The 115,343-nt window shown below is 46.1% G+C and carries 97 protein-coding genes and 2 tRNA genes (1 of these 99 only partly in view); 56 read left to right on the forward strand and 43 right to left on the reverse strand.

The window, feature by feature from the left end; genetic code table 11:
* The 10 genes from H6F73_RS16000 to H6F73_RS16045 all read left to right on the forward strand — a co-directional run.
* On the forward strand, positions 1–357 hold the 3' end of the coding sequence (locus H6F73_RS16000; RefSeq protein WP_190759750.1) for an HlyD family efflux transporter periplasmic adaptor subunit. The gene continues 1,296 nt to the left of window position 1, outside the view; 357 of the gene's 1,653 nt are visible here — the last part of the coding sequence; the start codon falls outside the window, past its left edge; its stop codon occupies positions 355–357.
* 96 nt (positions 358–453) lie between these two features.
* Positions 454–1,005, forward strand: coding sequence for a dTDP-4-dehydrorhamnose 3,5-epimerase (rfbC, locus tag H6F73_RS16005; RefSeq protein ID WP_190759751.1), 552 nt, complete (start codon positions 454–456; stop codon positions 1,003–1,005).
* A gap of 80 nt (positions 1,006–1,085) precedes the next feature.
* Entirely contained in the window at positions 1,086–1,961 is an 876-nt protein-coding gene (gene rfbD / locus H6F73_RS16010; protein ID WP_190759752.1) for a dTDP-4-dehydrorhamnose reductase, read from the forward strand.
* Between the two features lie 118 nt (positions 1,962–2,079).
* On the forward strand, positions 2,080–3,153 hold the full coding sequence (locus H6F73_RS16015; protein ID WP_190759753.1) for a glucose-1-phosphate thymidylyltransferase: 1,074 nt from the start codon (positions 2,080–2,082) through the stop codon (positions 3,151–3,153).
* Entirely contained in the window at positions 3,150–4,019 is an 870-nt protein-coding gene (locus tag H6F73_RS16020) for a glycosyltransferase (RefSeq protein WP_190759754.1), read from the forward strand. The genes H6F73_RS16015 and H6F73_RS16020 overlap by 4 nt, the downstream gene beginning before the upstream one ends.
* Positions 4,001–5,074 carry a glycosyltransferase gene (locus H6F73_RS16025; protein ID WP_190759755.1) on the forward strand — a complete coding sequence of 358 codons (1,074 nt, stop codon included), beginning with the start codon at positions 4,001–4,003 and terminating at the stop codon, positions 5,072–5,074. Before H6F73_RS16020 ends, H6F73_RS16025 begins: the two co-directional genes overlap by 19 nt.
* A 133-nt stretch (positions 5,075–5,207) precedes the next feature.
* Positions 5,208–6,701 (forward strand): phosphoglucosamine mutase, encoded by a 1,494-nt coding sequence (glmM, locus tag H6F73_RS16030; protein WP_190759756.1) that lies wholly within the window; start codon positions 5,208–5,210, stop codon positions 6,699–6,701.
* A gap of 155 nt (positions 6,702–6,856) precedes the next feature.
* Entirely contained in the window at positions 6,857–8,527 is a 1,671-nt protein-coding gene (gene hpsL, locus H6F73_RS16035) for a hormogonium polysaccharide biosynthesis protein HpsL (protein ID WP_190759757.1), read from the forward strand.
* A gap of 38 nt (positions 8,528–8,565) precedes the next feature.
* A complete protein-coding gene (gene hpsN, locus H6F73_RS16040) occupies positions 8,566–9,579 on the forward strand; it encodes a hormogonium polysaccharide biosynthesis glycosyltransferase HpsN (RefSeq protein ID WP_190759758.1) in 1,014 nt (337 codons plus the stop codon).
* 131 nt (positions 9,580–9,710) lie between these two features.
* On the forward strand, positions 9,711–10,268 hold the full coding sequence (locus tag H6F73_RS16045) for a GNAT family protein (protein ID WP_190759759.1): 558 nt from the start codon (positions 9,711–9,713) through the stop codon (positions 10,266–10,268).
* Here H6F73_RS16045 and hpsP read toward each other — a convergent pair.
* From hpsP to H6F73_RS16060, 3 genes are all read right to left on the reverse strand, one after another.
* Positions 10,265–11,437 (reverse strand): hormogonium polysaccharide biosynthesis glycosyltransferase HpsP, encoded by a 1,173-nt coding sequence (gene hpsP, locus H6F73_RS16050; RefSeq protein ID WP_190759760.1) that lies wholly within the window; start codon positions 11,435–11,437, stop codon positions 10,265–10,267. The genes H6F73_RS16045 and hpsP overlap by 4 nt on opposite strands.
* Positions 11,438–11,637: 200 nt before the next feature.
* Entirely contained in the window at positions 11,638–12,804 is a 1,167-nt protein-coding gene (gene hpsO / locus H6F73_RS16055) for a hormogonium polysaccharide biosynthesis glycosyltransferase HpsO (protein ID WP_190759761.1), read from the reverse strand.
* Positions 12,805–12,940: 136 nt separating this feature from the next.
* Positions 12,941–14,224 carry a retropepsin-like aspartic protease gene (locus tag H6F73_RS16060; protein ID WP_190759762.1) on the reverse strand — a complete coding sequence of 428 codons (1,284 nt, stop codon included), beginning with the start codon at positions 14,222–14,224 and terminating at the stop codon, positions 12,941–12,943.
* A 249-nt stretch (positions 14,225–14,473) separates the two neighbouring features.
* On the opposite strand from H6F73_RS16060, the gene H6F73_RS16065 reads away from it, so the two are divergent.
* The 4 genes from H6F73_RS16065 (at position 14,474) to H6F73_RS16080 (ending at position 20,711) form a co-directional block, all read left to right on the forward strand.
* Complete coding sequence (locus tag H6F73_RS16065) at positions 14,474–14,854, forward strand: response regulator (protein ID WP_190759763.1); 381 nt, start codon at positions 14,474–14,476, stop codon at positions 14,852–14,854.
* Complete coding sequence (locus H6F73_RS16070) at positions 14,851–15,453, forward strand: chemotaxis protein CheC (protein WP_190759764.1); 603 nt, start codon at positions 14,851–14,853, stop codon at positions 15,451–15,453. Before H6F73_RS16065 ends, H6F73_RS16070 begins: the two co-directional genes overlap by 4 nt.
* A 2-nt stretch (positions 15,454–15,455) precedes the next feature.
* Positions 15,456–17,492 (forward strand): diguanylate cyclase, encoded by a 2,037-nt coding sequence (locus tag H6F73_RS16075; protein ID WP_190759765.1) that lies wholly within the window; start codon positions 15,456–15,458, stop codon positions 17,490–17,492.
* Between the two features lie 441 nt (positions 17,493–17,933).
* The gene (locus H6F73_RS16080; protein ID WP_190759766.1) at positions 17,934–20,711 is read left to right on the forward strand and encodes a PAS domain S-box protein; all 2,778 of its coding nucleotides are present in this window, start codon (positions 17,934–17,936) and stop codon (positions 20,709–20,711) included.
* 1 nt (position 20,712) lies between these two features.
* Here H6F73_RS16080 and H6F73_RS16085 read toward each other — a convergent pair whose 3' ends face one another.
* The 3 genes from H6F73_RS16085 to H6F73_RS26245 form a co-directional block, all read right to left on the reverse strand.
* Positions 20,713–21,411 (reverse strand): hypothetical protein, encoded by a 699-nt coding sequence (locus H6F73_RS16085; RefSeq protein WP_190759767.1) that lies wholly within the window; start codon positions 21,409–21,411, stop codon positions 20,713–20,715.
* A gap of 139 nt (positions 21,412–21,550) precedes the next feature.
* Positions 21,551–21,622: transfer RNA gene (locus H6F73_RS16090), tRNA-Gly, on the reverse strand.
* Between the two features lie 61 nt (positions 21,623–21,683).
* Positions 21,684–21,890 (reverse strand): hypothetical protein, encoded by a 207-nt coding sequence (locus H6F73_RS26245; RefSeq protein ID WP_206754747.1) that lies wholly within the window; start codon positions 21,888–21,890, stop codon positions 21,684–21,686.
* Between the two features lie 251 nt (positions 21,891–22,141).
* Between H6F73_RS26245 and H6F73_RS16095 the strand changes: the two genes are divergently transcribed.
* From H6F73_RS16095 to H6F73_RS16110, 4 genes are all read left to right on the forward strand, one after another.
* Positions 22,142–22,981 (forward strand): Npun_R2479 family HD domain-containing metalloprotein, encoded by an 840-nt coding sequence (locus tag H6F73_RS16095; protein ID WP_190759768.1) that lies wholly within the window; start codon positions 22,142–22,144, stop codon positions 22,979–22,981.
* A 125-nt stretch (positions 22,982–23,106) separates the two neighbouring features.
* A complete protein-coding gene (locus H6F73_RS16100; protein WP_190759769.1) occupies positions 23,107–24,234 on the forward strand; it encodes an AI-2E family transporter in 1,128 nt (375 codons plus the stop codon).
* A gap of 14 nt (positions 24,235–24,248) precedes the next feature.
* Positions 24,249–25,316, forward strand: coding sequence for an ABC transporter permease (locus H6F73_RS16105; RefSeq protein WP_190759770.1), 1,068 nt, complete (start codon positions 24,249–24,251; stop codon positions 25,314–25,316).
* A gap of 182 nt (positions 25,317–25,498) precedes the next feature.
* Complete coding sequence (locus H6F73_RS16110; protein ID WP_190759771.1) at positions 25,499–26,254, forward strand: nucleoside phosphorylase; 756 nt, start codon at positions 25,499–25,501, stop codon at positions 26,252–26,254.
* Between the two features lie 408 nt (positions 26,255–26,662).
* Here the strand turns inward: H6F73_RS16110 and tsaB are convergent, their stop codons facing one another.
* The 5 genes from tsaB to H6F73_RS16135 all read right to left on the reverse strand — a co-directional run bounded on the left by tsaB (position 26,663) and on the right by H6F73_RS16135 (position 32,926).
* Positions 26,663–27,322: a tRNA (adenosine(37)-N6)-threonylcarbamoyltransferase complex dimerization subunit type 1 TsaB gene (gene tsaB, locus H6F73_RS16115; RefSeq protein WP_190759772.1), complete on the reverse strand. Its 660-nt coding sequence runs from the start codon at positions 27,320–27,322 to the stop codon at positions 26,663–26,665.
* A 426-nt stretch (positions 27,323–27,748) separates the two neighbouring features.
* A complete protein-coding gene (locus tag H6F73_RS16120; protein ID WP_190759773.1) occupies positions 27,749–28,105 on the reverse strand; it encodes a hypothetical protein in 357 nt (118 codons plus the stop codon).
* 500 nt (positions 28,106–28,605) lie between these two features.
* Positions 28,606–31,050 carry a glycoside hydrolase family 31 protein gene (locus tag H6F73_RS16125; protein WP_190759774.1) on the reverse strand — a complete coding sequence of 815 codons (2,445 nt, stop codon included), beginning with the start codon at positions 31,048–31,050 and terminating at the stop codon, positions 28,606–28,608.
* A gap of 667 nt (positions 31,051–31,717) precedes the next feature.
* Positions 31,718–32,191, reverse strand: coding sequence for a tryptophan-rich sensory protein (locus H6F73_RS16130; RefSeq protein ID WP_190759775.1), 474 nt, complete (start codon positions 32,189–32,191; stop codon positions 31,718–31,720).
* A 141-nt stretch (positions 32,192–32,332) separates the two neighbouring features.
* A complete protein-coding gene (locus tag H6F73_RS16135; RefSeq protein WP_347239554.1) occupies positions 32,333–32,926 on the reverse strand; it encodes a hypothetical protein in 594 nt (197 codons plus the stop codon).
* 475 nt (positions 32,927–33,401) lie between these two features.
* Between H6F73_RS16135 and H6F73_RS16140 the strand changes: the two genes are divergently transcribed.
* From H6F73_RS16140 to H6F73_RS16150, 3 genes are all read left to right on the forward strand, one after another.
* Complete coding sequence (locus tag H6F73_RS16140) at positions 33,402–34,301, forward strand: class I SAM-dependent methyltransferase (protein ID WP_190760048.1); 900 nt, start codon at positions 33,402–33,404, stop codon at positions 34,299–34,301.
* A gap of 83 nt (positions 34,302–34,384) precedes the next feature.
* On the forward strand, positions 34,385–35,107 hold the full coding sequence (locus H6F73_RS16145) for an HAD family phosphatase (protein ID WP_190759777.1): 723 nt from the start codon (positions 34,385–34,387) through the stop codon (positions 35,105–35,107).
* Positions 35,108–35,224: 117 nt separating this feature from the next.
* A tRNA-Ala gene (locus H6F73_RS16150) sits at positions 35,225–35,297 on the forward strand.
* A gap of 398 nt (positions 35,298–35,695) precedes the next feature.
* On the opposite strand, the gene H6F73_RS16155 is transcribed toward H6F73_RS16150, so the two are convergent.
* From H6F73_RS16155 to H6F73_RS16165, 3 genes are all read right to left on the reverse strand, one after another.
* Entirely contained in the window at positions 35,696–36,520 is an 825-nt protein-coding gene (locus H6F73_RS16155) for an HNH endonuclease (RefSeq protein ID WP_190759778.1), read from the reverse strand.
* A 258-nt stretch (positions 36,521–36,778) separates the two neighbouring features.
* Positions 36,779–37,558 carry a DNA cytosine methyltransferase gene (locus H6F73_RS16160; protein ID WP_199330623.1) on the reverse strand — a complete coding sequence of 260 codons (780 nt, stop codon included), beginning with the start codon at positions 37,556–37,558 and terminating at the stop codon, positions 36,779–36,781.
* A 151-nt stretch (positions 37,559–37,709) separates the two neighbouring features.
* Positions 37,710–38,120 carry a hypothetical protein gene (locus tag H6F73_RS16165; protein ID WP_199330624.1) on the reverse strand — a complete coding sequence of 137 codons (411 nt, stop codon included), beginning with the start codon at positions 38,118–38,120 and terminating at the stop codon, positions 37,710–37,712.
* 341 nt (positions 38,121–38,461) lie between these two features.
* On the opposite strand from H6F73_RS16165, the gene H6F73_RS16170 reads away from it, so the two are divergent.
* Positions 38,462–39,022 (forward strand): Uma2 family endonuclease, encoded by a 561-nt coding sequence (locus tag H6F73_RS16170; RefSeq protein ID WP_190759779.1) that lies wholly within the window; start codon positions 38,462–38,464, stop codon positions 39,020–39,022.
* A 512-nt stretch (positions 39,023–39,534) separates the two neighbouring features.
* On the opposite strand, the gene H6F73_RS16175 is transcribed toward H6F73_RS16170, so the two are convergent.
* Both H6F73_RS16175 and psbN read right to left on the reverse strand, forming a co-directional pair.
* Positions 39,535–40,275 carry a glutathione peroxidase gene (locus H6F73_RS16175; protein WP_190759780.1) on the reverse strand — a complete coding sequence of 247 codons (741 nt, stop codon included), beginning with the start codon at positions 40,273–40,275 and terminating at the stop codon, positions 39,535–39,537.
* Positions 40,276–41,073: 798 nt separating this feature from the next.
* Positions 41,074–41,205: a photosystem II reaction center protein PsbN gene (gene psbN, locus H6F73_RS16180; protein WP_190759781.1), complete on the reverse strand. Its 132-nt coding sequence runs from the start codon at positions 41,203–41,205 to the stop codon at positions 41,074–41,076.
* A gap of 83 nt (positions 41,206–41,288) precedes the next feature.
* On the opposite strand from psbN, the gene psbH reads away from it, so the two are divergent.
* The 4 genes from psbH (at position 41,289) to H6F73_RS16200 (ending at position 43,005) form a co-directional block, all read left to right on the forward strand.
* Entirely contained in the window at positions 41,289–41,492 is a 204-nt protein-coding gene (psbH, locus tag H6F73_RS16185) for a photosystem II reaction center protein PsbH (protein ID WP_190665460.1), read from the forward strand.
* Between the two features lie 185 nt (positions 41,493–41,677).
* Positions 41,678–41,917, forward strand: coding sequence for a TatA/E family twin arginine-targeting protein translocase (locus tag H6F73_RS16190; protein ID WP_190759782.1), 240 nt, complete (start codon positions 41,678–41,680; stop codon positions 41,915–41,917).
* Positions 41,918–42,002: 85 nt separating this feature from the next.
* A complete protein-coding gene (pth, locus tag H6F73_RS16195) occupies positions 42,003–42,635 on the forward strand; it encodes an aminoacyl-tRNA hydrolase (protein ID WP_190759783.1) in 633 nt (210 codons plus the stop codon).
* 106 nt (positions 42,636–42,741) lie between these two features.
* Positions 42,742–43,005: a DUF3146 family protein gene (locus tag H6F73_RS16200; RefSeq protein ID WP_190759784.1), complete on the forward strand. Its 264-nt coding sequence runs from the start codon at positions 42,742–42,744 to the stop codon at positions 43,003–43,005.
* Positions 43,006–43,118: 113 nt separating this feature from the next.
* Here the strand turns inward: H6F73_RS16200 and H6F73_RS16205 are convergent, their stop codons facing one another.
* The 3 genes from H6F73_RS16205 to ntcA all read right to left on the reverse strand — a co-directional run bounded on the left by H6F73_RS16205 (position 43,119) and on the right by ntcA (position 46,404).
* On the reverse strand, positions 43,119–43,538 hold the full coding sequence (locus H6F73_RS16205) for a pre-16S rRNA-processing nuclease YqgF (protein WP_190760050.1): 420 nt from the start codon (positions 43,536–43,538) through the stop codon (positions 43,119–43,121).
* 173 nt (positions 43,539–43,711) lie between these two features.
* Positions 43,712–45,397, reverse strand: coding sequence for a DUF3084 domain-containing protein (locus H6F73_RS16210; protein WP_190759785.1), 1,686 nt, complete (start codon positions 45,395–45,397; stop codon positions 43,712–43,714).
* A gap of 335 nt (positions 45,398–45,732) precedes the next feature.
* Positions 45,733–46,404 (reverse strand): global nitrogen regulator NtcA, encoded by a 672-nt coding sequence (gene ntcA / locus H6F73_RS16215; RefSeq protein WP_190759786.1) that lies wholly within the window; start codon positions 46,402–46,404, stop codon positions 45,733–45,735.
* A gap of 355 nt (positions 46,405–46,759) precedes the next feature.
* Between ntcA and fabI the strand changes: the two genes are divergently transcribed.
* On the forward strand, positions 46,760–47,536 hold the full coding sequence (gene fabI / locus H6F73_RS16220) for an enoyl-ACP reductase FabI (RefSeq protein ID WP_190759787.1): 777 nt from the start codon (positions 46,760–46,762) through the stop codon (positions 47,534–47,536).
* A 121-nt stretch (positions 47,537–47,657) separates the two neighbouring features.
* Here fabI and H6F73_RS16225 read toward each other — a convergent pair whose 3' ends face one another.
* Entirely contained in the window at positions 47,658–48,038 is a 381-nt protein-coding gene (locus tag H6F73_RS16225) for a hypothetical protein (protein WP_190759788.1), read from the reverse strand.
* Positions 48,039–48,183: 145 nt separating this feature from the next.
* On the opposite strand from H6F73_RS16225, the gene H6F73_RS16230 reads away from it, so the two are divergent.
* The gene (locus tag H6F73_RS16230) at positions 48,184–48,888 is read left to right on the forward strand and encodes a DUF547 domain-containing protein (protein WP_190759789.1); all 705 of its coding nucleotides are present in this window, start codon (positions 48,184–48,186) and stop codon (positions 48,886–48,888) included.
* On the opposite strand, the gene H6F73_RS16235 is transcribed toward H6F73_RS16230, so the two are convergent.
* The 3 genes from H6F73_RS16235 to H6F73_RS16245 all read right to left on the reverse strand — a co-directional run bounded on the left by H6F73_RS16235 (position 48,870) and on the right by H6F73_RS16245 (position 51,489).
* Positions 48,870–49,601 (reverse strand): TIGR04283 family arsenosugar biosynthesis glycosyltransferase, encoded by a 732-nt coding sequence (locus tag H6F73_RS16235; RefSeq protein ID WP_190759790.1) that lies wholly within the window; start codon positions 49,599–49,601, stop codon positions 48,870–48,872. The two genes, H6F73_RS16230 and H6F73_RS16235, sit on opposite strands and share 19 nt — an antisense overlap.
* Before the next feature lie 48 nt (positions 49,602–49,649).
* A complete protein-coding gene (locus tag H6F73_RS16240) occupies positions 49,650–50,864 on the reverse strand; it encodes an acyltransferase family protein (protein ID WP_190759791.1) in 1,215 nt (404 codons plus the stop codon).
* 148 nt (positions 50,865–51,012) lie between these two features.
* Entirely contained in the window at positions 51,013–51,489 is a 477-nt protein-coding gene (locus tag H6F73_RS16245; protein ID WP_199330625.1) for a rhodanese-like domain-containing protein, read from the reverse strand.
* A 170-nt stretch (positions 51,490–51,659) separates the two neighbouring features.
* On the opposite strand from H6F73_RS16245, the gene H6F73_RS16250 reads away from it, so the two are divergent.
* The 5 genes from H6F73_RS16250 to H6F73_RS16270 all read left to right on the forward strand — a co-directional run bounded on the left by H6F73_RS16250 (position 51,660) and on the right by H6F73_RS16270 (position 62,303).
* Positions 51,660–53,177 carry a thioredoxin-like domain-containing protein gene (locus tag H6F73_RS16250; protein WP_190759793.1) on the forward strand — a complete coding sequence of 506 codons (1,518 nt, stop codon included), beginning with the start codon at positions 51,660–51,662 and terminating at the stop codon, positions 53,175–53,177.
* 680 nt (positions 53,178–53,857) lie between these two features.
* Positions 53,858–54,325 (forward strand): DUF4347 domain-containing protein, encoded by a 468-nt coding sequence (locus H6F73_RS16255; RefSeq protein WP_190759794.1) that lies wholly within the window; start codon positions 53,858–53,860, stop codon positions 54,323–54,325.
* A gap of 331 nt (positions 54,326–54,656) precedes the next feature.
* Positions 54,657–57,245, forward strand: a complete 2,589-nt coding sequence (locus H6F73_RS26050) for a choice-of-anchor Q domain-containing protein (protein WP_199330626.1) — start codon at positions 54,657–54,659, stop codon at positions 57,243–57,245.
* A 287-nt stretch (positions 57,246–57,532) separates the two neighbouring features.
* Positions 57,533–59,908: a calcium-binding protein gene (locus tag H6F73_RS16265; RefSeq protein WP_190759795.1), complete on the forward strand. Its 2,376-nt coding sequence runs from the start codon at positions 57,533–57,535 to the stop codon at positions 59,906–59,908.
* Between the two features lie 280 nt (positions 59,909–60,188).
* Positions 60,189–62,303 (forward strand): choice-of-anchor Q domain-containing protein, encoded by a 2,115-nt coding sequence (locus tag H6F73_RS16270; RefSeq protein WP_190759796.1) that lies wholly within the window; start codon positions 60,189–60,191, stop codon positions 62,301–62,303.
* 360 nt (positions 62,304–62,663) lie between these two features.
* Here the strand turns inward: H6F73_RS16270 and H6F73_RS16275 are convergent, their stop codons facing one another.
* The gene (locus H6F73_RS16275; protein ID WP_190759797.1) at positions 62,664–64,439 is read right to left on the reverse strand and encodes an NAD-binding protein; all 1,776 of its coding nucleotides are present in this window, start codon (positions 64,437–64,439) and stop codon (positions 62,664–62,666) included.
* A gap of 211 nt (positions 64,440–64,650) precedes the next feature.
* Between H6F73_RS16275 and H6F73_RS16280 the strand changes: the two genes are divergently transcribed.
* Positions 64,651–64,866 carry a hypothetical protein gene (locus H6F73_RS16280; RefSeq protein ID WP_242072511.1) on the forward strand — a complete coding sequence of 72 codons (216 nt, stop codon included), beginning with the start codon at positions 64,651–64,653 and terminating at the stop codon, positions 64,864–64,866.
* Positions 64,867–65,158: 292 nt separating this feature from the next.
* Here H6F73_RS16280 and H6F73_RS26055 read toward each other — a convergent pair whose 3' ends face one another.
* Together H6F73_RS26055 and H6F73_RS16300 are read right to left on the reverse strand one after the other, a co-directional pair.
* Complete coding sequence (locus tag H6F73_RS26055) at positions 65,159–69,088, reverse strand: PAS domain S-box protein (RefSeq protein ID WP_199330627.1); 3,930 nt, start codon at positions 69,086–69,088, stop codon at positions 65,159–65,161.
* A 36-nt stretch (positions 69,089–69,124) separates the two neighbouring features.
* The gene (locus H6F73_RS16300; RefSeq protein WP_190759799.1) at positions 69,125–69,397 is read right to left on the reverse strand and encodes a helix-turn-helix transcriptional regulator; all 273 of its coding nucleotides are present in this window, start codon (positions 69,395–69,397) and stop codon (positions 69,125–69,127) included.
* A gap of 182 nt (positions 69,398–69,579) precedes the next feature.
* Here H6F73_RS16300 and H6F73_RS26060 point away from each other — a divergent pair, with 182 nt between their 5' ends.
* Genes H6F73_RS26060 through H6F73_RS16310 form a run of 3 tightly spaced genes read left to right on the forward strand, consistent with a single transcriptional unit; the run spans position 69,580 to position 71,408 of the window.
* On the forward strand, positions 69,580–69,822 hold the full coding sequence (locus H6F73_RS26060; RefSeq protein ID WP_199330651.1) for a hypothetical protein: 243 nt from the start codon (positions 69,580–69,582) through the stop codon (positions 69,820–69,822).
* Positions 69,804–70,049, forward strand: coding sequence for a GNAT family N-acetyltransferase (locus H6F73_RS16305; RefSeq protein WP_347239560.1), 246 nt, complete (start codon positions 69,804–69,806; stop codon positions 70,047–70,049). Before H6F73_RS26060 ends, H6F73_RS16305 begins: the two co-directional genes overlap by 19 nt.
* A gap of 24 nt (positions 70,050–70,073) precedes the next feature.
* Positions 70,074–71,408 (forward strand): serine/threonine-protein kinase, encoded by a 1,335-nt coding sequence (locus H6F73_RS16310; RefSeq protein ID WP_190759800.1) that lies wholly within the window; start codon positions 70,074–70,076, stop codon positions 71,406–71,408.
* Positions 71,409–71,459: 51 nt separating this feature from the next.
* Here the strand turns inward: H6F73_RS16310 and H6F73_RS16315 are convergent, their stop codons facing one another.
* Together H6F73_RS16315 and H6F73_RS16320 are read right to left on the reverse strand one after the other, a co-directional pair.
* The gene (locus H6F73_RS16315; RefSeq protein WP_190759801.1) at positions 71,460–71,801 is read right to left on the reverse strand and encodes a HepT-like ribonuclease domain-containing protein; all 342 of its coding nucleotides are present in this window, start codon (positions 71,799–71,801) and stop codon (positions 71,460–71,462) included.
* Positions 71,798–72,106: a nucleotidyltransferase domain-containing protein gene (locus H6F73_RS16320; protein WP_172189046.1), complete on the reverse strand. Its 309-nt coding sequence runs from the start codon at positions 72,104–72,106 to the stop codon at positions 71,798–71,800. The genes H6F73_RS16315 and H6F73_RS16320 overlap by 4 nt, the downstream gene beginning before the upstream one ends.
* Positions 72,107–72,237: 131 nt before the next feature.
* Between H6F73_RS16320 and H6F73_RS16325 the strand changes: the two genes are divergently transcribed.
* The 4 genes from H6F73_RS16325 (at position 72,238) to H6F73_RS16340 (ending at position 76,502) form a co-directional block, all read left to right on the forward strand.
* Positions 72,238–72,450 carry a GNAT family N-acetyltransferase gene (locus tag H6F73_RS16325; RefSeq protein ID WP_242072512.1) on the forward strand — a complete coding sequence of 71 codons (213 nt, stop codon included), beginning with the start codon at positions 72,238–72,240 and terminating at the stop codon, positions 72,448–72,450.
* A gap of 612 nt (positions 72,451–73,062) precedes the next feature.
* Positions 73,063–74,463, forward strand: coding sequence for an AAA family ATPase (locus H6F73_RS16330; RefSeq protein ID WP_190759802.1), 1,401 nt, complete (start codon positions 73,063–73,065; stop codon positions 74,461–74,463).
* Positions 74,463–75,464: a DUF4435 domain-containing protein gene (locus tag H6F73_RS16335; RefSeq protein ID WP_190759803.1), complete on the forward strand. Its 1,002-nt coding sequence runs from the start codon at positions 74,463–74,465 to the stop codon at positions 75,462–75,464. Before H6F73_RS16330 ends, H6F73_RS16335 begins: the two co-directional genes overlap by 1 nt.
* A gap of 627 nt (positions 75,465–76,091) precedes the next feature.
* Entirely contained in the window at positions 76,092–76,502 is a 411-nt protein-coding gene (locus H6F73_RS16340) for a DCC1-like thiol-disulfide oxidoreductase family protein (RefSeq protein ID WP_190759804.1), read from the forward strand.
* A 20-nt stretch (positions 76,503–76,522) separates the two neighbouring features.
* Here H6F73_RS16340 and H6F73_RS16345 read toward each other — a convergent pair whose 3' ends face one another.
* Entirely contained in the window at positions 76,523–76,951 is a 429-nt protein-coding gene (locus H6F73_RS16345; protein ID WP_190671457.1) for a hypothetical protein, read from the reverse strand.
* A 135-nt stretch (positions 76,952–77,086) separates the two neighbouring features.
* On the opposite strand from H6F73_RS16345, the gene H6F73_RS16350 reads away from it, so the two are divergent.
* Positions 77,087–77,473: a histidine kinase gene (locus tag H6F73_RS16350; RefSeq protein WP_190759805.1), complete on the forward strand. Its 387-nt coding sequence runs from the start codon at positions 77,087–77,089 to the stop codon at positions 77,471–77,473.
* A 90-nt stretch (positions 77,474–77,563) separates the two neighbouring features.
* Here the strand turns inward: H6F73_RS16350 and H6F73_RS16355 are convergent, their stop codons facing one another.
* Positions 77,564–78,238, reverse strand: a complete 675-nt coding sequence (locus H6F73_RS16355) for a hypothetical protein (protein WP_190759806.1) — start codon at positions 78,236–78,238, stop codon at positions 77,564–77,566.
* Positions 78,239–78,750: 512 nt separating this feature from the next.
* On the opposite strand from H6F73_RS16355, the gene ffh reads away from it, so the two are divergent.
* The 6 genes from ffh to H6F73_RS16385 all read left to right on the forward strand — a co-directional run bounded on the left by ffh (position 78,751) and on the right by H6F73_RS16385 (position 83,071).
* A complete protein-coding gene (ffh, locus tag H6F73_RS16360; RefSeq protein ID WP_190759807.1) occupies positions 78,751–80,229 on the forward strand; it encodes a signal recognition particle protein in 1,479 nt (492 codons plus the stop codon).
* A 242-nt stretch (positions 80,230–80,471) separates the two neighbouring features.
* Positions 80,472–80,720, forward strand: a complete 249-nt coding sequence (rpsP, locus tag H6F73_RS16365; protein WP_190671467.1) for a 30S ribosomal protein S16 — start codon at positions 80,472–80,474, stop codon at positions 80,718–80,720.
* A complete protein-coding gene (locus H6F73_RS16370; RefSeq protein ID WP_190759808.1) occupies positions 80,695–81,147 on the forward strand; it encodes a KH domain-containing protein in 453 nt (150 codons plus the stop codon). Before rpsP ends, H6F73_RS16370 begins: the two co-directional genes overlap by 26 nt.
* Positions 81,148–81,256: 109 nt before the next feature.
* Complete coding sequence (gene rpsU, locus H6F73_RS16375; protein ID WP_190671472.1) at positions 81,257–81,430, forward strand: 30S ribosomal protein S21; 174 nt, start codon at positions 81,257–81,259, stop codon at positions 81,428–81,430.
* A gap of 270 nt (positions 81,431–81,700) precedes the next feature.
* Positions 81,701–82,654, forward strand: coding sequence for a PhoH family protein (locus H6F73_RS16380; RefSeq protein WP_190759809.1), 954 nt, complete (start codon positions 81,701–81,703; stop codon positions 82,652–82,654).
* A gap of 12 nt (positions 82,655–82,666) precedes the next feature.
* Positions 82,667–83,071, forward strand: coding sequence for a ChuX/HutX family heme-like substrate-binding protein (locus H6F73_RS16385; protein WP_190759811.1), 405 nt, complete (start codon positions 82,667–82,669; stop codon positions 83,069–83,071).
* A gap of 45 nt (positions 83,072–83,116) precedes the next feature.
* Here H6F73_RS16385 and H6F73_RS27045 read toward each other — a convergent pair whose 3' ends face one another.
* Positions 83,117–83,245, reverse strand: a complete 129-nt coding sequence (locus tag H6F73_RS27045) for a hypothetical protein (protein WP_277882618.1) — start codon at positions 83,243–83,245, stop codon at positions 83,117–83,119.
* Positions 83,246–83,297: 52 nt separating this feature from the next.
* On the opposite strand from H6F73_RS27045, the gene H6F73_RS16390 reads away from it, so the two are divergent.
* Complete coding sequence (locus tag H6F73_RS16390; RefSeq protein ID WP_190759813.1) at positions 83,298–84,140, forward strand: DUF6816 family protein; 843 nt, start codon at positions 83,298–83,300, stop codon at positions 84,138–84,140.
* Positions 84,141–84,365: 225 nt separating this feature from the next.
* Here H6F73_RS16390 and H6F73_RS16395 read toward each other — a convergent pair whose 3' ends face one another.
* From H6F73_RS16395 to H6F73_RS16405, 3 genes are all read right to left on the reverse strand, one after another.
* Positions 84,366–86,525, reverse strand: a complete 2,160-nt coding sequence (locus H6F73_RS16395) for an MASE1 domain-containing protein (protein ID WP_190759819.1) — start codon at positions 86,523–86,525, stop codon at positions 84,366–84,368.
* Positions 86,526–86,970: 445 nt separating this feature from the next.
* Positions 86,971–87,678 carry a pentapeptide repeat-containing protein gene (locus tag H6F73_RS16400; RefSeq protein WP_190759820.1) on the reverse strand — a complete coding sequence of 236 codons (708 nt, stop codon included), beginning with the start codon at positions 87,676–87,678 and terminating at the stop codon, positions 86,971–86,973.
* A gap of 62 nt (positions 87,679–87,740) precedes the next feature.
* Entirely contained in the window at positions 87,741–89,432 is a 1,692-nt protein-coding gene (locus tag H6F73_RS16405) for a GspE/PulE family protein (RefSeq protein WP_190759822.1), read from the reverse strand.
* Positions 89,433–89,982: 550 nt separating this feature from the next.
* Here H6F73_RS16405 and cysH point away from each other — a divergent pair.
* Positions 89,983–90,714 (forward strand): phosphoadenosine phosphosulfate reductase, encoded by a 732-nt coding sequence (gene cysH, locus H6F73_RS16410; RefSeq protein WP_190759823.1) that lies wholly within the window; start codon positions 89,983–89,985, stop codon positions 90,712–90,714.
* A 206-nt stretch (positions 90,715–90,920) separates the two neighbouring features.
* Positions 90,921–92,246, forward strand: coding sequence for an exonuclease subunit SbcD (sbcD, locus tag H6F73_RS16415; RefSeq protein WP_190759825.1), 1,326 nt, complete (start codon positions 90,921–90,923; stop codon positions 92,244–92,246).
* 144 nt (positions 92,247–92,390) lie between these two features.
* Here sbcD and H6F73_RS16420 read toward each other — a convergent pair whose 3' ends face one another.
* Complete coding sequence (locus H6F73_RS16420; RefSeq protein ID WP_190759826.1) at positions 92,391–94,034, reverse strand: Ppx/GppA phosphatase family protein; 1,644 nt, start codon at positions 94,032–94,034, stop codon at positions 92,391–92,393.
* A gap of 210 nt (positions 94,035–94,244) precedes the next feature.
* Here H6F73_RS16420 and H6F73_RS16425 point away from each other — a divergent pair, with 210 nt between their 5' ends.
* The 3 genes from H6F73_RS16425 to H6F73_RS16435 all read left to right on the forward strand — a co-directional run bounded on the left by H6F73_RS16425 (position 94,245) and on the right by H6F73_RS16435 (position 96,241).
* Complete coding sequence (locus H6F73_RS16425) at positions 94,245–95,129, forward strand: 4-hydroxybenzoate solanesyltransferase (protein WP_190759828.1); 885 nt, start codon at positions 94,245–94,247, stop codon at positions 95,127–95,129.
* A gap of 81 nt (positions 95,130–95,210) precedes the next feature.
* Positions 95,211–95,708 carry a cytochrome gene (locus H6F73_RS16430; RefSeq protein WP_190759829.1) on the forward strand — a complete coding sequence of 166 codons (498 nt, stop codon included), beginning with the start codon at positions 95,211–95,213 and terminating at the stop codon, positions 95,706–95,708.
* Entirely contained in the window at positions 95,705–96,241 is a 537-nt protein-coding gene (locus H6F73_RS16435; protein WP_190759830.1) for a hypothetical protein, read from the forward strand. Before H6F73_RS16430 ends, H6F73_RS16435 begins: the two co-directional genes overlap by 4 nt.
* A gap of 105 nt (positions 96,242–96,346) precedes the next feature.
* On the opposite strand, the gene wecB is transcribed toward H6F73_RS16435, so the two are convergent.
* The 6 genes from wecB to H6F73_RS16465 form a co-directional block, all read right to left on the reverse strand.
* The gene (wecB, locus tag H6F73_RS16440) at positions 96,347–97,474 is read right to left on the reverse strand and encodes a UDP-N-acetylglucosamine 2-epimerase (non-hydrolyzing) (RefSeq protein ID WP_190759832.1); all 1,128 of its coding nucleotides are present in this window, start codon (positions 97,472–97,474) and stop codon (positions 96,347–96,349) included.
* 432 nt (positions 97,475–97,906) lie between these two features.
* Positions 97,907–103,210: an FG-GAP-like repeat-containing protein gene (locus tag H6F73_RS16445; RefSeq protein WP_190759834.1), complete on the reverse strand. Its 5,304-nt coding sequence runs from the start codon at positions 103,208–103,210 to the stop codon at positions 97,907–97,909.
* A gap of 654 nt (positions 103,211–103,864) precedes the next feature.
* Positions 103,865–104,779, reverse strand: coding sequence for a class I SAM-dependent methyltransferase (locus H6F73_RS16450; protein ID WP_190759836.1), 915 nt, complete (start codon positions 104,777–104,779; stop codon positions 103,865–103,867).
* Between the two features lie 307 nt (positions 104,780–105,086).
* Positions 105,087–105,533: a tellurite resistance TerB family protein gene (locus H6F73_RS16455; RefSeq protein WP_190759838.1), complete on the reverse strand. Its 447-nt coding sequence runs from the start codon at positions 105,531–105,533 to the stop codon at positions 105,087–105,089.
* 204 nt (positions 105,534–105,737) lie between these two features.
* Entirely contained in the window at positions 105,738–107,405 is a 1,668-nt protein-coding gene (locus H6F73_RS16460) for a DUF3352 domain-containing protein (RefSeq protein ID WP_199330629.1), read from the reverse strand.
* On the reverse strand, positions 107,406–107,573 hold the full coding sequence (locus tag H6F73_RS16465; protein ID WP_190759839.1) for a hypothetical protein: 168 nt from the start codon (positions 107,571–107,573) through the stop codon (positions 107,406–107,408).
* Between H6F73_RS16465 and H6F73_RS16470 the strand changes: the two genes are divergently transcribed.
* On the forward strand, positions 107,572–110,220 hold the full coding sequence (locus H6F73_RS16470; RefSeq protein WP_190759841.1) for a M1 family metallopeptidase: 2,649 nt from the start codon (positions 107,572–107,574) through the stop codon (positions 110,218–110,220). The genes H6F73_RS16465 and H6F73_RS16470 overlap by 2 nt on opposite strands.
* Positions 110,221–110,466: 246 nt before the next feature.
* Positions 110,467–111,267, forward strand: coding sequence for an alpha/beta hydrolase (locus tag H6F73_RS16475; RefSeq protein ID WP_190759843.1), 801 nt, complete (start codon positions 110,467–110,469; stop codon positions 111,265–111,267).
* A 5-nt stretch (positions 111,268–111,272) separates the two neighbouring features.
* Here H6F73_RS16475 and H6F73_RS16480 read toward each other — a convergent pair whose 3' ends face one another.
* Together H6F73_RS16480 and polA are read right to left on the reverse strand one after the other, a co-directional pair.
* On the reverse strand, positions 111,273–112,217 hold the full coding sequence (locus H6F73_RS16480) for a DUF4351 domain-containing protein (protein WP_190759844.1): 945 nt from the start codon (positions 112,215–112,217) through the stop codon (positions 111,273–111,275).
* Between the two features lie 64 nt (positions 112,218–112,281).
* On the reverse strand, positions 112,282–115,215 hold the full coding sequence (polA, locus tag H6F73_RS16485; RefSeq protein ID WP_190759846.1) for a DNA polymerase I: 2,934 nt from the start codon (positions 115,213–115,215) through the stop codon (positions 112,282–112,284).
* Between the last annotated feature and the right edge of the window lie 128 nt (positions 115,216–115,343).

A 115,343-nucleotide genomic window follows, 5' to 3' on the forward strand; every position in this document is an offset into this window, starting at 1 on the left:
AATGATAAGCTGATCGCCAACGTCTTTATTCAAAACAAGGATATTGCGCTGGTGAAAGAAGGAATGCCGGTCGATATTAACATTGAAGCGTTCCCGGCAATGGAATTTGGCACGATTGAAGGCAAATTGCTCTCGATTGGGAAAGATGCTTTGCCCCCCACTCAAGAACGCCCCTTCTATTCTTTCCCAGCAAAAATTGAACTGGATCGTCAGTATTTTGAGGTGAGTGATAAACAGATTCCCATCCAGTCAGGGATGGCAGTCCAAGCTACGGTTAAGATTGGTAAGCGGACTGTGCTGGAAATGTTCTTGGATCGGATGAGCCGAAAAGTGAAGACTTTAGAGACGGTGAAGTAAAAAAAGTAAGGGAGTGATGAATAATGGGTAATTGGGGATTTTTACGCTCTCCCATTCACCTTCTCCACTACTTCCTTCTTGAGGGCTTGTGCGTCAATGAATATTTTGCCCACTGAAATTCCAGATGTTTTGATTGTTGAGCCTAAGGTGTTTTCAGACGCCAGAGGCTTTTTTTTTGAAAGTTTCAACCGGCAGGTGTTTGCCGAAAAAACCGGCGTGACGGCTGAGTTCGTCCAAGATAACCACTCTCGTTCCGCCCAAAATATCCTGCGGGGTTTGCACTATCAAATTCAACAACCGCAAGGGAAATTGGTGCGGGTGGTTGTCGGTGAAATATTTGACGTTGCCGTTGATATCAGAAAAAATTCCGCTACTTTTGGCAAATGGGTGGGATGCCGGCTGAGTGCCGAAAATTGCCGGCAACTGTGGATACCGCCTGGGTTCGCTCATGGCTTTTTAGCGGTTTCCGAAGTCGCTGAGGTGCTGTATAAAACAACTGAATACTACGCCCCCCAACATGATCGGTGTATCCTATGGAATGATCCGGATATTGGCATTGACTGGCCGCTCAACGGCGCTTCGCCGATTTTATCGGCTAAAGATCAAGCCGGCAAGCCTTTCAAAGCCGCAGAAGTGTTTGAGAGTTGACAATTATCAGTGGAATTAGGCCGGGATTAGGCGATTAAAGACGGTTACGGAAAAATTTACCCTTTACTGTTGACTTTTTTATGCGGCGAATTTTAATCACCGGCATTAATGGGCAGCTGGGTCAAGAATTGCAGCGCACGCTCGCCCCAGTAGCGGACGTTACGGGTGCCGGTCGCGATACCCTCGATTTAGCCGATCCAGACCTTGTTCGTCGGTTTGTGGGCGATCTGAAGCCAGATGTGATTGTGAATGCCGGCGCTTATACGGCTGTTGATAAAGCGGAAAGCGAACCGGAACAAGCTACGGCGATTAATGCGACAGGTCCCGGTATTTTGGCCAAAGAAGCCCAACGGCTGGGGGTGAGGCTAATTCACATTTCCACAGATTACGTGTTTGATGGCGAAAATAGCCGGCCTTACCTGGAAACTGACCCGACGAACCCGCTAGGGGCTTACGGTCAGTCTAAACTGGCAGGAGAAGAGGCGATTGGGGCAGCCGGTGGACACCCAATTATTCTGAGAACGGCTTGGGTTTATGGGGTGGGTGGCAAAAGTAATTTTGTCAAAACCATGCTGCGGTTGGGTGCTGAACGTGAGGAATTGCGGGTGGTGGCCGATCAAGTGGGCAGTCCAACTTGGACGGGGGATCTGGCAAATGCGATCGCTCAGCTCATTTCCCAAATGAGTCCAGAAATTGCCGGCATTTATCACTACACGAACAGCGGCGTCGCCAGCTGGTATGACTTTGCTGTGGCCATTTTTGAAGAAGCAAAAGCGCTGGGTTTTCCCTTAAAAGTTCAACGCGTGATTCCAATTACCACTGCCCAATATCCCACACCGGCACGGCGTCCCGCTTATTCTGTCCTGTCCTGTGCGAAAATAACGGCAGTTCTGGGAACCTATCCCCCTCATTGGCGGGAAGGACTCAGGAAAATGCTTGCAGAACTCTCCGTTTAGTGCTTAGTTCTCAGTCCTGAGTTCTCAGTCCTGAGTCCTGTGTGAGGGTTTTTCTCCCCCTCACCCCTTCTATGCCCTAGCCCCTAGCTCCTAGTCCCTAGCCCCTAGCCCCTAAAATATGAAAGCTCTGATTCTCTCTGGTGGTAAAGGAACCCGTTTGCGCCCCCTCACTTACACCGGCGCAAAACAGTTAGTGCCAGTTGCCAATAAGCCTATTTTATGGTACGGAATTGAAGATATTGTTGCCGCCGGCATTACAGATATTGGCATCATCATCAGTCCAGAAACCGGCAAGGAAGTCCAAACGAAAACTGGCAACGGCGAACAATTTGGGGCGAATATCACTTATATTCTGCAAGAGCAGCCGGCTGGTTTGGCCCACGCTGTCAAAGTTGCCCAGCCTTTTTTAGGCGATTCTCCCTTCATTATGTATTTGGGAGATAACATTATCCAAAGTGAGCTGGCAACCTTTTTAAATACTTTTAAAAAGCAACAGTTGGATGCCCTAATTATGCTGCGGCGGGTTGCCAATCCCAGTGCATTTGGGGTAGCAAAAATTGATGAAAATGGACGAGTTTTGCAACTGATAGAAAAACCCAAAGATCCTCCCTCTAATTTAGCGCTAGTTGGGATTTATTTCTTTGCAAACACAATTCACGACGCAATTGCTAATATCCAACCCTCAGCTCGTGGGGAATTGGAAATCACAGATGCAATTCAAAAACTGATTGATCGGGAGCAAAAAGTAGAAGCTTGCACCCTAGAAGGTTGGTGGCTGGATACCGGGAAAAAAGATGATTTACTGGAAGCCAATCGGATTATTTTGGATACCCAAATCACCCCTTCTATTCAGGGAGAAGTTGACGATAAAAGCCAAATTATTGGGCGAGTACAAATTGGCCCTGGAACTAAAGTGGTTAATTCCTCAATTCGAGGGCCGGTGATTATTGGCAACGACTGTTATTTAGAAAATTGCTTTATTGGCCCATACAGCAGTATTGCTGATGGTGTGACTCTGATAGAGGCAGACTTGGAACACAGTGTGATCTTGCAGAAGGCGACAATTGCCGGCATTCACCAGCGAATTGTAGATAGCGTAATCGGTCAGAGAGCGCAGTTGGGTGTCGCCCCTCGCCGCCCGAAAGCGATCCGGTTTATGATCGGGGATGACTGTCAAATTGAATTGGCGTGATCTACCTGGTTACTGTTAACTATTACTCGACAGAACTGCTGGAAAAACTCATCACGTCAATTCAAGAAGATAGGAATATTTTCTATCAACTCGTAATTGTCAATAATTCGCCGGCTGATTTATCTATTAATTCTTTAAAGAATAGTAGAGAAATCTTAATTTTGGATGCCGGCGAAAATATCGGATTTGGGAGAGCTTGCAATTTAGGGCTGAATTGGGTTTACGATCAAGATCCTCAAGCGATTGTTTGGATTGTAAATCCTGATGCTTTATTAGTAGAAAAATCACTGAAAGAAGCCTACCAGTTTGTAGCAGCTAACCCCGAAGTTTCTATCACCGGCACCAGTGTTTATGAACCGAATGGAAACGTTTGGTTTGCTGGGGGGCAATTTGCACCCCAAAATGGGAAAATTATCGCTAGTGAAGGGGTTTTGCCCCCTGAGTGTTCGGCCTACGTGCCGGTAGATTGGGTAACGGGATGCAGTATGCTGATTAACCTCAAGCATTTTCCTGAGTGCCCTCAATTCGATTCAGACTACTTTCTTTACTATGAAGACTTTGATTTCTGCCGGCGCTATGCAAAGCAGGGACATCTCATCGTTTTTACCTGTGAGATTAAAATCATTCACCACCCATCCTCAATTACCAGCCGCCACCCGGATTTAAAGCAGCAACACAGTATTTACAGTTATCTCTTAGCTCTAGAAAAACATACGAGTCCCAGTGTATTATTTTCTAGACTAGCGAAGATTTTTGTATCGGCGCTGATTTCCCTGCCGGTGAAACCCAAACTGGCAAGGAACAAACTCAAAGGTGTGGTGAAATATTGCAAGCGAGTGCTGCCGCTGTGGCCAATCCACTTCTAATTAATTTATCATTTCTGATTGCTGAGCCGACCGGAATAGCAACCTATGCAAATAATATTATTCCGCAACTTCAGCCGCTAAATCCCACGTTACTGGTGTCTCAAGAGGTAGATCCTTATCGCTGCTATCAAGTGCCGGCAGATATGACGCCGGATCAAGGCACAAAAGGACATTTGCGTAGAATTCTTTGGACACAGTTTCAACTGCCGGCAATTTATAAAAAGCTCAAAGCGAATTTGCTATTTTCCCCGCTTCCAGAAGCGCCTATCTTTTCTAATTGCCGTTATGTTGTTACCGTCCACGATTTAATACCCTTGCGGTTCCCGAAACGATTTTCTAGGCTAACAGCCTATTTTCGCCATTACATTCCCCAGGTTTTAACGCAAGCCGAGCATATCATTTGTGACTCCACCGCAACAGCAAATGATGTCACGAATTTTTTCAACATTAAGCCTGAAAAAATGACAGCAGTGCCCTTAGCGTATGATGCGGAGAACTTTCGATTTCTTGATTTGCCGGCCAGCAATTATTTTCTTTATATAGGCCGGCACGATCCCTATAAAAATCTGCATAGGTTAGTCGAGGCATTTGCGGCTTTGCCAAATTTCACTGATTTTGAATTGTGGTTAGCCGGCCCTGCAGATCGTAATTACACGCCTGAACTCGCCACGCATATTGAAGAGTTGGGTTTAAGTGAGCAAGTAAAATTCATCGGCTATGTGCCCTATGAAAAACTGCCGGTGTTGATGAATCAAGCAATTGCGCTGGTTTTTCCCAGCCTTTGGGAGGGATTTGGCTTACCGGCACTTGAAGCAATGGCGTGTGGAACGCCGGTGATTACATCCGGGCGCTCATCTTTACCGGAAGTTGTTGGGGATGCAGCGTTGTTAATCGAACCCTACAACGTTAGAGAAATTACTGAGGCAATGGTAACAGTGGCAACCCGTTCAGGATGGCGAACGCGCCTGCGGGAACTCGGTCTGGCGAGAGCCAGTCAATTTAGCTGGGCAAAAACAGGCAAAAATACAGCAGAAATCTTAAAAAGATATATTTAACGCTTTTTTTCGCCTCAATACATTGCCGGCCTCAAGTATATCCGGATTCTCGTTTTTCTTAGGGTTAAGTGGGATAGCTCATGGAAATGTTATTCTCCACTGTGAGTGTGTTTGTGTGGAGTGGATTAAAAATATGGTAGCAACACCAGCTCGGACTCAGTATGGCTTAATCAACCCGACCGTGTCCTTATCACAAGCGCCGGCAGTCAAGCCGGTACAACCAGCCAGCCGGCCAGAAATCGATCCGGTTTGGCTAGGCCGCCAATTGCCAACAACCGCCTTATTTGGCACAGATGGCATTCGCGGACGAGTCGGAGATATTTTAACTGCACCCTTGGCGATGCAAGTCGGTTTCTGGGCCGGCCAAGTTCTGAAATCGCACGCCACTATGCCAGGGCCAATTATTCTGGGACAAGACTCCAGAACTTCCAGCGATATGTTAGCGATGGCTTTGTCTGCCGGTTTAACTTCTGCCGGCTTAGAAGTCTGGAACCTAGGATTGTGCCCAACCCCCTGCGTTGCCTATCTCACCAGCATTTCTGGGGCTGTGGGTGGAGTGATGATTTCTGCCAGCCACAACCCGCCAGAGGATAACGGAATTAAATTTTTCCGCGCCGATGGTTCAAAATTATCTTCAACCTTGCAACAGCAAATAGAAGCTGGATTGCGAGGAAAAACAGAAACGATTCCCACCTACAGTTGGGGGCAATATTACCACCGGCCTGAATTGGTGAGCGAATATGCCGAGTCTCTACAGCGCCCCTTGCTGCCGGCGGGAAGCCTTCAGGGAATGCGAATCGTTTTAGATTTAGCTTGGGGCGCTGCCGCAAACCTCGCGCCGGCAGTGTTCAGAGAAATGGGCGCAGAGGTAATCTGTTTGCATGATCGGCCCGACGGCAATCAAATTAATGTCCATTGTGGTTCCACCCATCTAGAACCGCTACAGAAAGCCGTGTGGCAACACGCCGCTGATATGGGGTTTGCTTTTGATGGGGATGCCGATCGGGTTTTAGCCGTAGATAACCAAGGCCGGCCTATTGATGGCGATTACATTCTCTACCTGTGGGGCCAAACCCTTCGTAAAGCCCAACAATTGCCGGGAGATTTGATTATTGCCACCGTGATGGCTAATTTAGGCTTTGAACGTGCTTGGAAAGAGCAGGGTGGCCAACTGATGCGGACATCAGTCGGCGATCAGTACGTTCAAGCTGAAATGATCCGGACTGGTTCAATGTTAGGTGGTGAGCAATCAGGCCACATTTTATGCCGGCACTATGGCATCACCGGCGACGGTTTGCTAACCGCTTTGCACATTGCCGCCTTGGTTAAACAAGCCGGTGAAACACTGGCATCACTCATCGATCAAAGCTTCCAAACCTATCCCCAACTGCTGCGGAATGTGCGCGTGGAAGATCGCGAACGCCGGCTCAACTGGCAAAATTGCGACGCCGTGCAAACCGCCATTGCCAAAGCTCAAGAGGCGATGGGAGATCAGGGACGTATCCTTGTCCGCGCCTCTGGTACTGAACCGCTGATCCGCGTCATGGTAGAAGCTGCCTGCCCTGAACTCACCCGTTACTGGACAGAAAACTTAGTTCTAGCCGTTCAGCAGCATTTAGCCGCCTAGGGACTAGGACAGAGGGGGAAAGCGGGCAGTAAGCGGACAAGAGCGTGTGCCCCACGCCCCATCCCCCATGCCCAAAAATCCGGCTCGCCATTAGCCCTCAGATGCCACTAAGCTGGTAGCTGAGGGCTGATTGCTGAAAGCTTAAAAATTCTTCAATGCTGAAATCTAAGGCCAAATCAAAGCGGAAATCCAAGAAATCCAAACAGCAACCCACGGCTGAAAATCCGCCCCTGAGTAAAAAAGAGCAAAAAGCACAAAAGCGACAGGCAGCACGTGAGCGCAAAGAAGCGTTTAAAACAATCACCCCCGCTGTGTTTGCCTCAGTTGCGATTGGGATCTTGCTATTTCTCCTTAAAGGCCCAAAACTCGCGATTGCCGGCTGCGGTGGATTTCTTGCTCTAACGCTTGCTTTTAAATACCCTCGACAAGCGCTCTGGGCGTTTCTAATTTACCTGCCGATTAATGGCACCGTAACTTATTGGGTAGGCGGTGGGAATGCAGCATTTCAACTCGCTAAAGATGCGCTTTACTTTCCAGCCCTTGTGGCATTAGTTCAGCACTTGAAACACAGCCGGCTGCCTTTGATCATTTCTAAAGGTCTGGTGCAGCCGCTGCTCATTCTGCTGACAGTTTGTATCCTGACATTAATATTAGTTAATGGCTCCCAGCAATTCTCCCCAAATCCGGGTGGAAAACCAATCCTATTAGGAATTTTAGGTCTAAAAGTTTTTCTTGGCTATGTCCCCTTGATCACGTGCGGTTACTACCTAATTCGCAACAAGCAGCAATTTCTATTTTTAACGAGAATGCATATTGTTCTTGCTTTGATTTGTTGTAGCCTGGGTATTTTGCAGTATATGCTGCTGCAAACCGGCAAGTGTGTGGGCACTCGGAATTTGACAGGCAATGATTTATATAAAGCGACGACAGATGCCAAGTGTTTAGTGGGGGGTTCTCTCGTCTTTAGCCCCCAAGTGGATGCGATCCGCTTACCGGGAACGTTTGTCTCGCCTTGGCATTGGGCTTGGTTCTTGATGTCTAACACCTTTTTGACCTTTGGATCTGCCTTTAGCGACCCTTCTTTACTCTGGCAAATTGCAAGTTTTGCTTCTCTGGCAGCCGTTATGATTAACGCTGTTATTTGTGGTCAAAGAATTGCTCTAGTTGCCGTGCCGACAATTATTATAATTCTACTGATTCTTACTGGCCAAGTGGCGAACTTAAAGCGCTTTCTTCCCATTGCTGGGGGAATTAGCCTTTTGGCAGGTGCCGGCGTGGCAATGTTCCCGCAATTTGTTCAAGAGCGGATCAAGAGTTTTGTTGATCGTTGGGAGGCTTCACCTCCTACAGAGTTTTTTGCTAGTCAAGTGCAGTTTACTGTTGAGGGACAGGCGGGATTATTGGGCAAAGGTTTGGGACGTGCAACAAACTCGGCTCGTGCCTTGGGTGACACACAGCTAATAGAAACTTGGTTTCCTAAATTACTCTATGAAATCGGGCCGATTGGGTTGATCGCGTTTCTAATTTTTGTGACAGCTTTGAGTGTGCTTACGTTTAAGGCTTACCGCTCTCTCCAAGACAAGAACTTACGAAGTTTTGGGGCTTGTTTATGGGTGTTTGTTTTGTTTGTTAGTTATAACCCTTATTGGTATCCACTAGATACTGATCCAATTGCGGTTTATTACTGGTTTTTTGCCGGCGTGATTCTTAAATTGCCGGCACTGGATCGCCAAGAGCAAGAAAAGCTTCAAGGTGCAGATCCCAATTTACTTGTTGACGCTAAGAAAGAACGTCTGAAAAAAAATCGGCGTTCGGCATTCGCATAAAAACCTTATTTTGAGTTTCCAATCTTTCGGGACAGAAGATGCAAGCTGTAAATGAGCCTTTAATTTCTGTAATTGTTCCCACTTATGGACGGGAGGAACCTCTGCGACAAACTCTGGCAGATGTATTGCAGCAAGATTACTCTAATTTTGAAGTGCTTGTTGTCGATCAAACGACTAATCATGAATTAGAAACGCAACTTTTTTTAGAGCAACTGACATCTGCCGGCCAGATTCAATGGTTCCGGGTAAATTGGGCAAGTTTGCCGGCTGCGCGTAACTATGGCGTGCGTCGGGCATCTGGGGAAATTATTGTGTTTATTGATGATGATGTGCGGCTGCCGGCTGGTTTTTTAGCAGCGCATGGACGAACCTATCAAAAAGCATCGATAGGGGCGGTTGCAGGACGGGTATTCGACCGGATGAAACTGACTGATTCGGGCGGTGATTTAACGATTGAATATCTTCCTCCAGAGGCGAAAGATCCGGGAATTGCTTGGTATTATCTTGACTTGGTGCATACGGTAAAACCTCAGCCGGTAATCTCAGCGAGAGGCTGCAATATGTCGTTTCGCCGGCAAGTTTTTACTGAGTTTGACTTGAGTTTTGATGAGCGATTTAAGGGCAGCGCGGTGCGAGAAGAATCTGATTTTTGCTTGCAATTCCGCAAAACCGGCTACGAAATTTGGTATGAACCAGAAGCGCATTTAATTCACCTAGGTGAGGAAACCGGCGGTTGCCACGATATCAGCACTCGCTCTCCTCAATATCAGATTAATCTTTATCATAATCATTTTTTAATGGGGTTTAAAAATCTCACAACTTTTCAGTGCTTGAAATTCTTTGCTCGTTTATTTGATTGTCAAGTTTTAGGTCATCCTCCTTGCAACAAAAGTGGTTCTTTGATTAAGACTGTGGGGCGAGCCGGTTTCTATACACTTGGTTTTTTAAAAGCGCTCGCTACAGTGGTTCAATCGGCTTGGGATGATGGGCAAATCTACAGCCGGCAAGATTCTCTATTAGTAAGTCCGTTATCAAGCAAAAAGGACAATTGATTGGGTTTTTCTAACCGCAAGAAATAGCAAGGATGAAAATATTTATTTCATCGTCAATGTTATTGAACTAGAAAGTGTTAAATTGTAAATTTATTACATAATTTTTGCCGGCATTTATATTCAGTTGCATTATGATATTTTCAAATTTATTGCGGGGTGATCGAATTCGACTCACTGCTTTAACGTCAAAGGATCTCACTACCGTTGCCGGCTGGCATGAAGATGCTGACTTCTTACGCATGGTAGATGCACGCCCAGCTTCTCCTCAAACTGAGGAATTGCTAACGCAATGGTTAGAAGAACGTTACAAAGCAACAGATGCTTTTGTTTTGGCAGTGCGAGGTAAAAGTAGCGAAGATTTAATTGGGGTTATTGAATTTGAAGGAATTCTCTGGACGCATCAAGTAAGTTGGATGAGCATTGCAATTGGCAATCGCAGTAATTGGGGAAAAGGTTATGGATATGACGCAATGCAACTTGCCCTTGCTTTCGCTTTTGATGAACTAAATTTATTTCGTTTACAACTAACCGTTTTTAGCTACAACGAACGTGCAATTGCCTTGTATGAAAAGTTAGGGTTTCAACGTGAAGGTGTCTACCGGCAATTTTTACAGCGCGACGGCAAGCGCTATGATATGTATTTGTATGGACTCTTGCGCTCAGAATGGGAAAACGTCAAGAGTTACTAATTTTTATTCGCTAAAATTTGCTTGTAAGCTTGAATCGTTTGTTGGGCAATTGTCTCCCAATTATAATATTTTAAAGCATAATTCTGAGCGTTTAATCCTCGCCGTTTGCGCTCACTTGCATCCTTTAAGGCTAATCTCAGCGTATCAGTAAGCGCCGCCACCTCACAAGAACACACCCAGCCGGCTTCTGCTTGCTGCACCTCCTCCCAAATATGCACTTGATTTGAAATAACCACCGGCGTTCCCGCAGCCATCGCTTCTGCTACTGCAATTCCAAAGTTTTCGTAATAAGAAGGTAAAACAAAAATATCAGCTTTTTCTAACATAGTCGCTTTAAAATTTCCAGAAACAAAGCCGGTGACTGTCGTGTGTTTGGCAAGGGAGGAGTTTGCTATTTGTTTCTGAATTTTAGCCTCATATTCAGGATCTTGGGGGTTATTTCCAGCTAAAATAAAGTGAAAGTTCAATTTTTCAGCGAGGAGTTTTTCTAGAGCCGGCAAGAGTAAATCTAACCCTTTTTTTGGATCAATTCTGGACATGAAAAGCAGTAAAGGGCTGGGTAATTTTAAATTATCAAGTTGTTGACTATTAACTGTGTTTTTGTTAAAATCAACTCCTAAAGGAATGACTAAATCCTGTGTAATTAAACCAAATCGTTCTGAAATCTTAGCTTCCTGTTGACTGGTGAAATGAATAGCAGCAGCACCGGCTAAGTTAGGCCGCTCAAACAAAGCTGCATAAATCCGCTTTAGCTGCTTTTTCTTCTGTAGATCGGCAGGATCAAGAGTGCCTAAAGGACGAAGAATATAAGGCAAATTGTTGCTTCTGGCAACTGTTGCGGCTGCGGTACTCACCGGCGAAAATAGAGCATGAATATGTGCGAGATCGAAGGCTTTTGCGTGCCGGTTTAGCCAGCGCAGTAAGTCGAGAGAAAATTTGTAGCGCCGAAACGGAGCACAGGAAAAATAATACACCTGATAACCATTTTGTTCTACTGGCCGATTTAATGGTACATCCAGCGGTGGCTGTCCTACATCTCCGTTAGAATTAGTGGTAAGAATGGTTACTTCAATTCCTTTGTCGGCAAGTGCTGCGGAAAGTCCTAGCACCATTTGACTGGGACCACCGTAAACTAGAGAAATTGAAGGGATGATTTGCAGAATTCGCATATTTAAAGATTGTTTTTAACCGCAGATAAACGCAGATAAACGCAGATGGGTTAAGGGTTGGTGTCAGAGATCAGTTGATAATGAGATGTTTTTGCAGTTGAGTGAGTTAAGTGGCTATTTTGCAGGGTTTAATTAGAGGGTAGGGAAATTATCTGTTTTAGGCTTAAATGTTGGAAGGGATGGGCTAATCTTTAATTTTGTTAAAGAAGATTTTTATAAAATTTAAGTAATTGCTGAGCGAGAGCTTTATTAGTATAATTTTTTATAACTCGTTCATAACCCTGTTTGGCTAAGTTTCTGGCGTATTCTGGGTGTTCTATGAGCTGTACTAGGCAATTTTTTAGCGCCTCGGCATTTCCTTCTGGAAAGACTAAACCGGCTTCTCCAATAACATGAGGGATTTCACCAGAATTGGAACCGATAACCGGCACTTGACAAGCCATTGCCTCGATCAGCACATGACCAAATTGCTCTTTCCAACCGGCAGCCGTTAAAGTTTTAAATTTGTCAGTGGTTTCCGACGGCAAAACTAAGACATTCATTAAATTTATATATTGGTAAACTTGGTCATGGGGAATGCTTTCCACCCAAATTAGTCGATTTTGTAGATTATTTTCTGTTGCCCATTCTATTAAATATTTCTGTAATTTTCCCCGTCCTACTAATAACCATTTCCAGGGAAGCTTTTGCAAATCCGTTAATGCTTTAGCCAGAGTCAGTAAACCTTTCTCTTCTACAAATCTGCCCACAAATCCCACCACAAAATCATTCGGCTGAATATTTAAGTTATGACGTAGTTCTGGCTGAGGTTGGCGCTGAAACAAACTATCATCAACACCCAATTGCGGCATTACTTGCACCGCACCTTGATAGCCGCGTCCACGCAAAATTTCTGCGCCATCCTGATTGCCGGCAATTAAACCGTGCGTGTGGCGCAAATTATAAGCCTCTAATAAAGAAATCGGCCATTTCAAGTGATAGGGCAAATTCCACCAAGTAAAAAACAAATTTTTCGCATTTAATCCCAGCAGCCGGTTGAGCGTAATTAACTGAGCATAAGCCAGCGAACGAGAACCCTGTTCCACTTGAATAATATCAGGTCGAAACCGGCGCAATAGCTGAACTAAATCAGCCCCAAAAGTCAGAAGTCCTTGGTGATTCTCACTAAAATTAGAAGCCGGCACCACTTTAAAAGACCCTTCATCAACAAATTGGGTCTCAACAGTCTGGTTTTGCACACCCCCTGGCTTCCACCGGCGCGGCACCACAACTGTTACCTCAATCCCCGGTTCCAAATTAGCTAAAACTCGCAATTTCTCGCGATTGAGGTCAACAATATAAGTATGACTAGCAACTAAAATTCTCATAGAATGGGATAACAATTAAACAAGGGATCTCTTGCAAAAGTCGAAAATACTTCTAAACTATCTGTGATCAAAATCAAAAATTCCAATTTTTGCAAGAGATATCAAAAAATCAACAATCACGTTAAATTTCCTCATCTTATAAAGGCGTTAAAACCAAACTTCCCTCATTCGGGAAGCCTAATTCATTACGCTCACCAAACCGCCAGTGTTGCTGATACCGGCTTAAAAAGTTCTGACCAATAATCCCCTCAACACCCAGCAAATCCAAAACCTCACTCTTAAGAATCACAGCATCAAGATTTGAAGCTTTGTGTTCTCGTAAACTGAATTGAGGCAAGGTTGTTTGTTTACCGGCTTCTGTGCCACAAAAGCCCTGTACCTCAATGTCTTTAGCATTAGCCAAATCCAAAGAAAGCTTACCCGCCAAACGATCAGAAATTACGCTTACATCAGCGCCGGTATCTAGCAGAAAAGTAAATGGCCCTTGACCGTTAATTTCAACTTCAGCCGTCATCACCCCCATTTTTCCTTTCAGGGGAACCACACCGGCAGTCGGACTAGAAGGCGGCAAAAGTTGCAGTTGAAAGCTTTTAGGATTCACCACCATATCAAAGCCACTAAGAAAATCAAGACCCAAAACCCCAGAAACATCCCCAGGAATTGCTGTTTTAGGCAGTCCCATGCCGGTGATCCCCTGAACACTCGCCTTGTCAACCGCCATCACCGGCATCTCATGTAAAGACGCATTAATATCAGAGCAATTGTCGCCCACAACCATATAAGCCAGCATTTCCTTGGGAATGGGGGTTCCTGCCAGATTGAGTTGCTGGGCAATTTCACTATCCACAATTGAATTCGATGCGCCGGTATCCAGCAAAAAAGTTTTCGGCTGCCCCCCGACACTCACCGAGAGGCTAAACAACTGTTGTTCAGCAACCGGCTTCAGCGCCACAGAAGCTTGTCCCTGACTCGACGGTTTCGGCAGTGTGATGCCGGTGATTTTGACCAAAGCAATCATGCGTTCGTTGGCATCAGGGCGAATGCTGCCGTCTGGCGCTAACATCACTACCTTAAACACACATTGCGAAGAAACCGCTTGCATTTGTTCAAGGGAAGGTATCTGTCCGCTAGGGACCGAAGTTTTAACACACTCAACCACTTGTTGCAAAATTTCCTCGCCGGCAGCGTTGGGGGTTGTGCTAGGGGTTGGGTTTGGTTGCTGTGCCAGCTTAGCGGGAGCGGATTTTTCACCTTTGAGCCGCTGAATTCTCAATCGTGAACTTTCGCTTGATAATCCTGAAGCGGCTGGAGGCGGCTGGCTGATGAGCGAGTTCTGCGCTAGGTTTGGCAGGGGAGTTAAGGCAATTCCCCCGCACATTGGCAGGGCGATCGCTAAGGCGGCAGTCCAAGATAGTTTCATAATCACGGTTAAAGTGTTAGCGGTTAGTTTACTCAGAAGTCGCAGCGCTGCGCCTCAGAACCCCCCAAAAGGGGGAATTTTGTTTATCCTTCCTCCCTTTCCACCGAAAGGATTATTTGCTTGGCATCGAAAAACGATTAGTAATATCAATAGTAATGATTGATTAACCTAGCAGGTTTAACACTTCACCGCTATCAGTGGAGAGGGAGGCAATCGAGCGCAGGTACACAATAAGGAGGCAATGGAAAAATGACGTTAATTCTCATTATCGAAGATGCTTGGTTTACTCGCAGGGCGATTTGCAAAATTTTGCAAGGGTCAGGTTACGAGACGCTGGAGGCTGCGAATGGACGCGAAGGGCTGGAGATAGTGGCGAGCCGGCCAGACATCGACTGTATGCTGCTAGACCTATTAATGCCAGAAGTGGACGGTTGGGGTGTTCTCAAAGCGCTACGCGAACAGCAGTCGCAGTTGCCGGTCATTGTGCTTACGGCAGACATCCAAGAAAGCACTCGCCTGCAATGCCTAGAACTCGGTGCCTTCACAGTGATTAACAAACCTCCCAAACCGGAGGAACTGCGCCACGTTCTTCAAGCCGCTTTAAGCGCCAGCGAGGAAAGCCAGCCATGAATTTGACAGCTAACCAAATTGATGCATTGCAGGAACTCGTTAACATTGGAGTTGGCCAAGCCGCAGGCGTTTTAAATGAGATGATCGACTCTCACATTCGCTTGCAAATTCCTTTTGTGAAAATTCTGTCGCCTATTGAGTTACAGCAGCAACTCGAAAGCCAGGTTAATGGAGAACAAATCTCTTCAGTTGGGCTTGGCTTCACCGGCTCGTTTAGCGGCTTAGCTCAGTTAGTTTTTCCGGCAGACAGTGCCGATATGCTGGTTGCTATGCTCACTGGCGAGGAATTGGGAACCCCTGACCTTGATTCAGTGAAAATTGGTACGCTAAGTGAAGTGGGAAATATTGTGATCAATGGCGTCATGGGTTCAATTAGCAATGTGCTTGAGCAACGCCTTGACTACTCACTTCCCAGCTACACAGAAGGAACCGTTGAACTGCTTGTGACATCTGGGAATTTGGCTCCTAAAGCGGTTGTTTTATTGGCTCAGACCCGTTTTAGCATCGAACGACTTCATATTGAGGGAGATGTTATTCTCATTTTTAATGTGGGTTCCTTTGACGCTTTACTGGCTGCTATTGATCAGGTTGCTGGATAGCAATGACACACGAAATCCAACAAGTTGAAGAAAAGTTTGGCGTTCTCGATCGCGTGCCGGTGGGGGTGTGCGTGCTGCGAGAGGATTTTGTCGTTTTGTTTTGGAACAGTTGCTTGGAAGATTGGACGCAAATCCCTAAAAATCTAATTTTAGGAACAAACATTCAAGCCCATTTTCCTCGCTTGCATCACCCCAAATATGCCACTCGTCTCAAATTAATATTTGCCGGCAGTCCTCCAGCTATCTTTTCGGCTCACATCCACAAGTATTTGATTCCTGCTTCTCTGCTAGATGGTCAGTGCCGCATTCAAGAATCAACAGTTACTGCTGTGCCGGCCCTTTCCGGAAAAGGATTTTACGCACTGCTTGTCATTCAGGATGTCACGGATCTGACTCACCGAATTCAAGATTACAGAGCCATGCGTGATCAGGCTTTAGATGAAATCAAGGAACGGCAACGAGTAGAAGAGGAATTGCGCTCAAGCCAGCATTTCGTCCAAAAAATGGCTGATGCAATTCCTTATTTAATGTACATTTACGACCTTATTGAACAGCAGAATATGTATGCAAATCATCAAATTACTGAAATACTAGGTTACACACCTGAAGAAGTCAAAGAAATGGGACAGGCGTTATTTTTAAACTTATTGCATCCTGAGGATTTAGCTTTACTGCCGGCACACCAGCAAAAAATAATCGCAATGCAGGATGGTGAGAGCATAGAGTTAGAGTATCGGATGAAGCATCGCTCTGGGGAATGGCGCTGGCTTCGCGGTCGGGAGCTAGTCTTTAGTAGAACAGAGGAGGGGGTGCCTAAACAGGTTCTTGGAACTGCTCAAGACATTACTGAATACAAGTGGGCGGAAGAGGTCGTACGACAACAAAATGAACGAGAACGTCTGATAAGAGTGATCGCTCAGCACATTCGCCAGTCGCTTAATCTTCAGGAAATTCTGAATACAACTGTCAGAGAAGTGAGGCAGTTTCTTCAGACTGATCGGGTAATATTTTTACGCTTGCAACCAAATGGTAAAGGCGTAGTAATGGTGGAGTCTGTTGGGCCTAATTGGACGAGACTGCTCGGCAAAGAAATCTTCGATCCTTGTTTTGCCAAAACTTATCTTGAACTTTATAAAAATGGTCGTACCCGCTCAATCGAAAATATTTATAGTGCCGATTTATCTCAATGTTATATTGATTTTTTGAAGCCGTTTGAGGTTATTGCTGATTTAACAGTTCCGATTTTGCAAGGAGTTAAAACCCAAGAAGGAGGCGAAATGGGTTTTAGCAAAGACTTGACTCACGAAAGCGTTCAAGATCGGGAGAAAGTTAATTTATCCCCCCCTTACCGCATCACTTCATCGCCTGAATTATGGGGTTTATTAATCGCTCATCATTGTAGCAGCTCTCGACAATGGCAGCCTTTGGAAATTGATTTACTTAAACAGTTAGCCACTCAAGTTGCGATTGCTATTCAACAAGCGGAACTTTATGAACAATTGCAGGCTGCAAATGAAGAGTTACAACGCTTAGCAACTTCAGATGGGTTGACTCAGCTTGCTAACCGCCGCCGGTTTGATGAATACTTAGATTTTGAGTGGCGGCAACTGGCACGCCAGCAAGAGCCACTGTCTTTAATTTTGTGTGATGTCGATTTTTTCAAAAGCTATAATGACACTTACGGTCATCAAGCCGGTGATGATTGTTTGCGGTTGGTAGCGGCAGCTATTCGTGATGCCGGCCAGCGGAGTGCTGATTTAGTTGCTCGCTATGGAGGAGAAGAATTTGCTTTAGTTTTACCGCACACAGATGTTAAAGGTGCCGCTTGTGTGGCAAAGGAAGTTCGCTCGAAAGTGAATAATTTGCAAATCCCTCATAGTGGTTCTCAAGTGAGTCAGTATGTCACCGTGAGTCTGGGTGTATCTAGCACGATTCCCCGACATGATTGCACGCCGGCAATGCTGATCGCCACGGCTGACAAAGCGCTGTATCAAGCGAAAGCGGAAGGACGTGACCGGATGTGGGTTTATCAAGCTTAACTGAAGATTTTAAGAAGATTGCCGGTAATAGAAAGCAGTTTTAGACTTCTTTAAAAAGGTTGTTTTACCTTGATCAAAAATTAGTAGATACTTTTGCCGGTAAAAAAGTAGTAGAACTCCTAACACTTTTAATAAAAATATAAATTTTTATAAACTTTTAATAATTCTAAATTAAGTTTTGATTTTTTAAGATAGAATATTCAAACGGATACTTTAATTACTTTGTCTATTCAATAATTGTCGTAATTATCCGTCTACTAATTTTTTTTCATTGCACTTAATTTGTACTAAATAGTTCTCAAAACCTAAACCTTCAATAGCCGAAGGCCCTTCAAATATTCTCATCAATAAAATGAGCTATAAAATTTTCCTGACTTTTCAGAGTCATTAGCTTTTATAAATAGGATTAATCCCACCTACTTCAGTAAAAACAAGCACAGAATGATGAGAACAATATTACCGGACTACATAAACAATCTAGGAAAAACACCCCTTGAGAAACAGCAGATTCAAAAAGTTCGCAAACAATTCTTGCAGAAGATTGTCGGAGGCTTAGGATTGGCAACCTGTACTTTAATAGTCATTGGAGGAGTCTGTTATCAGAGCATTACCCAACTTGTTAAAACAAATGAGTCAGTGGACAAAACGTTTTTAATTATTAAGCAACTCGATAACGTCCTCTCTCAAATGAAAGACGCAGAAACGGGGCAACGTGGCTACATAATAACAGGAAATGAGTCATATTTAGAACCCTATATTTCTGCTATTTCCATTGCTTCTAAAGAAGTTAAGAATCTCCGCTCCTTTAGAAGCAATCCTCTTAATCAAGAGCAAAAACTAACGCTTTTAGAGTCTTTAGTTGACAGTAAATTAGCAGAATTAAAGCAGACAATTGAGTTACGAAGAGAGCAGGGATTTGAACCGGCAAGGCGGGTTGTCGCCATGAATGAGGGAAAAAGAATAATGGATCAAATCCGGGTAATAGTTAATGACTTAGGAAATGAACATAGACAATTATTAAATCAGCAACAACAGCAAGCAAAAACTGCGGCAAACAAAGCTATTGTTACATTTTCTGGCGGAATATTATTGAATATTGGAATACTTTTTTGGATTTACAATATTATCTATTCGCAAATTAAAGAGCGTAACCAGACAGAAGAAACTCTCCAAAAAGAACGGGATTATACAGCCTTCATTATTCAAAAAACTCCAGCGATGATTCTGGGAATAACCCCCGATGGAGTAACAAAATTTATTAATCCTGCTGTTGAACAGATTACTGAGTATCCAGCGGAAGAATTGGTTGGGCAAAACTGGGCACAAAAATTCGCTCTAGGTAATGGTTCTCAACAAATTGAGGATTTATTTGGGAGTTATGAGCGAGAAAACTTGCGCGACGGCGAGATGGTTTTAACAACTCGAAACGGGGATAAACGAACAATTACTTGGAAATCTTTATATCGTTTTGATGAAAATAATAACTTAATCGAAATCGTTGGGTTTGGTAACGATATTAGCTACCGAGTCCGGGCGGAAGAAATTCGTAAAGGCGCTGAACTGCTGCAACTGGTACTAGATAATATTCCCCAATCCATTCTTTGGAAAGACCGAAATTCGGTTTACTTAGGTTGCAATCAAAATTGGTGTGAAATTGTTGGAATTAGTAGCCCAGAGAAGATTGTCGGAAAGACAGACTATGATTTATGGTCTCAGGAAGTAGCAGACGAATTCACAGCGCAAGATCGCCGGGTAATGGAGCTGAATCAACCGGAGTTGCACGATATTCAACGCAGAATACAAACCGATGGTGATGAAATATGGCTAGACATTAATCGATTGCCGATTCATGATATTGAAGGGAAAGTAATTGGCATTTTAACAACGATTGAAGACATCACCGAACGCAAACAAGCTGAAAAAACTTTGCGACAGAATATGCAAATGCTTGATTTAGCGAGTGATGCCATCATTATTCGGAGTTTAGATGACAAGATTACTTATTGGAATCAGGGTGCTAAGCAGTTGTACGGTTGGACAAAACAAGAGGTATTGGGGCAATATATTCACACTTTCTTGCAAACAGTTTTTCCCCAACCCCTCGAGGAAGTGTTAGCAAAATTTCTGCGTGAAGGGCAATGGGAAGGTGAATTGATTCACACCAAGCTTGACGGTACGAAAATCATCGTGGGAAGCCGCTGGACTTTGCAACGGGATGAATTGGGGCAACCTATAGCAATGCTGGAAATTAACAGTGATATTACTGAACGCAAGCAGGCACTTAATGCTTTGCGAGAATCGGAAGTGCGCGAACGAGAAAAAGCCCAACAGTTGGAGCAAACTTTACATCAATTACAAAAGACCCAATCCCAATTAATACAGACTGAAAAAATGTCTAGTTTAGGTCAATTAGTAGCTGGGGTTGCTCATGAGATTAATAATCCCGTTAATTTCATTTACGGGAATCTTATACACGCTGATGAATATACTCAAAACTTGCTCAACTTGCTGCATCTTTACCAGCAGCACTATCCTAAACCGCCGGCTGACATCGAAGCAGAAACTGAAGCAATTGACCTTGATTTCCTCATAGAAGATTTACCTAAAATGCTGTCTTCTATGAAAGTGGGGGCTGATCGGATTCGTCAGATTGTTCTTTCCCTGCGGAATTTTTCGCGGCTGGATGAAGCCGACATGAAAGAAGTTGATATTCACGAAGGAATTGACAGCACCCTGTTAATTTTACAAAACCGGCTTAAGGCGAAATCAGATAGTGCCGGCATTCAAGTGATTAAAAATTATGGCAATTTGCCCTTGGTAGAGTGTTATGTCGGGCAATTAAACCAGGTATTTATGAACATTCTCACCAATGCCATTGACGCACTCGACCAAAACAGCAAGCAGGGTTCTGATAGAGGAAATCAGAACAATTGTGACACAATTACGATTCGTACTGAAAGACCAAGCCCCGATACGGTTACTGTCAGTATTTCAGATAATGGCCCTGGCATGACAGAAGACGTTAAGGCGCGTCTATTCGATCCATTCTTCACGACCAAGCCGATTGGTCAGGGAACCGGCTTGGGGTTAGCAATTAGTTATGAAATTATAACGGAAAAACATAGAGGAATGCTGAAGTGTGAGTCAAAACCTGGCAGGGGAACAGAGTTCTTAATTGAAATTCCAGTACGGCAAGCTCAATCACTATCAGGTTCTTAAGTTAATCTACACATAGCCCATCTTGCTTGGGATCTTCATAGATTTTTTCTCGTGATATTTCTGTCACTTCCCCTGTTTTAGTCACCGTATAATCCACTGCATAATGTGGGTGTGGGCCGCAACCACACACTTGATAGTCAAAGAGATTTACTTGATACCCACTCGCTATCTTTTTGACAGAAGTATCTTTAATTTTAGGGACAAAAACTCGAAACTCTTTCGGCACAGTGATCTTGGATCTGGGATAAGATTTGGTTAAAGCAACTGCAAAACTTAAAGCCTCTTCCGGTTTTTCCACCGGCGCGAAAAACTTTTGAAACGCTTCTTTCGTTGCAATCTCTTTAAACTCATTGTCAGCCGTTAAGACAATATACTTGTTATACAAGGGCAGTCGGCAACCTTTCCGCGATATTCCTTCGCTTGTTGTCGAAGTATTTCTATTGATAAATGTGCATTCAGCAATTGGCAATGCGGGAGACAAACCAATCAAAGCGCCTGATGGAGGAATTATCCTTTCGCAGGAAAACTTTTCTTCTAACTTAATTTTGGAACAATTTAAATTCTCTCCTTCTTGCACACAGCCGGCTTGAATAAACCCAGAAATATCTACGGTTGCACTGCGGTCGTTTTTCGCCGTACTCTCAAGTTGAGGGATCAGCAATGAAAGGCTAACGAGAATGACTCCTAAAATAAGCCCCATCAAAAAACGAGCTTTCTTAGATTGCATAATTTTGGTTAAAATTTGAAAGACAGAAGACTAAATTTTTAAGAAAGTTCTGCAACAGGTATTAACTCACCTGCAAATCTGCTGCCAAAACCGCTATAAATGTAGGGATGAAAGCGGGCGATGGGACTCGAACCCACGACGTTCAGCTTGGGAAGCTGACATTCTACCACTGAATTACGCCCGCGTCAAGTCATTTGTTACCATTTTCACCGGCTCGACCGGGGTAACTTCAAACTAGAAAAAGATTATATCATGATTTGCTCACCGGCATTGCTCCATTCTTGACTGGAGAGCCGGCAGAAGTTGACAGCACAAAAATATTGCCAAATGCGAAGCACAGAAGCAGAAGCGCAGATCATCCCACTCCCGCTAGAAAATACCCCCCTAAAACTTGAGGCTTCTCGCTTTTTATACGCCTTGAGGGGGATGAAGGAGTGGTGATTTACTAGCATTGAACCTTAAAATACGTTCATGAGAACAACAAATTGATGTTGTTGAGCCAAATGTTCTATCTGAACATTTTCCCCCACCCAAATACTTATGGTTCAGATACGCGATTCCCAATGCACTCGAATCATCAGCCAGAACACTTGGTATCCATTTTTAACCGTGTTTCTCACTGCTGATGCTTGACATTCAAACAAATTTCTGATTATCTTTCCCCTCTCAAACGCATTGCATTCAGCATAAGCGAGCACCCAGTATGTTCAACGCCACTGAACTTTTGATTGACACCTTTGTAGACAAGCTTCGGGACGGCTACCGCCGCACCTACGGAGGCTACCGGCCAGATTACGAAGACATTATTGCTTGGGCTGGGGGCATGGCTTTGGAAAACATTGCCAACAGCGATGCCCTGTATCACAATGTAGAACACACAATAATGGTCGCTCTCGTCGGGCAAGAACTTTTGCGCGGCAAACACATCCGTGAGGGTGGAGTTTCTTGCGAAGACTGGCTGCACTTCATTATTTCTTTGGTTTGCCATGACATCGGTTATGTGAAAGGTGTCTGCCGGCAAGACAAGGATGGAATGTACGCCACAGGGCAAGATGGGACAATGGTTTGTCTGCCCCCCGGATCTTCAGATGCCGGCCTGACTCCTTATCATGTAGACCGGGCAAAACTGTTTATTGATGAACGATTTGGCGGTCATAAATTGATTGATTCTGAAGTGATCAAACGCAACATAGAATTGACGCGTTTCCCGGTGCCCAAAAAAGAAGATCATCAAGATACCATCAATTATCCCGGCTTAGTTCGCGCTGCCGACCTCATCGGTCAACTCAGTGATCCGCGATACCTGAAAAAAATTAGTGCCTTATTCTATGAATTTGAAGAAACCGGCACCAATAAATATTTGGGATACAATCATCCCGGACATCTGCGGCAAAACTATCCCAAATTTTACTGGAATGGCGTTCATCCTTATGTCAAAGATGCGCTGCATTATTTATCGCTGACGCAACAAGGTAAACAAGTGATTGCAAACCTCTACTCAAATGTATTTGTCGTTGAGCACGAAAAGCTCGATGATGAATAAATAGCTAGTGGCAAAACGAGAAGGGAGAAGCGACAAGCAACTAACAAGTTTTTCCCTTCTCCCAATCCCCATGCTGCTAGCCAATCGTCAAACCTCTGCCCTGAACTCACCCTCACCCCAGATTGATGAATCCAGTCTTTTCTCCCATTCAAAGGTTTTTGCTCACTTGGTTACTGATCTTCTTTTCGGGTTGGGCGATGCTGAGTGCCCTTAGCTACGTGGGTGAGTTGCTCAGTATTCTCATTACCGCCGGCCTGATTGCATTTTTGCTGAACTACGCAGTCGCGAGATTGCAGCACATTTTGCCCCGTGGAGTAGCCGCCGGCCTGGTGTATTTAGCAGCCGGTCTGGCAGTTGTGCTGATTGGATTGACCATTGTGCCGCCGGTGTTCGCTCAAGGCCGGCAACTAGCAACCAATTTCCCTTCACTGCTAGAATCTGCCCAGCAACAGATCGACTCCTTCCAAACCTGGAGTGTTGAACACAATTTGCCCTTTGATGTGCGGATTTTGGCCCAACAGTTGCTAACACGACTGCAAGCCCAAGCCGAGGAAATCGCAGCAAGAGGTTTCGGCTTGGTTCTCGGTACAGTCAACTGGTTTTTAGACTTCATCTTGATCCTGGTGATCTCCTTTTATATGCTCGTTGATGGAGATCGGGTTTGGAACGCTTTAACCAGTTTTTTCTCGCCCACAATTCGCCACGGATTAACTGAATCTTTACAGCGTAATCTCCAGCGGTTTGTCTCAGGGCAACTGCTACTAGGTTTGTTTATGGCAGTTACGCTGGCGGTAGCTTTCTGGCTGTTGCGAGTGCCCTTTTTCCTGCTATTTGCAGTCTTTATCGGCATCATGGAAGCCATTCCGTTTGTGGGAGCAACTTTAGGCATTGGCACCGTTAGCATTATTGTGGCCTTTATTGACTGGTGGCAAGCGCTGCAAGTCTTGGCTGTTGCAGTCGCACTCCAGCAAGTAAAGGACAATTTGATCGGCCCTCGAATTATGGGAAATCTCACCGGCTTGTCGCCGGTATTTATCTTTGCATCCCTGCTGTTAGGCGCTAGAGTGGGGGGACTCTTAGGTGTGATCTTGGCAATTCCCATGACCGGCGTGGTTAAAAGTATTGCGGAAATTGTTCTCGACCCAACCCTACCTCCTCAAACCGGCTCATTTTTCCACAATCCCATTGATGACGACGCTCCCACAGCGCTGCTGCCAGAGGAAAAATTAGCACAACCAAACTCTAAACTCTAACTTCTAAAATTGATATGAATTGGTGGCAAAAGCTTAAAAAAAATCCGTTAGCTCGCTTTGGGGCGCTGTTACTATTAACGTTCTACCTAGCAGCGATCGCCGCTGACTTTGTTGCGCCTTACGACCCTTACGAATCGCAACCCGATGGCGCATTACTGCCGCCCACCCAGATTGCTTGGAATAACCCAGCGGGGCAGTTTACAGGGCCGCACGTTTATGTCACCACCCAAGGGCCGGTGGATCTGAACACCGGCGATCGCAAACTGATCAAAAATAAGCAACAATCTTCGCCCATTCATCTGTTTGCCAAAGGCTACCCATACCGGCTGCTTGGGGTGATCCCCTCAGACCGGCACTTGTTCGGCACCACAGGGCCGGCTAAATTTAACCTGCTAGGCACCGATGAGCAAGCCCGTGATCAATTCAGCCGGCTGGTGCATGGCAGCCGCATTAGTCTGTTCATCGGTTTAGTTGGCATTGCCATTTCCTTTCCCCTCGGTTTATTAGTCGGGGGAATTTCTGGCTATTTCGGCGGCTGGCTTGACACCACTTTTATGCGCTTAGTGGAAGTCTTGATGACGATCCCCGGAATTTATCTATTGGTTGCCCTCGCGGCTGTGCTGCCTGCCGGTCTCACCAGCGCCCAGCGGTTTCTGTTAATTGTTGTCATCACCTCTTTCATCAGCTGGGCTGGATTGGCGCGGGTGATTCGGGGACAGGTACTCTCGATTAAACAGCGGGAATTTGTGCAATCAGCGCGAGCAATGGGCGCGAATCCCCTCTACATCATTGTCCGTCACGTTTTGCCCCAAACAGCAACTTATGTGATTATCTCCGCAACCCTGGCGGTTCCAGGCTTTATCGTAGCGGAAGCTGTGCTGAGTCTGATTGGCTTGGGCATTCAGCAGCCTGATCCGTCCTGGGGAAATATGCTGTCTTTGGCAACAAATGCTTCGATTTTGGTGCTACAACCCTGGCTAGTTTTGTCGCCGGCTTTATTGATTATCCTGACGATGCTGGCATTTAATTTGCTAGGAGATGCCTTGCGCGATGCCCTCGATCCACGCAGTTTGCAACGCTAGTAGGAATAAGCCGGCATTAGGGGATTGAAAATTATTGGTTACTAGCCGCCAATTCCCACCCCCGCATTTAAATTGAAAACTAACTCTCTAAGTCTCTAACTCAGGACTTTATGTTGTTGGGTTGACGAAGGAAACCCAACCTACAACTACTCTCTAACTCACCCACTCAGGACTCAGCACTTATGTATCACATTGGGTTTGGGCGCGAGGATTTGGGTTCTCAGATGCCGGTGATGGCGCTGCTATCTGGCGATCCGGATCGCGCCCGTTTAATCGCCCAGACTTATTTGCAGGATGTGGTGGGGTTGTCTGAGAATCGGGGATTGAATAGTTATTTGGGTAAGTTGCCCAATGGGCGAGTGGTTTTGTCTGCAACCACCGGCATGGGGGCACCCAGTTTAAGTATTGTGGTGAATGAGTTGGTGCAGGTGGGCATCCGGCAAATGATTCGGGTGGGCACTTGTGGCTCAATTCAAGCTGAGGTGCCTGCCGGATCGATTGTGATTTCTCGTGCGGCGCTGTGCCGGCAGGGGGCGGCAAATGACATCGCGCCGGTGGAGTATCCGGCAGCCGCCGATCCGTTTCTCACGGTGGCGCTGATTCAGGCGGCGCGGGAATTAAATATTGAACACTATGCCGGCATTACCGCTTCGGTGGATACGTTTTATGAGGGGCAAGAACGCACCGACTCGGCAAATCCCCATTTATTACGCCGGCTGCAAGGCATTACGGAAGAATATCGCCGGCTGAATATACTCAATTACGAAATGGAGTGCGGGACGCTGTTTAAAATGGCGGGAGTTTATAACTTTGCGGCTGGGTGTGTCTGTGGGGTAGTGGCGCAGCGTGCCGGTGGTGAACAGATTGTTTTAGAGTTGAAAGATAACGCAGTGGAGAATGCCATAAAGGTAGCGGTACGCGCTGCTGAGTGCTTTTAATGATCTGCGATGATACATTCTTCTAGCCCGTGGCCAAATATAAAGCCCGAAAACAAAAATCCCATGCCTGTGAGCACGGGAGGTAAATGGGTTTTGGGTTTTTCATTGTTTAAAGTATCCCAACATAAACGTTTCGAGTTGAGGTAGCCTGTGCCGGATTTTTAAATGTCACAATATCAGTACAATCACTGAAGGGGCGGCTGCAATTGCATGAATAAACTTTAAAATATGTCTATCAGTTTTCATCAGATTGCCAAGGCTATACAGTATTTACCCTATTGTGGATATTGCAATGATTTGATAATAAATTCGTGGCTTAGGGCTGCCCACATGGCAAAGCAATCGTGTAGAAATCTCTGGTTTAATCGATTTACACGCGAATGCTTTACCCTTAAATACACAGTGCGGCTACTGAGCGGTAAAATTCTTATCCTCAACCGGATGCTGGCCATAGAAAGGAAGGGCTTCTGACCAGTTGGGGGAAAGTCCCTGTTGCCAATCAAAATAAGCGAGTGTTAGGAGGCTGCCAACGGATGCCCCTAAGCCGGCTTCGGCGTGAATTTGGTAATAGGAATTGGGCCAACCGGCTAGGGTTTGCTGCCATTGTTCTAATGTCATTGCGCTGTCTGGCAACAACGTTGTTAATCCTGCATTTGGGGAGGGTTTATAGATGCCGGCAAATATTTGTCCCCGTTGCGCCGGCATTTGAACGGCGAGATCCGTGTTATCGGGAATAGAAGTATTTGTAAGTTTTTGAAAGTACGCGGCTGCTGCTAAGGTGGAGATGGCAAACAGAGGAATGTCTAACTGTTGGGCGAGGGTACGGGCGGTGACAACGCCGATGCGAGTGCCGGTGAAGCTTCCGGGACCTTTGGCAACGGCAATAAAGGCTAAATCTGACCAAGTTTGAGGCTGGATAAATTCAGCGAGATACTGATGGAATTGGGTGGAGAGTTCCCGTCCTAAATCCCAAGTTTGGCTGCGAACTTCATCCGCAAAGTTGCTGATGGCTAGACCCAATTCTGGGCTAGAGGTGTGGATGGCGAGGGCGTATTTACTGGGAAACATTTACCTATTGATAATCGAAAGCCCACATCCTTGAGGGGTTGCGTGCCGGCTTTTACAAGTTTAAATTTTTTAGCTTTATTCAGAATAAAACGAATTGGCAGGTATAAGTTAGAAATTTTGATTTTCTACAATTATTCGGAATTTATTTTACAAATTGGTTGAGATTGCTAATGAGCCAACAAAATCGATTGTTTAATGGTTGGTTGCTCATTTCAGAAAATTATCTTTCTAGCTTTCTTTTCCATAAAAATAGAAGAGTGAATTGTGAAGCCGAAAGAGACTATTTTCTCTTTTTTGTTCACAGTTCACTCTTTACATTGCTATCGATAAGTTTTTACAGAGGATTTTGACGTCTGTTCGGTGAATTATATTGCTTAGAAGCTTTTCTTTAAATGATTTCGCCGCTCAGCAACGCCTCTGAAACTCTTACCTGGCCGGTTGGAATTGAATGGGAAGCGCCACAGTCATTTTTTTGCGGCTTTGCTTATCATAAACGTCTGCCAGTCTGTACAGTTGTCTTGCGGCTGGTGGGTTGGAGACTTGCACTTCTTGAGTCAAAGTCGGCAGAATTTCAACAACGCGATATCTTCTATCTTCGCTTTTCCAGGTGTAGTTAATGATTGGGTTCCCCAATTCATTGCGATTGATAATAATTGGCAGTTCGCTAATGACTGGGTAATCTTCGCCGCCGACTTTAACGACTGTTTGGGAAAAAGCGGGAAACGGTAGTCCGGCAAATAGTAATGTAATCCCCGCGCCTACAAACCAACTTTTTACCTTCATGCTTTACCTTTTTTTGTCTCTAAGTTTGCACCTGCCAAACCTATCAAACTTTTTAAAATATGTCAAGCTATCTAAAAGATTACTTAAACTTTTTTTTAGAAACTTTTTTGATAAAACTTCGTCTCTTAAAAGATTTAGGCTTAACTGTAAATTGCCTTAAGTTGCTCGCTAGAAAAAGGCCGACTTTTAACTAAAGACAAAGATTAACCCAGAGAATTTAAGGATAAATACTGATCAACCATTATATGAAGGAAGGAAGAGATTACACCTTTCTAATTTGGCGCTCACACGCTTTCAATAAAACAGCGTATGCGTTATTGATAGTAGTTTACCCCTATTGGCAACATTACCGATAGAAATACCCAAGCAATCAGCGCGATTCGCGCAACTCCTGCTGAGCGAAGAATAGTGAGGAGCCGGCAACCACACCCACTCCTCAATATAAATTGTTTGCAACACCGGCACTCAAGCGCCACGCTTTTTTCGTGCCAGATATTCCATCAAAGCGTAGTGCCAGCAAACTCTCCCTGAAACCGAACTTTCTCAAAGTGTTGGCATTCGAGTTGTTGCCCCTGATACGAAACCTCGATATCATCCACCCAAGCTTGCTGTAGCGTAACGCCATGCAGATGCAGCCGTACAGTTGTATAGGGGAACGGGTAATCTCCGGAAGATTCCCAAGTGAGTTCTAAACTGTTTGAGGATAACACCATTTGGAAACGATCCACCCGGTATCCTCCATAGCCATCACCGGCATCGCTGTAGAGGTAATCCACAGATGTTTCTGTCTCAGGCGGGTAAAGGTGCAGAGTTAATTGCCCCTCCGCTTCCATTGGCAAAATCGTGCCGGCTTTCACCAAAACCGGAATCTGCTCTAATGGTGCTTCAAGCTCAACCATCTGCCCACCTTGAAGTTGGGCGTCATCCCAGAAATGATACCACCGCCCCTGCGGCAATCTCACCGCTCGCGAGCGTGCGCCATCGAATACAATCGGACAAATTAAGAGCGCTTCACCCAACAAGAATGCATCATCGATCCCCCAGAGTGCTTCGTCATGACTATCAGACCAGAAAAGCGGACGAACCGGCGGATAACCCTTTTTACTGGCTTCCCAAGCCAACGTGTAGAAGTAGGGAAGCAGCCGGTAGCGCAGTTCCAAGAATTGCCGAATGATACTCAGGTAAGGTTCGCCATACGTCCAAGGTGTGCGCTGTTCAACGTTATTAGAAGAGTGGGTGCGGCAAAACGTTAAAAAGCTAGACATTTGGAACCAGCGCAGGTAAAGCTCAGCGGGAGGATTTCCTTGGAAACCGCCAATATCTGGGCCACTGTAAGGAATTCCTGACAATCCTAAACCCACGACTGTTGATACAGTCAGTCGCAGCGCAGCCCAGGTACACTCAATGTCACCCGTCCAAGTCCAGGCATAGCGCTGGAGTCCCGCCCAACCGGCACGAGAAACAATAAAAGGACGCCGATCCTGGTAGCCGCGCAGGGCTTCGTAGCCGGCTTCCGCTTGCAGCAACCCATAAATATTATGAGCCTCGCGGTGATCCCCGCCTCTGCCTTCCATTAAATGCTGGGTTGGTTTGGGCAGTGAGCGATCGCCCCAAAGGATAAAGGCTGCCGGCTCGTTCATATCATGCCAAAATCCCGCCACGCCGACATCAAGAAGGTATAAATACTGCCGGCTCCACCACTTGCGAACCACCGGATTTGTAAAGTCTGGGAAAACACACCAACCGGGCCAAACCGGGGCCACCACAAGCTTGCCATCAGGGAGCCGGCAAAACGCTTCCAGCAATTGACCTTCTAGGAATAAGTTACTTTGCCGGCTATATTTAATCCCCGGATTCATAATCGTAATAAACCGCACCCCTTGCTCTGCGAGTTCTTGCGTAAAACCCTTGAGATTGGGAAATCGATCTGGGTCGATTGTAAAGGCACGAAACCCAACCTGAATATCGATATCTAGGTGAATGGCACTCAGCGGCAAATTGTGACGTTTAAACGCCTCTGCTTCTTCTCTAACGACCTCTTCGGTACGGTAGCCCCAGTGAGATTGGTGATAGCCCAAAGCCCAGCGGGGAGGCAGGGGGGCGCGTCCGGTTAACTCTGTATAGCGCTCTAGCAGATGAGGAGGAGAGCCAGAACTTAGATAATAACGCAGCGATCCCCCTTCAAAATCGGCGGTGGCATTATCATCAAAGGTAAATTTTGCCTCAAAAGAATTTTCATAGAAAATGAGGTAACTCCCTGAAGCGTGAAGTCCGATATAAACGGGAATGCAGATATACATCGGGTCTGAACCCGGCCCATACATCCCCGCCGCGTCGTAGTTCCACATCCGGTAAGAAGTTTGCACTCTGCCGTCTTTGGGATCGCGCAGATTGATCGGAAATGCGCGTTCTCCAAGTCCGTAGATGTGTTCTTCTTTTCGCAGTTGCGCTTGATGAACCCATCCGTCACCCTTCCGCTGGGGAGGCATTTCTTCCCGCAATAGTTGCCCATCGGCGTCGTAAAATTTCAGACTGCCATCAATGCTAACCGTCACTTTCAGGCCGGCTGGCTCTTGGCTTGATACACTCCAGCTATCACCGGCTTCTTCCAGTACGGTTTCTACATCTGGCCAATCTTGACGGGCGATGGCGTAGGGAACCGGCGCGATGCCGCCTAACCAGTTTACTCGGACAAAATCAGGCTTGAGAAAGCTGATTTCTAGTTCTGTTTGCTCGAAGTAAAAATGAGCGCCTCTGGCAGTTGGCTCAGCCTTGAGGAGTTTTCCGGGTTTGTCAAACGCTTCCTGTGCCGGTGGGATGGCAAACTCGCGTTCTAGCCGGTCTCGTCTGCGCGAATACAGATACGCCTTTGGGGTGTAGCTCACGTAGAAGAGCGACCCTAAAAAAAACTTGACTTTCAGTGATAGCTGCTTGAAGAGGCTCATAAGGCTTTTGTCAGTTTGCGATCAGATGTTGTCAGCCGCCTAACAATTTCTTTAATAGTTAAACTCTTCAATTATTTGCAAGTTTCACTGCCGGCGTTATCAATCCTGGGACGGATTTACTCCAATGAATAGAAGTTTCTGATGTTCGTGACTTTTTTCCAAGTACGAATTTTATACTTCAAATGTAATTGTTACTTTTGCTACAGTTGAATTCGCTTAAGTATTGCCGGCTACAACTGATATTCACACAGAATTATTCCTTAAGTAAAAAACAAATCAACTGTAAGGATGAAGTTGTTATTTTTAAGCTGCTGTTGAATGTAGAGGATATCTAAGAATTCTTTTACTCAAAACACTACAGCCATGTTTGACCTCGGAGATTGCGTCGTCAATCTAAAAACCGACAACTTCGGCAAAGTTATTGGATACGGCCACAAAATGAGTGACAATGTTTATACGACAACGCTTAAAGTTTTAGTGGCGCAATCTGAAACTTCTGGAAAAAGAAGATTTATATTCAGCCTGGGTGACGGGGTCGGAAATAAATTCTTCCACTGCTTCAAAATTAACCAGTTTCCAGGCAAAAAAAATATAACCGAACCAGGAGAGTGCGGGAGAGAATTTAAGGGCAGACATCTTGCCTGCCCTCGCCCGCGTATTTTTCCCACTATGCTGCCTCAGGATTCAGTTGAATCATCTCCCAAGTTGTATAGGTTCCAACTGGACTCCACAGCAAATAAGGTAAAAGTAAAGCCGCTGCCCATCCTGAAATAGGCCAAGCAAGCAGTGCCAGTACAACGCCTAAAATAACTCCAGATCCTCCTAGAATTGTGCCAATTTTCAGGCTACGAAGTCTGAGGGTCATCGGAATATAAGCGACTGTTACAATCTCCAGTAGCAGGTATAATCCCATCAGCAGCCAAGTTTTGAGGCTGCCTGGATCTTTATCCCAAACAATCGTAGCAGAGGCGGCTCCTGCCACAAAAACTATAGTCCAAATAAATGGAATAGCCGGCTCAAAAACTAGCCAATCAGGCCGGCGCAGGTGTACACCCCATATAGTATCTCGTGGCTTCATCAACGCAGTGCCCAAGGCAACTATGAAGGTAACACCTCCAATCACCATCCAAGGTTTTATCATCTTTTGACCCTTCAGTAAACGGCAAAGTTCTGCTGCTTTGAATTTGAAAAACAGCCCGATAAAATGATCGTGTCAGGTTCAATCAAGACTTTAATCAGCCTTTGGGATGAAAGTGCTTTACAACCTAAGTTGAGTTCAGGCTTATTTGCCCAAAGATATCGAAAAAGGCCCAAATCCTACTGAAGCCGAACGAGCTGCCTCTTCTGCGATCTCTACAAGAGTTGGCAAAGCTACAAAGCGAACGCTTTCAGGTGAGCTAAATTTGATTTCTCCGGGATCTTTGTGAATTTCAGAAGTGACAACTAACAGACGGAATGAATAAGTCTCTGTCTTCTGGAAAGGACGCAAAACAAAGTCAATTTCAGACTTTGGTTCACCAAAGGTGAGCGGCGTAAGTTGCTCGACTTGATGATGTCTATCAGGTGATTGTGACTCTATATAGATTGCTACATCGCCTTGAGTTAAGGTAATACCAAATTTAAAGTCCTCAAAATCTTCGTCTCCTTGATTGCTGACATGGAGCTGAACGAGCTGTACTTCTTCATATTTATAATCTTTTTCACCGTCAGACAAGGTAATTTGGTTGCGGTGACTGGAAGGCCCAAGGGGGTCTTTAAAAGTAGGAAATGTATCAACTCGGCGACCGATGGGTTGTTTTTGCTTCCGAAAATTAGAAATAGCAGTTTGAATTAATACTCCAACTACAACACCGGCAAGAGCGATGCCGGCAAGCACAAGGATTACAATTGTGTCCCACCTGATATCAGAAAATTGTTCTAACAAAGTTACTCCTTTGATTAAAGTGAATTATGACTTTAGATGTATTCGCTAACACACCATATTTTTACAAAAGAACTCACCTATTTTTTTAAATGCTGAGGTTGCTTTGTAAATCAGGGTATCTGCTTCTAATTCTAATAATTTTAATTGACTTGCCACGCTCAAATTATTCGCTAAGGCATAAATCTGGAGGCAATACAGCTCGGTTAAGGATATTGGTAAGCCCAAAAACGTTGAATCAAGTGGGCGAGAAAGTGGGAAAGCACAGGAACAGGGCAATGAGGAAACGACATGAAGGAAGTGTATCGGCAAAAAAAGCTACTGTGGCCTTCACTTGGAAGCCGGCATTTTAAAAATTCATTAAACTTTATCAAAGACAGGGATGCTTATTGAGCAGCTCGCCGGCAGTTCCTACAAAAACAAGAAGTTTATGACGGTTCGCAAGGACACAATTTTTGAGCGCTTCTTAGCGCCGGTGTTTCAACTCCTGATTGATCGCGACGAACTTGATCGGTTTTATAAAAGTATCGATTGGGAAGCTGAAGCCGCTCGCTTTGTCGCCCCAGATTTCGCTTATCCCGACTATTACAGCACCCAAAATTTCCACGGTATCCAAAACGGATATCTGAATGCCGGCGCGGCAGTTTCCTACGATCCCATCACCCAGTATGTGATGCCGCCTCATGAAACTTGGGTGCGCCAAGGTTTAATTGATGCAATTCGATGCCGGCCTCGACGGATTTTAGATTTGGGCTGCGGCACCGGCTCAACGACGCTGATGTTAAAACAAGCGTTTCCCGAAGCCGAAGTCATTGGTCTGGATCTGTCACCCTATATGCTGGTAAGGGCTGAGTATAAAGCCAGAGAAGCTGGATTGAACATTCAGTGGCGTCATGGCAAAGCTGAAACCACCGGCTTCCCTGACGCCTCCTTTGATTTAGTTACCGCATCGTTGCTGTTCCACGAAACACCGCCGGCAGTCTCCCAAGCGATCCTCCGCGAAAGCTTTCGGCTGCTTACTCCAGGCGGCGAGATGATGGTATTAGATGGCCGTCAAAAAACTTTGCGTCAAAGCGAGTGGTTAACTGATATTTTTGAAGAGCCTTACATCAAAGACTATGCTGCCGGTAGCCTGGATGCTTGGATCGGAGCCGCTGGATTTGAGGCTACCCGCACCGAGGATCTGTGGTGGGTGCATCAAGTGAGTGGGGGTGTTAAACCGCTTTCAGCTCAAGATGCAGCAGCCGTGAGAGCGCGAGTACGCCCGGATACAACCGGCATCTCGGACAGTCCCGATTCAGATGGTTTGCCGGCTCCAGCCTTCAGTTAAGTGGGATGTATTAAGGCTTCTTGACTGTTTGTTTCTTTTATGCTTAACCTATTTACTTTTGCCTTCCCAAGCCCCCAGTCCAGATGACTCTCAAAGCAGTTTTATTTGATTTCAACGGTGTCATTATCAACGATGAGCCAATCCACAAGCAGCTGATTGAGCAGCTATTTATTGAGGAAAACCTGCGGCCTAAGCGAGGGGAGTTCCGGCAGTTTTGTTTGGGGCGCAGTGATCGCGCTTGTATTAACGAGTTATTCGCCTCACGCGGGCGAGTTCTGAGTGAGGGCTACTTAAATCAACTGATTGTCCGTAAGGCGCAAGCTTATCAGCAACACTTGGAAACACTGGAAACTTTGCCTATCTATCCGGGGTTGGAAGACTTTATCTTCAAATTACAAGCTGCCGGCTTGAAACTGGGGGTGGTGAGCGGGGCGCTGCGGGTAGAGATTGAAACGGTATTAAACCGCGCTCAACTCGCACAGCACTTTCCTGTAATTGTGGCGGGAGACGATATCACCACCAGCAAACCCGAACCCGATGGATATTTGCTGGCAGTGGAACGCTTGAAGCAGCAGTATCCAGAACTCGACCTGAAACCTTGGGAATGTTTGGCTATTGAAGATACGCCGGCAGGAATTCAGGCGGCTTACCATGCCACTATGCAAGTAGTGGGAGTCGCAAATACTTATCCGTTTCATATGCTACAGCGTCAAGCAAGCTGGACGGTAGATTATCTGGCAGACTTGGAACTTGATCGGGTGCAGCATGACTATGAGCAAGCGATGATTGAACAAAAAGCGGGATAAGCCGGCTCGTGATTTTCAAGTTGAGATCTGAGATTTGCAATAAATTCACACACAGTCCTCTTGGTTAGTGCTAAGATGGTTTAGGCACGAAATCAGGCGTGCCGGTTTCGCTTGTAAGGGGAATTAGCTCAGCTGGTAGAGCGCTGCGATCGCACCGCAGAGGTCAGGGATTCGAGTTCCCTATTCTCCATTAGTTTTTGTCGAATGTCACATTATTTATCCGTGTTGACACATTGTTGTCCGCGATGCTAAATTACCTAAAATTTTTCCTTCAACCCGCCCCTATTCGGGAGGTTTGTTGAAACGCTAGAGAATCCAACTACTTTTTTTCTTTTAGGATTTTTCACCCTGTCCCTATTCAGGAGGTTTGTTGGTAATATTGCCATGTGGTCAGATATCACCATGCCTTATAAATGCGGTATACAAGAACGATAGCAGACATATAAAATCGACTGGGTTTACCGAGAACTAGGGGTGCTGTTTTGATATTTGCTAAACAGTTGTTTGACTAGACCCGCAAGCTACCTACCCTGCTGTCGCCAAGTTTCAAAGTCTGGATATGTGTCAACTTGTTTCAGTAGTTCGTTGCTAGTTAGTAATTTCCTTACCTATAAAAATTTCTTCTCTATGACGACGAATAAAATCAGGGTGCGGGTGAAATTTGTTAGGAAAATGTATTTGTTGCCCGCAATAACCGATAAAGTTGCGATATAAGGTTTCATCCGGTAAGAAACTTTCCAGATATGCACTAATAATAAGTCTATAATCCTCATCAAATGTAATCAGCCCCTTGTCAAACGCTGTATCTTGAGTACGAGCAAGACACAAACCATTATGAGGATTAAGCCGATGCTCTATGTAACTACCCCAGGGTAGTATATGGCTTGCAACCAAAAGTTCGGGAATTGGATTACCAGTAATGCAGCAACGGCTGTTGTAGTTAGCTAAAACAGTTTTACGGAAAAAATCCTGTCCTATTCGAGCTTTTACGCTCACTGTTGCTTCTGTTGAACCAGTGGGCTGACTTCTAGGTGTTGTAATCGGTATAGGGTTATTAAATTTTCGTTTGTTAGGTAGTTCATACTCTTCAGGTATTAAATTTTTAAATAGTTCTTGAAACCGTTCTTCACTTTCAACTCCAAGTTCTTCCCAATTGTTATAAAACTCTTGCCAAATTTCTCTGTCTGCTTTACTCGCATTGCGAAGACCTTGAACACCTCTGGCTTTTAATAGAGGATCAAGTGAAGCCAAATTACATAGCTTCATACTTAGGCTGCTTGGTGTTCTTCCTAACTTGTTAGCAACTTCAATAATAATTGGTGTTTTTTCATCTAGCTTTCCAAACGGAAGCTTGCAGTATAAATTCATTGCGATAATTAGTTCATCTCGTAACCAACGCTTACCTACAGCCATTTTTTAGTACCTTAACTATTTAAAACTATTATCTCCGCTAAAAGAGGCAGGACAGAATTCCCAAGTAGCTCAAACATTCTCGTTATAGGTGCATCAAGTACAAAATGATCTGGGTAACTTTGCAGTCCAAGCGTTTTAATTTATCAGGTATATTTTTATATTTACCCTCTTGATACATGATGCTGAATATATACAAATTCTTATTTTTATGCGAACGACAAATATGATTCCTTACCGTATTGTTAGCTTGAATTCTCATTAGCTTTTGAGACTCGGATTGAGGAAAAAATTATAAGCTTTAGGAGATTCAATTTGGTTGGGGGCAGTGTTTTTACTCTTCAAAGGTAAACATCTAGGTTCTAATTCTGGTAAATCTCCAATTGCTTCCCCTACAGAGACGGGAAAACCTATATTCGCATCTGGAAACTCGAAAGCTAGATTCGCATCTTTACGTCTACCAACAATGAATAAGCGTTTACGAATTTGAGGAACCCTGTAATCAGAAACAGTGAGAATTTGATAGCTAAGATTATAGCCTGGATAATCACGGTTTTTTCTACTTGAGCCATTCTCTAGATCTCTTGTCAAATTAGAAAATATCCAGTGATTGAGGAGATAATTCACATTTTCAATTACAAAAAACAAAGGTTTGTAGTATTTAACAAATCTAACAAACTCTTCATATAAAAAATTGCGGGCATCACTTTCAATATGTTTGCCTAATGATTTCATTTTACCAATGCCTACTACTGAAAATACTTGGCAGGGTGGCCCCCCTATTAAAATATCAATTTCTCCCGGCTTGAACCCCAGCTTACTAAAATCAGTAATAGATTCGATAGACTGAGCATCACACATTAGTTTACAGCTAGGGAAATTTTTATAATGAGTTCTTATTGCATGAGGATTTTTATCAATTCCCCCTAATATTTTACAGCCAGCATTCTGAAAGCCTAAGCTCATCCCACCTGCACCGCAAAAGATATCGAGTACCGTAGGTGATTTTTTATTTTTACTTTTCGACTTAAATTCAAGCATTATCAAAAAAACTGTACTACTTTTAATAATTTTACATTAACCTGTAGTTAGTCAATTATAAATATGAAAATATATTTCAAATTCAAGATTAATCTATTTTTAAAAAATCCATTTTTAATAAATCAAAACCTTGATAAAGAACTGCTTAAAACTATACAATTATATGCCAATTCGCTATTTCTCCAAACCCCATAAAACACCGCAGACACCACCCATCAACCCACAATCCCGGAATCTTAAACCTTGCCTTACACTTCGGACACTCTGGCAGTAAAGTCAATTCGTGCTTCTCACGGCTCTGCGTCTTCTTCAACTGAATTTTGCGACAAGGCACTTCAGCATAACACGCCCCACACAGCCGAATCGGCTCATGTTTCATCCGCACCCCTTCAGCAACACCGAGAAGTTGACTATCTACCAATAGCACATCTGCACGGGTATGATCGCATTGCCAAACGCGATTGCTATACTCCAGCGATAAATGTTTGCCATCACGAGTCTTAACCGATAGCCGCGCTCCACTCCATCCCCTACTGCTGACACTTTGGGTTTGCTTTTGCATCTCAATAATTGGCTGTAAAACTCGGTAAACCGTACGTTAACTAGGATAATCCTCCTCCCCTAATTCAGTCCCCTTGCTTGTACCGGCAGCGCCACCTACTTAGGCGTAATTCGCTTACTGCCCTTATTGCCCTATAGGTACTGCCTTTTGTTCTAAAGCAGTGATTTTGTGTCCCAGGTACGCATGACATTAGTAATATCTAGAGGTTCAGGCGGTGAGGGTGAAGTGCGTGAGATAGTTTGCACAATGATTTCTCAGTGCTATCGTCAATAATGAGGGAGGGTAAATCAAATCGGGTTGCGCTATCACCGAATTGTTTGAATTGAGGAGAATGAGGCGAGATGATCACCACTACTCAGGAAATTGCACATTTTTCAATAGAAGATTACCATCAGATGATTGCGGCAGGAATTTTGAGCGAGCGCCGCGTGGAACTACTCGATGGGTTGATTTGGGAACTGCCGGCAGAAGGAACGGAACACACCTATTTTGAGGAAAATTTAGCCAAAAGTCTGGAACGCTTAACAGAGGGGCGGGCGTATGTCAGAGAAAACAAGCCAATCACTTTGTCAAATTCCGAACCGGAACCGGATATCGTCATCCCTAAATTACCGCGTTCACAGTATCTAGAGCATCACCCATTTCCCACCGATATTTTATTGTTGATTGAAGTTTCCAAGTCCACGCTAGAACGCGATACTTCAGTTAAGAAAAGAATTTATGCGCGAGAGAATATACCAGAATATTGGGTCGTTGATGTTGCCGGCAGGAAGCTGATTGTTTATCGTTCGCCAGCGTTAGAAGATTATCAGCAAAAGATAGAGTTTTCGTCGATTGAAACAATCTCCCCGTTAGCTTTTGCCGATGTTGAGATTGCGATCACGCAGATTTTTTCCATCTGATGGGCGATCTTTTTGGCTACTAGGAGCAATCTTGACAGCTTGCCGGTCATCAATTGCTTTAACATGAGTGAACAATCGTTCATCTCACAGCAGCTTTTTAGGAATTCTTAGAATTGAAAGCCAAATTCTAACTCAACAAATGGGATCGCTATCCCGTGTTAACCGGGTCATTGAGCCGCTTAATTGCCCGATTCCCAAAGCAGACTTCTTTACAAACGGTTTGAATTGTTTCCTTCACGGTGTGGCCGGTTTATATTTCAAGGAAGGATCATTAAACAGAACTCTAGTAATACTAAATCCGGTTAGGGTTGGCGACTAAAAAAATCGGTTGCGACAGAGACACCCGCCCGAATTGCCAACTGCGTTTCGCTCCGCAAAAAAAGAGTCTGACTTAACCGGATTTGATATAAGTTCTCCCCCAACAGGGTTAAAAAAAACTCCCCAGCATGGTTGTGGGGAGATGTTCGGGGCTTCTAAAAATTGCAATTGATGGTTAAAAAGCCCTCATTCAATCACCCAGCAAGACTGCGAAAATACGCGTCAAGAGCGTCAGATCCGCCGATTAGCTTACCATCAACAAAGACTTGCGGAACTGTAGTCGCACCGGCAACTGCCCGCAGGGAGCGATTGGTGATTTCTGGACCCAAAACAATTTCCTCAAAATCGATGTTGTGTTCCTTCAGCGCCGCTTTCGCGCGAGCACAGAAAGGACAACCGACTTTGGTGAATAAAGAAACCATTTGAGGTTTTGCTGCATTGGGATTAATGTAGCGCAGCATTGTCTCTGCATCAGACACTTCAAACGGATCTCCCGCGACTTCCGGTTCAATAAACATCTTTTCGATGACACCATCCTTGACTAACATGGAATAGCGCCAAGAACGTTTACCGAAACCTAGGTCATCTTTATCAACTAGCATCCCCATTTGGGCGCTAAATTCGCCATTGCCATCGGGAAGAAACGTGATGTTTTCTGCTGCTTGAGTTTTCTTCCACTCATTCATCACAAAAGTGTCATTGACTGAGACGCAGACGATTTCATCTACGCCATTTTCCCTAAAAACTTTTGCGAGTTCGTTATAACCCGGAACGTGCGTAGAAGAGCAAGTCGGCGTAAAAGCGCCGGGAAGGGCAAAAACAATTACGGTTTTACCCGCAAACAGCTCGTCAGTCGTGATATCAACCCATTTATCATTCTGGCGGGTCTTGAAAGTGATGCTGGGAACTCTTTCCCCTTCACGATTTTTCAGCATTCCCTATCTCCTGTTGTGCGCGGTTTCGCCGGCAGCATTTCATTGAGCAGATTGCTTTGCTGCTGCCGGTGAGTCCAATAGAAAACTTAACACACGATCCCTACCAACGTTTGTCTTCTGCCTCTCAACGACAGACTTGACAGAGGAGTGGGTGTGATTAGCCAGTGAGTGGTTAGACGCTTGAAGGGTCAGACTGCGGTCACATCATTAGTTGACACAAATCACATTTTGCGATAGCAGCGGTCACTTTACAATATCTTTAAAAAACCTAGGATGATTATTAAGAGATAGAGGAGCGCTTTAACATGGCCAACAGCGAGAAGAAACTGCGTCAAAATCCCTATACCACTTATCGTGACCCCCAAACTGGCCTATGGATTGTTGTGAAACCGGATGAGGGAGCAGAGCGAAAAGTGGCTTAGGTGCCGGCTCAGCCGGATTTATCGCTTGAAGATATTAGTGCGCTCGAAGTGGGTTTCCCGCTCGCCCATGCCTGCCGGCTTCACGAGAGGGTGAAAAAGTCAAATGCCGGTTTCTATATAAAATTCCTTAAATCAATTGTTTATTTTAATCAGTTTCGTCCATTGGAAGAACCTGACAAACTCACCACTGACAAGCGATACCAGCTTATTAGACTGATAAAAAAATTTTTCATAAAAAATAAGTCCAGCCGATGTCCTCGTAATCGGCTAGGCTTGTTGGGTGATTTTAGACGCTCTCAAAAACGTTTTGTTTTGAGCAGCAAGTCAGGGAACACATTTGCTGAAACCTAGGCACAGCGGGTGCCAGGGCGGTATTTTAGTCTTCGTGATCCTCAAATGGATCGGCTAAGTCCTTAGAAGGTGGGCCAAAAGCCGTGTAGATTGAAAAGCCGGTCATGGCGACCAAGATGGCGCAAATCGAAATGCTAAGAACTGTTGCGGGTTCCATCTGATAAATAAATTATGAGTGTTAATCTTATACAATTTTACAAAACGTTAAAAACTTCTGTCGAGACTCTTCATAGGTGACTTATGGCACAACGGACTAGGTTGGGAGAAATCCTCAGACCCCTTAACTCCGAGTATGGTAAAGTAGCACCCGGTTGGGGCACAACGCCATTGATGGCTGTGTTTATGGGTCTATTTTTCGTATTCTTGCTGATCATTCTGCAACTCTACAACTCCTCACTGCTGATTCAGAACGTCGATGTGGATTGGAGAAGTCTAGGCGGCTAGTTGATGCTGTGGCAGTGTAGCGAGAGAGCAAGTGCGCCTCCCCAGCCACTCGCCACGAAACATTATTAACTCCACGTTTGGAAAGCCAGGAATTTATTCGTTAGGCTTGTGATATTGTTTCCCGGCTAGACCGGGATTTTTTTGTCGGTTTTATACTAGAGCGAGAAGTCGCAGGAGGAAGGCGCGTGAATATTTTTGGGATTGGCTTGCCGGAGATGGCGGTGATTATGGTACTCGCCTTGTTGGTATTTGGCCCCAAAAAATTGCCAGAAATCGGTCGCAGTATGGGTAAGGCGATTCGAGGCTTTCAGCAAGCTTCTAGTGAGTTTGAGTCAGAGTTTAAGCGGGAAGTTGAGGAAATCGAGCAAGCAACGACTGCGCCGGCTAAATCTGAGAAAATAACCGGCACATCTGAGCAAGGCTAGGGATATTGGGAAAAAATGAAGGATGAAGGATGAATTCGGCCTTTGGCCCTTTGCCTTCTTCTCAAGATTTAAAGACTGAAGTGTAATGACAGAAGCAACGGCATCACCGGCTTTGGTAATTCCCCAACTGATCGTGGGTTTGGGGAATCCAGAGCCAAAATATGATCGAACGCGGCACAATATCGGCTTTGCCGCTGTTGACGCCTTAGCCAGTTCTTGGCAGATTCCCTTGGCTGAAAATCGCAAGTTTCAGGCAGCTTTTGGGGAAGGACAAAGTTTAAAAGGCAATAAAATTCGCCTGCTCAAGCCGCTTACCTACATGAATCGCTCTGGCCAAGCGATTCGAGCGGTGACGGATTGGTATAAGCTGCCGGCAGAGTCGGTGCTGGTGATTTATGACGATATGGATTTGCCGGTGGGCCGGCTGCGGTTGCGGCTGTCTGGGTCTGCCGGCGGTCATAATGGGATGAAGTCTACGATCTCTCATCTGGGCACCCAAAATTTCCCCCGTCTGCGAATTGGAATTGGCAAGCCGGCTGAAAATGAGGGTGATCCTGCTATTTCTCACGTTCTTGGCAAATTTTCGCCGGCTGAAACGAAGTTAATGTCAGAAGTTCTGCAACTCGTTGTGGACGCCGTGGAACTCAGTCTCAAGCAGGGTGTGGAAAAAGCAATGAATTTTTACAATAATCGTACGGTCACCAGTGATGGTGCATAAATATCCGGGTAATTGCTAATCAATAAAAGTCTGTAGATGCGGGCTTTTTTTTTCTTCACCTAAATTTCGGCTGCTTGTAAATAGCATCTATACAGACGGATTTTGTATGAGTTATAACCGTCTCCCAAAAACAACGGCCCATGTTCGGGTCACTCAACAGTCTTGGCAACAAGGCACGATCGAAGGAGAAGTGATTGCCGGCTCCTATGCGTGGCAATTTCAATGGTGTTTCAAACGTGGCCAACTTGCCATTGAGCCTTCCAGCGGACGAGCTTTAATTCAGGAACCGCTAGGACGCTTCTTGGAAAAATGGGACTACCAGTTAGAACCTGGGGGTGATTACTCGTTTACGATTCGGGCGGAGCTTTAAGAGGGGGCATGGGGCATGGGGCATGGGGCATGGGGCATGGGGCATAGGGCATGGGGCATGGGGCATGGGGCATAGGGCATGGGGCATAGGCTTAGGGGCTGCGGCGGCTGGTTTTACCGGCTCTGGAGTTTTAAATATCGTTCGATTAAAACGATGGCGACAATGTCATCCACCGGACGGGGAGGCTCTCGCATTCCTTTGGGGATCAGGCGTGACAAGCCGGCAGGGGGATACATTTCCCAGTAACGATCCCGCGCCTCTAAGCTGCTGTAGCGCTCATCTACCATCACAATTTCCACTGAGGCCGGTAGTGCCTCAATGAGTTGTTTTTTCCAAGATTTCGCGGTGGTTTGATCTCCCATGACCAATAAGCCGGTGGGATATTCTTGACACAGAGATTGGATTGTTGAGATCGCCTTCTCTGACGGCACAACTTGATGTAGAAATACCTTGCCATTTACCCCCATTACAGCAACGCCACACTTGAGGCGTCCGGGATCAAAACCTAATATTCTTTCAGGAGGATTAATCATAACTTTCCAGGGAGAGAGCCGGCGAGAACAGAAAAAAGAAGACATGAATCTTCTCTTTTACCTTCTTACTTTTACCTTAATTTTCTTCATAATTGTGAGGATATTTTTTGCTGTGCCAAGATCAACGATACGCGAAGCGCTTGGACTTCGGTCGTGTTTCAAAAAAATAGTGATTAAGTACAATCTTGCCTACTTGCAGAACCAGGCCGGCACGTCTGAAACAGCACCTTTCCATCCTTAATCGCCACCAATTCCACCTTCAGAGGGCCGGCTGTGTATGTCATCTGTGACGCGATCGCTTTCACATCCACGGGTTGATTTTGCTGCTGAAGTTCCTCAAAAAAGCGAATTAGAGTTTGAATGCTACCGTCTCCAATTTGAACCGTATCAGCCAGAATACCCACCCGACGCGCTCGAAAACTAGAAGCAGCTAGCAGCAGCTCAATCCGCTCCCGCATCTGTTCCAATCTCATTGTTTTGGGATCAACAGAAGTTGCCGCCACCACATCTCCTGGCATAAACACAACTCGATTGCGGGCTGCATCCACAAAGACTTGCACCCGCGTTTCTCCCAATAAGTAATTAGCTGCTGAGAGAATTCTGATGACATACTCCTCACCATCACTAATTTGAGCGATTAATTCCTCAATTTGAGCCGGCGCAATTTGAACCACCTGTTCATTAACATCATCTGTCCCAGGTTGAGCAATCTTGATAGCAGATGCGTTCGCTTGCTGCAAAAGTTTCTCCACCGCTTGAGGGCCGGCTGAGGGATCGACGATTTGGACAACAGCAGAAGTTAGCACTTGCCCGCGTCGCAGAACAATTGTCCCGACTTGCAACTGTTGAAACTCTCGTTCCAAAAGTTGCACTTCTTGTTGTAAGAAAGCCTGTTGACTTTCCAATTGCTTAAGCTGATTTTCTTGCTGAGCTAGCAATTGATTTTTTTGCTCAATTTCTTTATTTTTTCGAGCAAGCTCTAGGTTGGTTTGCTCAATCTCTTGGTTTCTTCTGGCAAGTTCTAGGTTGGTTTGCTCAATCTCTTGGTTTCTTCTGGCAAGTTCTAGGTTGGTTTGCTCAATCTCCTGGTTTTTTCGAGCGAGTTCTTGGGTCGTTTGCTCAATTTGCTGATTCTGCTGAGCAAGCAATTGGTTCGTCTGTTCTATTTCTTGATTTTGTCGCGCAATATCTAGATTTTGCTGATCGATTACTTGGTTTTTCCGCTCAATATTTTGATTTTGTTGCTGAATCTCTTGATTTTTTTCATTAATCCTTTGATTCTGTTGAGCAATTTGAACTTTTCCTTGCTCCAACTGATCGAGCAGCGCTTGGCGTTCAGCTTGACGTTGTTTAATTTCTTCTTTCAGCGCTTCCTTCTGAGCGATTGTTTGACTCAGTTGGTTTTGAGAGTTTTTCAATTGCTGCTCTTTCGCGGCTAGTTCGTCAGCCGCGTCATCCAGTTTTCCGAGGGCAGCTTGCAATGACCAATTTGTTGCATTTAAGCGTTGCTGAGCCGCTGATTGCTCGGCTTGGGATTTGCTTAACTCAGCCTCTACTTTCGTTTTTTCAATATTGGCTTTTTCTAGGTCTTTACGGGTTTTTCTAATGTTTTCTTGAATCTGATCGTATTCAAAAATACCTTTGCGTAATGGCTTGCTTGTGGCAAATAAAATTCCCAGAGTTGAGGCGGAAATGGTAACGCCGGTAACAATCGTAACTAAAGTCGCTGTTTTCTTGGGACGGAGATTGAATAGGCTCAATCGCGCCTTTCCAACTTTCGTGCCAATGCGATCACCGGCTGTTGCGAGTACCCCCCCCAACAATAAAATTGCCACAATCAGGATGTATCCAATGGTCATCTACCTGTCGGGAAGCCCTTCAGTACAAAGCTACAGCAAACCAAGATACAGCCTAACGTTTCCGCGACACACTAGATCAGTAATTCCCGAAGGAGTTGCCAAAGGATGTTTGCTAGCAATTTTTTCCCAACCACTGAGATAGAGGCTAAGGACGAAAGTAGAGTAGCGCTATAGGGTGAAAAGTCCGAAGCAAAGGGTGAAACCAAACACCCTTTTATAGTAGCGAGGAGCGAATTGTGCCAACTGAAAATTCACTTTGTATAGGCTACACTTGCCAGCTAACGGCTTACCCTCACGCCCCTCATTTAGTGGAACGCGAATGCCGAAGTCATGAATTAGGTAAACTGCTGGCTTAAAGCGACTGGGTTGTGGACTGTAATCTTTTTCTTGTGGATGGAGATCATTTTTTCCTGCCGCAAATCTCCCAGTAACCGGGTGACGGTGACTCGTGTTGAGCCAATGGCTTCTGCGATGGCTTGATGAGAAAGCTTCAGGTCAATCGTAATCCCCTCGGTGCTGGGAACACCAAAATCCCGGCACAAAATCAGCAGAAAGCTGACAAGGCGCGAACCCATATCTCGGTGCGCTAGGGTTTCAATCATCATCTCGGTTTGCAAGATCCGAGAGGAAAGTCCTCGCAACATCACCATTGACAACTCGGGATCGTCTTTGAGTGCCTTCTCGACTTGTTCAATGGGTACTGAGAGCAGTTCCACCGGCGTAAAGGCGACTGCATGGTAAAACCTATCTGAACGATGTCCCGTAATCAGGGACAGCACCCCAAACACGCTATTTTCTCGCAACAAGGCAACGGTAATTTCCTCTCCAGCCTCATAAACTCTGGAAAGCTTCACCGCGCCTTTGAGGAGAAAATAAACCCGTTCTGCGGGATCTCCGGGAAAAAAGATTGTTTTACCCCGTTCGTAGGTTTCCACCACCGGCGGAAACGCCCCACCTCCTATTTGACGGAATACAGCGGCTAGCGGTCTATCTTGCGTCATGACCATATCCATTACCTTTCACCCGTGCCCTAGAGACTTTGCCCGATAACTACTCGACGAAGTAACTTATTGCGATCGTTGTCTGACTTTAGAACACATAATCCTACTCTCCGGTGTTTTTTTGTACAAAGCGATACATAATTTTGAAGGAGCCACGAATGAATAGGCAATTGGGGGCAAACTGAACTAAGTAAAAATGCTCTGCTGCCGGGGTCGCTGGTTTGTGTTTAAAGCTTGACCATTATCTTAGCGAGAACCTGGGACATCTGGGGGTCTTTTCTGGTGCTAGGTAACACTAACTCAGTTATTATTGGCTCTTTGGGCTTTATGTGGCCTGCAAATTGCTCTCAGATTGATAACTATGCTAGATTTAACCGGAAAAAATGCCCTTGTCACCGGCATTGCCAACAACCGTTCAATTGCTTGGGGGATTGCTCAACAGCTACACAAAGCGGGTGCGAATCTCGGCATCACCTATTTGCCCGATGAAAAGGGGCGTATGGAGAAAAAGGTGGCCGAACTGGTGGAACCGCTCAACCCTAACCTGTTTGTCCCCTGTAATGTCCAAGATGATGCCCAAATCCAGTCTACTTTTGAGACTGTGCGCGAGAAGTGGGGCAAGTTAGATATTTTGATTCATTGTCTGGCGTTTGCCGGCAAGGATGAACTCACTGGCGACTTTAGCAAGACTTCGCGGGCCGGTTTTACCCAAGCTTTGGAAATCAGTGCCTATTCGCTGGTTCAGCTAGCTGCGGCGGCTAAACCATTAATGACAGAAGGCGGCAGTATTGTCACGCTGACTTATTTGGGCGGTGTGCGGGTGATTCCTAACTACAATGTGATGGGAATTGCGAAGGCGGCGCTGGAAATGAATGTGCGTTATCTGGCGGCTGAACTTGGCCCGCAACAGGTTCGGGTGAATGCGATTTCTGCCGGCCCGATTCGTACGCTGGCTTCTTCGGCGGTTGGCGGCATTTTGGATATGATTCACCATGTTGAAGAAATTGCGCCCCTACGTCGCACTGTGACGCAATTAGAAGTGGGAAATACGGCGGCTTTCCTATGCAGTGATTTGGCGAGTGGCATCACCGGCCAAGTTCTGTATGTGGATGCCGGTTACGCAATTATGGGGATGTAATTCCCGATTGCTTGCCGGTTGAAGTCTGAAGTTATCCGAAAAAAGCCCGCACAGGCGGGCTTTATCAAAAGATTATTTTGTTGCTTAGATTAAGATAATTTTTTTACACCTTCCTCTCACGTCACTCGTCAAGAGGCATTTCGCAAATATAGTTAACCAGGTTTCCCAAGTCGCTTTCTGTATCATTTTCTCCTACCAAAGTCCACCGGGGATCTGAGGTTCGCCAGCGCCGGCCATTTTTGACTCTGACGGTTCTAAATTGTCTTTCTTCGCAGTCTACTTCCATCTCTGATACAACAGGGCCGTTGTTATATTCTGTGGTTCCATAAAATTCCCTAACTTCATAGGAAGGGGCACCTGGAAAGCGGGACTGGTTGAAACTAACGCTTTCTGGATTAACACAAATTCTCCCAAAACATTCGAGTTGTTGCGCGGTAGCATTGGAGCCGGCAATGCTGACAAAACTCAGCGTCACTCCCAAAAAAATATATTTTTTCTTCATGTTGTTTATTTTGCCATAAGTTTTAAATTACATTATAAGGGAATTATCTATTAGTTGAGTACGCTTTTCTATGAATTTTAAACAGTTTAAACAGACTGTAAAAAGCAGGTAAAGTAAATAAAGGAATCTTATCAGCCTAACTTCTATGATTGACTTTTCCCCTTGGGATGCACTTCTGCGCCGGTATGTTGATGATCAGGGACGGGTAGACTATCTAGCTTGGAAAAATGAGCAACCTCAAACGCTTGCCGGCTGGCTGTCGAATTTAGCGCAGCCGGCTACTCAACTCGATCTTAACTTTAATGAGCAATTAGCCTTATGGATTAATCTTTACAATGCTTTTACAATTTCCACGATTCTAGAACGATACCCGATTGATTCGATTCGGCCTAAAATTCTAGGAATGCCTAACTGGATTGCCTTTTTGTGGTTCTTTTCTCGTCCGGCTTATTCGTTTGCCGGCAATCGTTATAGCCTTGCTCAAATTGAAAATAAAATTTTACGGGATCAATTAAATGAACCCCGAATTCATTTTAGTATTGTCTGCGCTTCTATTGGATGTCCCTTATTAAGAAATGAAGCATATTGGCCAGAACGCGTGCAAGAGCAGTTAGAAGATGACGTGCGCCGATTTATTAATAATCCAGAAAAAGTTCGTTATGATTCTCAGGATAAGACGCTTTACTGTAGCCAAATTTTAAAGTGGTATCGCAAGGATTTTCTGAAACTTGCTCCTTCTGTTCAAGAATATATTCGCTCTTACTTGATAGAAGATTTACCGATAACTTCTGAAACGCCAATCTCTTATTTATATTATGACTGGAATCTCAATCAACGGATGTCTTCATAGAATTGTTTTAAATAAGTTGCAGAAGCACCAAATCCCCAGAGAAAGCCAATGTAAAGGTAGATTCTTGTTGCTTTGAGAGAACCCCATTTCGCCACGCGCCGGTCTGAAGTTTGAACGATGCGGTTTACTAAGCGAATTTTTCCTTTCTGAACAAGTTTGAGGCATAGATCCCCATCCTCCATAATCGGAAGATTTTCATCAAAACCGGCACACTCCCAAAACTCATGTCGGCGGCAAAAGATTACTTGATCACCGAATAAGAGACGCAATCCTTTAACAAATAGATGCGGTTTAAAAAGTAGCGGCGCGTAGTAAGTTTTGATATAATTATGTAAAGAAATTCCCCATCTCGTTGTTTGAGTGCCGGCCATCAGCGCAATAAATCCCCCAGCAACAACTTTTTCATCCGCTAAAGTTTGCTGGATCACTGCGATTAAATCATCTGGAATCCAAGTATCTGCGTGTAAGAAACAAAGGATATCGCCGGTGGCAACTTTTGCGCCTTGATTCATTTGAATGGATCGTCCCCGCCGATCACATATTTCAACCGGCACTCCAGCAGCTTTAGCAATTTCGACTGTTTTATCTTCACTGCCACCATCCACCACAATCACTTCCCAAGCGGCAGGATCGAGTGCCTGAAGGCAACGCAAGGTGCGTCCCAGGCTGGTTGCTTCATTTAGGGTAGGAATGATGATAGAAACGCGAGACATTATAAAATGTTTTATTAATTATATTGTTTGCACAGTTATGCAAGATTTCTACTGGGTGGAGGATGCCTTTTCTTGAGATATCGCCGGCTCAGAATTAATTGGCTTTAACCCAAACATAAATCGCGCGAGATTAATTCGCTTGACGAATAGATCGTACAGGATAATGGTTCCTAAAAGCGACGCTGTGCTGATTATCCAAAATTTCTCCATTATGCCGGTATTCCATTGCACGACATAAAAGCCAATTGCCACAACAACCGTTTGATGAAGAATATAAAACGGGTAACAAGCAGCACTTGCATATTGCAGCAAACGATTGTTGAAATTTAAATAGCGTTGAGCTAAACCGAGCAGAGCAATTACCCAACACCAAGAATTAAATCCGCGAAATAGTTGATAACCGACATATTCCCATGAGTAACCCTGTTCGGGAACGGTATCAGTTCCCCATAAAAACAAAAGCACTGTCATGCCGGCAACTGCAAGAATGACAGACACGTTTAAGTTTTTATCAATCGCTTGCTTGAATCTCGAATCGGAACAGAGGAGATAGCCATAAATAAAATAAAGAAGATATAAACAAAAATTTGCCCAATCATCATAGAGATTTTGTAAACCGGGCCATCTGGGACGTAAAGCGCCTTCAATAATGGCCAGGGGAATTGCTAATAAAAAGATTGCTCCTGGCTTTTCTAAAAAATTGGCAATCTTTGGAATTACAGCCTGAGTTTCTTTCTTTTTCAAATGAAGGAATAGGGGCAGTGCAATTAAAGAAAAAACTAATAGATAAATTAAAAACCAAAGATGCGCCCATTCAAAATTTCCTTGGGGACGAATGCCATTAAAAAATTGAGGATAAAACTGCAAGTAAGAGGCTTGATAGTCAGGGTTGCTTAAAAGCCGGTAATAGACTTGAGGGGGAACAATGACTAAAGTTCCAAATAAGAATGGGATGAAAAGTCGTTTCAAGCGTTCTTTAATATATTCGCTGCCGGTGCGAAACGAAAGTGCGAACCAAGTGGATGATCCCGACACTAAGAAAAAAAGCGGCATATGCCATTGGTGAACAAATGTGATAAATAACTGCATTGCCGGACTTGCTACGTCATTTTTTACATAAAATTCCCCAAGATTGCCACGATAAAAAATTGCAGCGGTATGAAAATAAATTAGAAGTAAAACTGCTAGTACCCTAAGCCAATCAAGCTCATAACGTCTTTCAGGCTTACTCGTAACTTCTGTAGTGCGATCCGCTGAGTTCATGGATAGTAGTTCTCCTGATTGGCGGAAATAACAAGTCTTAATAAAGATTAGATGGGCGAAGTGAAACGGAGGGTTCGCTATCGCTTTATTCATCGTACAAATAACGACTATCGAAGTCCCCCTTCTCAAGGGGGATTTAGGGAGATATTCAGTAATCAATAGCAGCGCGACACCGGCATTCAACTAATTTCCCCCAAAAGGCATCGTAGGGATGTACTAATTGTGCCGGCAACCCTTCTTTAAAAATTGGCCGGTTTTCATTTGCCCATTTAAAGATGCTCCCTTCCAAATTATAAACGTGATGAAATCCAGCTTCTTGAAGCTTTTGAACAACACCGGCACTGCGATACCCAACTGAACAATAAACAACAACCGGCTGATCAAAAGCAATTTCTTCAAATGCCGCACAATCAGGAACCTTTGGATCAATCCGCTGCGCTGCTTTTAGATGACTCACCGTATACTCCGCCTCAGTTCGAGCATCGAGTAAAATCGGCTTTAACTGTGCAGGATCTTCTAGCCACTGCGCCAATTCTTTTGTGGAAATCCACTGGATATCGGGAAATTTCATTGTGATCAGGCGCTTGAGGAGTTGAAAGACAAGCGCACGTCCAACAAAAAACATTTTATAGATTATTTTGATAATTATCAGCTTAATTGTAACCATTTTCTAATGTAAATCAGATATGAGATTTTTTTATTTCAGGAGACAGTAACCGCTAGTAAGCGTGTTTTTTGGGCAAAATTGAAAATTCGTTAAAGTAAAGAAATGTAAAGTTTCTGCATGAATGGATCATGACCACCACACCCCGCGTCAGAGCACCTGAACTTCCCCAGAATTACCCCTGGCTGAACACAGATCGCCCTCTATCCCTGCAACAGCTAAAAGGGCGAGTTGTGATTCTTGACTTTTGGACGTATTGCTGCATTAACTGCGTGCACGTGCTGCCAACGTTGAAATATTTGGAGCAAAAATACAAAGATTCCCTGACAGTCATCGGTGTTCACTCTGCCAAATTTGAAAACGAGAAGGAAGTCGAGAACATTCGTCAAGCGATTCTGCGTTATGACATCGAGCATCCGGTACTCGTTGATAGCGGATTTAGAGTTTGGCAAAGCTATGCTGTCCGCGCTTGGCCCACTTTGATGGTGATTGATCCACAAGGTTACGTCATCGGTTACGTTGCCGGCGAAGGCAACCGAGATGCGTTAGATGAACTGATTGGCAAATTAATCCAGCAACACAAGGATGCCGGCACGATCAATTTTCAGGAACTCAGCCTCAGTTTGGAGAAGCAGCGCAAACCGTTGGTGACGCCTTTGGCTTTCCCCGGAAAGGTTCTGGCGAGTCAGGATTGCCTATTTATTGCAGATTCTGGTCATCACCGGCTCGTTATTAGCACCTTGGATGGCAAAGTTTTGCACATCATCGGCACCGGCACTCCCGGATTAACCGATGGTTCCTTCACCGAAGCACAGTTTTTTGCACCGCAAGGCATGGCGCTGGATGCGGAAAATCAAATTCTCTATGTTGCGGATACGGAAAATCATGCGCTGCGGCAAATTGACTTGCAGAATCAAACTGTTGCAACGATTGCCGGCACTGGCGAACAAAGCCACAACATTCATCCGCACAGTGGTGCCGGTTTGCAAACTGCTTTAAATTCTCCGTGGGATTTGCAACGGGTGGAAAATCACCTATTTATTGCAATGGCCGGCCCTCATCAAATTTGGGAAATGCAACTAGACACCGGCATGATCGGCACCTATGCCGGCACCGGCAGAGAATTTTGCATTGATGGTGATTTAACAGAATCTGCCTTTGCACAACCCAGCGGCATTACCACCGACGGGGAAGAACTTTTCGTTGCAGACAGCGAAATCAGTTCAATTCGCGCCGTTGGCTTGGGAGAAAATGCCAAAGTGCGAACCGTTTGCGGCAGCGGCGAACTCTTCGGTTTCGGCGACAAAGATGCTCAAGGCTTGGATGTGCGGTTGCAGCATTGCTTGGGGGTGGAATATGCCGGCGGTTTCCTTTGGGTGGCAGATAGTTACAACCACAAAATCAAGCGGGTTGATGCAAAGACTGGAATTTGCCTCTCTGTTTTAGGGGATGGAGTGGCCGGCTTGCAAGATGGTGTAGGCGAGGAAACTCGCTTCAGTGAGCCTGCCGGTTTGAGTGTTCTCGGTTCCTATTTATACATTGCCGATACAAACAATCATGCGATTCGGCGCGTAGAACTGGACACACTGAGGGTGAAAACCCTTGAGTTTCCGGGGGTGTGTGCGCCAGATGTTTGCGTGCCGGTGTAGAGTCTTAATCGCCCTTTTTTTGTTAAGTCTGCGCCGGTTTTTCTGTTAACACGCTTGCGGGAAGCCGGCTGACTGACAAATCTAGGGCAAAAAAACGTTTAGAGCATTCAAATAGCGTCTACCTTGAGGAGGATATTGTTAATTTTTAGCCTCTATAACCCTCTAATCTCAGTTTGAAACCTCGTCAGGTTGAGCATCTCGGCTGCTTAAAAAATTGGAATTTTTAGAATTCACTCACCTTTCAAATTGCGCGACTTTACAAAATCTTTAAATAACCTCTACCTTGGGGTGGATATTGTTAACCCTACCCCTTTAACTAAGCTATTTTTAACCTTGATATAACGTGAATACAGCCGCTCTAACGCCCACTACTTACTTATACGGACACACAGAATTTTTGCAAAAAAGACGAATCTTTAAAATTTCAGTATGATTACGGATGATGATTTGGAGAAAACATAAAATAATTGTGTACATAGCTTGAGCAGTCAATCAGGTGTGTAGATAAAAAACTCGACATTATAGAGTTTTGTTGATTTCTTAAAGGGCGTAGCCCCCAAGAGTTGACCTAGATACCGGGTTACTCGTCTCCAGAGGTGCTTCTACAAACATTACAAGCAAAACGTTCAACTGCCTTTGCGCTCGTTGAATTGAGCTAAGCAACTGATGGAGAAAATGAGATGGCTGCAAATGAACAAAGCGTCGTTTTTATCGATTCAGCGATTAAATACTTCCTAAGTCTTACCGCTGGATTATCACTCAAATCAAAATCTCCGATAGCAGACGCCAAAAAAGATGGGTTTGGGCGAATCAGTGAAGCATTGGAGAATTACATTCCGATTTCTATCTTGCAAAATGTTTTTCGCGGTAATCCCAAGCGTGGGCGGATAGGTGCATTTCAGCTAAATTTAGCTAATCCAGCCCACTATGCAAATCAGTTGCAGCATTGGATATCAGTCTTTTCTTGTGACTTAACCGGCACTGCTTTTGCTGCCGGTGAGAGAAATTTAGACTACGCAATCGACGAAACTAAAGCGCCTTCGCTTTTTGCCGCAGCGCTCGCTAACGCCTGCCGTCGTGTTCTTGGGAGTGCAATCCCAGCATTATCATTGCAACCGGCTATAACCAAAAAACCGGATTTTGCATAAGGCAGAGAAATCAAACGCATGGTTTATGACTTTAAAACCTTTGATGCAAACGCAACCAAATTACGAGTTGCAATCAATCGAAACCGTCAACTGGATCATGTTAACGCTCAGCAACCGCTCTTTTACTGTCTTTTAAGACCCTAGCGATACGGGATAACACTCCATTTTACTCGTTGAATGTTTCAACAGTGGCATCTAGAGCCGCACTCAGAGAAAATGCCACTTTGCAAGATTTATCACCCTCAGTTAATCGCTCAGGAATTGCCTAAATCGGGCATCCTGTAAACATTTCGCTTGAGCAAATTCAGCAAATTAATTGACTCAAAAAAGTATGAGCATTCTAACTGTAACCACCAATGCAGACAGTGGAGTCGGTTCACTGCGCGAAGCAATTGCCTCCGCACAAGCCGGCGATACGATTCAATTTTCATCCAGCTTAGCCAATCAAACGATTAGCCTCACAAGTCAGATAGAAATCGACAAACATTTGACAATAGATGGGGCGGGCGCAACGAATTTAACCATCAGTGGAAATAATGCCACCCGCGTTTTTTATAGCGATTGGCGTTACCTCGTTCCGGAAGGCTTCAACATCAGCCTCAAAAATCTCACCATCGCCAACGGGAAAACCACGGATGCAGATGGCGGTGCCGGCATTCGTATGGGATATCTGGGAGACTTAACGGTAGAGAACACCACATTTAAAAACAATAGTGCAGGGAAAGGTGCCGCAATTATGGCCGGCACCAGTGGGACAACAACCGTCCTCAATAGTACATTCGATGGCAATGATGGCACATCTGGCACCACAGATGTCATGCGAGAACGCGGTGCCGGTGGCATTGCCACAGTCGGCGGTGAACTTACCGTTCAAGGCAGTCAATTTACCAATAACAAGGGAATTGTCGGGGGAGCAATTAACGTTCTCAATACAGAATTACTGGTAGAAAACTCGACGTTTGTTAATAACGACACCACAGCCGGCGCTGCCTACCCAGCCGGACGTTATCAAAGTGGCAACGGTGGTGCAATCTACACCGATGGAGCCAACGGTTTAAATGAACCGGGTAACATTATTATTCGCAAAAGCCGGTTTGAAGGTAACAAAGCAGCCGGTTTTGGTGGCGCATTGAATCTCAGCGCTTATCAACCGCAAAAAGTATCGGTTGAAGATTCCATCGTGCTGGGAAATGAAGTCATCAAAAACGCCAACGGTAGTTCCCTAGGCGGTGGCATCTACCATCAAGACGTAGAGCTAACGATTAACAACACAACTGTTGCCAACAACAAAGCCGTGTTTCAAGGTGGCGGATTATGGGCAAATAACGCAGGAGTTACGGTTAGCAACAGCACCTTCTCCGGCAACATCGCAGAAGATGCAGCCAAAGGTTATGGCGGTGCAATTCGGATTGGAGGCACCGACCAAGCAGCGAACATTACCAATACAACCATTGCTAATAACTCAGCCGGCTGGGTAGGAGGTGGCATATTAGCCGGCTCTACCCCAATTACGGTGAAAAACACGATTTTTAGCAATAACACGGCAACGAATCCCTGGAATATTCAATACAATACTACTCGCCAGTTAACTGATGGCGGGGGTAATATTCAATGGCCGCCTAAAGCAACGAATCTTTCTAACGACTACAATGCAACGGCAACAATTACCCTTGCAGATCCTAAACTCGGCCCTTTGCAGGACAACGGCAATGGTCTTTTAACCCATGCCTTGCTTGAAGGCAGTGCGGCAATTGGTATAGCTGGGGGACTGAATGCCGGCGCACCCATAACACCGGCACCGACTGACACACTTGTTGGTGGTGGTGGCAGCGATACCATAACCCCCACACCGAGTGACACACTTGTTGGTGGTGGTGGCAGCGATACCATAACCCCCACACCGAGTGACACACTTGTTGGTGGAGGTGGCAGCGATACCATAACCCCCACACCGAGTGACACACTTGTTGGTGGAGGTGGCAGCGATACCATAACACCCACACCGACTGACACACTTGTTGGTGGTGGTGGCAGCGATACCATAACCCCCACACCGACTGACACACTTGTTGGTGGTGGTGGCAGCGATACCATAACCCCCACACCGACTGACACACTTGTTGGTGGTGGTGGCAGCGATACCATTACCCCCACACCAACTGACACGCTTGTTGGTGGTGGTGGCAGCGATACCATTACCCCCACACCGACTGACACGCTTGTTGGTGGTGGTGGCAGCGATACCATTACCCCCACACCGGCAGATACCGTAGTTGGTGGTGGTGGCAGCGATACCATTACCCCCACACCGGCACCTAGCGGCAATGATGTCATCTATGGTGAAGCCGGCAATGACACGATTGATGGAGGCGACGGCGACGATACCATCTATGGCGGTAGCGGCAATGATGTCATCTATGGAGGTGCAGGTAACGATGTTATTTATGCCGAAGCCGGTGATGACACGATTGATGGAGGCGGCGGCAACGATACCATCTATGGCGGTGCCGGTATAAACTTTCTCAACGGTGGAGACGGCAATGATGTCATCTATGCCACTGATGATATCCTCTTACCCGGCCCTGCACCCCTGCCACCGGCTCAACAGGGCGCGAATAGTGTCACCGGCACTCCTGACAATGACATTCTGACAGGCGGTAACGCTACTGCCGCGACTGCAAGTGATAGCGTTGCAGATACTTTCCTGCTAGCGAATGCCGGCATCACATCTCAGAGATTGAGTGATTATGCGATCATGACTAACTTCAACGGCAGCCAGGATTTGATGCAGATCCAACAGTCGGGAAGTAACGCTCAAATCTTGTACGGCAACGATTCTGCCAAAGATGAACTGATAGGAACTGTCCCAGGAGATACATCTGGGCTAACACTCACCAGTAACAACTTGGCTTCCGTTTAGATTGTTATTTTTGCGGGGCGACACTTCATTTGCCCCGCCGCACCTTTCCACAGTGGCCGGCACTCAACATTTAAAAGGTCACTTTGCAAGTTTTTGACAATTGGGTTTTGGTTTTTCTTCCAATAGGTTTGTGATAGCAAGTGCAGACATCCCATGAGAGGGAACGGGAGTTTTGCTCAAGGCTATCGCCCCTATCTGGTCAATATCGCAGGGATTCTCTGAATCGGGAATTCCCTACATTTACCGAGCAAACATTCGCAACGTAACTGAATTAAAAGGATTAAATCATGAGTATCATCACTGTAACCACGAATGCAAACAGTGGAGTCGGTTCACTGCGGGCAGCAATCACTTCCGCACAAGCCGGCGACACCATTCAGTTTTCATCCAGCCTTGCCAATCAAACGATTAGCCTCACAAGTCAGATAGAAATCGACAAACATTTGACAATAGATGGAGCTGGAGCAACGAATTTAACCATTAGTGGAAATAATGCCACCCGCGTTTTTTATAGCGATTGGCGCTATCTCGTTCCTGAAGGCTTCAATATCACCCTCAAAAATCTCACCATTGCTAACGGCAAAACCACGGATGCAGATGGCGGCGCAGGCATCCGCATGGGATATCTGGGAACCTTAACCGTAGAAAACACCGAATTTAAAAACAATAGTGCCACCAAAGGTGCCGCAATCATGGCCGGCACCAGTGGCAAAACCACCGTCATCAACAGTAAATTTGATGCCAATAATGGCACATTCGGCACCACAGATGTCATGCGAGAACGCGGATCTGGCGGCATTGCCACAGTTGGCGGTGATCTCGTCGTCAAAGGTAGTCAATTTACCAACAACAAAGGCATTGTCGGCGGTGCAATTAACGTCCTCAATACGGGTTTGCTCGTCGAAAACTCCAGCTTTGTTAATAACGACACCACAGCCGGCGCTGCCTACCCAGCCGGACGTTATCAAAGTGGCAACGGTGGTGCAATCTATACCGATGGTGCGAATGGTTTAAATGAACCGGGCAGCATTATTATTCGCAAAAGCCGGTTTGAAGGTAACAAAGCAGCCGGTTTTGGTGGCGCATTGAATCTCAGCGCTTATCAACCGCAAACGGTATCGGTTGAAGATTCTACAATCCTTGGCAACCAAGTCATCAAAAACTCCAACGGTAGTTCATTAGGCGGTGGCATCTACCATCAAGACGTAGATTTAACCGTTAAGAATACGACCGTTGCCAATAACAAAGCCGTGTTTCAAGGTGGCGGATTGTGGGCAAATAACGCAGGAGTTACGGTTAGTAACAGTACCTTCTCCGGCAACATTGCAGAAGATGCAGCCAAAGGTTATGGCGGTGCAATTCGCATCGGAGGCACCGACAAAGCAGCGAACATTACCAATACCACCATTGCTAATAACTCAGCCGGCTGGGTTGGAGGTGGCATATTAGCCGGCTCTAACCCGATTACGGTGAAAAACACGATTTTTAGCAATAACACGGCAACGAATCCTTGGAAGATTCAATACAACACTACTCGCCAGTTAACTGATGGTGGGGGTAATATTCAATGGCCGCCTAAAGCAACGAATCTTTCTAATGATTACAATGCAACGGCATCTGTGACGCTGGCAGATCCCAAACTTGGGGCTTTGCAAGATAACGGCGGCGGCGTTTTAACTCATGCTTTGCTATCAGGAAGTGCGGCAATTGATAAAGGGATAAATACCGGCGCACCTACGACCGATCAGCGCGGTGAGCTGCGTCCCAAAGATGGGGATAATAATGGCAGCGCAATCGTTGATAGTGGCGCGTTTGAGCTAGGCAGCACCACGACTGTAACGCAGAACGATACCCTCGTGGGGACTGCCGGCAACGATGTTCTCAATGGCAACGATGGCGATGACAGTTTAGACGGTGCCGGTGGCAACGATACTCTTTACGGTGGTATCGGCGCAGATAAGCTATTCGGACAAGCCGGCACTGATGTTCTTGATGGTGGAGACGGTAACGATCTTCTCAATGGCGGCGCTGACAGCGATACCCTTAGCGGCGGTTTGGGCGCTGACTCTCTGGTTGGTGGTGCCGGCAACGATAGCCTGCTAGGTGGCGACGGCAACGATACGCTGGATGGCGGCACCGAAAACGATAAGCTCAATGGCGGCACCGGCAACGATCTGCTTTATGGCGGAATCGGCATAGACTCGCTTGATGGGGGTTCCGGAAGCGATAAGTTATACGGTCAAGATGCCAATGATACCCTCACCGGCAGCAGTGGTAATGACAGCCTTTACGGCGGTGCCGGTAATGACATTCTCACCGGGGTTAGCGCCAGTGCGACGGTTCCTGGAAGCGGGGAAATTGATCGGCTTTGGGGTGAAGCCGGTGGAGATACATTCGTGCTAGGGAATGCCACAAAGGTTTTTTACGATAACATCGGCACCGCTACTCAAGGCTTGAGTGATTATGCCATTCTTGCTGATTTCAACCGCACTGAAGATTTTATCCAGCTCAAAGGTAGTTCAGCAAACTATCAATTGGTTCAGTCAAGCAGTGGCACCCAAATCTTTTACGGCAGTGCTGCTACTAAGGATGAACTGATTGGAGTTATTCAAGGAGATACGACCGGATTAACAGTCAGCAGTAGCAACTTTAAGTACGTTTAAATTGTTGTTGATGTAGGGTAACACTTCATTTACCCTGTAGCAAGTGTCGTGACCTCCCTTGACATTTAAAAAGTCACTGTGTAAGTTTTGTAGAGCTAGGTTTTGGTTTTTCTTTAAATTGGTTCGGGATAGCTATTGCAGACATCTCCTAAGAGGAAACGGGAGTTTTGTCTAATGCTATCGCTCCGATTAGGTCAATATTTCAGGGATTCTCGATTCAGAGAATCCCTGAATTTAACGAGCAAACATTCGTACCTTAACTGAATCAAAAAGATTAACCATGAGTATCATCACTGTAACCACGAATGCAGACAGTGGAATCGGTTCACTGCGACAAGCCATTGCTTCTGCAAAGACAGGAGATACCATTCATTTTTCATCCACCCTTGCCGGAAAAGCCATTATTCTCAGTAGTCAATTAGACATCAACAAAAACCTGATCATCGATGGCACAGGGGCAGCCGGCTTAAGCATTAGTGGCAATAAAGCAACGCGCGTCTTCGAGTTAAAAACTGCGCCGGATAATACTGCTATTAATGTCACAATGCGGAATCTGATTATCGCCAATGGCAAAGCGAGTGGCGTTGATGAAGCTGGTGCCGGTGCCGGCATTAAAACGGCATCGTACACCACATTAACCGTTGAAAATTGCCAAATTAACAGCAACGTTGCCCAGTTTGGCGGCGGAATCTTTACGGGTTGGCGGGGCAAAACAACGGTGATTAATAGCGAATTTGATGGCAATGATGGCACAGCCGGCAACCAAGAAAGAGGCGGCGGTGCGATCGCAACCAAAAGTGAAGGCAGCCTCGTTGTTAAAGACAGTGTATTTACGAACAACAAAGGCATTAACGGCGGGGCGATTAACAGCCTATTGGGAGGGCTAACGGTTGAAAATTCAACATTTTTGAATAACAACACCACAGCCGGCAGTTCGGGAACCGTTACCAGCGGATTTGGTGGAGCAATTTATACCGATGGTGCTAGCGCCTTTACGAACGATTCTATGGGCGGAACTATTAACATTCGCAATAGCCGATTTGAAGGCAATATAGGAGCCGGTCAAGGTGGGGCAATGTTTCTGTTTGGTTATGCCCTAGACAAAATCGTTGTTGAAGGCAGCACGATCATTAACAATCAAGTCATTAAAAACGGTACCGGCAATGCTCTCGGCGGCGGCATCCGAATTGGCAATGCAGAATACACCATCAGCAACAGCACCATTGCCAATAACTCAGCGCTGACTCAAGGTGGCGGTTTGTGGGTCGCAGAAAAATCACCCGGGAAAATTATCAACTCCACCTTTTCTGGCAATAAAGCACAGGGGACAGATGGCACCAGCGGTTTAGGCGGCGCAATGATGATTAATACCTCCAGCGCCGGCAACATTATCAACACAACCGTTGCCAATAATCATGCCGGTTTTATGGGCGGCGCATTTTGGGGCCAAAATCAATATGTCACCGTCAAAAATTCAATTTTCGATGAAAATACGGGCGGCAATATTTGGAAGATCAAACAACACGTGGGCGCTCCGTTAATTGATGGCGGCGGAAATATTCAATTTCCTCCGAAAAATCCTAATGATTCGACGGATGTTAATGTCACGAATAGTATTAAGATTGCTGATCCCAAACTCGGTTCTCTACAAGACAATGGCGGTGGCATTCTAACGCATGGGTTGCTGAGTGGAAGTCCTGCAATTAATGCAGGTGTAAGTGTTACTGGTTTAACCATCGATCAGCGCGGAATTGCGCGTTCCGATGGCAAGTTTGATATGGGCGCATTTGAGCTGAGCAATACTTCGCCTCTAACAACAGATACCCCCATTCTTGGCACTGCAAATAATGATGTGGTGAACGGTTACGATGGCAATGACATTATTGATGGCGTTGCCGGCAACGATAGTCTTTATGGGGGACTTGGATCTGACTTTCTCAATGGCAACTTAGGAAATGACAAATTATATGGTCAAGATAGCAATGATACCCTCATCGGTAGCGCCGGCAATGATAGTCTCTATGGTGGTATCGGTAGTGATACGCTAATTGGCGTTAATGCCACCGGCATCACTCCCGGAGTTGGCGAAGTGGATCTGCTTCGGGGTGAAAGTGGGGCTGATACCTTTGTTTTAGGAGATCGGACAAAGGGTTATTACAAAAATGCCGGTTTAACGTCTCAGGGATTAATGGACTACGCAATTATTGCGGACTTTAATGGCAATGAGGATAAAATTCAACTCTACGGCAGTGCCAGTAACTATCAACTTCTCCAATCAAGCACCGGCACCCAAATTCTTGCCGGCAGCGGTTCTATTAAGGATGAACTCATTGGCGTGATTCAGGGAGGCGCAACAAACTTGAGTCTCACCAGTAGTTACTTTAAATACGTTTAGATTGCCGGTTCAATTGATCAACATTCAATGAACAATTCCCCACTCAGCTTGCAGCTACGGTGTACACACAAGTCTTCTCTACTGACGTTTGAGGTTTATTAGCCCCCTAAATCCACGCCAGTTGCTCCACTTGGGGAGACCCCAAGACCGCACTGGCTCCCCAAAATTGGGGGACTTTGATATTCCGGTTCCCCCCAGAATTGGGGGGTTAGGGGGGCGAATTCCAGCCTTTTGAGGTTGATCACCAGATGTGTGTACACCGTAGCTCAGTTTGCAGTGGGGAATTTTCCCAATTCTTAAGTTATTTGTTGTTGAGGTTTCTTTAAAGGAAAAAAAATTAAAAATTTTAGAGATGAGTATTCAAGAAGAAAAAGTGCTTCTTAATCCTGATTCACGTACAGGCGGGTTGATTCGCTCAGTTTTGGTTGCAACAGAGATATCTGGTTCAAAACTTGAAGCTGCATCCGAAGCTTGAGTGCGCCATAACTGATCAAGCTTGGTTGCCGGCATGGTGAGATATAAAACATCGCCGGCGCTGAGGTATGAGTTGAGTAAATCCCAACCGTGAGTTGATTGGCAATTGCTTTCAATATATAGGGGTACAAAGTCTGCCGTCATTGCCACATCTCGAACTCGATGCCCGTAAAAAGGATGACTGGGTGTAATCAGCGTCGCTAAAGCCACCCAAAGGCTGTCGCCCGTCATTCCATTGCCGAAAATTCTTCCGCCTAAAGCAGCAGCAGCGAAGGAAGGTGCAGCCAATTCTGTTGGGCTTAATACTGCCTCAAACTCAAAAACTTGTTCCACCATTCGAGCGAATTGAGGGTCTTGATTTCGCACCACCACTGGCAATTTGCCGGCTAAACTTTTGGCGGTGAGTGCAATCTCTAAATTCCCTGTATCGTCGCTTGTCACCGCGATCAGCGCTTCGGCGTAATCAATATTGGCTGCTTTCAGTGTGGTCGTTACACTAGCATCCCCTAGAATAACGGGAATTTTCAGGGAACGGGCGGTATTTATAAACCGGCAGTTGGGATCGCGCTCAATCACAACCACTTCATGACCACTCATTCTAAGTTGGTCGGCAATTCGCAATCCAACGCCCCCCAAACCACAAATAATGAAGTGACTTCGCTGGGGAATTCGGGTGGCATCCCAAACTTGTGTGAATCGAGTTCCTAATACGAAATCATTGAGAAGGGCGTAACAAATTCCAATGATGCCGGCACCGACTAACATCATCACAGCCGTAAATAATTTGATGCTTTCTGGTGCGTGTTCTGCAACTTTTTCATTGCCACCGGCACCCGTTATCATCCCTACAGAAAAATAAAGGGCATCGATTGCCGAGGTATTGGAATTAACGCAAATATAGGTAATTGTGGCAATTAAAATTGTGACAAGTAGGCTGAGGAGAACCGCCAAAGTTGACCGCGTGTGCTGATGAAATTGTTGCAAACTGTTAAAAAATTTAGTGACTTTTTGAATCACCGAGTTACGTGCAATCCGCACACGCGGTTGAGAGGCGACGATCAGACGATCTCCTACTTGCAATGTTTGCCCATAACTCATTGCAGAAATTAAATCTGTGCGCCCATTCACCGGCAGATAGTAAATCAGCATCCGCGAGCGATTTTCCCACAAATGACTAAGATGCCGGCCTAGCCAAGGGTGATTTTCATCGATATATTCTTCATGAATAGGCCATGTTTGGTTAAACAGCCGCAGTTGGCCAATCGCTTGTTTTCCCAATGCTGCAAACGCGAAAACTGGGGCGGCTAGGGTAGAAACGCTCATGGTGACGTGTTCGCCGACAGTATGATCGAGACGATCGCCCAAACTGGTATTGAATAGCCGGTTGATAATCCGAATCCGGGGATTGAGTACCCGCGACTGAACCAGAATGGCTAAATTTAAAGCATCGTCAGCGCCGGCAAGCACTAGGGTTTGCGCGTCCCGAATGCCGGCGGCTAGCAAGGTAGAAGGTTCGCGCAAATCTCCAAAAATGATATCAGCACCTTCATGGATAAGCGGGCGATCGCTGATGCCAACAACGTCAGCGCCCTGTTGCCTCAACAAACAGAAAATTTTATAGCCGGTGCGACCAAGACCACAGACAATAATGCGAGGTTTCATTTTGCCAGTTTATTGACAGACAACTCAACGCTGTCCTGTTGCTGAAACCTTATTCTCAACCAGACTGCGCTGAAGAACTGTAGCTAACAACACCAGCTCATATTTAAATGTTGAGTGGGAGAATCAGTTGAGCCGGCCTGAAGCGTGTCACAATAATTAACAAACAGTTTGTCAGCAAACCATAACGAGAGTAACAATTATGTGGCGAGTAATGATTCGATGTTCTGCTGAAGGTTGGCGCAACTCTGCCATTGCCTTTAAGGAAATTGCTGCTAAATATCCTGCAACCTTATTAAGTTCTAAAAAAATGCCCAGTGATGAGCGACGCATCATGGAATACAAGCTCGAAAGTGTTAGCGATGTTGAGGAATTTGTAGAAGAATGTATGACTTTAGAAGGTTTCGATGCAATCTTTGAATCCCTGTAGCCGGTGAGAGGCAATAACACAGCTCTAAAATCAACGCCCTAAGAAAAAAAAGCCGAATAGAAGAGAATCGATCACCTGTCTCATGAAGTGATCACATCGAGTTGAAGCGTACTTTAACCCAGTTGAATGATGCGCTCGCCTAAGTTGCTCGACGTGGCAATTTAGAGCAAACCAATCGAGTCCGCGATCTGGTGGTTCAGGTAAAACGTGAGATTTACAAGCTGCCGGCAGAGCAGTAAGTGGAGGTTGTGAGGCCAGACGTAACGAATTGCTAAACGTGAAAAGTAGCGAGTTAGATGCGTCCTAGCGAGATTGAGATGGCCTTCACCAATACATCTGACTCTACAGGCTTTGTAATGTGAGCTTGAAATCCGACCTGAAGTGCCTGCTGTCGATCAATTTCTGCGGCATAGGCAGTTAACGCAATAGCTGGAATCATTCCACCCTGCTGGAGTGGTCGCGACCGAATTTGCTGGAGCAGCATATAGCCGTCCATCTGAGCCATTCCAATGTCACTTACCAGCACATCGGGAATCGATTGTTCCAATGCTTGCAATGCTTCTAAGCCAGAAGCAACGGCTATCACCTTTGCCCCGTTTTGTTCTAACAGAAACGCTTGAAACTCACGGGTATCTGGCTCATCGTCTACCAGTAAAATTTGAATGCCCTCTAGCGGTAGTCCTGCATCTATTTTGGTCTCGACAAGTTCAGATACGATCGATGCTGTCTGTTTCATCGCCGGCAATTGCACAATGAAGGTTGCGCCTTGCGCTTCACCCTGGCTCTCGGCTCGCACGGTTCCCCCATGCATTTCCACAATTTGCCGCGCGATCGCCAACCCTAATCCCAATCCTCCAAACCGGCGGGTGGTTGAACCATCCTCCTGTCGAAAATACTCAAATAAGTAAGGCAAGAACTGCGGATTAATCCCTTTACCCGTATCGATGACTCGAATTTGAGCCAGTTGATTCAGTTGCCTCAGTTCAACTGTTACCTGTCCACCAGCAGGGGTGAACTTGACCGCATTACTCAGCAAGTTCCAGACGACCTGCTGTAAACGGGCAGCATCAGCAGAAATCGGCGCAACTGTATAGTCAAGATCGAGCTGTAGTCTAATGTGTTTCGCCTCTGCTGCCAAACGCACAGTTTCAATCGCCGCAGAAATGACAAACGTCAAACTAACGGGAGCCGCTGTTAGCGACAGCTTGCCTTGCATAATGCGGGAGATGTCAAGTAAGTCTTCAATTAGCTGTGTTTGGAGTTTCGCATTTCGTTCGATCGTTTTTAAGGCTTCGGCTTTGCGGGCTTCATCGAGTTTGCCGGTTTGCAGTAGCTGTGTCCAACCTAAGATCGGGTTCAGGGGTGATCGCAATTCATGAGACAACACGGCTAAGAATTCGTCCTTGATCCGGTTGGCGTTCTCGGCGACTTCTCGCGCAGTTTTTTCTCGCTGTAAGAGTTGTTCTCGTTCAACTTGGGCGCGTCTGAACTCTTCAATGTCCGTGCTAGTGCCAAACCACTGCACAATTTGTCCCTGTTCGTCATAAATGGCCATCGCGCGGGAGAGAAACCAACGGTAGGTATTGTCGGCTTGTTGCATCAGGCGAAATTCAGCTTGGTAGGGCGTTCCCATTGCAAGAGCGGTACTCCACAGTTGCCTTGTTGCTTCAAAGTCATCGGGGTGCATGATTTGAGTCGCATACTGAATGTCTTGAGTTTGCTCCAGTGTCAGCCCGGTGTAAGTTGTCCATTGCTGGTTCACGTATTGCGTGTTGCCTTGAGCATCGGTAATCCAAACCTGTTGCGGCATTGCGTCCGCCAGTTGGCGAAATTGCGCTTCCTGTTGCAGAATCGTGGCTTCAGCTTGCTTGCGCTCGTGGATATCGACAGATGCACCAAACCAGCGAATAATCTCACCCGTTTGCGGATCTCGGTAAGGCTCGGCACGCACTAGAAACCAGCGATAGGTTCCTGCCGCTGAGCGAATCCGGTGTTCGACCGAGAAAATACTGCCGGTGCGTCGCGCTTCGTTAAACGCCTCTATGGTTTGAGTACCGTCTTCCGGGTGAACAAAATTAGCAGCTACCTCTGTTGCTGTCGCCTGTTCATAAGGAACGCCCGTGTAGTTGCTCCATTGCTTGTTGAAGAATTCAGTTCGCCCCTCCGTATCTGTAATCCAAACGATTTGTGGCACGGCATCCGCCATCAGCCGAAACCGTTGCTCACTCTGACGCAAGGCGGCTTCAGCACGAGCACGTTCGATCATTGTCCAGATCCGGTTTGCCAGGTCGCGCATCAACTCAATCTCATCACTGCGCCAGTGGTAGGGTTCCTGATGATAAACGCCCAACGTAAATTTCCATTCGCCGTCTCTGATCAAAGGCACGTTAATAAACGAACCAATGTTGAGGGCTGCAAATTGCTGTGGGTTGGCAATGCGCGTATCGGTGAAAACATCCCGAATCACAATGGGGTTTCCAGTTTTGGCGAGCTGGAAAAATTCCTCTGTCAAAAAGTCTGGCAGCCGATAAACACCCACTAAACTCGACACATTTTCCTGGTGCCAATCTTGTTGGATTGTCGCTTCGTCGGCTTGCTCATTGATTTCGACGAAGGCACATCTAGACGTTTGAAGATAACGATTCAACTGTTCGCCAACTGTCTGAAGAATTTCATCTACACCATTTGCTTCGATCAGATTCTGAGTCACCGTAGCAAGAAAGTCGGCGTTTAGCTCTGCCTGTTTGCGTTGGGTGATATCGCTTGCTGCCCCCAGCCATTCAATGATTTCCTGCTGTGCATTCAACAGTGGAATCGCCCGCGAAAACGCCCAGCCAATCGTCCCATCTAGCTGAATGACTCGGTGTTCTAACTCAAACGTACTTTTGTTATGAATAGCAGCAAGGATTGCAGCCCTCAACTGCGGGCGATCCTCGGTCGGAATATACTGTTCGACCCATGTCCCGCTTGGGTTCTCAGTGCTGGCAAGAAAATCCTTACCATTTAGGTGACGCAACTCGCTCCAATCTGCGCTCATTTTATACACGATGCCTGAACTGGCAGTGACAAATAAGCGGAGTTGTTCTTCTGAAGATCGCAAGGCTGCTTCTGCCTGCTTACGGTCGTCTTCGATGCGCTTGCGCTCGGTAATATCTTTGAATACGATCGCTACCTTTCGGTCTTCCGGTTTTCCAGTGCGGCAGGCATAAACATCAAACCATCGTTTCAATGGCGCAGAACGATTCTCGAAGCGAATGGGTTCACCCGTTAAGGCAACTCTGCCGTAGGTTGCGATCCAAAAGTCTTCTAGATCTGGCACTAACTGACGCACTGTTTTACCGACGGCTTGTTGCAATCCGGTTTGCTGCTCAAATACTGGATTAATTTCTAAGAAGCGGTAATCAACTGGCGTGTTGTTCTCATCAAACAATATCTCGGCGATACAAAAACCTTCGTCGATTGACTCAAACAAGGTGCGATATTTTGCTTCCGACTCGCGCAGGGCAGCTTCAGCATAAGCACGTTCAACGGCTGCCCACGTCTGTTCTGCGGTTTCTTCAACCAGTTTGACCTCGGTTTCCGTCCACTGACGCGGCGTGGATTGTTGAGCGGCAAGCAGGGCAACAAATTGATTGTTTTTGATCAGCGGCACATCAATGTGTGCAGCAATATCAATCTCGCGGTATCTCGTCTTTTCAGCATCCGTATATTTCGGATTATTGGGAATATCGGTTACAACTTGGGTGTCCCCAACCTGATGGTCAGCAGTTAGGTTGCGTCGGTAGTCCTCCAAGCGGTATCGTCCGCTCAACTGGGCTACACCACTGGTGTAGTTGCAATGAACAATGACCTCCTCACTAGCCGGCACCACTTCGATGTAAATGACACGACTTGCCCCTAAAGATTCACCCAAAATGCGAGCGGCGATCACTTGTATCTCTGAAGCATCGGTGAGCGGGCGGAGGGCTTCTGCCAGTTTGACTCGGAACGCATTGAGCTGATTTGCCGCCTGTAGGACAGCAGAGTTATCCTGTCGCTCTTGGGCGTCTGGCTGCGTCTGTCCGGGGGATTTGGTTTGATCAAGTTCAGTTAGTAAAATCTGCACTGCCGTTTTCAGGTCGTCTGACCAGGTTTCGACAGCACCCAATGGCGTTTGCGACCAATCGTGCAATCGCAGCAACGCCCCCAACTCACCGCCCCCAACAAATAACTTCTCAGCCATTGCCCTAAATTTTTCCGCCCTCATGCGTTTAGTTCCTTATACAAAATACTTCCTTCGCATGGACTGGCAGCGTTCTCGTACCGTGGCATCACTTGACTCCGATAGCTGATTCAAAAGCACCTCAATTTGCTTAAGAGCTAAAGGAGAGGGAGTTGCATATCCATTTTCCCAGCGATTAATTGTTGGGAAGGATACCCCAAGGTGAACCGCAAACTTTTCCTGAGTCAGCTTCAGGGTTTGCCGGAGTTCTCGAATCAATTGACCGATGGCTGGCTGTTCAATACCGACGTATTGCTGATGAAACGCCATAGCTCGCAAACTTTATAAAGCTCTCTATTCATAACTTTGGCTTGTTTTGGCAAAGAAGCAATATCCCTCAAGACATAAGCCTAAAAGTTATCTGTAAGCATTCAAAGCCAAACGATCAGATTTTGTAGCATATTGTAGTATGCTCGATAAAGCTTGCAGAGTTAACTGGAGTTGATGTGGGAATGCAAATTGAACCATACGACCCTCGCCACCTTGATGCTGTTATTCGTCTTTCGCTTCGGGCATGGACTCCGGTCTTTGATTCGATTCAGAAGGCGATGAACGCGCTCTGTGTACCAGGCATTCTATCCCAATCATTGGCGTGTGAGCCGGCAAAAAGCTGCCCTTGGATGTGTGTGCTGCGGAAGACACGAATGTATGGGTTGCTATCAATGCCGGCTCTACTGTGGGCTTTGTCGCCGTGAAACTACACTCAGAGGACAGCATGGGTGAAATCTACATGGTTGCTGTCGATCCAGAGTTTCAAGGTCGCGGTATTGGTAGTGCTTTGATAGAATTCGCTCTGGCTTGGATGAATGATGTTGGGATGTCTATTGCTATGGTTGAGACTGGAGGTGATGCCGGTCATGAAATAGCCCGTCACACCTATGAAAAGGTGGGCTTCGAGCTATTCCCTGTCGCCAGTAACTAAAGTTTAAAAAGAAGGAGAAAGACTATGAGCAAACAGAAAAACAAACCTTGGGATGAAAAATGGGAAATAGTCAAATCGATTGGGGGCGGCGGACAAGGAGATACTTTTCTTGTCAAATCTAAAGATTCTACAGTTTTGTCTCAGAGTTTTGTATTAAAAAAACTAAAAAATCAGAATGATGCTGAAAGACGCAAGAGAATGCACAGAGAGGTTGCTGCGTTAAGTACCCTCGATTGCCCCGGCATCCCGCGATTAATTGAATCAAACTCCGACCAATTTGATTCCGATGTTCCGCTTTACATGGTTGGTGAATTCATTGAAGGGAAAACACTTTCACAAATCCTAGACCCCGCTCCACGTATGGAGATTGCGGAGGCTGTTAATCTTGTTCTGAAACTTCTAGAGACTATACAATACTGTCACAAACTTGGGATTGTACACCGAGATATCAAACCGGACAACATTATTATGCGTCGCGATAACATCGCCGATCCAGTTGTCATAGATTTTGGCATTTCATTTAATGAATCTGATGCTGACGGGACTATTTTGACAGAGCCTTGGCAGCAGCTCGGAAACAGATTTTTAGCACTTCCCGAGCTTCAGGTAAACAGCAGTATGCAGCGCGACCCCAGAGCGGATATTACACAATGCTGTGGGATTTTGTTTTTTGCGATCGTCGGCTCACCTCCGGTCACTTTGCTCGACCATGAAGGAAGAAAGCCCCATCAAAGACCGGAAAATCAAAAAGCTTTGTTGAAAAGCCCTTCCGATTTACTGGCTAAAGTGAATAGAATTTTTGACAGAGCATTTGTAACTCACATCGACTACCGCTGGCAATCTATACCCGAGCTACAACAAGCCTTGATAGCTTGCCTTGATACAAATGAGAGCATTCATAATGCCGAACAATATATTGCTCAAATCCAAAATAAAGTATCAACTTCATCTGATTATGCCCAACGCCAGTCTTTTAAAAAACTTGCTCAACAGCTCGTTAAGGAGCTTTTTAACGTAAGTCGAACTGTTGTCGGCGAACTTGGCGAAGGCTTTGGTACAATTCACGATGCAGATGCAATATACTTAAAAAATCGCGGTATTGCTCGGGTTACAATAGACTGGGCTAAACTAAGGTTCTCGCAAAGTCACGGCATTACCAACGAATTTTTACCCAATAATTTTTTTCCTGAGTTTACAGGATATGCAACAGGAAACGAACTCGTTTTGTTGGCAGAGGTAAAGGGAGAGCAAATTGAACTATTAAGGACTCCTTTAAACGGCGACCCTGACTTTACTGCTTTTAGCGAACATCTCCGGCTTTTCTATCTTGAAGGAGTGAGAAAATTAATAGGAGCTTGAACGACCAAACACTGCGAGAGCGCTCGTTCCTACAATACAATAGTGCTGAACTTACGCCTCTGGTAACTCCTGTAAAATCTGTTCTACTGTTACTTTCAACGGAGGTAAATTATTCTGTACGATTGCCCAAACTAGGTTTAGCGAGACTCGGAAATATTCATGCACTACAAGATTTCTAAACGCTACAATTTGCGCCCAAGGCACGGACGAATATCGGCTAGTTAACTCGGGCGATAACGCATTTGTCGCTTCTCCAATAATTTGCAGGTGATGAACAATCCAAATTTGAATCAATTCTTTGTTATCAAATGCCTGCCTGCCTTGGCTTGCATATCGTTCAATTGCGGCTATTGCATCTAATATATCTTGCAGCCGTTCGGCTTCTCGCCTCATAGTGGTACAGCTTCCTGCAAAACGCGCTCGCGAATGCGTTCTTTCAACATATCCACTGTGGCGATATCAACCTTACGATTGAGTAGTTGTTCTAAATCAAGCAATAGCCCACCTGGAAACCAAGGCGTAATTTTTTCTAAATCGTAATCCACTAACAAATCAATATCGCTTTCTGGGGTCGCTTCGCCCCGCGCTACTGAACCGAATACGCGTACATTGTAGGCTCCGTGCTTTTGGGCAATGGCTAGAATTTGCGATCGCTCATAATACAGTAATTCTTGAATGCCTAATCCTGTTTTGCTCATCAAGCCCTCCTCAACGCCTTAAGATGTTGCTTCCCACACTGGGGTCATTGCTAGTTAATCAGCGAAAGTAGCCTAAAAGTTATCTGTAAGCATTCAAAGCCAAGCTATCAGACTTTGTAGAGTATTGTAGTATGCTCGATATGGTTGCTGTCGATCCAGATTTTCAAGGTCGCGGCATTGGTAGTGCTTTGATAGAATTCGCTCTGGCTTGGATGAAAGATGCTGGGATGTCTATTGCGATGGTTGAGACTGGAGGTGATGCCGGTCATGCCCCAGCCCGTCACACCTATGAAAAGGTAGGCTTTGAGCTATTTCCAGTCGCCAGATACTTCAAGAAGCTTTAAGTGCAGATGTTAAGTCTCAAGGTTTACTTTGTTCTATAGCTAGTCAATCGCGATCGCCCAATCGAGTCATGTTTGGTTTCACGTTACTTACTGATTCACAAGTAAGGACTTGACAGACTCAACTCAACCTACAGCGAGGGGCGGTCGCACTAATTTGCTTAAGGCCAGAAAACCTTACAAAAGCATTGCCTACTCGAAGCCTGAAGGAAATGAGTGTGAGCCGTTTGTTTCATAAATATCACCGCCGGCTTGCCATCGTCTGCACATTCTGCTACTTCTGAATCTAATGACTGGAATGCTTTTTCCTATAGCTAAAGCATTCCATTAGCGTCAACTTGCCGGCTTTCTCATCCATCTCCATACACTAGAAACCTTTGGATTAGACAGTTTCTTTCCCATCAGCCCATTAATAGTTAGACCGCTAAGTTAAGTTGTCTATGGGGACGCAGTAAAATGTTATCTATAGGTTATGATGATCAAGTGGGCATAGGTTCTCGGCTGAGCGCAGTTGAATGGTTAAATATTGGTGGGAAATAATGATCGCTGCTTGTATAGTAGTAGAAACAAACGTATTCTCAGTTTTCACCGCTGAAACCTGGAGTCATTAAAGTCATGCACCGCTATATTAAGCATATTAAGGCAGAGGGAGTTCTTGGACGCTTTGATATTGATCAAGAATTCCAAGAAGGTGTAAATGTCTTGTTTGGTAAAAATGGTACTGGAAAAACAACCTTACTCCACATATTAGCCAACTTGCTAAACGGTGACTATAAGCGATTTGCTTGCACAGAGTTTAGAACAATTAGGGTTCAGCTTAATGATGACACCAATATTGTTATTTCAAAGAAGGAAGTTGAGGAAGATAGCAATATTAATGTGACTGTCAATGATGAGAGCGTTGCAGAAAATATTTCAACAACAAGAGAGAGATTGAAGCTGGATCAAGATAGAGAAGAATGGCGTATCTTATCTGCTTATCGGGAGCGAAAGTTAAGAGAACTACAAGAAGATGATGATGAGGAGGAAGTTAAGCCTATACTTCCAGTTGCGTATTTTCCCGCTTTTAGAACAATGATCGAAGCATGGGCTTCAGCAGAATTGAGGCCACGAAATCCCAAAGACATACAGATTTTAAGCACAAAATTTGCTCGTGAACTATTCGGTTCCTTTGTGCCAAGTCTAAACTATCCTTCACCCATTGAAATAGAACGTGGACTAAGTGAAGAAATAGATGAGGCATTATTTAAAGTGACGCGTGCTGATAGAAAATATTTTGGAGAATTACTTCCAAACATATTTCAAATTTTATCTAAAAACTCAATTTCTACTGAATACACCCTTGCAGAGGAAGGTGAGTCTGAAGAGATTATTGAAGAAATAAACTCCTTAGTCAAAAAGCTAGAAAAATATGCCTTAAAAGCAGCCCCTGAAATCACGAAGCTCCGTAGTTCTGTATCTTCTTTCGAGGTGGATAACCAAAAGAAGAGAATTGCAGAGCAAGTACTAAATATTTATCGAAAGGCTCTTAGAGAAGTTGTTTCAGTTCAAGACAATTCGTTTAGAAGTATTGAAACTTATTTAGAGTCCATAAACTCATTTTTAGAAGGCAAAAGCATAGAAATTAGTTCGACAGAACCCATATTGAGGCGAAAGTCATCAGTAGAAATAAAATTTGAAGCAGGAACTCCAAACACGATACCTGGTATTCGTCGCGCATTATCATCAGGAGAACGTCAAATAGTAACACTGATTTATGCTGCCACTCATATGAGTAAGCAGGAAATAGTTTTGATTGATGAGCCAGAGATTTCTCTTCATGTTGATTGGCAAAGGCATCTTCTTCAGAAAATGTCCGAGCAGCTTGGAGAGCGACAAATCATAGTTTGTACACACTCACCCGTAATTGGAGCAGATTATGAAGAGCGGGTAATAATTTTTGAGCCAACAATTACCTGTTCATCTGAAAATACCAACAACAATGGATTTGTTGAAGAGGACGGTGAGGTATTTTAATGGCTACTAAGTACGATCCACAATCTTATCGAGTGTATTTAAGGAACAGTATTAGTAGTAAAACTAAGCATATTCTTGTTGAAGGAAGAGATGACAAATATTTAATTGACAAATTATGCAAAGATTTTTTAACTGAAAACAACCAAAGCCAAAATTTTGAAGTTCTTGTAGATTCTGCCGAAAGTCTTATACAAGTACAAGGAGATGAATTACAGTTGTTATCAAATAATAGAGAGAAAGTGGAATTCATTGCTAACAGTGTTTATGGACAACCATATGCAGATGGTTTCGTTGGCTTTATTGACAGAGAGTTGCACAAATTTAAATGGGATTGTGATGTTGATTCCGAACTACAAGATTTGGTTGAATCTCATGAAATAATTAAGCGGCTTGTTCGATCAAGAGGTCATTCCATAGAAAACTATATCTTCGATTTATCTATACTTTATGAAGTCCTCGAATCTCTTTCAACTACAGTATATGCAAATCAGGCAATTGAGTTATTTAAGGAATCTTTTCAGCACACTCTCCGTATAGCTTGCTCAATTGGGCTTGCAGCAACAAAAGCACAAGTTTTATCTAAAATTAGTTCGACAATTGAGTACAAACTTCTCGAAATCACTTCGACTAGGGAAATAACGTTCAATCTTGATAATTGGATTGAGGAACTCCTTAAAAGACAAATTTCAGCCTCCCAAGCACAAGATATAAGATTGCACTATGCAACTTATAACGACCAAGTTTCTAGAGCCTCAATTTCTTTGGTGAGATGGATATGTCATGGACATATTGGTTATGATTTCTTGAGAGCCTTATATGAAAGATGCGTATTTGATAGTTGTCCAATTGTACAAGATAAGACTAAAGAGGTGAGTGGAATAAGTTGGGTAGCTAAGGAAAAGTTACTGTCTTGTTTCATCAACTCTTGGATAAAAAAGTCTTTGCAAGAGCAATATGAATACCCTATAGCCATTTTTGAGTTATTAAAAATAACATCATAAGCATTAAATAATTAGCTCGGTATAACAACCCTGCTGGAGTGGACTGATGATATATATTGGCTAGGTTTGCAGAGGTTATTCGCAGCCCCTCAGCAGGAACGTTAGCTGTCAACTCAATCCCCGCCCAGATAGATGTTGAGTTTCGCTATGCTTAACCCAACCTACAGTTCCTCATTTTTTTGAATTTCGCAAGAGGTCTAATCAGTGCTGTTTTTTAACCTAATCAATTACCAGAACTTAAGTACAATTTAGAGAGATTAACCCTTCTCGCTGTACAAGAAACCTGGAAAATTTTTGTAGCAAATCTTTTGAACTTTTTTAAATCAAATAAAGTGTAAATTTCAGGGTTTTATTTTTATGAGAAAAACGAATAGATTCATATTAGCTCAAATAAAAAAATCACTAAGACAAACCTCTTGTTTCTATCATTAGCGTTGAAGTCGCCGGAACATTTGCTTCAAAGACGCTTTGCTTACCCATGAGATGAGAGCGCTCGCTCATCGTTTAATTTTTCTATAAGTTTAAAATTTACTGCGTAATGGAGCATCAGGCAAAACAACAATTATTTAAAACTCTAGAATTACAATAGGAGTAGGTAGTTTATGTTATTAAGGAATTTGGGTTTTCATGCCTTACCACGTTATTTATGATGGCAATTGCAATCTGTGTGTCACCCTGGTGCAGCAGCTAGAAAATTTAGACAAAGGCCAGCTATTTACCTACATTCCCATGCAAGATCCACAGGCGCTCACTCAGTTTGGCGTCACGCCGCAAGATTGTGAACTGGGGATGATTGTAATCGACGCCGGCAATCCCCAGCGCCGGTGGCAAGGCAGTGATGCCGCAGAAGAAATTGGACGGCTGTTACCCGCCGGCTACGTGTTTGTGGAAGCCTATCGAGCACTGCCGGGGCTAAAGTGGGCCGGTGATCGCTTCTATGAACAAATTCGTGATAACCGCTACACCATATTTGGTAAACGCTCAAGCACCTACCAATCTACCTACCCCAGCGCTTGCAGCAACAACACTTGCGGCTAGTGCCCCATGCCCAAAAACCCCTAATTCCCCGGACTATTAAACACATCTAAAACCTGCCGGCAAAAGTGTTTCAGCATATCAGCAGCGCTAGGTGCCGGCTCAGATAGCCCAACAAACTGCCAGCTGTCCACAGTGGAAAATCGCCACTGTTTTCCTTGATGGTCAAATCCAGCAGCTTCTACCCCGATCGCACGCCGGTGTTCATCCAGCGGATCTTCATAAAAGCGAATCTGAACCAAAATACTGCGACTCTGAAACAACCGGCTTCTGCCGGGGAAATGGAAGCCAATATCAATAGAATCTGGATCGACGAGTTCCAGAGTATCGGGATCATTCATCCAGGGCTTAAGATCTACCCTTATATCTGGAAACTCTGACTTAAATAAATTAACCACCGTCGCAATCTTGCTGGCCACTTCAATATTTCGAGCCTTCTCCGCTGCGTTCACTCCAAACCCTCCTACTAACGTGCTGTCAGATGTGATCTAATGGTTTCAGATGGGCAAACACAAGTTTTTCATATCAAGATAGCTCATACCCCTGCCAAAGAAGCGGCAATCAACAGAAGACTAGGAGTCAAACAGATGGCCACCCCCTGCCACATCATTGTTGAAGGGAATCCCGTAATCATCTACGCCAGTCGGAATGGAAGCCCCGACAAAGTTCGACGTATCCTCAAACCCTTTCTAGAAAAATTTTTGCAAGAGAGAGAAACCGCTGGAGAATACTGTGATACACCTGAGTGTTTAGTGGCTCAGATTGTTGTCCGCTTTGGGTTTGAGATTTGTGAAGATGATTTCTCTAATTTAAAAGTGAGCTTGGCTTACGATCCAACGGTGGAGTACCTTTACTCCGTTGCACCGGATCAACAGGTGAGTGTTTGGGTTGCACAGGAAGAATATCGCCAAAATCCCAGCTTGGGACTGAAAGCGTGCCGGCAGTTGGAGGGGGAAGGCTGGCGCATTGACTAATTTGCTGTGATTTTAACCCCATTTAGCGATTTGCCTGGGAGTTGAATCCCAGGCGTGATTGCTCAATGCTATTGAGAATCGGCCAACTTATCAGGGAAACTGTTTAAAGCACGACGGTGGCAGATGAGTGCTTAACATCGGGTTCAGGCTGCGCTTCAGTTGCCGGCAACACCCGAACACGGGCAAATTTAAGACAACTGACGCCTTGCAATTGCTCCACGATGCCGGTAGAGATTTCATGCGCCGGTTAATTTGTTTAAACTTATTAGGTCGCAAAATTGAATCTCGCTCGATCAGCAACTGAGTCAGCCGGCGCATGGTTTCCTGAGCAGTGACATCAAATTCCTCAAGCAGCAACAATCCTTCAACTTGGTAATTATCTAAACGCAGTCGTTGCTCTAAAACCGGCAACTCGCTAGCAACTAAATCGAGCGCATCTGTTAATTTGAGTTTGCCTTCTTGTCGCAGCTTGTGTAGCTTTAAATCGGCAAATTCATTGATATTGGAATTGCGCCGGCTCACTTTTAAGCGATCTGAGGTTAGCCAAAATTCGATAAAGCGCGGTTCCTGAGCAGAAGGACTGTGGAGTGTGGCCACCTGCGGCTCATCAAGCAAGTGCAATTTCCGTAAATCAATGTTATACAAATCTCTGAGAACTAAATGCAAAACATGACGCCGATATAGTTCTTCAGCAGCCGCTTCACTAATATCTTGGAACAGATCCAGGAGTCGGATTTTCTTGCCGGCACCTATTCCATTACTCATGTCTGCCGGCGGCACTTCAATCCCAGCTAGCCGGCAAAACGCATCATTGCCATAGCGTTCGAGCTTTTTGCCTTATCTGGATAACTGAGTTTGCTTCCTTGTTTCGCCTCACGCCTTGAGCTTCGCTTGATCTCAGGCTGGCATTGAGCTAATTGGGCGATTGGCGAGGAAAGCCGGCTCAGTTTGCTCCTAGATGTCATAGATGCTGTGAGAAAATTGTCAAAAATTCCGCTTTAATTAGTTAAATTTAGACGAAGGGAATGGGGCATGGGTCAAGGCTGCGCCAACCTAAAGGTATGGGCAAGGCTGCGCCAACCTAAAGGTATGGGCATTGGGCAAGGCTGCGCCAACCTAAAGGTATGGGCATTGGGCTATTAAAAACTGCCCTTCAGGACTCAGGACTCAGCACTCAGCACTCAGGACTTAATCCCGCCCTTCCCACGGCTCAAATCCCATAAAGGGTTATCCTAATCTATAAGTCTTAAAGAAAATTATCTAGAAACGATCCTTCCATGTTCGACGCACTTGCCGACCGCTTAGAAGCTGCCTGGAAAAAACTGCGAGGTCAGGACAAAATCTCGGAATCCAATATCCAAGAGGCTTTGCGGGATGTTCGCAGAGCGCTTCTGGAAGCCGATGTTAACCTCCAGGTGGTTAAAGATTTTATTGCTGAGGTAGAAACCAAAGCCCAAGGTGCTGAGGTGATTACCGGCGTGAGGCCGGCTCAGCAGTTCATTAAAATTGTCCACGACGAACTCGTGCAGGTGATGGGGGAAACGAATGTTCCCCTCGCCACTGCTGACACGAAGCCGACAATCGTACTGATGGCCGGTTTGCAAGGGACAGGTAAAACGACGGCATCTGCCAAGCTGGCGTTACACCTGCGGAAAACCAATCGCACGGCGATGCTGGTGGCGACAGATATTTACCGGCCTGCTGCTGTTGACCAGTTGGTGACACTGGGTAAGCAAATTGGCGTGCCGGTGTTTGAAATGGGCACCGGCACCGATCCGGTGGAAATTGCCCGTCAAGGGGTCGAGAGAGCGATCGCAGAGAACGTCGATACGGTGATTATCGATACTGCCGGTCGTCTGCAAATCGACCAAGACATGATGGCAGAGCTAGCACGAATCAAGGAAACTGTCAAGCCCCACGAAACCTTGCTCGTCGTGGACGCCATGACCGGCCAAGAAGCCGCCAACCTGACGCGCACCTTCCACAACCAAATTGGCATCACCGGCGCAATTCTCACCAAGCTAGATGGGGATAGCAGAGGTGGTGCAGCCCTTTCTGTGCGGCAAATTTCCGGCGCACCGATTAAATTTGTCGGCGTCGGCGAAAAAGTCGAAGCACTGCAACCGTTTTACCCAGATCGGATGGCGTCTCGGATTTTGGGGATGGGAGACGTTCTCACCTTAGTCGAGAAAGCCGCTGAGGAAGTCGATATTGCAGATGCCGAGAAGATGCAAGAGAAAATCCTCACGGCAAAGTTCGACTTTACCGACTTTCTCAAGCAAATGCGGCTGATGAAGAACATGGGTTCTCTCGGCGGTTTGCTCAAGCTAATTCCGGGGATGAATAAAGTTTCAGACGAGGATTTGCGAAAAGGCGAATCCCAGCTGAAACAGGCAGAGGCGATGATCAATTCCATGACGATTGAAGAACGCCGCAACCCCGATGTATTAGCCAGTTCACCCAGCCGCAGGCGACGGATTGCCAAGGGTTCGGGTTATGGAGAAAAGGAAGTCACCGATTTGGTGACCAACTTCACCAAAATGCGAGCAATGATGCAGCAAATGGGCCAAGGCCAGTTTCCAGGGATGGGAATGCCGGGAATGGGTGGCATGGGCGGCATGGGCGGCATGGGCGGTGGCCCTTGGGGTGGCAACAATGCACCCCAGCCCGGTTGGCGAGGATATCCGGGTGGAAATCCAGCCGCTAACAAGAAAAAGAAAAAGGAAAAAAAGAAGAAAGGTTTCGGCCAACTGTAGCCATCAGCAACAGCCGCTTACCGCGCGGCAACACCTTGGGGGAATCCACCAAAATCTCCCCCACTTTCTTACTCTCCCCCACTCCCCCACTTTCTTACTCTCCCCCCCACTCAGCACTCAGCACTCAGCACTGAGCACTCAACTAAGTGGTATAATGGGGAACTCTCAGGCAAATGAAATTTAGAAGCTGGTAGCTGATAGCTGATAGCTTAAAATCTTAAACGGAGCATAGGGTATCAAACATGATCAAATTGCGCTTAAAGCGGTATGGCAAAAAAAGGGAAGTGAGCTACCGGATCGTAGCGATGAAAAGCAGCGATCGCCGCGATGGCCGTCCCTTAGAAGAACTGGGCTTCTTCAATCCCAGAACCGATGAAGTCAGGCTTGACGTGCCGGCGATTGTCAAGCGTCTGCAACAAGGAGCGCAACCCACAGAGACAGTGCGTGCCCTTCTGAAAAAAGCCAATGTCTTTGAGCAAGTCAGTGGTTAACCCACAAGCGATATCACAAAGCGGCTCCCCCTCAGCCGCTCCACAATACGATGAACTGGTACGTTTTTTAGTCCAGCCTTTTTTAGACGCGTCAGACGCCTTGAAAGTGGATTGCGAAATCTCCCCCAGCAGACCCCGGATTTGGGTACGTCTGGCTATTGAGGGCGAGGATAAAGGACGTGTATTCGGTCGGGGCAGACGCAATATAGAGGCAATACGCATGGTGTTGGAAGCGACGGCTCAAGCTGCCGGCCAGTCCATTCACCTGGATATTTACGGGGCGGGGAATTCAAGAACGGATACGCCGCCGCCCACTCGCGAAGCGAATCCGACGCCCACTCGCGAAGCGAATCCGAGAATCCCCAGACCTCAATCTCGCCAGTCTGGTTTACCCAGACCGTCTTCTCAACCACGCTCTCCCGAATGAGTCAATTGAGCGAAGAAAAAACCCGCTCATAAAATTGAGCGGGAAAGTTTTATAGCTAGTAAATTAAATCGCTAACGGCAGGAAAAATGTAAGGAGGTGGACAGAGAGATTGGCAGAAGTCCGTTTGGCAGAAAATGAGTCGATTGAGTCGGCTTTAAGGCGCTTTAAAAAGAAAATTCAGAAGGCTGGGATTTTGTTTGAGGTTAAACGTCACGAACGTTATGAAAAACCCAGCCTGCGTCGTAAGCGCAAAGCGGAAGCTACCCGCAAGTACCGTCAATAAGATCGTCGCTCGTAAACCGGGCACCCCAACACTTCACAAATCGGTGGGGTTGCCGGCTAAAAAGACGCCTGAAGGGCAAGAAGACTCGCCATCATTCAGGCGTCTTTTTGCAAATTTACGAGCTAGAATTATTTTTTTTAGCCGGCAACTCAGGAAAATCAGGGAATTTGAAAATATCTGATTTGTTAAGGAAAAATTGACAGTACGCAACGTAGCACTCAAGCATCTGAGGAGGGAATATTTGGCACAATCAAGAGGAAGAATTCAGGCATGATAGAAGCATTTAAAATAGAACTGCCGAATGTTAGCAGTGCCCTTGCGCTAGCCGGCTATCAAGAAGAAAATTTAAAAACACTGGCACGGCAAACCGGCGCACAACTCGTGCTGCGCGGGCAAGATTTATTGATTTCTGGAACAGAAAATCAAATCGATTTGTGTCGCCGGCTAGTGCGTTCCTTAGAAGATTTTTGGAAACACGGTAAAAGCATTTCTCAAGTCGATATTCTCACAGCCCGTCATGCTTTAGACACTCATCAAACTGACGAGTTGCAAGATTTGCGGCACGATGTTTTGGCAAAAACTCGTCGCGGAGAAGAAATTCGAGCCAAAACCTTTCGGCAGCGGCAGTATATTCAAGCGGTACGCAATCACGATCTGACCTTTTGCATCGGCCCTGCCGGCACCGGCAAAACCTATCTCGCCGCCGTTCTTGCCGTCCAAGCATTGCTGGCAAATCAGTATGAACGGCTGATTTTAACTCGCCCCGCCGTAGAAGCCGGTGAAAAGCTGGGCTTTTTACCAGGGGATTTGCTGCAAAAAGTCGATCCCTATCTGCGCCCTCTCTACGATGCCCTCTACGAATTTATCGAACCTGAAAAAATTACCAATTTGATGGAACGGGGGGTGATAGAAATCGCTCCCTTAGCATATATGCGGGGCCGTACCCTGAACCACGCCTTTGTAATTTTGGATGAAGCCCAAAATACAACACCGTCTCAGATGAAAATGGTATTAACCCGTTTAGGGTTCCGTTCCCGCATGGTTGTCACCGGCGACATCACCCAAACCGATTTGCCGACGAACCAAGCCTCAGGATTGGCAGCCTCTCAAAAAATCCTGCAACACGTTGAGGGCATTGCTTTCTGCAACCTCACCCAAGCCGATGTTGTGCGCCATGCTCTAGTGCAGCGCATTGTCGCCGCTTATGAAAAGTATGAAAATTAGCCAGTCAATCGAATGAATAGCACCCTGAAAGACTTTCTAGAATCTTGCCACACCCTCGGCATATTACGCCTGATTGTTACTAGCAGTGCAGCCGTTTTAGAAGCCCGTGGAACTGTTGAGAAATTGTTCTACGCCGAGTTGCCCAAAGGCCGGTATGCGAATATGCACACAGAAGGCTTCGAGTTTCACCTAAATATGGACAAAATCACACAGGTGAAATTTGAAACCGGCGAAGCGAAACGAGGCAATTTCACCACCTATGCCATTCGCTTTCTCGATGAAAAACAAGAGCCGGCTTTAAGCTTATTTCTCCAGTGGGGCAAGCCTGGAGAATACGCACCAGGACAGGTGGAAGCATGGCATCAAATGCGAGAGCAATACGGCGAAATTTGGGAACCTGCACCTTTGGAGGTTTGAGCGAGGAGTGCTGAGTGCTGAGTGCTGAGTGGGAGAGGGGGAGAGTCAGAGAAATGCCCAATGCCCCATGCCCAATGCCCCATGCCCCATGCCCATACCTTTAGGTTGGCGAAGCCTTGCCCAATGCCCCATGCCCATACCTTTAGGTTGGCGAAGCCTTGCCCCATGCCCCATGCCCCATGCCCCATGCCCAGGAGTTTTGAGGGAAGTCTTTAAGCTCTAAGTTATGAGAATTATTTGGAATTTGTGCTTAATTTTGCTTTTGTCGTTCTGGGGGGCTGCCGGCGCGACGGCTGGGCCGCTGGCTGAGCGGATGGCGCAATTTCCTGACTGGCAGAATAAGCCGCCGGTGAGGGCTGCTCAAGGGGATTTAATCTATCCAGGTTGGATGGCAGGAACTTGGCGCGTTACCAGTACGCTGGTGGATACCGTGGCACCTTTGGCACCGGCTCTTGTCACGCCTGGATTTGAGGGAAATCGTCAGTATCTCAATCAGCCTGTGACATTTCCTGTGCGGTTTGTGGGGGAAATCTCCCTGAAGCGCCGCACCCTTAATGCAACTCTTTTCACGCCATTATTTAATACTTTTGTCAATAAAAATTTAACCCTTCAACCCGCTACAACGAAAGGGAAATCTATCAAAACCGGCCCCGTGGTTGCAGATAGAGCCTTCAATGGCTTAAGTATTGCACGAGCTTATTTAGGTGAGAGCGCTGTCTCTAGTGTCAAAGTCGATCCTGATTCTCCCAGCCGGCAGATTACCCAATTGCGAGGCGGAAGTCAGCTTGTTTCAGTTGTCACAGGTCGAGGAAGTGAGACACCGGCACCTGATAAATTTGTAGCTACCGAAGTCAGTCAACAAGTGTTTCGAGGGGGAACAACGCTTTATTTTAACGAAGTGGAGACCACAACATTCTATCAGCGACAGCCCTCAGAGATGCCGGTGATTCAAGCACAGCAGGTCAGCGCTATTTATCTATCACCGCAAGATCCAGACTACTTTGCAGCCAACGGACGGCCTGTAGCGCTTTATCGCTATGATTTGGAACTATTGCCGGCATCTGAGTGAGTGCTGAGTTTCAGTTGGAAGTCAGAACAGAGGCACCCTTTATTTAAGGTAAAAAACGAAAAGTCCTCAAAACTATCTGTATTTATCTGTGTAGAGCTGCCGGCACACTACGCTATCATCTGTAGCTTTTATCAAAAATATTCGCATTTGCAAAAACCGCTTTATTTAAAAAATAGAACTATCAAAAAAAAGGTGACTGCATTGGCATCCGATAGCATAAAATTATCAAACATTTGAGTTTGACCGTGAAGGCTGAGAATTGGATTCTATTTGCGATTCACTTAGCTTCACCGGCAGCCAAATTGTAAACGTCGATCCATGACCTAACTCACTACTAACTGTAATATCTCCCCCCATCATTTGGCAAAACTTCTGGGTGATCGTTAGTCCCAGTCCTGTGCCGCCATAATTGCGAGTTGTCGAGTTATCCGCTTGGGTAAAAGGCTGGAACACCTGAGCACTTTGCTGCGGAGTCATCCCAATGCCGGTATCGGTGACAGAGAAAATGATCCAAGGTGAGGAAGAATTTGAACCGGCGAGGTTGTGAGAAAGTGAGGGAGCAAAAGATTGCAGATTCTCTCCTACCCTTCCATTATCGCGTTCACCGGCTTTGTAGTTCAGTTCCGCTGCTGTATCTACTGTCAGCGTAATTTTCCCCTGCTTAGTAAACTTAGCCGCATTACTCAGAATATTCAGCAGCGCTTGCCGAACCTTACTCAAATCAAGCTGCATTGAGCCAATATCATCAGGACAATGAATCGTAAGCGTATTGGCATTTTTGTCTACCAACGGCTGAATGGTTGTAACAACTTCCCAGATCAGCGTCGATATTTCAAAAGTTTCCAAATGAAGCGTCATGCGACCGGCTTCAATCTTAGATAAATCAAGAATATCGCTGATCAAAGAAAGCAATTGTTTGCCGGCGGAATTAATTTTCAATAGATCTTCAACAAATGCATCCTCACCGGCATCTTCGGCTTCCTCTTGCAGCATCTCACTGTAACCAATAATCGCATTCAGCGGCGTTCGCAACTCATGACTCATATTCGCCAAAAACGCACTTTTCGCACGGTTGGCTTCTTCAGCAGCTTCTTTCGCCAAACGGAATTCTTCGGCCCGCTGGCGTTCTGTAATGTCCTGAACTGTGCCGGTGAGACGAACTGCCTCTCCTGCCTGGTTTAGAATAATTTCCACTTGCTCGTGAACCGTGCGTTGAGTGCCATCGGGTCGAACAATTCGGTAGTCAATACTATAAGGTGTTCGTTCGTTCAATGCCTGACTGAAAGACTCACTGACCAGTTCTCGGTCATCAGGATGAACTAATTGCAAAAAAGTCTCGTGTGCAGGGCGAATCGTACCGGGAGAAAATCCGACCAGGCGATAAACTTCATCTGACCAAGATAAATGCTGTTTCATCAAGTCTAAGTCCCAGTTTCCCACTTGAGCGATCCGCTGAGCATTGGCCAAACTCGCTTGATTTTCCCGCAGCGATACCTCCGCACGCTGGCGTCCGGCAATGGCAGCAGCCAAAACCAAAGAAGTGAGAGCAAGTACCGCTGTAAAGGCTTGTAAAGTCAGAATCGCCTCGCCGTTATTGCTCGTATGCTTGAGGAAAGGGCCGCTTTCCCTGGCAACACCCCACAGGGCAAAACCAGAAAAAATCAAGTTAGCGAGAACCGTTCCCCCCTGGCCAAATCGCAAAGCCCCCCAAACCATAAATGGAAACGGCAGATACTCAAGGGGATAGCTGGCAATATACACCCGCGTTCTCGAACAGAAGACAACCCAGCCGATGCTCAACAGCAGGCAGATCCAGCTACTAACTTCAATGAGGTAACCAAAACGTTTAGGGTCGGGCCACTCACGCCATTTGAGTAATAGGGGCGTCAAAATTGCGACACCCATGACGCCCCCTACCCACACACTCCACCACAGTGAATTAAACTCCGCCCAGGGTTGGATGCCGGCTAAGCACAAGGTCAAGGTATCAAGGCTAGCATTGATCAGCATCGATACCATTGCGCCCAAGAAGAGGGAAACCACATCTCGCGGGCGTTCAAATGAAGCGCGAAACCCCATGCGGTTAAGCAGTTTTAACCCGGCTAACGCTTGCAAGGTACTGCTGACACTGATGCCTAAAGCCACAACCCATGAGGCGTGGCATGAGAGTGCGAAGAAAAAAGCACCCAACCCAACCCCAGGCCAGAACTGTTGTCCGTGGACGAGAAGGGCTGCCAGGGCAATACCGGCAGGCAATCCCACGGGCGACGCCAACACATTCATTCCCGGAATTTTAGTTGCAACAACTGCCGCGCCAAAGTAGACCGCAGTGAGGACACCCACCGAGATCAAATACCGCCACTGCCGGGTCTGGAGCCAGGTCATATCTATTTACAGTTCCCTATAATTTGAGCGAGGAACCTTTTTTTTTCGCGCCAGAATGCACCCGTTATTTCCCAATCTTATTAATACCTCTATAAAAATTGCTTTGGATAGGGCCGCTAAATTTGGATTAATTTTTAGGTGTAGGCTGCAAATAGAGAGTCCAGCAAATTTAAACATTACTTCTGAACAGAGGGCTACAGGCGAGAATATGGCGCTGCACCACGCCCCTGAGATGGGGCAAGGCTGCGCCAACCCTATGTGTTTATGAATGACCGAGCTTTTAGCCCCTCGATTTACCTGTGCCGAACCCTTGAATATGCACCCTCACTGGAAAACTCTCCTCTGTAGGGATAGAGCATCCAAAATATTATCGCCGATATGCTTGACGATTGCTTCAGGGTGATTACTTCTGTTCACTCCTTTGTTTAGGAGCAAGAATAAAAGACTATCCTGGGTTAATTGTGCCATCGGGCATCGTCGCGCCATTCATTGCGGCACCGGCTAGATTTGTGTTGTCGAGGATGGCATCTGTTAGATTGGCATCCCACAGGATCGCTTTGACTAATTTTGTGCCGCTTAAGTGTGTGCGAGTTAAGTCTGCACCTGTTAAATTCGCCTCGCTTAAGTCTGCACCTGTTAAATTCGCTCCCGTCAAGTTGGCTTTTTGCAAGATCGCTGAGGTGAGTTTGGTGAAGGTAAGATGGGTGCCGGTTAGATTCGCTTCTGTTAAATCTGCGCCGGCAAGGTTGGCTTTCGTTAAATCTGAGCCGGTGAAGTTGACGAATTTCAAATTTGCACCGGCAAGATTAGCGCTGAATAGTCGTGAACCAATAATTTGCATTTGTGTCAGTGATAACCCACCCAAGTCAGCGCCGGTTAAATCTGCGCCGATTAAATTTGTTTCACTGAATTTTGCCTGAGTGAATTTGGCCCCGATCAGACAGGCACTCGCTAAATTTGTGCCCATTAACTCCGCACCAAAAAGGTTTGCGCCGGCTAAATTTGTCCCCACTAAGAAAGCTTGGTTGAGTTTTGCCCCAGCGAGATTTATGCCGGTTAAATTGGTGACTCTCAGATCGCTTCCACTGAGGTCTACACCGCAGAAATTCCTTTCCCCGCCGACATATCGTTTTAGAAGTTCTTCACTTTTCATGAATTGTCTGTATTCTATACCAACCAAGCTTTGCAAGAGCCTGCCATTAAAGTCAATAACATTTAACTTGCTCCCCCAGGCTCGATGCCGGCGGGTGTTTCGCTGCCGGCGGCTACAACGGTTCCCCCTTTACGTCGCAAGGCGCTACGGTGGAGGACTCGCAACACTTCTTCTACTGTTGTAATGCCGGTTGTCACTTTGTCTATAGCAGCCAGTCGAAAGGATGCAAAGCCACATTGATTGAGGTAACGGTGCAGTTGCGTCATTGTTCCTTCATAGATTAGCTGTTGCACCATCTCATCAATATCCAAAATTTCTACAATTGCTTCGCGCCCCAAATAGCCAGAACTAAAACAATTGGCACACCCCCGCCCCTTCCGCCAGCTATCTGGTTTTGCCTGATCTCGTTCCAATCCCAGCACTTGCAAATCTTGATCGCTGGGGGTATAAGCTTCAGTACAGTGGGGACAAACGCGACGCACCAAGCGCTGCGCGACGATTCCTAAGAGAGCATCGCTAATTAGGCCGGGATCAGGGCCAATATCTTTCAAGCGGGGAATCGCACCAACCGCATCGTTAGTGTGCAAGGTGGTAAAGACTAAGTGGCCGGTAAGGGCTGCCCGAACGGCTGTTTCTGCGGTTTCTTGGTCACGAATTTCCCCGACCATGATGATGTCTGGATCTTGACGCAAAATTGCCCGCAAGCCCGCGGCAAAGGTCATACCGGCTCGTTCGTTGACTTGGGTTTGGGTAATCCGGGGCAAGACGTATTCTACCGGGTCTTCGACCGTGACGACATTCACATATTCTTTAGCAACTGATTGCAAACTCGTGTAAAGTGTGCTTGTTTTGCCAGAGCCGGTCGGGCCGGTGAGGATGATCATGCCTTGGGGCTGGCTTAACCAATTTTTAAACGTCGCCAGGTTCTTTTGAGAAAAGCCTAAGTCTTCCATATTGGAAAACGGGTTCTGTTGGGGTAATAACCGAATCACGGCTTTTTCCCCACCCACACAAGGCAGGGTACTCACTCGCATATCTAAACCCACTTCATCTTGACCGGCAGCATAATTTTCTCCGATCCGCCCATCTTGAGGCCGCCGGCTTTCCGCAATATCCATATTGGACATAACTTTGATGGCCACAACCATTTGCCGGCTAATTTCGCGCGGCAAAGTCGTAATATCCCGCAGCACACCATCAATGCGATAGCGTACCTTTAAGCCTTCTTGCATCGGTTCCAAATGAATATCACTAGCGCGGTTGCGTAATGCCCCAGAAATTAAGGTTCTAATTCGCCCAATTTGGTTAACTGCTTTGGAGAGATAAATTTCGGTGGTTTCGCTGAGATCTTCTCTCTCTTCTTCGCCGGTGAGGGGATTGACTAAAGGGGCGGAACTAATGCGGTTGGGATCGAGCTTTTGTGTGTGATACCAAGAGCGATAACTTTTGTCGTCAATCTGTATGATTTTGATATTGCTGAAGGTGCGCTCGCTGAGGTAGTCCATCTCTTCATTAGAGATTTCAACCGGACTGCCCAAATAGTAGCAGTTGCGCCACAGCAGCAAGGGGATCACCGGCGGCAACTGTTTTCTGTCAGGAAATTCTCGAAAAAAGCGATAACTAACTTCTCGATCAAGCAGTCTCAGGTTGAGTAGACCATTTTGATCGACCAGCAACCGAAGTGCTTGTTCGCAAGTGATCACCTGATTTCTAAGCTGTTGCCAAGCAGATTGGATAGCTGGAGAAGTTTGCATAGGGGTTGCCGGCATCGGCTGCGGTAGTGCTGATCGTCAGGATAACAGAAAGCTTACGGGCTGTTGATTTAACGGCAGATTGGAAGGTCAATTTGCTGCCGGCAATCCCTATGCGATGGCATTATCTTTAAATGCCGGCATTTTTGCTCACTTCTTTGGTCAAATTCTGCTTTAAGCAGGCTATACTCCCTTTTAAGTTAGGTTGCCCCATGCCCCTTGCCCCACGCCCATACCTTTAGGTTGGCGCAGCCTTGCCTAATGCCCCATGCCCCATGCCCCATGCCCCTACCTTTAGTAGCGGATTTCTACTAATTTTCATTAAATGCCTGAAATTTAAACCCTGTAGATCCAAATATGGAAACACTGCCGGTTAAAAATACCATGCGAGGTTTTTGCAAAAAATTATAAGAATCAGATCCTTTCACTGTAGATAATTTGAGGCAATTTCGGGTGTTGCGGTTAAAATACGGATACCCGATCAGGTTATGTGTCTTTATCGGCTACAATAAAAACTGTAAAAAATGTTAGCAGTTGAGAGTTAAAAGCAAGCATGGTCTGCTCCGAAGAAGTTCAAATTCAAACTTCCTCTCTTGACCTGGATGAACTCAACCAGAGATTTGACACAGCCCATCCAAGAGAGATTCTGGCCTGGTGTATCAGAAATATTCCGACAGGACTGGTACAGACCAGTGCGTTTGGAGTCAGTGGTATGGTGACGATGGATATTCTATACCGCGAACTCAAACCAGAGCCGCCCGTGCCGGTGCTGTTTCTCGATACGCTGCATCATTTCCGCGAAACTTTAGAACTCGTTGAAAACTCCAAGAACCTCTACAACTTGGATCTGAGAGTCTATAAAATTGAGGGCGTAGATTCTCGCGAAGCGTTTGCCGAGGAGTATGGCGAGGCGCTGTGGGAAAAAGACGTTCAGAAATTTCACTACATCACTAAAGTTGAACCGTTGCAAAGAGGTTTGACCGAACTGAACACCGTCGCTTGGCTGACCGGCAGGCGGCGAGATCAAGCAAGCACTCGCGCTGTGATGCCGGTGTTTGAACGCGATATCAAGCATCGGATTAAAGTGAATCCTTTAGCCAACTGGACACGCAACCAGACTTGGGCTTATGTGATGGAAAATAACGTTCCCTACAATGTTCTGCATGACCGAGGTTATGGCAGTATTGGCGATGAACCGCTGACAACGCCAATCGCAAAGGGCGAAGATGAACGTGCCGGTCGGTGGCGTGGCACAGCTAAAACTGAGTGTGGAATTCACATTTAAGCCGGCAGTCATAATAACAAAAACCCCGTCCTTACTGTTACGCTGGACGGTTTTTTTTTCTCTAATTCTGTTCCTAACCACGAGTCGGGAAGCTGGGTGTGTCAAACTTATGAAAAAGGGGATGAAGTCTACTTAGCAAGTGTAAATTTTAGTTGCAAAATTAGCAAAATCTATCAAAAAGTTCCTGGCCTCCTGTAAGTGAGATAATGATTAAAGTTCTGCATTTATCAGATATTCACATGGGGAGTGGTTTCTCCCACGGACGGATCAATCCAGCGACGGGATTAAATACACGATTAGAAGATTTTGTCAATACTTTATCCCGATGTATTGATCGAGCGCTGACAGAGCCGGTGGATTTGGTGTTGTTTGGCGGGGATGCCTTTCCGGATGCCACGCCCCCTCCCTTTGTGCAGGAAGCGTTTGCCAGCCAATTTCGCCGGCTCGTTGATGCCCAAATCCCTACGGTATTATTAGTTGGCAATCACGATCAGCATTCCCAAGGGCAAGGCGGCGCGAGTCTGTGCATTTACCGCACATTAGGAGTACCTGGGTTTATTGTGGGCGATCGCTTGGAAACGCACCGGATCGAGACAAAAAGTGGGCCGGTGCAAGTGATGACGCTGCCTTGGTTGACGCGCTCAACGTTAATGACACGCGCGGAAACAGAAGGACTAGCACTCTCAGATGTTAACCATTTGCTAATTGATAAACTGCGCGTGGTTCTAGAGGGAGACATCCGGCAGCTCGATCCAGAGGTGCCGACGGTTCTGCTGGCGCACTTGATGGCAGATAAGGCGGAATACGGCGCAGAGCGGTTTCTGGCTGTGGGCAAGGGTTTCACGATTCCGATGTCGATGCTGATTCGTCCTTGCTTTGATTATGTGGCTTTGGGACATATCCATTTGCACCAGAATCTTAACCCGTCTAATGAGCCGCCGGTGGTTTATCCCGGCAGCATTGAACGGGTGGATTTTAGTGAGGAAAAGGAAGATAAAGGCTATGTGATGGTGGAGGTTGAGCGCGGCAAGACAAAATGGGAGTTTTGTGCGCTGCCGGTGCGGAAGTTTCAAACGATTCGGGTTGATGTGTCTGAGTCAGCTGATCCCCAGGCAACGTTGCTCAGTGCGATCGCGAAAAAAGACATTAAAGATGCGGTGGTAAGGTTAATTTATCAAGTCCGATCCGAACAGCTTGATCGCATTGATAATACGATGTTGCATGGCGCACTTGTCGAAGCACATAACTATACGATTCAACCGGAGTTGGTGAGTCAGTTGGCTCGGCCTCGTTTGCCGGAGTTGGGTTCGAGTGCGAGTATTGATCCCCTGGAAGCGCTGAGTGCTTATTTAGGCAGCCGGGATGATTTGAGGGATATTAAGGCTGAGTTGTTAGAAGCGGCGCAAAATTTGCTGGCGGGAGAGGAGATATGGTTAGAACCGGCTGAGGTTGAAGTGGGAGGATCGGAGGTTTCAGCGAGTAATGAGAAGTTGCCGACGCAGGACGGTGATCGTCAACTGCGCTTGCTTTAATTGGTGCCGGTGGGGTTGAGGTTTTTGTTTTTTTAACCGCAGATGCACGCAGATGCACGCAGATGAATGCAGATGATCATGTCGCTTGCCGGCACGTCTGTGTGTTTACAAGTGCTCTTGTTAAGGCGAAAAAGTAATAACCGGCTAATTAGCAATAACCGGCACTGACAGTAAGGTGGCGACTAATTTAACGCCGTATTCTGCTTCAAAAACGTCTTTTTTGTAATCCAAACTCCAGCGTTCTAAAATACACTCATCGTCTGGATTTGCCGGCTGCAACCACAAATGTAGTTCCTGAAATTCTTGACTGTATTCGCAATTGACGCGTTCGACTGCACCAATTTGCCGACGATCTAGTGCGACTGCTAAGCGCAATAATGCACTCAGTTGGCTCACCATCTGCCGGTATCTTTTGGTGGGCAAATTGCGGTAATTATCATGCTTTTTCTTGGGAGCGCTTTTGCGGTGGTAACGCGCTAAATTGGCAATCACTTCTATCTCGGTTTCTGTATAGCCGAGAAGTTCACTGTTGCGAATTAGGTAATAGGAGTGTTTGTGGTGAGATGAATGGCTGATATGAAGTCCGCAGTTGTGTAAGATGCCGGCAGCCCAAAGCAGTTCGCGTTCTTCTACACCCCAGTTGTGAAGAATCCCTTGGGTTTGGTCAAATAAACTCAGGGCAAATGTTGCGACTCGTTCACTGGCTTCTAAGTTGACTTGGTATTTTTGGGCGATTTTAAAGGTGCTGCGTTCGCGTACTGAGCTTTGATAGCGCAGCCGATCTTCGATTAAGCCGTGAGTGAGCATCCAATCTACGATGACACCTTCGCGCAGGGAACGTTCGCAAATTGTTAGGGATTCCATGCCTAACAGTGTCATGGCTTCTTGTAAAATTAGGGCACCGGCAAGGATGATTTCTGACCGGCGATCGGACATCCCTGGAATCGCTAGCCGTTCTGAGTAGGAAAGCTTCCGCAGGCGACTAACCAACTCTCTAAGGTCTTTAAGGCTTAATTGGTAGCCGGTGAGGGGGTTCGGCACCATCCCCAGTTTTTCACGGGCGTTAATTGTCGCTAAAGTTTCAATGGTGCCGGCTGTCCCGACTAAACGCGGTAGCTCCCCAGGCAGCAATTGAGCGCGTAACTCGTCTACTGAGCGCTCTAATGTACCTCGCACAAACGCTTGTAGGTATTGAAACTCAGGGGTGCTGATGGGATCTGTGGTAACAAATTCTGCCGTGAGTCGCACTGCACCCACTTTGGTGCTGCTGAGAGAGCGAGGTTCGTGACCATCTCCTAAAATTAATTCTGTGGAACCGCCGCCAATGTCAATAATGATGTGGGGTTGGTTGTTGAATTCCATCCCCGACAACACACCGAGATAAATTCTCCGGGCTTCTTCTTGCCCAGAGATTAAACTAACGGCTAAGTCTAACTGTTCTTCGATTTGTGCCAGAAAGTCTCTGCCATTGGGCGCTTCGCGGACAGCGCTGGTGGCAACGGCGATGGTGGTTTCGGCATTCAAGCTTTTGGCGATTTCTTGAAAACGCCGTAGGGCTGCGATCGCCCGTTTCATCACCGGCTGTTTGAGATCGCCGGTTTCCAAACACCGATCGCCCAAGCGCACTGTTTCTTTCTCTCTAGCGATAATGGTAAATGCAGGCAGCGCCGGTTGAATCCGCACGATTACCATGTGGAGCGAATTCGTTCCTAAATCAATGGCAGCGATAATGCGGTCTTGCTCCATTGAAGAAGCAGAATTTTTTGCGAACGGAACTGTATTGACCATCCCAATGTATCTAGGGTTACAACCCCAGCCCATACCTCCAGAATAAAGATATCTTATAGAGGTCATAAGTGATAGGCAAGAACCGGCAAAACTGCGATAGGCTAAAATCTTCACTAATTAGTTGTGGCAAAATAGCCTGCAAGCTGTGTTTCTCAATCGCGCCACATTGGCTAAATATATAGATAAGCCGCTCATTTATCAGTTAATGCAATGCTGACGTCACAAAAACGCCAACCTGAAGCCATCTGGCAAAGCATCTTTCGACTTTTGAGGTGGGACAAGCCGGCAGGACGGCTGATTTTGATGATTCCCGCTCTATGGGCTGTGTTTTTGGCGGCACAGGGGAAACCCCCGATCCTGCTGGTTGTGGTGATTATTTTAGGGAGTTTGGCAACCAGTGCCGCCGGCTGCGTTGTTAACGATCTGTGGGATCGAGATATTGACCCAAAAGTTGAGCGGACACGCCTGCGTCCCCTCGCTTCGAGATTGCTCTCGGTTAGAGTGGGTCTGGTGGTTGCCGTGGTGGCCTTTATTTGCGCCGGCATCCTTGCCCTTTATCTCAATACGTTCACGTTCTGGCTGTGCGTAGCTGCCTTGCCGGTGATTATTATCTACCCCCTGGCAAAGCGCAAATTTGCCGTGCCGCAATTGGTGTTATCGGTTGCTTGGGGTTTTGCTGTCCTCATCAGTTGGAGTGCCGTTGCCGGTCGCTTAGAACCCGCCGCTTGGGTTCTCTGGGGGGCAACGGTTCTGTGGACTTTAGGATTTGACACCGTCTACGCCATGAGCGATCGCGAAGATGATAGACGCCTGGGGATCAACTCCAGCGCCCTATTTTTTGGCGATTATGCCCCAGAAGCGGTGGTTTTATCCTACGCCAGTGCCTCGGCTTTGCTGGCAATTGTCGGCGGGATGATGCACCTGCGGATTGGATTTTGGATCGCTTTATTTGTGGCTATCGGCTGGTGGGGTTGGCAATATAGCAAACTCAGAGAAGACAACCTGCCCAAGTTTGTTTACGCCCAGCAGTTCAGCCAAAATGTCAAAATAGGTTTTATTTTACTCGCCGGCATGATTATTGGTTCTGTGTTTTAACCCAGAGGTTTTCATAGTAGGGACGCAAAGTAAGATGTCTTTTGCGTTAAACTTTGCGTCCTTTTGCGTTTAAAAAGTTTGATGAAAAAAATAGTTGTTGGGGTTATGGGACCCGGTGCCGGTGCGACGGCAATCGAGCTGCAAAATGCAGGAGAACTGGGCGAATTAATCGCTGAAAAGGGATGGGTCTTGCTCACCGGCGGCAGGGATGCCGGTGTGATGGACGCGGCTTCTATGGGTGCAAAAAAGGCAAAGGGTCTGACGATTGGGATTCTGCCGGCAGAAGATTGTAGCCATCTCTCTGAGGGTGTTGATATTGCCATTGTCACCGGCATGGGCAGCGCTCGCAACAATATCAATGTTCTTTCTTCAGATGTGATCATTGCTTGCGGCATGGGTGCCGGCACAGCTTCAGAAATTGCCCTTGCCCTCAAAGCCAACAAAAAAGTTATCCTGTTAAATAACCACGTTGAAAGTCAAGTTTTTTTTCAAACTTTATCAGAAGAAAACGTTTTTGTGGTTAAGACAGCTCAAGAAGCCATCGAACAGGCTGGCAAAATTCTCGAAAATTACTCATGAAATTAACTAAATTACAACTTTGTTTAAGTGGCGTTACAGTTAGCCTACTGACTTTTACAGGTGCGGTGGGAGTTTATGCAAATGTTCATAAGATAAACGCCTCATCTAGTTTTAGCGGTGAAGAAACGAAAACTTTGGCACAGAATTCCCCGCGTCAGGAAGAATCATCACAGGGAGAAGAAGGGCCACCAATTACCACCACTTCCGGGCCGGCAGAAATAGCTTTGGCACGCCATCTCAAAAGTTTAGATGCCAAGTTCTATGGGGCTTATTGGTGCCCTTACTGCCACGCCCAAGAGCAACTTTTAGGCAAGGAAGCTTTTAAAGAAATTAATTACATTGAATGTGATCCGAGGGGGAAAAACGCTCAGACAGATGTTTGCATGGCTGCTAACATTGAGGGATTTCCAACTTGGGAAATTAACAACAAGTTCTATTCAGGTTTGCAATCTCTAGATAAACTTGCTGAGATATCCGGTTATCAAGGAGATCGGAATTTTCAGCACTCATTCCCGCCGAGAAGAGGGAAATAATTTTCAGGGGAATGGGGCATGGGGCATGGGGCATGGGGGATTGGGCACGGGGAGAATATAAGCAGCTACAACCTCATCTCAGGCTAAGAATTTACCACTCAGCACTCAGGACTCAGCACTTATTTGAAAGTAATTTTCTACAATTTGCACGATGCGTTCGGCGGCATGACCATCTCCGAAAGGATTAACAGCCGTTGCCATTGCTTGATAAGCAACGGGATCGCCTAGCAATTCCGTTGCAGCACCGGCAATGCGATCACAATCGGTGCCAACCAGTTTAGCGGTGCCGGCAGCGATTGCTTCGGGTCTTTCTGTGGTTTCTCGTAACACTAAAACAGGCTTACCTAATGCCGGTGCTTCTTCTTGCAATCCCCCAGAATCCGTCAGCAGCAAATAGCAGCGTTGAATTGCTCCCACGAGTTCTGCATAATCTAGGGGTTCTGTCAGGAAAACTCTGGGATGCTTACCTAAAAGCGCCTGTAGCGGTTCTCTGACGGTGGGATTGCGGTGCAGGGGCAACAGCAAAGCCGTATCTTCAAAGGTGTCTAAAATTTGCAGGAATCCTTTGGCAATTCCTTCAAGGGGTTCTCCCCAATTTTCCCGCCGGTGGACGGTTGCCAGCAGTGTGCGGTATTTATTCCAATCTAAACCGGCAATCTCGCAAGCCGGTTGGCGCTTCGCCACGGTTAGCAGCGCATCAATGACGGTGTTGCCGGTTTGGTGAATTTCACCCGTAACCCCTGATCGGCGCAGGTTTTCCACCGCGAGTGAAGTGGGGGCAAAGTGCAGTTGCGCTAACTGAGAAATTAAGCGCCGATTTGCTTCTTCTGGATAGGGATTTAATAAATCATCGGTTCGCAAGCCGGCTTCTACATGACCGATGGGAATTTGCTGGTAAAAGGCAGCAAGGCTGGCAGCAAACGCCGTCGTGGTATCTCCTTGCACGATTACGAGTTGGGGCCTATTCTCTTGAAAAAAGGCTTCGAGTCCCTGTAAACTGCGGCAGGTAATATCGGTGAGGGTTTGCCCGTGTTGCATGATAGCCAGATCGTGATCAGCATTCAAATCGAACAGTTGCATCACCTGATCGACCATTTCTCGATGTTGGCCGGTTAAAACCACCCGTGTGTCAAAATGGGGGGAACGTCTAAATTGCTGGATTGCCGGTGCTAATTTAATCGCTTCAGGACGGGTTCCCAGAGTGATACAGACTTGAATAGGAAACTTGGGCATTGCAGTTGATTTGACAAGTTTGAGACAGGGTGATTGCAAGCGCAGCTATACAAACAAAGACCACCTGCGTGATCTTAAGAATTGTAGCCGGCGCGGACGGATGTTAAAATCGCCTGGGATATTTAATCCCAAAATTTATCCCTGCATTCAGGAACTTCTGTAACAGAAAAAATCAGGCTATAAATTTTTATTTAATTTGATTCGTTTCGTTTATAATATTTTAAATTTTTATTTTGTAAAATTGTCCGCAGCAAGCCGGTGGAAAGATAATTTTATAAAAACTTTTAATTTTAATTCCCTCCAATTTAAACAGCATTATAGCAGTTTTCAGTTGTATGGAGGTGTTAACGTAGTAGGGACTTCCCTGCTGGAAAGCCCCTAGAGAGATTATTACACGCCTGTATTAAATAGCAACAGATGCCTTTGGTCTAACTACACTTGGGCAAAATCATTGACAGTGATCAAGCCGGCTTGCACTCCAGTTAAAGAAGCAAGAAGTTCATCACCGGCACTAATCAAAGCAGCATTATTACCCGAAGTAATCGTGAGATTTGCGAAGGTTAAACCGGCACTTAAACTCAGCAAATCTTCCCCATCTGTAAAATCGGCAATCGTATCACTGCCGGCACCCGATTTCAGCACAAAACGATCATTGCCGGCACCGCCAGTCAGGATATCATTACCCAAATCCCCGGCGAGTACATCATCCCCATTACCGCCAGTCAGAAAATCATTTTCCTGACCCCCACAAAGGCTATCATTCCCATCCCCACCATCAAGGGTATCACTGCCAATATTCCCGTAAAGCGAATCATCACCCAATTCACCATTGAGCAAGTCATTACCAACATTCCCAATTAACGTGTCATTATCTTTGCCACCGTAGAGATTATCATCGCCTTCACAGCCATCCATAATGTCATCGCCGGCATTACCAAAGACACTATCATTTCCTTCCCCGCCACAAAGGGTATCATTGCCGATATCACCGAGTAAGATATCGTTGCCGGCATCCCCTTTCAGTATGTCGTTATCCTTACCGCCAAAAATTGTATCGTTGCTGTCGCCGCCATCAATAAAATCAGCGCCAACATTACCGAATAGCAGATCGTTGCCGGCACCGCCAAGAATAATATCGTTTCCGATATCACCTAAAAGGATATCCTCACCATTTCCACCCAACAAAGCATCATGATCTTTGCCGCCAAAAATCGTATCGTTGCCATCTTCCCCCTCGATGAAATCATCGTTTTTGTTGCCAAACAATAAATCATTGCTGGCACCGCCATTGAGGGTATCATTACCCATATAACCGATGACAAAATCATCGCCATCTCCTCCCAGAATCGCATCTGCATCTTGACCGCCAAAAGCGGTATCATTGCCGCCACCGGCATCCATGTAATCAGAGCCAAAATTGTTAAATAGTGAGTCATCGCCATCACCGCCATAAACATTATCATTGCCTTCGTATGCAAAGATAATGTCATTACCGCCTTCACCATAAAACGCTTCGCCGTAAAGACTTCCCAGCAAATGATCTACGCCGTTGCTGCCATTGAAATTGCTTTCAACAACATTAGGAATGATGCTGCCGGCAACTAAATTTGGTGTGGGGAAAAGATCACAAAGGCAACTGGTGTCGATGGGTGCCGGTTCAGGTTCAGTCGGTTCAGGTTCAGCCGGCTCAGGTTCAGCCGGCTCAGGTTCAGTCGGTTCAGGTTCAGTCGGTTCAGGTTCAGCCGGTTCAGGAGCACTCACCGCCAAATTAAAGCGATCACCGACACTCGCGCCGGCAGCATCCTTAACCGTTACCAAAATATCAAACGTTGCCTCTGTCCCTTCGGGGGGTGTTCCGGATATCGTGCGTGTTTGTGCATCAAAACTCAACCATGCCGGTAAGGGAGTGCCATCCGCCAGCGTCAACGCATAAGTCAACGCATCCCCATCCGCATCAACAAAGGTATTTTCAGCAAACGTATAACTAAAAACTGTCCCCGCCGTCGCTGTACGATCTGAAATTGGCGTTGCCACTGCTGGCGCAGTATTGGGAGTAGTGTTAACCGTTAAAGAAAACACATCACTGGCACTTGCCACACCATCTGATGCGGATACTTTTACATTAATTGTCCCTAAATTATTCGGTGCCGGTGTTCCTGAAAACGTGCGCGTTGTCGGGTTAAAGCTTAACCAGCTTGGTAAAGCACTGCCATTTTCTAAACTAGCGCTGTAAGTCAGGGTACCGCCATCAACATCCGTGAAAGTATTCTCGGCAATCGTGAAATTAAAGCCGGCATTTTGCGTTGCACTTTGGTCATTAATAATTGCCAATAATGTTGGCGGATCGTTGACTGCGCTAAGACTTAAGTTAACCGTCCCGCCGGCAGCCGAGTAAGCGCTGCCATCAAAGCCATTCCAATTAAAGCTTGTGCTGCCGTTAAAATTGGCAGATGGAGTGAAGGAAAGATTGCTTAAAGAAGCTAACGCAATTTCTTGATTGGCTATGACAGCCGTGCCATTTAAACTTAAGCTGCCATTAGCCGGCAATGTCACAATCTGAATTTTTGTTAAACTGTTGCCATCAATATCGCTAAAGGCACCCGTAAAATCAGCCCCAGTAAAAGTAATAGCGGTGTCTTCAGTGCCGGTTTTATTGATATTTATAACCGTCGGCGGATTGTCGTTATCAGTAACGCTGACATTAACCGAATTAATCGCCAGCGTTGTAGGATAATTGCTATCTGGGCTATTTGTAATCGCGTGGGTAATCGTGCCGACATGAGCGCCTTCACTGACAATAGAATCATCGACAGCACGTACCGTAATTGTTTGGACAGTGAGATCGCTACGAGTGAAGGTTAGAGTGTTGGAAAACGTGGTTCCATCCAAACTAATTTGGGTTTGCGAATCGGCGATAGCTGTAATTTCTACAGAGCCGGTGGGAATTGTATTTAAGGCAATTTGGTAACTGTCGGTAACTCCCCTTTCTGCAACAGAGGTGATGCCATCCGATTGAGTAATTGTAATGCCAGGACTATCGTTATCGGTATTGGTGACATTAATATCAGGTGCATTTAAACCGTTATACTTGGCATCAGTGCTAACAGCACCGGCTGTGATAATTTGATAGGCAACTTCCCCCTCAGCATTAAGATCATCTTGCCCTGTAATCGTGACAGTTTGAGGGGTATTCCAGTTAGTGGAATTAAATGTCATCGATGAAGTGACAGTTCCTTCAGCGGTGTTGGTGCTACTTAAAGCAATAGTGACATCAGCGGTGGGTTGAGTATTAAGTGCAATGGTAAAAGTTGCCGTTCCCCCAGCTTCAGTGGTGTTGAGGGTGACACCGGCAGGAGTAATGGTAAAGCCTGCCGTATCGTCATTGGTAATCGTTGTGGCGGCAGGCGTGGTGATGGGAATTGTTGCTTGGAAACCGACAGGTGCAGTAGGGGAAGAAAGAGAAATTTGTACGGTTTCGTTCTCTTCATCCACAACATCGCCGACAACATCCAGGGTAATGGTTGCAGTTGTCGCACCGGCAGCAAAATTAACGGTATTGGCAGTATTGGTAATGTCGGTGCCGGCAATTTGTATGTTGCTGTAATCTGCGTTATTGCTAGCGGTGCCGGCTAAGTCAAAATTGACGCTGCTAGCTTGATCTGTTCGGCCTGTGCGGGTAATGGTATAGGTGATGGCAGTGGTATTGCCGGTATTTCCTTCCACGACTGTGGGGGTGCCGGCGGCGATGGCATAGTTGATATCATTATCTTCAATGGTTAGCGTGGCGGTGCTATTGGGCGAAACCCTTACCTCGTCACTCGTCGTGTGAGTGAGAGTAACTTGCACCGTTTCACCCGGATCGATAACCGTATCATTGATGGGAACAACGTTAATAATGGCAGCGGTTTCCCCGGCGGCAAAGGAAACAGTTCCGGATAAGGCGGTGTAGTCGGTGCCACTGGAGGCAGTACCCGCTACCGTGTAAGATACCGTGATGCCTCCATCCGTTGCCGGTTCGCTGAGGGTGACGATAAAGCTGCCGACTGTCCCGGCTTCTGTTGGAGAAGTGCCGGCACTGATGCTGACGGTGGGTTCGTTTTCGTAGTAGCGAATTATGCCGTCAGCTGCCCCAACAAAGGCGTCTAAATCACCGTCGCCGTCAATATCGGCTAATGTGGGGGACGCACCAGACCCCACATCCGTGAGGTTGAAGGCGTTGGCTTGAGGGTTCGCAAAGGCTGGGTTGAGGGCGGTGCCGATATTCTCGTAGTAGTACGTGTTGCCATCCCATGCCCCAACAAAGGCGTCTAAATCGCCATCGCCGTCAATATCGGTTAAGGTGGGGGACGCACCCTCCCCCCCCACATTGGTGAGGTTGAAGGCGTTGGCTTGAGGGTTCGCAAAGGCTGGGTTGAGGGCGGTGCCGATATTCTCGTAGTAGTACGTGTTGCCATCCTGTGCCCCAACAAAGGCGTCTAAATCGCCATCGCCGTCAATATCGGCAAAGGTGGGGGAGGCAGAATACCCCACATCCGTGAGGTTGAAGGGGTTGGCTTGAGGGTTCGCAAAGGCTGGGTTGAGGGCGGTGCCGGTATTCTGGTAGTAGTACGTGTTGCCCAACGATTCCCCAACAAAGGCGTCTAAATCGCCGTCGCCGTCAATATCGGCTAAGGTGGGGGACGCATCAAGCCCCACATTGGTGAGGTTGAAGGCGTTGGCTTGAGGGTTCGCAAAGGCTGGGTTGAGGGCGGTGCCGGTATTCTCGTAGTAGTACGTGTTGCCATCCCATACCCCAACAAAGGCGTCTAAATCGCCATCGCCGTCAATATCGGCTAATGTGGGGGACGCATCAGACCCCACATGGGTGAGGTTGAAGGCGTTGGGTGGGGGGGCAGCAAAGGCTGGGGCACTGGCGGTGCCGGTATTCTGGTAGTAGTACGTCTTGCCATCCCTTGCCCCAACAAAGGCGTCTAAATCGCTGTCGCCGTCAATATCGGCAAAGGTGGGGGACGCATGATACCCCACATCCGTGAGGTTGAAGGGGTTGGCTTGAGGGTTGGCAAAAACTGGGGCGCTGGCGCTGCCCATATTCTGGTAGTAGTACGTGTTGCGGTAATATTCCCCAACAAAGGCGTCTAAATCGCTGTCGCCGTCAATATCGGCTAAGGTGGGGACGGCCCGATACCCCACATTGGTGAGGTTGAAGGGGTTGGCTTGAGGGTTCGCAAAGGCTGGGGCGCTGGCGCTGCCCATATTCTGGTAGTAGTACGTGTTGCCATCCCTTGCCGCAACAAAGGCGTCTAAATCGCCGTCGCCGTCAATATCGGCAAAGGTGGGGGACGCACCAGACCCCATATAGGCGAGGTTGAAGGGGTTGGTTTGGGGGGCAGCAAAGGCTGGGTTGATGGCGGTGCCGATATTCTGGTAGTAGTACGTGTTGCCGTCATGTGCCCCAACAAAGGCGTCTAAATCGCCGTCGCCGTCAATATCGGCAAAGGTGGGGAACCCATAAAGCCCCACATTGGTGAGGTTGAAAGGGTTGGTTTGGGGGGCAGCAAAAACTGGGGCGCTGGTGGTGCCGGTATTCTGGTAGTAGTACGTGTTGCCCAACGATTCCCCAACAAAGGCGTCTAAATCGCCGTCGCCGTCAATATCGGCAAAGGTGGGGGAGGCATTATACCCCACATCCGTGAGGTTGAAGGGGTTGCTGAAGGTTTGTTCTTGAAAAGTTGCCATTTTTAGTTTCTCCTCATTACGTTTTGCAGACTTTCTTTGATAGACCTCGGCTATTTTTCTCTGCCGGCCTGTGTTTAAACTTGCTTAAATGAGTGCCGGCATTCACTGCAAAAAGTTAAATAAGGTTCGATTCGGCAGTATATTAGGGTAAAAAACCCTAATATACTGCCGAACATTCGATTAAATGTAGATGCCTATCTGTCTAAATTTAATCTGACTAAAAATACTCGGTTAAATCGGTAAGGGGTGAAAGTAAAGTTAATTTATGAGAACAGAACCAGTCGAGGAAATGAGGAAAGCCAATGATTTTCATGGCTAAAGAGGTTTTTGAGGTTGGATTTGGTTGCTGCACTGCTTAAAAGAATCTCCCAAAAGCGTGATGTGCATTAACTTTTTTGTGACACACCTGTTTGTGGCACACGCGCGATGTCTACGCTAACTTATTAAAATCCGTACGTCCACTATTGACAAAATTAAAAAATATGTTAATTCATTAACAAGTATGTATTTTATGCTTTTATGTTTGGCTCTCTTTTATCACCGGCACTCAATCCCACCCATCAAGATCGCAAAAACCCTGGCTGGGCGAGAGATTGCTTCATCTCCACTTCCCAGAACCAGGGTTTTCAAACTTATGCTAAAAAAGCTTAATACTTAAGCTTTAGCAATGATAGTGCGGTGACGAGGACTGTTCGGTGTAATGGTTGGCGCTTCAAAACCGGCATCTATCAATGTTTGCTCAATGTCTAAAGCAAAATACTCATCCAAATAAGGCTCAGTGCTTTTGAGCAATGTCAAAATGTAAGGCGGCATTTTGCCATAGATTTCTGACTTTGGATTCATATCCATAATTGCCAAATGACCGCCCGGACGCAACAACCGGCGAGCTTCTTTGAAAATCTGCATCGTTACGGTTTGCGGCAGTTCATGACACATTAAAAAGGTGGAAACGAGATCATAAGAAGCGGTGGGTAAGCCGGTGCTTTCTGCCCCAGCATGAACCCAATTAATATCACTATGACGCTGCTGCGAACGCAGGTTTGCAATTGCTAGAAAATAAGGGGATAAATCCACACCCGTAAAATTTGCTTGGGGGAAAATTTCTTGCAGAGCAAACGTACTCATCCCCACACTGCAACCGAGATCCACAATATTCTGCGGAGGGTTTGGTAGATGGGCTTTGAGGATGTCATGATAACTTTGGCGCAGTCTGGCATCCCCCTCAGCACCGGCATCCGGCCAAATGCCGGCGTGAACAGTCCGCGCAGCCACTTCCACTTCAGTTGCCGCCTCCCAGCACAGATCGCCTAATTCGTAGGCGTGGAATGAGCGCAAGTAATATTCTGGATAGGAAATCTGGGGATTTTGCACCTTTGCCATTTCGGCTTCCAAGTCTTGCGAACGCAGTGCTTCTACTTCCTGGTTCCAATGCACCCCTATCCTCTCAGCCCGTTCGATCATCATCTTACGCGCTTGGTGTTTGGCTAGATTTGCCAAAGGTTTGATTGAGAGGACACCATTAACCAGGCGAGACGCTAATCCTGGTGTTGTATTTGCAGCAACAGTCATAATAGGAGGTTGTTATTGTTAGTCTTTACTGGCCTGTTTCCAAGTTTTATTTTAACGGTTAATCGTGCCGGCATGACTTATGCAAAATTGTGAAAACTTATGGCTTTAGGGGCTATTTTGGTTTTGAGAGGTTCTGTAAGCTTTCTACAAAAGTTGAGGATTTGGATTTCTTTAACCGCAGATAAACGCAGATAAACGCAGATAAGGTTAAGAGTTTGGTGCTGAGATTGGAGGTTTGAAAAGGTTAGCCATTGGTTGAGTTGTAGATAATACATTCACAAATTTATGGGCAATTTTAAATAAAAATTTAACCTTTATTTTTAATTAGCATGGATTTGACCATTTGAGAAGCAACAGCATCTGGAATTTCTAACACTTCTTCTAGTTGTCGTAAAAATTCTCGTTCGCTTTCAACGAGGGTGCCATCTGCCATAACCATATTTATGGCAACGGCAAATGCGGTTTCCCGAAGTTTAGGAGGAAGGGCATCTTTAGCTGAATGAACAAGTGTATGTGCTCCTTTTTGCCTGAGTAAATCAAATAACTTTTCTAAAAGTTTGAGTCGCTGCTGGCTTGAATATTTCTTGAAAACTTGTAGGCCGGCCATCGCAGAAACAAGACTTTGTCTTTCTTCGTCGAGCAGATAACCGTCTGCCGCGAGCGCCGCCACTGCAATTGCTGCCAGGGCTTCGGCTTGCGAAAGCGAATTAGGATCTAATTTTTGATCTCTGAATAGTTTTCTAAACAAACCCACTGCATTTGTCTCCTTTTATGAATTGATGCCTTGATGTCTCATTATTGTTGTTTCTGTTGCGCCACACAATAAGGCTGCTGATTTGTTCACAATAATTTTTAAAAAAGTGTGGGAATCGGAAAAGAGGGACGAGGGAAGAGTGGAAGAAATCCCTTATTCCTTTACTTTCCCCCTCTCCCACTCTCGCACTCAGCACTCTAGCGCCTATTTACTGCTGCGCTTGAGAGAAAACAACATCTCTAGCTGATTGGTTGTTTTATTTTCCCAAGTCGCCGTTACACCGACTCCGCGCATCGAGTTAAGGATCGCAGAAGCTGCCGGTGAGATGGGATTACCGGATTGCTCGGTGATGTTATTAACAACCGGCATGATTCGATCCATATCTAGGTAGAAATAGCCTTGATTAGACTTGGGTAAAGAACCGGCAATCGCTTTAAAACTGGGGCTAGTGTCAAGGGGATTCGCCGGCTTATTGGCTATCACATCCACCAAGGGGCCAAGCGCCACAAAGAGGGAGTTTTCATCCAGCCAACCGTACCCTAGCAAAGCACCTTGAGGGATTTTCCACTCGGTGATTTCTTTGTCTCCAATTTTTCGCTGATCAATGCTGAGAAATGGCAGATTTTGCTTAACCAATACCCCCAGTTTGTTAAAGGTGCTATCAGCGGTTTTGCGATCGCCGGTTTCCACAACCAGAGCACTGCCAAATCCAAACTGAGCTAAAATTCCCTGGTTGGATGAAATCACACCCAGGCCAAATTCACCATCCATCCAACCGAAAATTTCTTTATCGGCATCGAGATTAACGGTATCTTTGACCGACTGCCGCACCTGATCCACAGATGCTTTAATTTCAGGCGAGTCTTTTGACTGGGCCACCATTTGAGACCAATATTCGCTGATTTTGTGGCCGGTGACTAGGGCCATTGTTTCAGCGGGAAATTCAGAGACCACAGTGCCTGGGGCCGGTTTAAACTCTTGGGTGATGGCTTGCGGGTTCATCTGTGCGTCTGCTTTCAGCCGCAAACCTTCATTATCCACCCCAAGCCCCATGACGACGGATTGCACTTGCTCTAGCTGCTTGAGTGTGGTTGCCGGCAGTTGCGGTGCCTGTGGGTTGTTCGAGACATATTGCTTCACCACGCCGGCCCAATCGCTGACATAAACTTGAGCGATGGGATTTTGCACACCGGCACCTTTTGCTAACCCAGTTGCCACATCACCTTTACTGGCAAAGGAAGGTTCCCCTTTAAACGTATCAATGGCATTCTCAAGGATTTCTGGTTGGAAAGCCAGCAGCAAATGATCTCCCAATACAGCCGTGTTGTAATTGGTGCCGTTTTCTTCTTTAACATTCGATACAGTAATGCCTTTGTACTGCTTTTCTTCAACCGCAGCCTTTTTTTGGCCTTTCAAGCGGTTGGCAAATTCTAGCGCTTTCAATTTATTTTGAATGCCCACAACCATGAGGACGTTGGATTCTTTACCGGCAGTCTTTTCAGCCGGGGGCATGATGGCGAACATCACCCCGCCCACCCAAGGCTTCAAGTCCTTCTCATAATTAATGTTAGAGTCTGCCAGCATTTGCGCTTGCAAGTTCTGTAAGCCTTGAGTCACCAACTTTTGTGCTTCAGGGCTGCCAAACTGTTTCAATTTTGACCAGTTTTGGGAATCTGTGGCGACAAAGGCGGTCATCAAGGCTTCATCTGGCACTAATTTCGCACTCTCAAGCGGAGTCGAACTCTTGCCGGGAAGTCCTTTAAAGTAAAGGTAGCCCGCCACGCTTCCCGCCGCAACAACAGCCGCCGCAGCTATCAATAGCGGTGTTTTTTTTCCCGAAATTCTTTCTGTCATGGGATTAGTGTCTATCATTTAAACGATATCAACCTCTGTGATGGTGTCACGACACACGCAGGCCGGTTGCTGCGTGCGGGCTACGCAAGCCGCCAGACGCGCTAATCTGGTAAGGAAAAGCGCACGCCGCCCAACATCTAACATAACTAGCAGTAATCGGCCATTACAGGCTCTGAAATTCCCCATGTCGCACTCTTACTTTGATGCAGAAAATAACGGTAACAAATCCTTTGAGTTGCCAGGAGCTCGCCCCCATTACAATCCAGATCGACCGGGCCAAGTAGAACATATTTTCCTTGACCTGGTACTGGAAATTCCCAAAAAAAGCTTCCACGGCAGTTGCACTATTCAGCTAATGCCTGTGCGTAGCGGGATTGACCGGCTTACTTTGGATGCGGTCAACTTGAACATTAAAAAAGTGAAAGCTGATGAAATTAAACAGTCCTTCGACTATGATGGCGAAAAGTTGCACATCCAGCTAGCGCAACCGACCCAAGCCGGCCAGCAATTAACGCTGGAGATCACTTACAAGGTAGACAATCCCCAGCGCGGACTGTATTTCATTGCGCCAGATAAACACTACCCCGACAAACCTGTGCAAGTCTGGACGCAAGGGGAAGATGAAGACTCGCGCTTTTGGTTTCCCTGCTTCGACTATCCCGGACAACTGGCAACCTCTGAGATTCGGGTACAAGTTCCTAAGCAATTCCTGGCTATTTCTAACGGGGAACTGATCGCCACAGAAGATGCCGGTGATGACAAAATTTACCACTGGTTGCAAAAACAGGTGCATCCCACTTACTTGATGACTTTGGCGGTGGGTGAGTTTGCAGAAATTAAGGATGAGTGGAATGGTGTGCCGGTTAACTACTATGTAGACAAAAGCCGGCAAGCAGATGCCCGTCGCAGCATGGGCAAAACACCCCGAATGATTGAATTTTTCAGTCAAAAATTTGGCTATCCTTATCCGTTTCCTAAATACGCCCAAGTTTGTGTAGATGATTTCATTTTTGGGGGAATGGAGAACACCTCAACCACGTTGCTGACGGATCGGTGTTTAATCGACGAACGGGCGGCGTTAGATAATCGCACCACTGAAAGTTTAGTGGCTCACGAATTGGCGCATCAGTGGTTTGGGGATTTAGTTGTGATCAAACATTGGTCACACGCCTGGATTAAAGAAGGAATGGCTTCTTATACAGAGGTGATGTGGACGGAAGAAGAGTATGGTTTGCAAGATGCTGCCTACTACCGGCTCAAAGAAGCCCGCAATTATTTTGCGGAAGATAGCAGCCGGTATCGCCGTCCGATTGTTACCCATGTTTATCGGGAAGCCATTGAATTATACGACCGGCACCTTTATGAAAAAGGCGCTTGTGTTTATCACATGATTCGGGCAGAATTAGGTGACGAACTGTTTTATAAAGCAATTCAAACCTTTGTTCAAGACAACGCCCACGCAACCGTTGAAACCATTGACCTATTAAGAGCGATTGAAAAAGCTACGGGTCGTAATTTGATGTTTTTGTTTGACCAATATGTTTATCGGGGTGGTCATCCAGATTATAAAGTCGCTTATTCTTGGGATGGAGACAGCAAACTCGCTAAAATAACAGTCACGCAAACCCAGGTTAAAGATAGCAGCAATGGTGCCGGTAAAGAGTTATTCGATCTAAAACTACCGATTGCATTTGGTTATATCCAGCAAAGGGAAGACAGCACTGAAGAATCAGAAGAAAAAGAAATAAACTCAGGACTGAGCACTCAGGACTTAGCACTCAAAACTTTCACCGTTCGCGTCCACGAACGAGAGCAAAGTTTTTATTTTCCGCTGCCAGAAAAGCCTCAGTTTATCAGTTTTGATGCCGGCAATCATTTCCTGAAAAAGGTAACACTGGAGTATCCGGTTGCGGAATTGAAAGCGCAGTTAAAGTTCGATCCCGATCCACTTTCTCGCATTTATGCCGCAGAGGCGCTGGCAAAGAAAGGCGGTTTAGAAGTGGTGAAGGCGCTATCGGAATCGCTTCAGAAAGAGGCGTTTTGGGGTGTGCGGGTGGAAGTGGCGAGGCTGCTGGCGAAAATTAAGCTGGATCAGGCGTTTGATGCGTTAGTGGTTGGGTTACAAGACAAGGATGCCGGTGTGCGTGAGGCGGTGGTGGAATCGCTAGCGAAGATTAAGACGCATGAGAGTTACAAGGCGCTCAAGCCAATTGTGGAAAAGGGCGATCCTAGTTATTATGTGGAGGCGGCGGCTATCCGGGCGATTGGGGCAATTGGGGCGGCAAAGCTGAATGAGAAGCCGAAGGAAAGTCAGATTCTGAAGCTGCTGAAGTCGGTTCTGAAGGAACGTGCCGGCTGGAATGAGGTGGTGCGATCAGGTGCAATTGGGGGTTTGAGCCGGCTAAAAACGTCGGAAGATGCTCTAGATATGATTTTGGAATACACGGAAGCCGGTGTACCGCAACCTCTGCGTTTGTCTGCGATTCGGGCTTTGGGCGCGATTTCGGCGGGGCAAACTGCGCTGAATCTAGAACGGATTTTGGATCGGCTGACTGAGTTATCTTGCGAAACGTTCTTTTTGACGCAAGTTTCGGTGGTGTCGGCGCTGGGGCAAATGGAGACGGCGAAGGCGATTGCAATTTTGAGTGCTTTAGCCGATCAAACGCCTGACGGAAGGGTGCGGCGCATTGCAGAAGAAGCGATTCTGAAGGTGCAAAAGAATGCCGGTGCTGATAAAGCGGTGAAGCAGATGCGGGAAGAACTGGATCAATTGAAGAAGGAAAATCAGGAACTTAAGAGCCGGTTGGAGAATCTAGAAGCTAAGTCTAAATAGTTGTTTGTTGTGAGTGGAAAGAAATCCGGTTGCTTAGATTAACCGGGTTTCTTTCCTTTATTTTTTTGCAGCCACTGAGGAACAATCAACTTGTTTTTTTAGAAAGGCTGCATCTGTAAAAGTTTCTCAGATTACTCTGTTCTGGGGTAAAATTATCTACGGCTATTCTTTTCCTTATTCCCAGTCGCCCCTCTCTTACCGGAATGCTTTTATCAAGAAGAAAGTAAGTCGTTTAAAATAGTAAAGATGCTTGCGAATATTCTCAAACGCAATAATGTAACAGTCCTGGGAAAAGGCAATCAAACACTCATCTTCGCTCACGGTTTTGGCTCGAATCAAACCGCTTGGCGATATATTGTACCGGCCTTCGAGTCTGATTATCGCATTGTACTGTTCGATCATGTGGGAGCCGGCAAGTCAGATTTGTCTGCTTACAACCCTCACCGCTACAACAGCCTTTCCGGATATGCACATGATTTACTGGAGATATATGCTGAATTAAAACTGACTAACTCGATCCTCATCGCTCACTCAGTTAGTGCGATGATTGGCTTGCTAGCAGCCCTAATTGAGCCACATCGCTTCAGCCGGCTCATCATGATTGGTGCATCACCCCGATACCTCAACGATACAGGATATATTGGCGGTTTTGAGCAGTCCGATTTGGATGCCTTTTATGCTGCCATGTCTGCGAATTACAATGCCTGGGTTTGTGGCTTTGCACCTTTGATCATCGGAGATCCACAACAACCAGAACTCGCAATTGAGTATGTAAGTACGCTAAAAGCCCTTCGCCCAGATATTGCTTCAGTTCTTGCTCGCACAATTTTTCAGTCGGACTTTCGCGATGATTTACTACGTTTAACGATTCCGACATTGATTGTACAATCGAGTCAAGATAATGCTGTACCTATGCAGGTAGGTCGGTATCTGGCAGCAAAGATTCCTAATAGTCAGCTAATGAATATCAATGCGAAAGGTCATGTTCCTCACTTGAGTGCGCCGCAAGAAGTAATTCAAGCAATTCGTGCTTATCTGACTCAATAAAGCCTTTATTCCTCCGGTTGTGAGTGTTCGGAAGCCGGCGGCAACCAAGCCACTAAATCCTCCTCCTTTGTAAAATCTAGCAACGCCTCTGCTAAATCCTCTAACTGAGGCAAAGATAACTGCTGAATACGCGCTTGTAACTCAGGGGAAAGCACACCAATTCGCCTTAAAAGTTGGCGCAGAATTAGTGAGAGTGTTGCCTCCTGTTTTCCTTGCTGCAAACCCTGTTCTATTCCTTCTTCCATCCAGCTTGTAACTATTCGCATAACTTCCTCCTGCTGAACCGGCTCCATCTTAGCAATTTCGTCCCGTAACAGCTTCTCCTCTTCTGCACCCAAGCGCAGATAGGTATCGATAAATCCAGAAATCAACTGCATCCGCGCTGGATCTAATCGCAAAGTTGCTAACAATCGCAGACATTCAAATTTTACCTGCCGGCGCTCTGCCGGTGCTATGTTCATTTTTGCCATTAACGCACTGGCAACCGGGTTGGGTTGCCGCAGAAAATCTCGCCAATTGAGACGATTTAGCTGAATCACATCATAATTGAACTGCAAAACCACTTTGTTTGGAAATGCCACTTGATGCACATTCGGTTCTGGGCGCACCGGCGTCTCGTAAGAAAATAGCGCTACAGGATACACCGGCAGCCCAAATTTTTCATACAACCGCGCAAAATATCGAAACATTCGTTGAGCGAAATCCGCTTCTGTTCGCGCCTGATGTTCGAGATGAATCAGAAAAAATGACTCCTGCCCTCGGAATCTGGCTTTCACCACTAAATCTGCTTCATATTTTTCGCCGGCTGTGACATCGGTAAACACTTCCTTATCTATAAATTCTATTGAATCCCCTTCTAGATAAGCCACCACCTCTGGCAAAAACAACTCGATAAACTCCACAAAAAAAGTTGTTAGGAGTTCTTTAAACAACCGATCATGGTCAATCATTCGCATCTAAAGATGACCAAATTTATCATTTTTATCTCTCATTTTCCAGATTTAACAAACGCCGTTACTTTGTTTCCATCCAATTTTGCCCCGCATGAATATCAACCAATAGTGGAACACTCAGCGGCAGAGCATTTTCCATCGCAGATTTAATTTTAGGCTGCAATTCTTCCCATTCATCGGGCAAAACTTCTAACACTAATTCATCATGAACTTGCAACAGCATCCGCGATTTATAATCGCGTAAAACCTCATGCATTTTTACCATTGCTAACTTGATAATATCCGCGCTAGAACCTTGAATCGGGGCATTTGCAGCCGAACGCAAAGCATCTGCATCATTTCTGCTATTCGTTTGAATTGCATCCAAATCGATTTCATCCCAAGGTGTTCCGAACTTCGCTCTCAAGCTGGAATTTTCAAATTTAACATATCGACGCCGGCCTAAAATTGTTTCTACATAATTTTGTGAAATCGCCTGTCTCTGCACCATTTGCAAAAAATCAAAAACTTTGGAATAGCGCTGCTTAAATCGATTAATAAATTCCCTTCCTTCTGCTGAAGTTTTCCCAATAGAACGGGCAAATCGTGTTGAACCCATGCCGTAAATTACGCCAAAATTAATCGTTTTAGCAATGCGGCGTTCATCCGAGGTGATTTTTTCTCGATCAAATAATAGCTGTGCCGTTACGGTATGCACATCCTGATTATTTCTGTAAGCTTCAACTAACACCGGCTCCTGGCTTAAATGAGCTAAAATTCGCAACTCAATCTGCGAATAATCAGCAGAAACCATTAACCAACCAGCTTCAGGGACAAACGCTTTGCGAATTTGCCGAGAGAATTCTGTTCGGATAGGAATATTCTGCAAATTTGGATTACTAGAAGACAGCCGGCCTGTCGTTGTCACCGCTTGGTTAAAATCGGTATGCACCCGATGTGTATCTGCACGAACTAGCTTTGGCAAAGAATCGACATAAGTAGATTTCAGCTTATCTAAGGTGCGGTATTCTAAGATTGCATCAACAACTGGGTGAGTGCCTTGCAATCTTTCCAGCGTGGCGGCATCTGTTGAGTAACCTGTTTTGGTTTTGCGAGATTTGCCGACATCAAGCTGTAGCTTTTCAAATAATATTTGAGCCACCTGTTTTGGCGATCCAATGTTGAATTCCTCGCCGGCAGCCTCATAAGCTTCTCGCTCAACGGTTTCTAAATTCTTTTGCATCTGTTGCGAAAGTTGCTTCAGATAAGCGGTATCGATGTGGATGCCGGTGTATTCCATCTGTGCCAAAACCGGCTCCAAAGGCTGTTCCACTTCTAACAGCAATTTATGCAGTTTAGCAGCCTTATCCAACTGATCTCGCAGCTTCGGCACCAGTAAAAACGTTGTATATACGTCCATCCCACAATAATCAGCGACGGCTGCAATATCGATATCAGCAATCGTTTTATTTTTGGGAACTAACTGATCGTAGCTTTTGGCAACAATTCCTAAATATTTGCTCGACAATTCACTCAAGCTGTGATTGTTTTCTGGATTAATTAAATAACTCGCCAGCATTGTTTCAAATACCACACCGGCAAGTTCAATTCCCTGACAGCGCAACACGAGCCGGTCAAATTTGGCATTCTGCAAAACCTTGGGATATTTCGCACTTTCCAAAATCGGACGCAACGCATCTAAAGCCGTTGTTTTATCCAAATTACCACCGGCAGCATGACTGATGGGAAGATAAGCCACATCCTCCGCACCGGCACCCCAACAGCAGCCAATCCCCACTAATTCCGCATCTCGTGGTTCTAGATCCGTTGTTTCCGTATCCCACGCAACCGGCATTGTTGGATCAGTATGAGTTTGCAGTTGTTGCACCAATTCTTTTAATTGTGCTTCAGTTTGAATAATGCGAGGTTCAATCAAACTCTTTTCCTGTTTCTTAGCCTTCTCTGTGTCAGCAGCCGTGAAAAACCACAGATCGTTATCCTCATTGATTGCAGCAAATTCAAACTTTTGCTGTGCTTCTTTGCTGTCTTGTTCATCAGCACCGCCAAACTGCCTTTGTAATTGCTTGACTTTAGGTAAGAAGGACTTAAACTCTAACTTTTCCAGCATCGGAGTTAACCTTGCCTCGTCAAACCCCTTGAGCTTGCAATCTTCTAGCTCAATTTCTAAAGGCACATTCCTGATAATCTGCGCCATCATTTGAGAGTGATACGCTTCATTTTTGCTTGTTTCTAACTTGGTTTTGACGGCACCTTTAATTTGATCAATTGACGCATAAATATCATCAAGAGAATTGTAAGTGCTTAAAAGTTGCACCGCTGTTTTTTCACCAATGCCTCTAACTCCGGGAATATTATCAGATTTATCACCGCACAAAGCTTTATAATCAACAACTTGTGCCGGCAGAATGCCTAATTTTTCCTTGACCTGCTCTGGGCCATATTCTTTCGCCTTGCCGGTGCCAGAATAACCAAAACTATCTCGTCCCAAACGCAGAACACTAATATTTTTAGAAGTATCAACCAATTGAAATAAATCTTGATCGCCGGTAAGAATTTTAACCGTGTAACCGGCAGCACTCGCTTGCGTTGCCAACGTGCCTAAAACATCATCCGCCTCATAGCCGGGAGCGGTTACAATCTTGAGATTAAACGCTGCCAGCAATTCTTGTAAGTGCTTGAGATCGACGATAAAGTCTTCAGGTGTCTCCTCACGATCCGCTTTATAAGTGTCGTCGGCTTCGTGGCGAAAAGTCGGCAACCCCAGATCAAACGCGATCACCAGATATTGTGGGTTGTGCGCCGTCATCACCTCTAGCAGCGACTTGAGAAAGCCAAAACTGGCACTGGTGGGAATGCCGGTGGTTGTTCTTAAACCCCCATCCCGACTTTTGGCAAACGCAAAGTAAGACCGAAAGGCCAGCGAGTGGCCATCAACAAGGATAAAGGTAGAGCTAGAATTATCCGACACGTTCAAACCACTGATAGAGTGTGACATCGTCTCTATTTTAGCTAGTCCCTCGACCTGCACCATCAACCCTCAAGCCGGTGGCAGTCTAAACCCAATAGTGGTACTTTGACAAAAACGTGTAACCCAGCCTAAAACCGAACCGGATAACCACAGCC

It is taken from the genome of Microcoleus sp. FACHB-68, assembly GCF_014695715.1.
Lineage (GTDB): Bacteria > Cyanobacteriota > Cyanobacteriia > Cyanobacteriales > Oscillatoriaceae > FACHB-68.

Excerpts from the sequence above, each read along its gene's own strand:
- rfbC (WP_190759751.1), top strand. The coding sequence starts at position 454 with ATGAATATTTTGCCCACTGAAATTCCAGATGTTTTGATTGTTGAGCCT.
- rfbD (WP_190759752.1), top strand. The coding sequence starts at position 1,086 with ATGCGGCGAATTTTAATCACCGGCATTAATGGGCAGCTGGGTCAAGAA.
- H6F73_RS16015 (WP_190759753.1), top strand. The coding sequence starts at position 2,080 with ATGAAAGCTCTGATTCTCTCTGGTGGTAAAGGAACCCGTTTGCGCCCC.
- glmM (WP_190759756.1), top strand. The coding sequence starts at position 5,208 with ATGGTAGCAACACCAGCTCGGACTCAGTATGGCTTAATCAACCCGACC.
- hpsL (WP_190759757.1), top strand. The coding sequence starts at position 6,857 with ATGCTGAAATCTAAGGCCAAATCAAAGCGGAAATCCAAGAAATCCAAA.
- hpsN (WP_190759758.1), top strand. The coding sequence starts at position 8,566 with ATGCAAGCTGTAAATGAGCCTTTAATTTCTGTAATTGTTCCCACTTAT.
- H6F73_RS16045 (WP_190759759.1), top strand. The coding sequence starts at position 9,711 with ATGATATTTTCAAATTTATTGCGGGGTGATCGAATTCGACTCACTGCT.
- hpsP (WP_190759760.1), bottom strand. The coding sequence starts at position 11,437 with ATGCGAATTCTGCAAATCATCCCTTCAATTTCTCTAGTTTACGGTGGT.
- hpsO (WP_190759761.1), bottom strand. The coding sequence starts at position 12,804 with ATGAGAATTTTAGTTGCTAGTCATACTTATATTGTTGACCTCAATCGC.
- H6F73_RS16060 (WP_190759762.1), bottom strand. The coding sequence starts at position 14,224 with ATGAAACTATCTTGGACTGCCGCCTTAGCGATCGCCCTGCCAATGTGC.
- H6F73_RS16065 (WP_190759763.1), top strand. The coding sequence starts at position 14,474 with ATGACGTTAATTCTCATTATCGAAGATGCTTGGTTTACTCGCAGGGCG.
- H6F73_RS16070 (WP_190759764.1), top strand. The coding sequence starts at position 14,851 with ATGAATTTGACAGCTAACCAAATTGATGCATTGCAGGAACTCGTTAAC.
- H6F73_RS16075 (WP_190759765.1), top strand. The coding sequence starts at position 15,456 with ATGACACACGAAATCCAACAAGTTGAAGAAAAGTTTGGCGTTCTCGAT.
- H6F73_RS16080 (WP_190759766.1), top strand. The coding sequence starts at position 17,934 with ATGATGAGAACAATATTACCGGACTACATAAACAATCTAGGAAAAACA.
- H6F73_RS16085 (WP_190759767.1), bottom strand. The coding sequence starts at position 21,411 with ATGGGGCTTATTTTAGGAGTCATTCTCGTTAGCCTTTCATTGCTGATC.
- H6F73_RS26245 (WP_206754747.1), bottom strand. The coding sequence starts at position 21,890 with ATGCTAGTAAATCACCACTCCTTCATCCCCCTCAAGGCGTATAAAAAG.
- H6F73_RS16095 (WP_190759768.1), top strand. The coding sequence starts at position 22,142 with ATGTTCAACGCCACTGAACTTTTGATTGACACCTTTGTAGACAAGCTT.
- H6F73_RS16100 (WP_190759769.1), top strand. The coding sequence starts at position 23,107 with ATGAATCCAGTCTTTTCTCCCATTCAAAGGTTTTTGCTCACTTGGTTA.
- H6F73_RS16105 (WP_190759770.1), top strand. The coding sequence starts at position 24,249 with ATGAATTGGTGGCAAAAGCTTAAAAAAAATCCGTTAGCTCGCTTTGGG.
- H6F73_RS16110 (WP_190759771.1), top strand. The coding sequence starts at position 25,499 with ATGTATCACATTGGGTTTGGGCGCGAGGATTTGGGTTCTCAGATGCCG.
- tsaB (WP_190759772.1), bottom strand. The coding sequence starts at position 27,322 with ATGTTTCCCAGTAAATACGCCCTCGCCATCCACACCTCTAGCCCAGAA.
- H6F73_RS16120 (WP_190759773.1), bottom strand. The coding sequence starts at position 28,105 with ATGAAGGTAAAAAGTTGGTTTGTAGGCGCGGGGATTACATTACTATTT.
- H6F73_RS16125 (WP_190759774.1), bottom strand. The coding sequence starts at position 31,050 with ATGAGCCTCTTCAAGCAGCTATCACTGAAAGTCAAGTTTTTTTTAGGG.
- H6F73_RS16130 (WP_190759775.1), bottom strand. The coding sequence starts at position 32,191 with ATGATAAAACCTTGGATGGTGATTGGAGGTGTTACCTTCATAGTTGCC.
- H6F73_RS16140 (WP_190760048.1), top strand. The coding sequence starts at position 33,402 with ATGACGGTTCGCAAGGACACAATTTTTGAGCGCTTCTTAGCGCCGGTG.
- H6F73_RS16145 (WP_190759777.1), top strand. The coding sequence starts at position 34,385 with ATGACTCTCAAAGCAGTTTTATTTGATTTCAACGGTGTCATTATCAAC.
- H6F73_RS16155 (WP_190759778.1), bottom strand. The coding sequence starts at position 36,520 with ATGGCTGTAGGTAAGCGTTGGTTACGAGATGAACTAATTATCGCAATG.
- H6F73_RS16160 (WP_199330623.1), bottom strand. The coding sequence starts at position 37,558 with ATGCTTGAATTTAAGTCGAAAAGTAAAAATAAAAAATCACCTACGGTA.
- H6F73_RS16165 (WP_199330624.1), bottom strand. The coding sequence starts at position 38,120 with ATGCAAAAGCAAACCCAAAGTGTCAGCAGTAGGGGATGGAGTGGAGCG.
- H6F73_RS16170 (WP_190759779.1), top strand. The coding sequence starts at position 38,462 with ATGATCACCACTACTCAGGAAATTGCACATTTTTCAATAGAAGATTAC.
- H6F73_RS16175 (WP_190759780.1), bottom strand. The coding sequence starts at position 40,275 with ATGCTGAAAAATCGTGAAGGGGAAAGAGTTCCCAGCATCACTTTCAAG.
- psbN (WP_190759781.1), bottom strand. The coding sequence starts at position 41,205 with ATGGAACCCGCAACAGTTCTTAGCATTTCGATTTGCGCCATCTTGGTC.
- psbH (WP_190665460.1), top strand. The coding sequence starts at position 41,289 with ATGGCACAACGGACTAGGTTGGGAGAAATCCTCAGACCCCTTAACTCC.
- pth (WP_190759783.1), top strand. The coding sequence starts at position 42,003 with ATGACAGAAGCAACGGCATCACCGGCTTTGGTAATTCCCCAACTGATC.
- H6F73_RS16200 (WP_190759784.1), top strand. The coding sequence starts at position 42,742 with ATGAGTTATAACCGTCTCCCAAAAACAACGGCCCATGTTCGGGTCACT.
- H6F73_RS16205 (WP_190760050.1), bottom strand. The coding sequence starts at position 43,538 with ATGATTAATCCTCCTGAAAGAATATTAGGTTTTGATCCCGGACGCCTC.
- H6F73_RS16210 (WP_190759785.1), bottom strand. The coding sequence starts at position 45,397 with ATGACCATTGGATACATCCTGATTGTGGCAATTTTATTGTTGGGGGGG.
- ntcA (WP_190759786.1), bottom strand. The coding sequence starts at position 46,404 with ATGGTCATGACGCAAGATAGACCGCTAGCCGCTGTATTCCGTCAAATA.
- fabI (WP_190759787.1), top strand. The coding sequence starts at position 46,760 with ATGCTAGATTTAACCGGAAAAAATGCCCTTGTCACCGGCATTGCCAAC.
- H6F73_RS16225 (WP_190759788.1), bottom strand. The coding sequence starts at position 48,038 with ATGAAGAAAAAATATATTTTTTTGGGAGTGACGCTGAGTTTTGTCAGC.
- H6F73_RS16230 (WP_190759789.1), top strand. The coding sequence starts at position 48,184 with ATGATTGACTTTTCCCCTTGGGATGCACTTCTGCGCCGGTATGTTGAT.
- H6F73_RS16235 (WP_190759790.1), bottom strand. The coding sequence starts at position 49,601 with ATGTCTCGCGTTTCTATCATCATTCCTACCCTAAATGAAGCAACCAGC.
- H6F73_RS16240 (WP_190759791.1), bottom strand. The coding sequence starts at position 50,864 with ATGAACTCAGCGGATCGCACTACAGAAGTTACGAGTAAGCCTGAAAGA.
- H6F73_RS16245 (WP_199330625.1), bottom strand. The coding sequence starts at position 51,489 with ATGTTTTTTGTTGGACGTGCGCTTGTCTTTCAACTCCTCAAGCGCCTG.
- H6F73_RS16250 (WP_190759793.1), top strand. The coding sequence starts at position 51,660 with ATGACCACCACACCCCGCGTCAGAGCACCTGAACTTCCCCAGAATTAC.
- H6F73_RS16255 (WP_190759794.1), top strand. The coding sequence starts at position 53,858 with ATGGCTGCAAATGAACAAAGCGTCGTTTTTATCGATTCAGCGATTAAA.
- H6F73_RS26050 (WP_199330626.1), top strand. The coding sequence starts at position 54,657 with ATGAGCATTCTAACTGTAACCACCAATGCAGACAGTGGAGTCGGTTCA.
- H6F73_RS16265 (WP_190759795.1), top strand. The coding sequence starts at position 57,533 with ATGAGTATCATCACTGTAACCACGAATGCAAACAGTGGAGTCGGTTCA.
- H6F73_RS16270 (WP_190759796.1), top strand. The coding sequence starts at position 60,189 with ATGAGTATCATCACTGTAACCACGAATGCAGACAGTGGAATCGGTTCA.
- H6F73_RS16275 (WP_190759797.1), bottom strand. The coding sequence starts at position 64,439 with ATGAAACCTCGCATTATTGTCTGTGGTCTTGGTCGCACCGGCTATAAA.
- H6F73_RS16280 (WP_242072511.1), top strand. The coding sequence starts at position 64,651 with ATGATTCGATGTTCTGCTGAAGGTTGGCGCAACTCTGCCATTGCCTTT.
- H6F73_RS26055 (WP_199330627.1), bottom strand. The coding sequence starts at position 69,088 with ATGGCTGAGAAGTTATTTGTTGGGGGCGGTGAGTTGGGGGCGTTGCTG.
- H6F73_RS16300 (WP_190759799.1), bottom strand. The coding sequence starts at position 69,397 with ATGGCGTTTCATCAGCAATACGTCGGTATTGAACAGCCAGCCATCGGT.
- H6F73_RS26060 (WP_199330651.1), top strand. The coding sequence starts at position 69,580 with ATGCAAATTGAACCATACGACCCTCGCCACCTTGATGCTGTTATTCGT.
- H6F73_RS16310 (WP_190759800.1), top strand. The coding sequence starts at position 70,074 with ATGAGCAAACAGAAAAACAAACCTTGGGATGAAAAATGGGAAATAGTC.
- H6F73_RS16315 (WP_190759801.1), bottom strand. The coding sequence starts at position 71,801 with ATGAGGCGAGAAGCCGAACGGCTGCAAGATATATTAGATGCAATAGCC.
- H6F73_RS16320 (WP_172189046.1), bottom strand. The coding sequence starts at position 72,106 with ATGAGCAAAACAGGATTAGGCATTCAAGAATTACTGTATTATGAGCGA.
- H6F73_RS16325 (WP_242072512.1), top strand. The coding sequence starts at position 72,238 with ATGCTCGATATGGTTGCTGTCGATCCAGATTTTCAAGGTCGCGGCATT.
- H6F73_RS16330 (WP_190759802.1), top strand. The coding sequence starts at position 73,063 with ATGCACCGCTATATTAAGCATATTAAGGCAGAGGGAGTTCTTGGACGC.
- H6F73_RS16335 (WP_190759803.1), top strand. The coding sequence starts at position 74,463 with ATGGCTACTAAGTACGATCCACAATCTTATCGAGTGTATTTAAGGAAC.
- H6F73_RS16340 (WP_190759804.1), top strand. The coding sequence starts at position 76,092 with ATGCCTTACCACGTTATTTATGATGGCAATTGCAATCTGTGTGTCACC.
- H6F73_RS16350 (WP_190759805.1), top strand. The coding sequence starts at position 77,087 with ATGGCCACCCCCTGCCACATCATTGTTGAAGGGAATCCCGTAATCATC.
- H6F73_RS16355 (WP_190759806.1), bottom strand. The coding sequence starts at position 78,238 with ATGAGTAATGGAATAGGTGCCGGCAAGAAAATCCGACTCCTGGATCTG.
- ffh (WP_190759807.1), top strand. The coding sequence starts at position 78,751 with ATGTTCGACGCACTTGCCGACCGCTTAGAAGCTGCCTGGAAAAAACTG.
- rpsP (WP_190671467.1), top strand. The coding sequence starts at position 80,472 with ATGATCAAATTGCGCTTAAAGCGGTATGGCAAAAAAAGGGAAGTGAGC.
- H6F73_RS16370 (WP_190759808.1), top strand. The coding sequence starts at position 80,695 with ATGTCTTTGAGCAAGTCAGTGGTTAACCCACAAGCGATATCACAAAGC.
- H6F73_RS16380 (WP_190759809.1), top strand. The coding sequence starts at position 81,701 with ATGATAGAAGCATTTAAAATAGAACTGCCGAATGTTAGCAGTGCCCTT.
- H6F73_RS16385 (WP_190759811.1), top strand. The coding sequence starts at position 82,667 with ATGAATAGCACCCTGAAAGACTTTCTAGAATCTTGCCACACCCTCGGC.
- H6F73_RS27045 (WP_277882618.1), bottom strand. The coding sequence starts at position 83,245 with ATGGGGCATGGGGCAAGGCTTCGCCAACCTAAAGGTATGGGCATGGGG.
- H6F73_RS16390 (WP_190759813.1), top strand. The coding sequence starts at position 83,298 with ATGAGAATTATTTGGAATTTGTGCTTAATTTTGCTTTTGTCGTTCTGG.
- H6F73_RS16395 (WP_190759819.1), bottom strand. The coding sequence starts at position 86,525 with ATGACCTGGCTCCAGACCCGGCAGTGGCGGTATTTGATCTCGGTGGGT.
- H6F73_RS16400 (WP_190759820.1), bottom strand. The coding sequence starts at position 87,678 with ATGAAAAGTGAAGAACTTCTAAAACGATATGTCGGCGGGGAAAGGAAT.
- H6F73_RS16405 (WP_190759822.1), bottom strand. The coding sequence starts at position 89,432 with ATGCAAACTTCTCCAGCTATCCAATCTGCTTGGCAACAGCTTAGAAAT.
- cysH (WP_190759823.1), top strand. The coding sequence starts at position 89,983 with ATGGTCTGCTCCGAAGAAGTTCAAATTCAAACTTCCTCTCTTGACCTG.
- sbcD (WP_190759825.1), top strand. The coding sequence starts at position 90,921 with ATGATTAAAGTTCTGCATTTATCAGATATTCACATGGGGAGTGGTTTC.
- H6F73_RS16420 (WP_190759826.1), bottom strand. The coding sequence starts at position 94,034 with ATGGTCAATACAGTTCCGTTCGCAAAAAATTCTGCTTCTTCAATGGAG.
- H6F73_RS16425 (WP_190759828.1), top strand. The coding sequence starts at position 94,245 with ATGCTGACGTCACAAAAACGCCAACCTGAAGCCATCTGGCAAAGCATC.
- H6F73_RS16430 (WP_190759829.1), top strand. The coding sequence starts at position 95,211 with ATGAAAAAAATAGTTGTTGGGGTTATGGGACCCGGTGCCGGTGCGACG.
- H6F73_RS16435 (WP_190759830.1), top strand. The coding sequence starts at position 95,705 with ATGAAATTAACTAAATTACAACTTTGTTTAAGTGGCGTTACAGTTAGC.
- wecB (WP_190759832.1), bottom strand. The coding sequence starts at position 97,474 with ATGCCCAAGTTTCCTATTCAAGTCTGTATCACTCTGGGAACCCGTCCT.
- H6F73_RS16445 (WP_190759834.1), bottom strand. The coding sequence starts at position 103,210 with ATGGCAACTTTTCAAGAACAAACCTTCAGCAACCCCTTCAACCTCACG.
- H6F73_RS16450 (WP_190759836.1), bottom strand. The coding sequence starts at position 104,779 with ATGACTGTTGCTGCAAATACAACACCAGGATTAGCGTCTCGCCTGGTT.
- H6F73_RS16460 (WP_199330629.1), bottom strand. The coding sequence starts at position 107,405 with ATGATAGACACTAATCCCATGACAGAAAGAATTTCGGGAAAAAAAACA.
- H6F73_RS16470 (WP_190759841.1), top strand. The coding sequence starts at position 107,572 with ATGTCGCACTCTTACTTTGATGCAGAAAATAACGGTAACAAATCCTTT.
- H6F73_RS16465 (WP_190759839.1), bottom strand. The coding sequence starts at position 107,573 with ATGGGGAATTTCAGAGCCTGTAATGGCCGATTACTGCTAGTTATGTTA.
- H6F73_RS16475 (WP_190759843.1), top strand. The coding sequence starts at position 110,467 with ATGCTTGCGAATATTCTCAAACGCAATAATGTAACAGTCCTGGGAAAA.
- H6F73_RS16480 (WP_190759844.1), bottom strand. The coding sequence starts at position 112,217 with ATGATTGACCATGATCGGTTGTTTAAAGAACTCCTAACAACTTTTTTT.
- polA (WP_190759846.1), bottom strand. The coding sequence starts at position 115,215 with ATGTCACACTCTATCAGTGGTTTGAACGTGTCGGATAATTCTAGCTCT.